Annotated in this window: 94 protein-coding genes and 1 riboswitch (2 of these 95 running past the window's edge); of the genes, 34 read left to right on the top strand and 60 right to left on the bottom strand. The window is 64.5% G+C overall.

Annotated features, from left to right (window positions below; translation table 11 throughout):
- From CSQ95_RS16090 to CSQ95_RS16075, 4 genes are all read right to left on the bottom strand, one after another.
- Positions 1 to 4,039: the 5' portion of a YDG domain-containing protein gene (locus tag CSQ95_RS16090; RefSeq protein WP_099410249.1), read on the bottom strand. Its footprint begins 2,534 nt before the window's first position; the window shows 4,039 of its 6,573 coding nt (coding positions 1-4,039); the start codon lies at positions 4,037 to 4,039; its stop codon lies off the left edge, out of view.
- A 318-nt stretch (positions 4,040 to 4,357) separates the two neighbouring features.
- The gene (locus CSQ95_RS16085) at positions 4,358 to 5,695 is read right to left on the bottom strand and encodes a VWA domain-containing protein (protein WP_099410213.1); all 1,338 of its coding nucleotides are present in this window, start codon (positions 5,693 to 5,695) and stop codon (positions 4,358 to 4,360) included.
- A gap of 9 nt (positions 5,696 to 5,704) precedes the next feature.
- Complete coding sequence (locus tag CSQ95_RS16080) at positions 5,705 to 6,958, bottom strand: TerD family protein (protein WP_099410212.1); 1,254 nt, start codon at positions 6,956 to 6,958, stop codon at positions 5,705 to 5,707.
- A 251-nt stretch (positions 6,959 to 7,209) separates the two neighbouring features.
- The gene (locus CSQ95_RS16075; protein WP_070291613.1) at positions 7,210 to 7,785 is read right to left on the bottom strand and encodes a TerD family protein; all 576 of its coding nucleotides are present in this window, start codon (positions 7,783 to 7,785) and stop codon (positions 7,210 to 7,212) included.
- Between the two features lie 218 nt (positions 7,786 to 8,003).
- On the opposite strand from CSQ95_RS16075, the gene CSQ95_RS16070 reads away from it, so the two are divergent.
- The 4 genes from CSQ95_RS16070 to CSQ95_RS16055 all read left to right on the top strand — a co-directional run bounded on the left by CSQ95_RS16070 (position 8,004) and on the right by CSQ95_RS16055 (position 13,427).
- Positions 8,004 to 8,756, top strand: a complete 753-nt coding sequence (locus tag CSQ95_RS16070; RefSeq protein WP_257218072.1) for an alpha/beta fold hydrolase — start codon at positions 8,004 to 8,006, stop codon at positions 8,754 to 8,756.
- Between the two features lie 8 nt (positions 8,757 to 8,764).
- The gene (locus CSQ95_RS16065; RefSeq protein WP_099410210.1) at positions 8,765 to 9,250 is read left to right on the top strand and encodes a dihydrofolate reductase; all 486 of its coding nucleotides are present in this window, start codon (positions 8,765 to 8,767) and stop codon (positions 9,248 to 9,250) included.
- A 238-nt stretch (positions 9,251 to 9,488) separates the two neighbouring features.
- Positions 9,489 to 11,741, top strand: coding sequence for an arginine/lysine/ornithine decarboxylase (locus tag CSQ95_RS16060; RefSeq protein ID WP_070224452.1), 2,253 nt, complete (start codon positions 9,489 to 9,491; stop codon positions 11,739 to 11,741).
- Between the two features lie 297 nt (positions 11,742 to 12,038).
- Positions 12,039 to 13,427: a sigma-54 dependent transcriptional regulator gene (locus CSQ95_RS16055; protein WP_218963614.1), complete on the top strand. Its 1,389-nt coding sequence runs from the start codon at positions 12,039 to 12,041 to the stop codon at positions 13,425 to 13,427.
- A gap of 6 nt (positions 13,428 to 13,433) precedes the next feature.
- On the opposite strand, the gene CSQ95_RS16050 is transcribed toward CSQ95_RS16055, so the two are convergent.
- The 8 genes from CSQ95_RS16050 to CSQ95_RS16015 all read right to left on the bottom strand — a co-directional run bounded on the left by CSQ95_RS16050 (position 13,434) and on the right by CSQ95_RS16015 (position 21,626).
- The gene (locus tag CSQ95_RS16050) at positions 13,434 to 14,168 is read right to left on the bottom strand and encodes an amidohydrolase family protein (RefSeq protein ID WP_257218071.1); all 735 of its coding nucleotides are present in this window, start codon (positions 14,166 to 14,168) and stop codon (positions 13,434 to 13,436) included.
- A 9-nt stretch (positions 14,169 to 14,177) separates the two neighbouring features.
- Positions 14,178 to 14,828, bottom strand: a complete 651-nt coding sequence (locus CSQ95_RS16045; protein ID WP_099410209.1) for a hypothetical protein — start codon at positions 14,826 to 14,828, stop codon at positions 14,178 to 14,180.
- Positions 14,829 to 14,874: 46 nt separating this feature from the next.
- On the bottom strand, positions 14,875 to 15,693 hold the full coding sequence (locus CSQ95_RS16040) for a GIY-YIG nuclease family protein (protein WP_099410208.1): 819 nt from the start codon (positions 15,691 to 15,693) through the stop codon (positions 14,875 to 14,877).
- A complete protein-coding gene (locus tag CSQ95_RS16035; RefSeq protein WP_099410207.1) occupies positions 15,677 to 16,723 on the bottom strand; it encodes an aminotransferase class I/II-fold pyridoxal phosphate-dependent enzyme in 1,047 nt (348 codons plus the stop codon). The genes CSQ95_RS16040 and CSQ95_RS16035 overlap by 17 nt, the downstream gene beginning before the upstream one ends.
- A 20-nt stretch (positions 16,724 to 16,743) precedes the next feature.
- The gene (locus tag CSQ95_RS16030; protein WP_099410206.1) at positions 16,744 to 18,894 is read right to left on the bottom strand and encodes a hypothetical protein; all 2,151 of its coding nucleotides are present in this window, start codon (positions 18,892 to 18,894) and stop codon (positions 16,744 to 16,746) included.
- A 10-nt stretch (positions 18,895 to 18,904) separates the two neighbouring features.
- On the bottom strand, positions 18,905 to 20,197 hold the full coding sequence (locus CSQ95_RS30080; RefSeq protein ID WP_373632156.1) for a hypothetical protein: 1,293 nt from the start codon (positions 20,195 to 20,197) through the stop codon (positions 18,905 to 18,907).
- 67 nt (positions 20,198 to 20,264) lie between these two features.
- Positions 20,265 to 20,996 carry a hypothetical protein gene (locus CSQ95_RS16020; RefSeq protein WP_099410205.1) on the bottom strand — a complete coding sequence of 244 codons (732 nt, stop codon included), beginning with the start codon at positions 20,994 to 20,996 and terminating at the stop codon, positions 20,265 to 20,267.
- A 63-nt stretch (positions 20,997 to 21,059) separates the two neighbouring features.
- On the bottom strand, positions 21,060 to 21,626 hold the full coding sequence (locus tag CSQ95_RS16015) for a hypothetical protein (protein WP_070224459.1): 567 nt from the start codon (positions 21,624 to 21,626) through the stop codon (positions 21,060 to 21,062).
- Between CSQ95_RS16015 and CSQ95_RS29165 the strand changes: the two genes are divergently transcribed.
- The 3 genes from CSQ95_RS29165 (at position 21,625) to CSQ95_RS16005 (ending at position 25,226) form a co-directional block, all read left to right on the top strand.
- Positions 21,625 to 21,942, top strand: a complete 318-nt coding sequence (locus CSQ95_RS29165) for a hypothetical protein (protein WP_143449987.1) — start codon at positions 21,625 to 21,627, stop codon at positions 21,940 to 21,942. The genes CSQ95_RS16015 and CSQ95_RS29165 overlap by 2 nt on opposite strands.
- A 97-nt stretch (positions 21,943 to 22,039) precedes the next feature.
- Positions 22,040 to 23,776 (top strand): DUF1800 family protein, encoded by a 1,737-nt coding sequence (locus CSQ95_RS16010; protein WP_099410204.1) that lies wholly within the window; start codon positions 22,040 to 22,042, stop codon positions 23,774 to 23,776.
- A gap of 10 nt (positions 23,777 to 23,786) precedes the next feature.
- Complete coding sequence (locus CSQ95_RS16005) at positions 23,787 to 25,226, top strand: DUF1501 domain-containing protein (protein ID WP_099410203.1); 1,440 nt, start codon at positions 23,787 to 23,789, stop codon at positions 25,224 to 25,226.
- On the opposite strand, the gene CSQ95_RS16000 is transcribed toward CSQ95_RS16005, so the two are convergent.
- Genes CSQ95_RS16000 through CSQ95_RS15990 form a run of 3 tightly spaced genes read right to left on the bottom strand, consistent with a single transcriptional unit; the run spans position 25,223 to position 26,715 of the window.
- On the bottom strand, positions 25,223 to 26,065 hold the full coding sequence (locus CSQ95_RS16000) for an intradiol ring-cleavage dioxygenase (RefSeq protein ID WP_099410202.1): 843 nt from the start codon (positions 26,063 to 26,065) through the stop codon (positions 25,223 to 25,225). The two genes, CSQ95_RS16005 and CSQ95_RS16000, sit on opposite strands and share 4 nt — an antisense overlap.
- Complete coding sequence (locus CSQ95_RS15995) at positions 26,023 to 26,217, bottom strand: hypothetical protein (RefSeq protein WP_099410201.1); 195 nt, start codon at positions 26,215 to 26,217, stop codon at positions 26,023 to 26,025. The genes CSQ95_RS16000 and CSQ95_RS15995 overlap by 43 nt, the downstream gene beginning before the upstream one ends.
- Before the next feature lie 30 nt (positions 26,218 to 26,247).
- On the bottom strand, positions 26,248 to 26,715 hold the full coding sequence (locus CSQ95_RS15990; protein WP_099410200.1) for a Spy/CpxP family protein refolding chaperone: 468 nt from the start codon (positions 26,713 to 26,715) through the stop codon (positions 26,248 to 26,250).
- A gap of 193 nt (positions 26,716 to 26,908) precedes the next feature.
- Here CSQ95_RS15990 and CSQ95_RS15985 point away from each other — a divergent pair, with 193 nt between their 5' ends.
- Together CSQ95_RS15985 and CSQ95_RS15980 are read left to right on the top strand one after the other, a co-directional pair.
- Positions 26,909 to 27,598 carry a response regulator transcription factor gene (locus CSQ95_RS15985; protein WP_070224464.1) on the top strand — a complete coding sequence of 230 codons (690 nt, stop codon included), beginning with the start codon at positions 26,909 to 26,911 and terminating at the stop codon, positions 27,596 to 27,598.
- 2 nt (positions 27,599 to 27,600) lie between these two features.
- Positions 27,601 to 29,088: a cell wall metabolism sensor histidine kinase WalK gene (locus CSQ95_RS15980; protein WP_070291599.1), complete on the top strand. Its 1,488-nt coding sequence runs from the start codon at positions 27,601 to 27,603 to the stop codon at positions 29,086 to 29,088.
- Between the two features lie 32 nt (positions 29,089 to 29,120).
- Here CSQ95_RS15980 and CSQ95_RS15975 read toward each other — a convergent pair whose 3' ends face one another.
- On the bottom strand, positions 29,121 to 29,462 hold the full coding sequence (locus CSQ95_RS15975) for a FlxA-like family protein (RefSeq protein WP_180279073.1): 342 nt from the start codon (positions 29,460 to 29,462) through the stop codon (positions 29,121 to 29,123).
- 168 nt (positions 29,463 to 29,630) lie between these two features.
- On the opposite strand from CSQ95_RS15975, the gene CSQ95_RS15970 reads away from it, so the two are divergent.
- A complete protein-coding gene (locus CSQ95_RS15970; protein ID WP_257218070.1) occupies positions 29,631 to 30,869 on the top strand; it encodes a PrpF domain-containing protein in 1,239 nt (412 codons plus the stop codon).
- A gap of 30 nt (positions 30,870 to 30,899) precedes the next feature.
- Here the strand turns inward: CSQ95_RS15970 and dcd are convergent, their stop codons facing one another.
- The 4 genes from dcd to CSQ95_RS15950 all read right to left on the bottom strand — a co-directional run bounded on the left by dcd (position 30,900) and on the right by CSQ95_RS15950 (position 33,939).
- The gene (gene dcd, locus CSQ95_RS15965; protein WP_034755486.1) at positions 30,900 to 31,469 is read right to left on the bottom strand and encodes a dCTP deaminase; all 570 of its coding nucleotides are present in this window, start codon (positions 31,467 to 31,469) and stop codon (positions 30,900 to 30,902) included.
- Positions 31,470 to 31,601: 132 nt separating this feature from the next.
- Positions 31,602 to 32,402, bottom strand: coding sequence for an alpha/beta fold hydrolase (locus tag CSQ95_RS15960; RefSeq protein WP_099410198.1), 801 nt, complete (start codon positions 32,400 to 32,402; stop codon positions 31,602 to 31,604).
- A gap of 58 nt (positions 32,403 to 32,460) precedes the next feature.
- Positions 32,461 to 33,156, bottom strand: a complete 696-nt coding sequence (locus tag CSQ95_RS15955) for an HAD family phosphatase (protein ID WP_099410197.1) — start codon at positions 33,154 to 33,156, stop codon at positions 32,461 to 32,463.
- A gap of 21 nt (positions 33,157 to 33,177) precedes the next feature.
- Positions 33,178 to 33,939: a TSUP family transporter gene (locus tag CSQ95_RS15950; protein WP_034756294.1), complete on the bottom strand. Its 762-nt coding sequence runs from the start codon at positions 33,937 to 33,939 to the stop codon at positions 33,178 to 33,180.
- A 151-nt stretch (positions 33,940 to 34,090) separates the two neighbouring features.
- On the opposite strand from CSQ95_RS15950, the gene CSQ95_RS15945 reads away from it, so the two are divergent.
- Entirely contained in the window at positions 34,091 to 35,014 is a 924-nt protein-coding gene (locus CSQ95_RS15945) for a LysR family transcriptional regulator (RefSeq protein WP_099410196.1), read from the top strand.
- A 3-nt stretch (positions 35,015 to 35,017) separates the two neighbouring features.
- On the opposite strand, the gene CSQ95_RS15940 is transcribed toward CSQ95_RS15945, so the two are convergent.
- From CSQ95_RS15940 to CSQ95_RS15930, 3 genes are read right to left on the bottom strand one after another with little or no spacing between them, the layout of a single operon-like run.
- The gene (locus tag CSQ95_RS15940; RefSeq protein WP_099410195.1) at positions 35,018 to 35,539 is read right to left on the bottom strand and encodes a GNAT family N-acetyltransferase; all 522 of its coding nucleotides are present in this window, start codon (positions 35,537 to 35,539) and stop codon (positions 35,018 to 35,020) included.
- Positions 35,457 to 36,362 carry a hypothetical protein gene (locus tag CSQ95_RS29160; protein WP_143449986.1) on the bottom strand — a complete coding sequence of 302 codons (906 nt, stop codon included), beginning with the start codon at positions 36,360 to 36,362 and terminating at the stop codon, positions 35,457 to 35,459. Before CSQ95_RS29160 ends, CSQ95_RS15940 begins: the two co-directional genes overlap by 83 nt.
- 39 nt (positions 36,363 to 36,401) lie before the next feature.
- Positions 36,402 to 38,837 carry a DNA internalization-related competence protein ComEC/Rec2 gene (locus CSQ95_RS15930; RefSeq protein WP_099410193.1) on the bottom strand — a complete coding sequence of 812 codons (2,436 nt, stop codon included), beginning with the start codon at positions 38,835 to 38,837 and terminating at the stop codon, positions 36,402 to 36,404.
- A gap of 194 nt (positions 38,838 to 39,031) precedes the next feature.
- On the opposite strand from CSQ95_RS15930, the gene CSQ95_RS15925 reads away from it, so the two are divergent.
- Positions 39,032 to 39,865, top strand: a complete 834-nt coding sequence (locus CSQ95_RS15925) for a class I SAM-dependent methyltransferase (RefSeq protein ID WP_099410192.1) — start codon at positions 39,032 to 39,034, stop codon at positions 39,863 to 39,865.
- A gap of 82 nt (positions 39,866 to 39,947) precedes the next feature.
- Here the strand turns inward: CSQ95_RS15925 and CSQ95_RS29155 are convergent, their stop codons facing one another.
- Together CSQ95_RS29155 and CSQ95_RS29150 are read right to left on the bottom strand one after the other, a co-directional pair.
- On the bottom strand, positions 39,948 to 40,130 hold the full coding sequence (locus CSQ95_RS29155; protein ID WP_139143755.1) for a hypothetical protein: 183 nt from the start codon (positions 40,128 to 40,130) through the stop codon (positions 39,948 to 39,950).
- Positions 40,131 to 40,236: 106 nt separating this feature from the next.
- Complete coding sequence (locus CSQ95_RS29150) at positions 40,237 to 40,449, bottom strand: hypothetical protein (protein ID WP_139143754.1); 213 nt, start codon at positions 40,447 to 40,449, stop codon at positions 40,237 to 40,239.
- A gap of 448 nt (positions 40,450 to 40,897) precedes the next feature.
- On the opposite strand from CSQ95_RS29150, the gene CSQ95_RS15920 reads away from it, so the two are divergent.
- On the top strand, positions 40,898 to 42,883 hold the full coding sequence (locus CSQ95_RS15920) for a helicase-related protein (RefSeq protein ID WP_099410191.1): 1,986 nt from the start codon (positions 40,898 to 40,900) through the stop codon (positions 42,881 to 42,883).
- Positions 42,884 to 42,886: 3 nt separating this feature from the next.
- Here the strand turns inward: CSQ95_RS15920 and CSQ95_RS15915 are convergent, their stop codons facing one another.
- The 11 genes from CSQ95_RS15915 to CSQ95_RS15865 form a co-directional block, all read right to left on the bottom strand.
- Entirely contained in the window at positions 42,887 to 43,360 is a 474-nt protein-coding gene (locus CSQ95_RS15915; protein WP_099410190.1) for a T6SS effector amidase Tae4 family protein, read from the bottom strand.
- Positions 43,361 to 43,601: 241 nt separating this feature from the next.
- Entirely contained in the window at positions 43,602 to 44,843 is a 1,242-nt protein-coding gene (locus tag CSQ95_RS15910) for a sorbosone dehydrogenase family protein (protein WP_099410189.1), read from the bottom strand.
- Positions 44,844 to 44,847: 4 nt separating this feature from the next.
- Positions 44,848 to 45,645, bottom strand: coding sequence for a TatD family hydrolase (locus CSQ95_RS15905; protein ID WP_099410245.1), 798 nt, complete (start codon positions 45,643 to 45,645; stop codon positions 44,848 to 44,850).
- Positions 45,646 to 45,657: 12 nt separating this feature from the next.
- Positions 45,658 to 46,383, bottom strand: a complete 726-nt coding sequence (lolD, locus tag CSQ95_RS15900; RefSeq protein WP_035819561.1) for a lipoprotein-releasing ABC transporter ATP-binding protein LolD — start codon at positions 46,381 to 46,383, stop codon at positions 45,658 to 45,660.
- A gap of 16 nt (positions 46,384 to 46,399) precedes the next feature.
- The gene (locus CSQ95_RS15895; protein ID WP_099410188.1) at positions 46,400 to 47,665 is read right to left on the bottom strand and encodes a lipoprotein-releasing ABC transporter permease subunit; all 1,266 of its coding nucleotides are present in this window, start codon (positions 47,663 to 47,665) and stop codon (positions 46,400 to 46,402) included.
- 102 nt (positions 47,666 to 47,767) lie between these two features.
- Positions 47,768 to 49,045 (bottom strand): lipoprotein-releasing ABC transporter permease subunit, encoded by a 1,278-nt coding sequence (locus tag CSQ95_RS15890; protein ID WP_099410187.1) that lies wholly within the window; start codon positions 49,043 to 49,045, stop codon positions 47,768 to 47,770.
- 105 nt (positions 49,046 to 49,150) lie between these two features.
- Complete coding sequence (locus tag CSQ95_RS15885; RefSeq protein ID WP_257218069.1) at positions 49,151 to 50,431, bottom strand: TolC family protein; 1,281 nt, start codon at positions 50,429 to 50,431, stop codon at positions 49,151 to 49,153.
- 11 nt (positions 50,432 to 50,442) lie between these two features.
- Positions 50,443 to 51,765 (bottom strand): HlyD family type I secretion periplasmic adaptor subunit, encoded by a 1,323-nt coding sequence (locus CSQ95_RS15880; protein WP_257218068.1) that lies wholly within the window; start codon positions 51,763 to 51,765, stop codon positions 50,443 to 50,445.
- The gene (locus CSQ95_RS15875; protein ID WP_099410185.1) at positions 51,762 to 53,915 is read right to left on the bottom strand and encodes a type I secretion system permease/ATPase; all 2,154 of its coding nucleotides are present in this window, start codon (positions 53,913 to 53,915) and stop codon (positions 51,762 to 51,764) included. Before CSQ95_RS15875 ends, CSQ95_RS15880 begins: the two co-directional genes overlap by 4 nt.
- Before the next feature lie 89 nt (positions 53,916 to 54,004).
- Complete coding sequence (locus tag CSQ95_RS15870; protein ID WP_099410184.1) at positions 54,005 to 54,676, bottom strand: PEP-CTERM sorting domain-containing protein; 672 nt, start codon at positions 54,674 to 54,676, stop codon at positions 54,005 to 54,007.
- 115 nt (positions 54,677 to 54,791) lie between these two features.
- The gene (locus CSQ95_RS15865; RefSeq protein ID WP_180279072.1) at positions 54,792 to 58,307 is read right to left on the bottom strand and encodes an SdrD B-like domain-containing protein; all 3,516 of its coding nucleotides are present in this window, start codon (positions 58,305 to 58,307) and stop codon (positions 54,792 to 54,794) included.
- A gap of 423 nt (positions 58,308 to 58,730) precedes the next feature.
- Here CSQ95_RS15865 and CSQ95_RS15860 point away from each other — a divergent pair, with 423 nt between their 5' ends.
- The 7 genes from CSQ95_RS15860 (at position 58,731) to CSQ95_RS15830 (ending at position 66,840) form a co-directional block, all read left to right on the top strand.
- The gene (locus tag CSQ95_RS15860) at positions 58,731 to 59,783 is read left to right on the top strand and encodes a hypothetical protein (protein ID WP_099410243.1); all 1,053 of its coding nucleotides are present in this window, start codon (positions 58,731 to 58,733) and stop codon (positions 59,781 to 59,783) included.
- Positions 59,780 to 61,480 carry a single-stranded-DNA-specific exonuclease RecJ gene (recJ, locus tag CSQ95_RS15855; protein ID WP_099410182.1) on the top strand — a complete coding sequence of 567 codons (1,701 nt, stop codon included), beginning with the start codon at positions 59,780 to 59,782 and terminating at the stop codon, positions 61,478 to 61,480. The genes CSQ95_RS15860 and recJ overlap by 4 nt, the downstream gene beginning before the upstream one ends.
- Before the next feature lie 230 nt (positions 61,481 to 61,710).
- Positions 61,711 to 62,118, top strand: a complete 408-nt coding sequence (gene fos, locus CSQ95_RS15850; protein ID WP_099410181.1) for a fosfomycin resistance glutathione transferase — start codon at positions 61,711 to 61,713, stop codon at positions 62,116 to 62,118.
- 284 nt (positions 62,119 to 62,402) lie between these two features.
- Positions 62,403 to 62,489: riboswitch (cyclic di-GMP riboswitch) on the top strand.
- An 83-nt stretch (positions 62,490 to 62,572) separates the two neighbouring features.
- Positions 62,573 to 65,191 carry a S53 family peptidase gene (locus tag CSQ95_RS15845; RefSeq protein ID WP_099410242.1) on the top strand — a complete coding sequence of 873 codons (2,619 nt, stop codon included), beginning with the start codon at positions 62,573 to 62,575 and terminating at the stop codon, positions 65,189 to 65,191.
- Between the two features lie 136 nt (positions 65,192 to 65,327).
- The gene (locus CSQ95_RS15840; RefSeq protein WP_070219985.1) at positions 65,328 to 65,765 is read left to right on the top strand and encodes an MbcA/ParS/Xre antitoxin family protein; all 438 of its coding nucleotides are present in this window, start codon (positions 65,328 to 65,330) and stop codon (positions 65,763 to 65,765) included.
- Between the two features lie 2 nt (positions 65,766 to 65,767).
- The gene (locus CSQ95_RS15835; RefSeq protein WP_099410180.1) at positions 65,768 to 66,475 is read left to right on the top strand and encodes an RES family NAD+ phosphorylase; all 708 of its coding nucleotides are present in this window, start codon (positions 65,768 to 65,770) and stop codon (positions 66,473 to 66,475) included.
- 44 nt (positions 66,476 to 66,519) lie between these two features.
- Positions 66,520 to 66,840: a DUF2288 domain-containing protein gene (locus tag CSQ95_RS15830; protein WP_099410179.1), complete on the top strand. Its 321-nt coding sequence runs from the start codon at positions 66,520 to 66,522 to the stop codon at positions 66,838 to 66,840.
- A gap of 82 nt (positions 66,841 to 66,922) precedes the next feature.
- Here the strand turns inward: CSQ95_RS15830 and CSQ95_RS15825 are convergent, their stop codons facing one another.
- From CSQ95_RS15825 to CSQ95_RS15810, 4 genes are all read right to left on the bottom strand, one after another.
- Positions 66,923 to 67,645, bottom strand: a complete 723-nt coding sequence (locus CSQ95_RS15825; protein ID WP_099410178.1) for an ABC transporter ATP-binding protein — start codon at positions 67,643 to 67,645, stop codon at positions 66,923 to 66,925.
- A gap of 10 nt (positions 67,646 to 67,655) precedes the next feature.
- The gene (locus CSQ95_RS15820; protein WP_099410177.1) at positions 67,656 to 69,599 is read right to left on the bottom strand and encodes an ATP-binding cassette domain-containing protein; all 1,944 of its coding nucleotides are present in this window, start codon (positions 69,597 to 69,599) and stop codon (positions 67,656 to 67,658) included.
- 7 nt (positions 69,600 to 69,606) lie between these two features.
- Positions 69,607 to 70,497, bottom strand: coding sequence for a branched-chain amino acid ABC transporter permease (locus CSQ95_RS15815; protein ID WP_099410176.1), 891 nt, complete (start codon positions 70,495 to 70,497; stop codon positions 69,607 to 69,609).
- Between the two features lie 85 nt (positions 70,498 to 70,582).
- Positions 70,583 to 71,740, bottom strand: a complete 1,158-nt coding sequence (locus CSQ95_RS15810; protein ID WP_076571165.1) for an ABC transporter substrate-binding protein — start codon at positions 71,738 to 71,740, stop codon at positions 70,583 to 70,585.
- A gap of 366 nt (positions 71,741 to 72,106) precedes the next feature.
- Here CSQ95_RS15810 and CSQ95_RS15805 point away from each other — a divergent pair, with 366 nt between their 5' ends.
- Both CSQ95_RS15805 and CSQ95_RS15800 read left to right on the top strand, forming a co-directional pair.
- Positions 72,107 to 73,015 carry a hypothetical protein gene (locus tag CSQ95_RS15805; protein ID WP_099410175.1) on the top strand — a complete coding sequence of 303 codons (909 nt, stop codon included), beginning with the start codon at positions 72,107 to 72,109 and terminating at the stop codon, positions 73,013 to 73,015.
- A gap of 24 nt (positions 73,016 to 73,039) precedes the next feature.
- On the top strand, positions 73,040 to 73,471 hold the full coding sequence (locus tag CSQ95_RS15800) for a hypothetical protein (protein WP_099410174.1): 432 nt from the start codon (positions 73,040 to 73,042) through the stop codon (positions 73,469 to 73,471).
- Between the two features lie 21 nt (positions 73,472 to 73,492).
- On the opposite strand, the gene CSQ95_RS15795 is transcribed toward CSQ95_RS15800, so the two are convergent.
- The 3 genes from CSQ95_RS15795 to CSQ95_RS15785 all read right to left on the bottom strand — a co-directional run bounded on the left by CSQ95_RS15795 (position 73,493) and on the right by CSQ95_RS15785 (position 79,385).
- Positions 73,493 to 76,543, bottom strand: a complete 3,051-nt coding sequence (locus tag CSQ95_RS15795) for a heparinase II/III family protein (protein ID WP_143449985.1) — start codon at positions 76,541 to 76,543, stop codon at positions 73,493 to 73,495.
- Positions 76,544 to 76,854: 311 nt separating this feature from the next.
- A complete protein-coding gene (locus CSQ95_RS15790; RefSeq protein ID WP_143449984.1) occupies positions 76,855 to 77,343 on the bottom strand; it encodes a tetratricopeptide repeat protein in 489 nt (162 codons plus the stop codon).
- Positions 77,340 to 79,385 carry a bifunctional 2',3'-cyclic-nucleotide 2'-phosphodiesterase/3'-nucleotidase gene (locus CSQ95_RS15785; protein ID WP_099410171.1) on the bottom strand — a complete coding sequence of 682 codons (2,046 nt, stop codon included), beginning with the start codon at positions 79,383 to 79,385 and terminating at the stop codon, positions 77,340 to 77,342. Before CSQ95_RS15785 ends, CSQ95_RS15790 begins: the two co-directional genes overlap by 4 nt.
- Positions 79,386 to 79,587: 202 nt before the next feature.
- On the opposite strand from CSQ95_RS15785, the gene prfB reads away from it, so the two are divergent.
- From prfB to lysS, 3 genes are all read left to right on the top strand, one after another.
- Positions 79,588 to 80,692, top strand: a protein-coding gene (gene prfB / locus CSQ95_RS15775) for a peptide chain release factor 2 (RefSeq protein ID WP_121669803.1) whose coding sequence is annotated in 2 segments (ribosomal slippage) — positions 79,588 to 79,668 and positions 79,670 to 80,692 — 1,104 coding nt in all. Because the reading frame shifts where the segments join, the coding sequence is not laid out codon by codon here.
- 2 nt (positions 80,693 to 80,694) lie between these two features.
- Positions 80,695 to 81,396, top strand: a complete 702-nt coding sequence (locus tag CSQ95_RS15770) for an HAD family phosphatase (protein WP_099410170.1) — start codon at positions 80,695 to 80,697, stop codon at positions 81,394 to 81,396.
- Positions 81,397 to 81,414: 18 nt separating this feature from the next.
- Positions 81,415 to 82,944 (top strand): lysine--tRNA ligase, encoded by a 1,530-nt coding sequence (lysS, locus tag CSQ95_RS15765; RefSeq protein WP_077405689.1) that lies wholly within the window; start codon positions 81,415 to 81,417, stop codon positions 82,942 to 82,944.
- Positions 82,945 to 83,016: 72 nt separating this feature from the next.
- On the opposite strand, the gene CSQ95_RS15760 is transcribed toward lysS, so the two are convergent.
- From CSQ95_RS15760 to ppnN, 11 genes are all read right to left on the bottom strand, one after another.
- Complete coding sequence (locus tag CSQ95_RS15760) at positions 83,017 to 84,018, bottom strand: Gfo/Idh/MocA family protein (protein WP_099410169.1); 1,002 nt, start codon at positions 84,016 to 84,018, stop codon at positions 83,017 to 83,019.
- Positions 84,019 to 84,030: 12 nt separating this feature from the next.
- The gene (locus tag CSQ95_RS15755; RefSeq protein ID WP_099410168.1) at positions 84,031 to 85,053 is read right to left on the bottom strand and encodes a porin; all 1,023 of its coding nucleotides are present in this window, start codon (positions 85,051 to 85,053) and stop codon (positions 84,031 to 84,033) included.
- Positions 85,054 to 85,088: 35 nt separating this feature from the next.
- Entirely contained in the window at positions 85,089 to 86,048 is a 960-nt protein-coding gene (locus CSQ95_RS15750; RefSeq protein ID WP_099410167.1) for a D-glycerate dehydrogenase, read from the bottom strand.
- 19 nt (positions 86,049 to 86,067) lie between these two features.
- A complete protein-coding gene (locus CSQ95_RS15745; RefSeq protein ID WP_099410241.1) occupies positions 86,068 to 87,027 on the bottom strand; it encodes a sugar kinase in 960 nt (319 codons plus the stop codon).
- A gap of 11 nt (positions 87,028 to 87,038) precedes the next feature.
- Positions 87,039 to 87,785, bottom strand: a complete 747-nt coding sequence (locus CSQ95_RS15740; RefSeq protein ID WP_099410166.1) for a sugar phosphate isomerase/epimerase — start codon at positions 87,783 to 87,785, stop codon at positions 87,039 to 87,041.
- Positions 87,782 to 88,516 carry an amino acid ABC transporter ATP-binding protein gene (locus CSQ95_RS15735; protein WP_034755389.1) on the bottom strand — a complete coding sequence of 245 codons (735 nt, stop codon included), beginning with the start codon at positions 88,514 to 88,516 and terminating at the stop codon, positions 87,782 to 87,784. The genes CSQ95_RS15740 and CSQ95_RS15735 overlap by 4 nt, the downstream gene beginning before the upstream one ends.
- Positions 88,503 to 89,153, bottom strand: coding sequence for an amino acid ABC transporter permease (locus tag CSQ95_RS15730; protein WP_070219952.1), 651 nt, complete (start codon positions 89,151 to 89,153; stop codon positions 88,503 to 88,505). The genes CSQ95_RS15735 and CSQ95_RS15730 overlap by 14 nt, the downstream gene beginning before the upstream one ends.
- Position 89,154: 1 nt before the next feature.
- Positions 89,155 to 89,847, bottom strand: a complete 693-nt coding sequence (locus CSQ95_RS15725; RefSeq protein ID WP_099410165.1) for an amino acid ABC transporter permease — start codon at positions 89,845 to 89,847, stop codon at positions 89,155 to 89,157.
- Between the two features lie 90 nt (positions 89,848 to 89,937).
- On the bottom strand, positions 89,938 to 90,744 hold the full coding sequence (locus CSQ95_RS15720; RefSeq protein WP_099410164.1) for a transporter substrate-binding domain-containing protein: 807 nt from the start codon (positions 90,742 to 90,744) through the stop codon (positions 89,938 to 89,940).
- A 216-nt stretch (positions 90,745 to 90,960) separates the two neighbouring features.
- On the bottom strand, positions 90,961 to 92,031 hold the full coding sequence (locus tag CSQ95_RS15715; RefSeq protein WP_180279071.1) for a LacI family DNA-binding transcriptional regulator: 1,071 nt from the start codon (positions 92,029 to 92,031) through the stop codon (positions 90,961 to 90,963).
- Between the two features lie 203 nt (positions 92,032 to 92,234).
- A complete protein-coding gene (ppnN, locus tag CSQ95_RS15710) occupies positions 92,235 to 93,605 on the bottom strand; it encodes a nucleotide 5'-monophosphate nucleosidase PpnN (protein ID WP_070219944.1) in 1,371 nt (456 codons plus the stop codon).
- A gap of 310 nt (positions 93,606 to 93,915) precedes the next feature.
- Here ppnN and CSQ95_RS15705 point away from each other — a divergent pair, with 310 nt between their 5' ends.
- The 4 genes from CSQ95_RS15705 to CSQ95_RS15690 all read left to right on the top strand — a co-directional run bounded on the left by CSQ95_RS15705 (position 93,916) and on the right by CSQ95_RS15690 (position 98,341).
- Complete coding sequence (locus tag CSQ95_RS15705) at positions 93,916 to 95,421, top strand: peptide MFS transporter (RefSeq protein WP_099410162.1); 1,506 nt, start codon at positions 93,916 to 93,918, stop codon at positions 95,419 to 95,421.
- Between the two features lie 131 nt (positions 95,422 to 95,552).
- Entirely contained in the window at positions 95,553 to 96,230 is a 678-nt protein-coding gene (locus CSQ95_RS15700) for a UPF0149 family protein (RefSeq protein WP_099410161.1), read from the top strand.
- A gap of 12 nt (positions 96,231 to 96,242) precedes the next feature.
- Complete coding sequence (locus tag CSQ95_RS15695; protein WP_099410160.1) at positions 96,243 to 97,946, top strand: hypothetical protein; 1,704 nt, start codon at positions 96,243 to 96,245, stop codon at positions 97,944 to 97,946.
- Positions 97,947 to 97,960: 14 nt separating this feature from the next.
- Positions 97,961 to 98,341 carry a hypothetical protein gene (locus tag CSQ95_RS15690; protein WP_099410159.1) on the top strand — a complete coding sequence of 127 codons (381 nt, stop codon included), beginning with the start codon at positions 97,961 to 97,963 and terminating at the stop codon, positions 98,339 to 98,341.
- A gap of 9 nt (positions 98,342 to 98,350) precedes the next feature.
- Here the strand turns inward: CSQ95_RS15690 and CSQ95_RS15685 are convergent, their stop codons facing one another.
- Positions 98,351 to 98,578: a hypothetical protein gene (locus CSQ95_RS15685; RefSeq protein WP_070291560.1), complete on the bottom strand. Its 228-nt coding sequence runs from the start codon at positions 98,576 to 98,578 to the stop codon at positions 98,351 to 98,353.
- A gap of 144 nt (positions 98,579 to 98,722) precedes the next feature.
- On the opposite strand from CSQ95_RS15685, the gene CSQ95_RS15680 reads away from it, so the two are divergent.
- Positions 98,723 to 99,916 carry a hypothetical protein gene (locus CSQ95_RS15680; protein WP_099410158.1) on the top strand — a complete coding sequence of 398 codons (1,194 nt, stop codon included), beginning with the start codon at positions 98,723 to 98,725 and terminating at the stop codon, positions 99,914 to 99,916.
- Positions 99,909 to 100,829 (top strand): AAC(3) family N-acetyltransferase, encoded by a 921-nt coding sequence (locus tag CSQ95_RS15675; RefSeq protein ID WP_180279070.1) that lies wholly within the window; start codon positions 99,909 to 99,911, stop codon positions 100,827 to 100,829. Before CSQ95_RS15680 ends, CSQ95_RS15675 begins: the two co-directional genes overlap by 8 nt.
- A gap of 9 nt (positions 100,830 to 100,838) precedes the next feature.
- Here CSQ95_RS15675 and hepB read toward each other — a convergent pair whose 3' ends face one another.
- Together hepB and CSQ95_RS15665 are read right to left on the bottom strand one after the other, a co-directional pair.
- Complete coding sequence (hepB, locus tag CSQ95_RS15670) at positions 100,839 to 103,718, bottom strand: heparin/heparin-sulfate lyase HepB (RefSeq protein ID WP_099410157.1); 2,880 nt, start codon at positions 103,716 to 103,718, stop codon at positions 100,839 to 100,841.
- A gap of 171 nt (positions 103,719 to 103,889) precedes the next feature.
- A complete protein-coding gene (locus tag CSQ95_RS15665; RefSeq protein WP_257218066.1) occupies positions 103,890 to 106,151 on the bottom strand; it encodes an OPT family oligopeptide transporter in 2,262 nt (753 codons plus the stop codon).
- A gap of 199 nt (positions 106,152 to 106,350) precedes the next feature.
- Here CSQ95_RS15665 and CSQ95_RS15660 point away from each other — a divergent pair, with 199 nt between their 5' ends.
- Positions 106,351 to 108,678, top strand: a complete 2,328-nt coding sequence (locus CSQ95_RS15660; protein ID WP_257218065.1) for a penicillin-binding protein 1A — start codon at positions 106,351 to 106,353, stop codon at positions 108,676 to 108,678.
- 349 nt (positions 108,679 to 109,027) lie between these two features.
- Here the strand turns inward: CSQ95_RS15660 and CSQ95_RS15655 are convergent, their stop codons facing one another.
- Positions 109,028 to 109,681: a TetR/AcrR family transcriptional regulator gene (locus CSQ95_RS15655; protein ID WP_257218064.1), complete on the bottom strand. Its 654-nt coding sequence runs from the start codon at positions 109,679 to 109,681 to the stop codon at positions 109,028 to 109,030.
- 357 nt (positions 109,682 to 110,038) lie between these two features.
- Here CSQ95_RS15655 and CSQ95_RS15650 point away from each other — a divergent pair, with 357 nt between their 5' ends.
- Positions 110,039 to 110,953 (top strand): triacylglycerol lipase, encoded by a 915-nt coding sequence (locus tag CSQ95_RS15650; RefSeq protein ID WP_070312038.1) that lies wholly within the window; start codon positions 110,039 to 110,041, stop codon positions 110,951 to 110,953.
- 10 nt (positions 110,954 to 110,963) lie between these two features.
- Complete coding sequence (locus CSQ95_RS15645; RefSeq protein ID WP_099410153.1) at positions 110,964 to 111,890, top strand: lipase secretion chaperone; 927 nt, start codon at positions 110,964 to 110,966, stop codon at positions 111,888 to 111,890.
- 3 nt (positions 111,891 to 111,893) lie between these two features.
- Here CSQ95_RS15645 and CSQ95_RS15640 read toward each other — a convergent pair whose 3' ends face one another.
- Positions 111,894 to 114,671, bottom strand: coding sequence for a winged helix-turn-helix domain-containing protein (locus tag CSQ95_RS15640; RefSeq protein ID WP_099410152.1), 2,778 nt, complete (start codon positions 114,669 to 114,671; stop codon positions 111,894 to 111,896).
- A gap of 50 nt (positions 114,672 to 114,721) precedes the next feature.
- Positions 114,722 to 115,343 carry the 3' portion of a bifunctional diguanylate cyclase/phosphodiesterase gene (locus tag CSQ95_RS15635; protein ID WP_257218063.1) on the bottom strand. The gene runs 425 nt beyond the window's last position, so only the last 622 of its 1,047 coding nucleotides appear in the window; its start codon lies off the right edge, out of view — the gene reads right to left on this strand; the stop codon is at positions 114,722 to 114,724.

Here is a 115,343-nt window from a genome sequence, read left to right as displayed (position 1 = left end):
CCAGACCCGTGCCGTCGCCCAGCGGGCCGCCGCTCACGGTCACGGTTTTGCCGCTGCCGGCATTCTTGTCGGCAAACGTGCCCGTCAATGCGCCCAGTGCCAGGGTTTCGTTGCCGACGAGGCCCGACAGCGTGCCGCCGCTCAGCGTAGCCGCTATGCCGCCGTCATAGATTTTATTCGCGGCCGACACGCCCGTGATACTGAGCGCTTTCGGCGTAATGGCCGCCGTCACGCTGGCCGGCGCAATCACGCTGTAGTTCGCTGCCAGACCCGTGCCGTCGCCCAGCTGGGCGCCGCTGACGGTCACGGTTTTGCCGCTGCCGGCATTCTTGTCGCTGAATGCGCCCGTCAATGCGCCCAGTGCCAGGGTTTCGTTGCCGACCAGGCCCGACAGCGTGCCGCCGCTCAGCGTGGCCGCCGTGCCGCCGTCATAGATTTTATTCGCGGCCGACACGCCTGTGATACTGAGCGCCTTCGGCGTAATGGTCGCCGTCACGCCGGCCGGTGCAGTGACACTGTAGTTGGCTGCCAGACCCGTGCCGTCGCCCAGCTGGCCGCCGCTCACGGTCACGGTTTTGCCGTTGCCGGCATTCTTGTCGGCAAACGTGCCCGTCAATGCGCCCAAGGCGAGCGTTTCGTTGCCGACCAGCCCGGACAGCGTGCCGCCAGTCAGCGTAGCCGCCGTGCCGCCGTCATAGATTTTATTCGCGGCCGATACACCCGTGATGCTGAGCGCCTTCGTCGTGATGCTGGCCGTGCCGCTCGCCTGGTCCGTGATCGCATAGTTGCCCGCGTCCGCGCCGCCATGCGAGCTGGTCAGTATCACCGTCTTGCCGTTGCCGGCGTTCTTGTCGGCAAAGGCGCCGGTCGCGCCGACCGTTACCGCATCGCCGGCGACCAGGCCCGTGAGCACGACGTTCGATGCATTGACCGTGGCAGCCGTGCTGCCGTCATAGACCTTGCTGGCGGCGGTGATGCCGGACACCGTCAGCGCCTTCGGCGTGATGTCGGCCGTGACGCCTGCAGGCTGCGAGAACGTGTAATTCGAGGCCGAACCCGTGCCATCCGTTAGCGATATTGTCGACAAGCTCACCGCCTTGCCCGTGCCGACATCCTTGCTGGCAAACGCACCGGCAATAGCGCCCAGGTTCAGCGTCTCGCTACCGACCATGCCTGATAGAGTTCCCCCCGACAGTGTGGCCGCCGTGGTGCCGTCGTAGACCTTGCTTGTTGCGCTAATGCCGCTGACGGTGAGCGCCTTGGGCGTAATGAACACGGCATTGCTTGCGCTGGCCGCGCCCAGTCCGGGAAGCTGATAGTTGCTGGCCAAGCCGCCCACGCCGTTGAGCAGCGACGCCGTCGTGATCCAGCGCGCGGAAGCGGCGTTGGCGCTGTTGGCGGTCGCGCCGCTCACGCCGAGGTCTTCGCCGGCGACCAGATTGCCGAGGATGACGCTCGAGAAAGCAGCCGATCCATCGTACGTCCTGGTGCCGCCAAGTGTGACCGTGCGCGCAGTGATTTGCGCCGTAGCGCTGGCGGAGTTAGCTGCCAGGCTGTAGTTGCCCATGTCCGCGCCGCCGAGCGTAATGCCCGAGATATTGACGGAGTACGTGCCCACGTTCTTGGCACCGAAAGTACCCGTGCCGCTGGCCGTGACAACATCGCCTGCGATCGCGCCGGCCACTGACACTGCAGCCGTCGTGTTGCCGTCATAAACCTTGTCGGCGGCGCTGGGCGTCAGCTGTTTTTGCGTTATGGAAAAGCTGCCGGTGTTGAAATACCCGACCGCATACGTCGTGCCGCCCGTCGTGTAATTGGTGGGGTTGGCCGATGCAGCCACGAGCTTGGTATACGTGCCGACGTTCTTGCTGGTGGTAGCGAAGGCAGGCGCCGGAACCAGATTCGACACCGAAAAGTTAGCAATGTCGGTGGTGGCCGAATACGTCAGGCCGGAGGTCGCTGTATTGCCATCGTAGATCTTGCTGCCGGAACCGGCTTGGGTAATGAACAGCGCGCGCGTGGCCATGTCGACGGCTTGATACGTCGCGTAGAGGTAGCTGTTGTTGGAACCCGGAACGACCATCGTCCCGCAATTGGGCAGCTGTGCCGAACAGCTGGACAGCTGAGGTGCCTGCGTGTAGGCCGACAACTGGGGCGCGCCGTTGACATAGACCAGCCAGCCGGCGACCGACGGGCCCTGGAATACAACTTGGGCACGGCTTCCATATGAGACCAGTCCAATGGCTCCCGCACTGAGGTCGGCAGACGTATAGTTGCCTGGCGTGGCGTTGACCGCGTTCAGCAGCATCGTGCCGCCAGTAGTGGACGAAGCCAGCGTGGTCACCGTGTTCGAGCCGCCCTGGAATGCCAGGCCAAACGTCTTGATGCCTCCAGTGCTCTCGCCGTTAATGAGCAGATTGCCGCTACCCGACCGGATCGTGGCATTCGACTGGATGTACACGCCGGCCGTCGCGCCGCCGTAGCTGCCATTGTTTGAGCCGACGAGCGAGCGACCGTTGATCGTGATATCCCCGCCGGCTGAATCGATGGCTTTGCCGGTGCCGATAATAATGGCGGGGGTGCTGGAACTGGTGTTGAGCGCATAGGCGATGTTGCCGTTCACGCTGCCGTTGGCGCCTCCGACGAGGATATTGCCGCCATTGGAGGACAAGTTGCCGGCAACGTTGACGCCGCCTGTCGTGGCGCCCGCTGCATTGCCTGCCGACAGCGTCAGGTTCAACCTCCCCGATGTCGACGTGACGTCGGCACCCACGACGATGTTGCGGTCGGCACGCAAGGTCAGGCTGGCATCGCCGCCAGCGGTCTTGGCGATCGGGCTGGATACCGTGATATCGCCGCTGCCGCTGCCCGTCACGCCCGTGCCGCCCGGCGCCTGGGTCGTTATGGTGACGTTCGTGCCCTGGTTCAACGCGCCGGTAATGGTGGTAGCCGCGGCCAGGTTGATCGTGTAATCGTAGGGATCGACGAGCCAGTCGCCACCCTTGCCTGCGGCCGCGCCGGCATTGACAACGAGATCCGGTGCCGTATTGACATGGGCCGCCGAAGTCTCGATATCGCCGCCGTTACCGCCATGCGGCGCGCTGGCGTCCAGCAGTCCACCGGCATGCAAGGTACCGGACTGCATGTCGCCCAGCAGCAAAATCTCGCCGCGCTTGCCCGTCGCGAGCGTGCGCGCCTGGATAATGCCGGTGTTGTTGATCACCGAGCCAGTGAGCTCGCCGGCGGACTTGGCCGTCATCAGCACCTTGCCTCCGTCTGCACGGATCGCGCCGCCGTTTTCGACCAGCGCGTCGACTGCGCCCTTCTGCACCTGCAACTTGACGGGGCCGCCAAAATCGACCAGCACTTCGCTGCCGGCGCCGAACAGGACATTGCCGCGTTCGGCTCCGATCTGTCCGCTATTTTGTACCCGGGCCGCCACCAGCACGATGTTGCCGCCGGCAGTGGCATTAATGGTGCCCTGGTTCGCGACCGTGCCAGTGCTCTTGCCCGCGAGCTGGTAGCGGCCCGCCATAAAATCATCGGTGCCCATCGACAATGTGGATGCCAGCAGGCCACCTACGTTAACTTGTGCCGTTGGACTGAACAGCACGCCGTTGGGATTGACCAAAAACACGTGGCCATTCGCATTCAGTGCACCCTGGATAATCGATGGGTCGGCGCCCACCACGCGGTTCAGTGCGACCGAAGAGGCGGAAGGCTGCACGAAGTTGACTGTATGACCTTGTCCAATGGAAAAGGATGTCCAGTCAAGCGCTGCTTTCTGGCTGGACTGGTTGACCGTCATCGTCTTTCCTGCATAAGCCACCGATGCCTGGCCTGTTACAAGCTGCCCGTGCGTGGGCAAGGGACCAGCAGCGGCGGCGATACCACTCGCGGCACCTGCCAGCAGCGCAACTGCCGTCTGCCGACGGCGCGTGCGCGACGTAGTCGATTTAGTCCGCCCGGAAGCGAATTCCGAAACCGCCTGCCACAAACCGGTCGTGGCATTCCAAACAACGCGATAGATATGGTTCATACAAACCTCTATTCAATGTGCTTTGTCAGCGTGCCACCAAGCGAGGCGACACGGAAAATAGTAGGAGTTTGTCGCGGCCTTGCGCAGTTCTCTCGACGTATGTGGGCGGGAGTTCCAGGCAATAGCAGACAAAACACGTACAGGCACAACTGCGGGTCTGGGCGGATGTGGAAGGCTGTCGTCTATGACAGCTTCTTTTTGGATGATGCGATATGCTCAAGCATCGCATAAATTGCTGCTTCAGAGCAATCTTTTATGATTAGTATCAAGTCAGATGCGGTATCTGCGCAACAGCTATGCGACGCTCCTGCTCTTCAGCTAGCTCAGCAAGCCATTGCCGCGCGCCAGTTTCAGCCAGCCCGGATATTCCGTCATCAATAAATCATACAGTTCTGCGTCGCTGTGCTCGTCGGGCGAGCTGACGGAAAAGTAATTGGCGTTGTCGACCAGGCGGCCCTGCAGTTCGTCGAGCTTTTCCAGAAACGGGAAATCGGAATCGGCAAAGGCGGCGAGGAACTTGCTTTTCGACTTGCGCCCCTTGCCGATGCCCATGAATTGCCAGAAGATGGGCTCGTTACTGGCCCAGCGCAACTGTTTCTCCGTCGTCGCCTGGTCGCTGGTGCCGCCATCGGTGACGAACATCACGTACACGGGCAGCTCGGCCGCGACGGGCCGCGTGCGCTCGCCGCCGGCCTTGCCTGGGAAATAAAACGCGCGGATCGCCTGCATGGCGGCGCCATAGCGCGTGTCGCCTTCGAGCGGATGACGCTGTATGGCCTGGCCTACGTAGGTATTGCAGTTACTCAAGGCCATCGGTGCCGGATGGTGGACATTCTTGCCGAACAGGAAAACGTCGATCTCGCCATCGTCGTCGAACTTGCAGCCCAGCGCCAGGATGCGCTCGGCAAAGCGCTGCACCAGCCCCTCTTTGTACAGCCGTCCCATGGAGCCGGAAATATCGAGGCATAAGCAGACCTTGGCGCGGTGCTCGGACAGGCCCACTTTTTGCAAAGACACGCCCGCCTGCTTGACCAGGCTGACCAGTTGCGGCGCCTCGCGTTCGACGCGCTTTTCCAGGTTGATCTTCGCCTGCATGACGGCCGAAGCCGCCGCGGCAGGAGCGGCAGGGGTTGTCTGGTCGACTTCACCGCCGAAATGCTGCACCAGCGCATCGAGTCCCCCATTGAAACCCTGGCCCACGGCCATGCAGCGCCAGCCGCCATCCTTGCGGTAAATTTCTGCCAGCATGACGGCTTTTTCTTGCGCAAAATCAGACCCGGCAAAGACAAAGCGTGCCAGCTCGCGCCCACCCGCCTGCAGGCGCACGTGGCCGGCTTGCAACTGCGACATCACGCCACCGCCATCGATGGACACCGTCACGACGAGGCGGTCAATTCCGGCCGGCAAGCGCGCCAGCTGCAAGGCAAACTCGGCCATGTCGCCGCCGCTGCCGGCGCGCGCTTCCACGCCGCCGCACGGCGTGCGCGGCTGGTTGAAAAAAGTCATGTAGCGCTCGTCGGACAGCTTGCCGGCCGCATCGAGGCCGAAACAGGCCACGTCGAGCGCCAAGCCCTGCGCGGCGACGCCGACCTGCAAGACGCCATCGGGAACGAGATTGGCCAGCGGCAAGCGCTGACCCTTGGACAAGGTTTCCATCAGTGTCTCCTAGGCAATGTAGCGGCGTGGATTGTCCGCATTGCAATCATCTTCATCTTCCTTGTCCTCGCCCTTGAAGACGACGGGACCGTTGAAGGCCAGTTGCAGGCTCTCGCCCTGCCAGCTCAGCCACGGCGTCGCTTCGCTGCCGGGCTCCGACGTCTTGCCCGACGGTTCAAGGATGATGCTGTCGGGCGTGACGCGCGCCATGCCGATCACATAGGTGTAGACGGAATCGTCGTCGGCCGCCTTGGACAGGCGGAAATCGAAGTCGCACTCGACGATCTGCTGGCCATACTGCATGACCATCTTCGGCCGCATGGAGGCTACCGACACGGCGCCATTGGCCACTGCCGAATACACGCTGAAGACAAGGCCCACCGTGCCGCCGTAGTGTTGCGCCAGCGCAGGATTGACTTCCACCGTTTCCGTGGCAGGCTCCTTGCCCGATGCGCCCGCCACGTCGCCCAGGTGGCGCACGAAAGGCATGCTGTCGAAGTTACCGGCCGCGTCCGGTGCCTGGATGAAGCGCATCTGGCCGTTCGGCAAGAGGATACCGACGCGCAAGTCGAGATCGTCGTTATCGTCATCGCCATCGCCGTTATCGACCCAGGTGGCCTTGACGGTCAGTTTGCTCGGCGCGCCCGCGCCCTTCTCCAGCGACACCTTGTGCGTCTGCCCCGCCTTGGTCAGCGAAATTTTCGACAAGGAAATCTTGGGCGCCGGCACCGGTGCCGCGTCCGCCTGCGCCACTTCGCCGCCGAAATGCGCGACCAGTGCGTCCAGGCCGCCATTGAAACCCTGGCCCACGGCCATGAAGCGCCAGCCCCCGTCCTTGCGGTAGAACTCGCCCAGCATGACGGCTTTTTCTTGCGCAAAATCAGACCCGGCAAAGGCGAAGCGGGCCAGTTCGCGCCCGCCGTCGAGCAGGCGCAGGTAGCTGCTGCCGAGCTGCGCCATGGTGGCCGCGCCATCAATGGCGGCCGTGACGACGAGGCGATCGATGGAAGCAGGCAATCGGTCCAGCTGATAGCTGAAGCCTGCCGCATCGCCGGACGGCGCCGATGTTTCCACGCCGCCGCACGGCGTGCGCGGCTGGTTAAAGAAAGTCATGTAGCGGTCGTCGGACAATTTGCCAGCGGCATCGAGGCCGAAACAGGCGAAATCCAGCGGCACGCCGGCGCTGGCGAGCCCCAGTTGCACGACATTGCCCGTGACGAGGCCGGACAGCGCCAGGCGCTGCCCCTTGATCAGGTTTTCCATGGGATTATGTATTCAGGTGTGGGAGCTTCGGACAACGGCCCAGGGCAAGGCGCGTCGTCCGAAGACAGTACGAATAGTACGGAACGTGCATGGCGGCGCAACGCCGCCATGGGCCGCTTTTTTACAATGCAACGCCTGACAAAACCGTAGCGAGCGGCAACGAGTTGTGGCCGAGACGCGGAGCTGTGCTTTAGCACAGTGAGCATCGGAGGCCGCAAATCGCGACGCGCAGTAGGTTTTGACAGGTGTTATTAGGCGTTGATGCCGAAAGAACGTGCCAAGGGGCCCAAGCCGCCTTTGAAGCCCTGGCCGATGGCCTTGAATTTCCATTCGCTGCCGGCGCGGTAGATTTCGCCGAAGATCATGGCCGCTTCCGTCGAGCCGTCTTCCGACAGGTCGTAGCGGGCGATTTCGGTGCCGTTGTCGCCGTTCAGGCAACGGATGTAAGCCTTACCGACCATGCCGAAGTTTTGCTTGCGGTTTTCCGCATCGTGGATGGTGACGGCCACGGCGATCTTGTCGATGTCGGCCGGCACGTTGGCCAGGTCGACGGCGATTTTCTCGTCATCGCCGTCGCCGCCGCCCGTGGTGTTGTCGCCCGCGTGGACGATGGAGCCGTCAGCCGACTTCAGGTTGTTATAAAAAATGAAATCAGCGTCGGAACGGGCCTTGCCATCCGTTTTCAGCAGGAAGGCGCTGCCGTCCAGGTCGAAAGCGGCGCCATCGGTGGCGCGCGGGTCCCAGCCCAGGCCAATCACGATTTTCTTCAAGCCAGGAGCTTCCTTGCTCAGGTTGACATTGCCGCCTTTTTGCAAACTGATCGCCATGGTGTTTCCTCTTTAATGTGTGGGTTGCATTCGGTGTTTCAGGTCACCTCGCCGGTACTCCGGCTTGATGAGCCATGAGCCTACCATAAAGTTCCTGCTTGTCAGCCGCGCACTATTGAAAATAATGCCATGCGGAAAATACCGTGCCTCTGCCCATATGCGCAAAATGACGGATAATGCCGCTCGACAAAAAATTTCACTATCCTCCAGGTTTGTCCTTGAACAAGATACGACTCGACTGCATCCCCGGCACCCTGTGCGACGAACGCCTGTGGTCGCGCCTGGCGCCTGCCTTGGGCGGCGCCTTTGATCTACGGCACGTGCCGCTGCACCAGGCACGCACGCGCGCGCAAATGCAGGAGCTGATCGCCAGCCACAGTGCGCCGCAAGCCCACCTGGTGGGCTTTTCGCTGGGCGCCTACCTGGCGCTCGAACACGCGCTGGCGCACCCGCAGCGTGTCCAGTCCCTTACTTTGATCGCCAATTCCGCCAAAGGTTTGCTGCCGGCGGAAATCGAAGCGCGCCAGCGCATCGTCGCCATGCTCGAGCGCAATGCCTATGCGGGCATCACGCGCCAGCGCCTGCGTGAACTGCTGCACCCGTCGCACCTGGACGATGCCGCCATCACGGGCCTGATCCAGCAAATGGGCCTGGACCTGGGCAAGGACGTGCTGCTGGCGCAATTCATCACCACGATAGACCGCCCCGACCTGATGGCACGCCTGCCGGAACTCGATTTCCCCGTGCTGATCGTGGGCGCCGCAGACGACAAGCTCGTCCATCCCGACGATTTGCGCGCCATGGCGGCCCGCCTGCCGCAAGCCACCTTACACTTACTAAAAGACAATACCGGCCACATGATTCCGCTGGAAGCACCAAGCGAGCTGGCGCAAGCCATGCGTGCGCATCTGGAGGCTGCCGGCAATTTCAACGATAATGACGGGCATCGGGCCATGCCCCCACCACTTTGACAGAAGCAATGAGCCATTTGACCATCATCGTCGCCACCGACCAGCAAGGCGGCATCGGCATCAACAACACCTTGCCGTGGAAACTGCCGGAAGACCTCGCGCATTTCAAACGCCTGACGACGGGCCACCCCATCCTCATGGGCCGCAAGACCTTCGATTCCATCGGCCGGCCGCTGCCGAACCGCCGCAACATCGTCATCACGCGCAATGCCGACTGGCGCCATGAAGGCGTGGAAGCGGTGTCGTCGGTGGAAGCGGCCATCGCCCTGCTCGATGGGGCCGAAGGCTACGTCATCGGCGGCGCCGAGATTTACCGGCAGTCGCTGGCCCAGGCGCAGCGCTTGATCATCACGGAAATCGGCCAGACCTTTGATTGCGACGCGTTTTTCCCTGCCGTTGACCATGCCGTGTGGCAAGAAACCGCGCGCGAGGCCCATGTTTCGGAGAAATCCGGCCTGCCTTACGCCTTTGTCACGCTGGAGCGCAAAGCCTGATAAGGTGATGTCGATCGCCAGAATGTTGCTGTAATACCCCTGTCATACCCATGCGTCACGCTAGCGTACGCTTGTGACGCTTTGATGCGATATTTTTTTCCCGCAGACGCCGCATTTCTGCGAGAATCCCGTTCTTATTTTTTTTCTGCGGCTGCCGGGTTGTACGACCGCCTGACCGTCGCGCCCTAGTCCGCCCCTTCACATCTGTCAGGGGCGGCTTGCTTTTTTGGAGACATGCATGAAATTTCGTTTCCCCATCGTCATCATTGACGAGGATTTCCGTTCTGAAAATACGTCCGGCCTGGGTATTCGCGCCCTTGCCGCCGCAATGGAAAAAGAAGGCATGGAAGTGCTGGGCGTGACCAGCTACGGCGATTTGTCGCAATTTGCCCAGCAACAATCGCGCGCGTCAGCCTTCGTGCTGTCGATCGACGATGAGGAATTCGGCGGCGGTTCCATCGAGGAAACGGACCACGCCTTGAAGTCGCTGCGCGCCTTCGTCGAGGAAATCCGCTACAAGAACGCCGACATCCCCATTTATCTGTATGGCGAGACGCGCACTTCGCGCCACATCCCCAACGATATCCTGCGCGAACTGCATGGTTTCATCCACATGTTCGAAGATACGCCGGAATTCGTCGCGCGCCACATCATCCGCGAAGCGAAATCCTACCTGGACGGCCTGTCGCCGCCGTTCTTCCGCGCGCTGGTGCACTACGCCAACGACGGCTCCTACTCGTGGCACTGCCCCGGCCACTCGGGCGGCGTGGCCTTCCTGAAGTCGCCGATCGGCCAGATGTTCCACCAGTTCTTCGGTGAAAACATGCTGCGCGCCGACGTCTGCAACGCCGTCGAGGAACTGGGCCAGCTGCTCGACCATACGGGTCCTGTCGCCGCGTCCGAGCGCAATGCGGCGCGCATCTTCAATGCCGATCATTGCTATTTCGTCACCAACGGTACCTCGACCTCGAACAAGATGGTGTGGCACTCGACCGTGGCGCCGGGCGACATCGTCGTCGTCGACCGCAACTGCCACAAGTCGATCTTGCATTCGATCATCATGTGCGGCGCCATTCCCGTGTTCCTGATGCCGACGCGCAATCATCTGGGCATCATCGGTCCTATCCCACTGCATGAATTCACGCCGGAAAGCATTGCCCGCAAGATCGAGGCGAACCCGTTCGCGCGCGAAGCGAAGAACAAGAAGCCGCGCATTCTGACCATCACGCAATCGACCTACGATGGCGTGATCTACAACGTGGAAACCCTGCGCGAAATGCTCGACGGCAAGATCGACACCCTGCACTTCGATGAAGCATGGCTGCCGCACGCCACCTTCCACGATTTCTACAAGAATATGCACGCCATCGGCAAGGACCGCCCGCGCGCCAAGGAATCGATGATCTTCTCGACCCAGTCCACGCACAAATTGCTGGCCGGCCTGTCGCAGGCCTCGCAAATCCTCGTGCGCGAATCGGACACGGTCAAGCTGGACCAGGACGCCTTCAATGAGGCTTACCTGATGCACACCTCGACCTCGCCCCAGTATTCCATCATCGCCTCGTGCGACGTGGCAGCGGCCATGATGGAAGCGCCGGGCGGTACGGCCCTGGTGGAAGAGTCGATCATGGAAGCGCTCGATTTCCGCCGCGCCATGAAGAAGATCGACCAGGAATGGGGCCAGGACTGGTGGTTCCAGGTGTGGGGTCCGTCCACCTTCAACGACGAAGGCATGGGCCAGCAGGAAGACTGGATGATACGCGCCGAGGATGACTGGCACGGCTTCGGCGACCTCGCTCCCGGCTTCAACATGCTCGACCCGATCAAGGCGACTATCGTCAACCCGGGCCTGTCGCTGGACGGCCAGTTCGGCGACACGGGCATCCCCGCGTCCATCGTCACCAAATACCTGGCCGAGCACGGCGTTATCATTGAAAAATGCGGCCTGTACTCGTTCTTCATCATGTTTACCATCGGCATCACCAAGGGCCGCTGGAATACCCTGCTGACGGCCTTGCAACAATTCAAGGACGACTACGACAAGAACCAGCCGATGTGGCGCATCCTGCCGGAATTCGCGGCGGCCAACCCGCGCTATGAAAAAATGGGCTTGCGCGACCTGTGCCAGCAAATCCACGATTTCTACAAGGCTTACGACGTGGCGCGCTTGACGACGGAAATGTATCTGTCGGACATGATCCCCGCCATGAAGCCGTCGGACGCGTTCGCCAAGATGGCGCACCGCGAAATCGAGCGCGTGGCCATCGACGAACTGGAAGGCCGCATCACGTCCATCCTGCTGACGCCGTATCCACCGGGCATCCCGCTCTTGATCCCGGGCGAGCGCTTCAACAAGACCATCGTCGACTACCTGCGCTTCGCGCGTGACTTCAACGAGCGCTTCCCCGGCTTCGAGACGGATGTGCATGGTCTGGTGAAACGCGAAGTCGATGGCAAGCGCGGTTACTTCGTCGACTGCGTCCGTCAGTAACGGTTCATCCAATCTACTGCGCGTCGCGACTTGCGGCCTGCGATGCTCACCGTACTTCAGTACGGTTGCGCTTCTCGGCCACAATTCGCTTCCGCTCGCTACGATTGGATGCACCGCCGTCACGTTCGTTAAAAACGGTTAATTCTGACGTTTGTTGTACGTCATTCAATAGCGCCGCCTGATGTGAGTCAGGCGGCGTTTTTCATTGTGAGCCTTCCGCGCACGCTTGTGCCAGATCAAACGGCTGGGGTATCGGGCTTCTAAGATGGGCGACTCGTGCCCTGTGATGGCTGGCATATGATGCTCAAGGTGTGGCTGGAAATCGTGCAGCAGGCGGCGGCTGGCAGTGGCGCCTTGCTGATGTCGGCCCTGAAGCAGGCTCAGGTAACTATAGCCCGGCGGCACGAAGGCGAGGAGGATGCAGCGGGCATCGTGTTGTTTGCCGAGACCGATGCCGCGCTGCTGCAAGCACTGCCGGCGCTGTGCGGCCATGCCCGCGTGCTGGCCATTGCCGCCTGTGGCCAGTCCCCCAGCTGCGCGCAAAAGCGCGCCCTGATGGCGGCAGGCGCGCTCGATGTGCTGCTGTGGCCGGCGGGCAGCATCGATGCGAACCAGGTGCTGGCGCGCCTGCAGCGCTGGCAAGCCGTGGCGCAGTTGCTGGCCTCCGGCGCCGTGCGCCGGCAGCTGGTGGGCGACAGCGCCGCCTGGACCGCCTTGCTGCACCAGGTGGTGGAAATGGCCGCCTTCAGCCAGGCGTCGATGCTGATCACGGGCGAAACGGGCACGGGCAAGGATTTACTGGCGCAACTGGTCCACCGCCTCGGCAACTGCAGCGGCGGCTTCATCGTCCTCGACTGCACCACCCTGTCGCCGGAACTGGCGGGCAGCGAACTGTTCGGCCATGAACGGGGCGCCTTTACGGGCGCGGCGGCCGCGCGCGACGGCGCTTTCGCCCTGGCGGACGGCGGCGTGCTCTTCCTCGATGAAGTGGGCGAACTACCGCTGCCGCTGCAGGCCCAGCTGCTGCGCGCCATCCAGGAACGCAAATACAAGCGCGTGGGCGGCAATACCTGGCAGCCAACCCAGTTTCGCCTCGTCTGCGCCACCAACCGCGAACTGGAAGACGACGTGGCGCGCGGCGCCTTTCGCGCCGACCTGTATTACCGCATCGCCGGCTGGCGTTGCCAGACGCCGCCCCTGCGCGAGCGCCAGGACGATATTCTGCCGCTGGCCCGGCATTTCCTCGCCGAACTGGCCCAACAAGAGCCGCCCCCGCTGGACGCCGCCGTGCGCGAATATCTGCTGCTGCGCGATTATCCGGGCAATGTGCGCGAACTGCGCCAGACCGTCACGCGCATCTGGCACCGCCATTGCGGCCCCGGCCCCATCACCATCGGCGCCCTGCCGCCCGAGGAACGGCTGCTGGCGCCGGCCTGGCCCGACCAGCATTTCGAGGCGGCCGTACGGCGCGCCCTGGCCCAGGGTTGCAAGCTGTCGCACATCACGCGCTGCGCCACCGACGTGGCCATCCGCCTGGTGCTGGCCGAGGAACACGGCAACAACCAGCGCGCCGCCGCCCGCCTCGGTGTGACCGACCGCGCCCTGCAGATACGCCGCAAGGCGGCCGCCTGCGCGGCGCAAGCCGCTACTGCCGCGACACCTCTGGCCACGCCAGCCGCCCTGTGATCTGCCTCACGCCAGCCCCGCCAGCCGCAAAAAATTGCCGCCCGTGACGAGCGCCGCATCCAGCGGCGGCAAGCCCAGCAAGTGTATCTTGTGCAATTCCAGCCCCGGATGCAGCCAGGGGCCATCCGAGCCGAACAAGACCTTGTGCGGCCCGGCGCGGCGCACGGCCTGCTCCAGCAAATCAAAGCGGCGCACGCCGGAGCTGTCCGTATGGATGTTGCGGTGGCGTACCAGATGGTCGATCAGCGCCAGCTGGGCCGCCCAGTCGTCGCCGAAACTGCCCAGGTGGGGCAGGATGAAGTTGACGTCGGGATACTGCTGCGCCAGCAGTTCGGCCACGGCCACCTCGCCGGCCGGGTCATACAGCACGGGCAAGCCGAAGAAACGGGCCGCGTCGCACACTTCGCCGCTGATGCGCGCGTCAAAGCGGTGCGCCTTGATGCCGACAAAACCATAGCGTTCGACGGCCGTGCGCACCAGGTCCATGATGCGGCCCCGGTCGCGCCGCGCATGCACGAAGGCAAAGCCATAAAAACGCTGCGGATCGGAGGCGACGAGGCGCGCCACGCCGTGGTTGGCAATCGCATAATCGGAGTGGAAGGCGGCGAACAGCACGCTGCGGGCGATGCCGGCCGCCTGGGCCCGGCGCAGATAGGCGTGCAGCGGCGCATCGCTGTCCCACGGCCCGTTCAAGCCGTCGCCCGGTCCCGCATGGCAGTGACAGTCGATGACCAGCGCCATGGCCGCCTCTCAGTTCCAGTCGCCCATGACGACGATGCGGTTGCCGCGCCGGCGCCAGCGCCCGCTTTCATCTTCCTGCTGCGGCGCAGGCGAGCGGAAATGCGGTAATTGCTGATGCAAGGCCCGCGTCAGCGCACTCTCGACGGCGCGCGCACTGCCATCGCCGTCGGCCGCCAGGCGGGCCGCCTGCCCCGCGATGCGCACGAAGCGGCGCGCCATCTGCAGTTCGCGGTCGGCCGGCGCCTCGGCTTCCATTTCCAGCTCCAGCGCATTGCTGGCCGCGCGCCCCAGGGCCGAGCCGAGCGCCGTGCCGACGCCCGGTATCGGGATCATCGAACCGAGGGCGCCGCCAACAAAGGGCAAGGCCGTCTTGGCCACGGCCTTCAAGGCGCCGCCCAGGGGCTTGGCCACCTTGGCGATAGTCGAGCCGACCTTCTTGACGCCCTTCCACACGCTCTTGAAGACATTGCCGAGAAACTGCTCCAGCTCCTCCTCGCTGGCCACTTCCAGCAATTCCATGGCCAGCTGCAATTCTTCCTCTTCGCCGAAGACGGCCGGCGCCGCGCCCTTGCCGGGCCAGTCCGGGCCGAATTCCAGCACTTCAAACGCGGCGCCGGCCCGTTGCCGGCATTGCGCGCATGCGCATTCGAGTTGGTGCATGATGCTCTCCTTCGCAATGGTCAAGGCGTGGCCGTCAGGCCCACATTCAGCTCCACATTTCACCGAGTACGGCCAGTTCCAGTTCGCGCCGCTGGTTGGTCAGCACGCCGCGCTGGTTGGCGAACATGTCGTCGTGGATGCGCTGCTCGATGCGGCGCCGCTGCGCCGCCGAGGACAGGGGCGCGACGTACACCTGATGCCCGCTCAGGTCCACGCCCATCATCTGGCCGCACAGCCGGTGCTGCAGCAGGCGCCGGTGCAGATCGTCCGTCTGGCCGCTGTAGGCGCGGCGGCGCCCGCCCGCATCGAATTCGATCACATACAGGCCCGGCCCCCGGCCATTCGGATCGCGCAAGGCATTGGCCAGCGTCCCCAGCGCCAGGTAATTCAGGGCGGCCGCTTCCGGCACCCGGCCCATGGTGCCGGCCAGGGTCGGCGGGATCTCGCCCTGCTGCTGGCCGTCGTCCTGCCCTTGGTCCTGGTCAGGTTCCGGCTCCTGCTGGTCTCCAAACGCGGGTTCCGCCACGGGATAGGGTGCAGGATAAAGCGTGGGATAGATGGCCGGATAGCCGCCCCAGCCCCGGTAGCGCGGCGGCAGGTAGGGCAAGGGCGGCGGCGCGGGGCGCGGGGGCCGACGCGCCGGATTCGCCTGGTAGCGCGGCGGCATGGGGCGGCGCGGGCCGCGCAGCGGTGGCCGCGCGCGCACGCCACCGCCATAGCGCCCGCTGCCGGGCCGCCAGCGCTCGCCCTCCCACTCGGACTCGGATTCCCCCTCCTGCGCCCACTCTTGCTCCTGCTCCCACTCGTACTCACCTGCCGCTCCCGCTTGCCCCGCAAAGGGCAGCATTTCAAACGTGTCGTTCATATCGCCTCCTCGTGTGATGTTCAAGCAAATCCATCGCCTGCTCCAGTTGCCCGGACGTCTGGTCCGCCCGCAGCAGAAAAGTCAGCGCCCCGGGACCTTCCCCCGCTTGCGCCAGCGCCAGCACCCCCGCTGCGCGCAAGGCCGGCTGCAAATGGGCGCACCCGGGCAGGCGCTGCACGGGGAAGCTGCCGCCCCGGCAAGCGATGCCAGCCGCCGCCATCCCCGTCCTCCATTGCGCCACCCTGTCCGCCAGCCGGGCGCGCAGCGCGTCGCCGTGGCGCGCATTGAGCGCCACGGCCCGCCGCGCCGCCGCCAGCACGGCGGCCGAAGGCGGACTGGCATGCACGCGCGTCTGGCTGTGCGCCGCAAAGCGCCGCAGCAGGGCGCCGCTGCCCGCCAGCACGGCCAGCGACACGCCAAAGCCCTTGGCCAGCGAGGCGCCGACGATCAAATGGCCGCCCGCCTCGTCGCAAGCGCCCTGCAAGCCGTGCAGCCGCGCCGAGCCGCCGCCTTGCGCGCCCGCCACGCCCAGCACCTGTGTGTCGTCCAGCAGCAAATAGCCGCCGCCCTGGCGCGCCAGGGCCGCATAAGCGGGCAGCGGCAAGACCTGGTCGCTGCCCGGCACATAGCCGTCGGCCAGGATCAACGGGCGCCGCCCCTGCCTGCCCCAGGCCGCCGCCAGGCGCCGCAGCGCCGCCATCTCGCCGCTGGGAAACAAGCGCAGCGGCAAGCCCAGCGCCTGCGCCCGCTCGGCGCCCCAGCGCGCGATGGCGTAGCTGCCGCCATCGACGAGGATCACCAGCCGCTCGGCAGCCAGCATGCCGAACAGGTCCCAGAACAGGTGCAAGGTCGACGGCAGCACGCAGGCCGCCTCGCAGCCTTGCAGCGCAGCCAGGGCCGCGGCCAGCGCCTGCGCGCCCGGCGGCTCGCGCAGCGCCGCCGGCTGGCCCAGGGTCAGGCTGCTCCACGGCGTCAGCGAGGCCGCCGGATGGCGCATGCCCAGGTACAGGGCACTGGTAAAGTCGAGCATGCACGCGCCCCGCCCCCGCCCTAGACGCTGCGCAGCTGCTGGCTCAGGCGCTGGCGCAGCAACACCGAAGGCATCGTCGCTTCAACCACCGGGTCGCTGCTGTCGACGGACAGATCGACCCCGGTGGCGGCGCGGTAGCCGTGGATATAGCCTTGCACTTGCGGCCGCCAGAAGCGCGCCCAGTTGAACGCCTGCGTGGGTTCATAGATATCGCTCCAATTGCCGTAGCGCACGGAGAGCAGCAATTGCTCGCCAAAGATGGCCAGGTTACGGAAATGCATGACGCTCGTGTCCGTCCAGCCCTGCAGTTTCTTCATGGCGTCGACCCTGTCCATCCACGGCTCCGGATACGCGACCATCACGCGCGTGGGCAAAAATTCGCGGAATTCGGGCCGCGCCAGCATCCATTGCTGCATCAGCATCTCGATGCGCGCCGTCGACGGCAAGTCCCCGAACTGGTTGTGCGCGCCCTGCGACAGGATCAGGTGGATCTCCTTGAGTGCATTCAGCACCGGGAAGGCGTCCGCCTTCACGGTGGTGTCGTCATCCTGCTTGTAGAACGAGGTCAGCAGGCGCAGCAAGTGGTGGAAGGCCTCCAGGAATTTGGAGCGGCTGTCGGCTGGCCGGAAGTGCTGCACTGCCTTGCCGTCCAGGCGCACACCGTAGTGATGGTCATACTCGTAGTTCCGGCGCATCACGGTCAGCCGATGCTGTTCATCCTGCGTGTATCCCCACAGTAAATTATTCAGCGGACGCAGCATGTCGATTTCCGTGTTCGACAGGGGATCGAGATGGTTGCCCGGCGCGCGCAAGTTCTGGAAGCGCTGCGCGATGGCGTTCATGGTCTGCACCAGCATGCCTTCTTCGTGCCAGTACGACCAGATCAGTTCCAGCAGGCAGGGATTGGCCAGCTTTTCCTGGATGATGCCAAAGCACAGGTCGACCTCGCCTTCCTGGCCGCGCGGGATGCTGATCGGGATGTCGGGCAGCTTGCGGCGGATCACGGCCAGGTAGGGCAAGGTCTGGAAGCCGTCGATGTTTTCCAGGTAATCGTTGCGCAGTACGGTTTCCAGGTCGCGCCCTTGCGGTATGTCGCGCCGGTCCAGATAGGCGTTGTCCTCGGCCGGATTGAAGGCCAGCGGTTGATTCAGCACGCCGCAATTGACCATCACGAACGCTTCCGTCGCCACTTTCAGCACGCGGTAGGAATCGGCATCGGAAAACGGCAGCGCGCGGCGCTGCTTGAGCTGCTGGAACATGTCGGCCTTTTTCACGAAGCGTTCCTGCTCGAAACCCCGTACGCTGGCCAGGTCGCCGCAAAACAGGCTATCCATGAAATGCAGGTAGTTGGTAAACAACATCGCTTCGGTACTGTTGCGTATCAGGGTCCACAGCGGCAAGTCTTCCGTCGGCTCCGTTTCCGTGCGCGTCAGCGACACGCCCACGTTGCCCGTGATGGGCTGCGGCTGGCGCTCTTCCGTCTCGTATTCCGCGTCGAGCGCCAGCATGGCGTGCGGGCTCAGCCCTTCCGGCACGGGCAAGGCGTTGCGCAGTTCGGGACGCTGCGACAGCATCATCTGTCCCATGAAGCGGTGCATGCCGGCGCGCCGCACTGGCGTGGAAAACGCGTTCGCGGTGCCGCGCATGGGCACCCACGGCGCGGCGGCCAGCAGTTGCACCTGGTCGCGCCCGTCGGCGCTCTGATCGCCGTCAAACGAGACGGTGGCGATGGCGCGGTCGCCCACCCTGCCGAACTGACAGTCGCTGGGATGACAGTCGGCCGTTTCAAACGCCAGCGTCACCTGCGGGTTGAGCTGGGGCGTGAAGCACAATACGGCGCTGCAGCCGGCCTGCACCGTCACGCACTGGGGCGCCGTGGCGGGGAAATTGCCATACACCCCCACGTAACTGCCCGTCATCAGGTCGGTAAACACGGTGCCGCCACGCCCATCCGTCCAGCGCACGCCCACCAGCATGGCGGGATCAGGCACCCAGGTGGCGGCATTGAAGTTGTGGCAATCCGCCTCGGCTCCCCGGTACAGGCTGATGGCTGCATTGACGACCATGGCCCCGCTGTCCTGCTCGTGTACGGTGACCGCGATGCTGCCGCCGTGGTGTTTCGGACCCGCCTGGCCCGCCCCTCTGCTTTTGCTGCTCATCTTGCTGCTCATGTCGTTCTCCTCAATGGATAATCAAACGGGATGCCAGGGGCGGCAGCAACCTGCCGGACTGGCGGCCATGCCGCACGACGTCGGCGCACAGCTCCGACGTGTCCAGGGTGCTGCGCAAGGCCCAGTGGGTCAGCAAACGCCCCAGCAGCTCGCTTTCGTCTTCCGGACTCAAGGTACCGCTGGCGCGCGCCTGGCCCAGCACGGCGAACACCAGGGTCGGCGCGGCCTGGTACATCTGCGCCGGCGCCAGGGTCCAGCTGCGAAACAGCTGCGCCAGCATGGCGGGCTGACGCGTGTGCACGGCCATGGCTTCGACCAGCGAGCCGCCGCGCAAGGCCGGTGGCCGGTGCTGCACCAGCAAGCCCACGAGGGCCGCCATGCTGGCCTGCAGCTGCTCCAGCAGCCGCTGCCGGGCCGGCGGCAGGCCGGTCAGCGGGTAGTACGACAGCCACAGCTGCTCCAGCCGGTCCCATTGCGGATGCGGATACAAAGCCCGTCCCATGGCGCAGCTCAGGCGCACCCGCAGCCATGGCACCGGATGGGGATCGTCGATATTGAGGCGGAAGACAAACACGCGCGGCAGGCTGACCACGCCGATCAGGCCCAGGGTGGCGGCCACGCCGACCCGCGCCAGCGACCAGAAGTCGGCCACGATCTCGGAAATCCACCGCTCCCACAACTGCCACACGTGCACCAGACCGCTGCCGCCGTGCTGCATGGCTTGCAGCACGGGCCGCAACGACGCCACCAGGTCCAGCAGGGCCGCGCCCTGGTGGCCCACCTCGTGCACCAGCGACGAGGCGATGCTGCTGCCGATCATGCGTTCGCGCGGCAGGCGGATGATGGCGACGGGATTGTCGCCGCCGCCCGGCAGGCGCGTGCGCGCGCGGCGGATGGCCGCACCCGGGCCCCGGTCCAGGTAGCAGATCACGGGCGGCGCCTGGTACACATTGCCGGGCAGCGCCAGCGCGTCGGCGGCAACGATGTCGAGCCCGGCCAGCCACACGCCCGTCTTGTGCTCGCTGCGCTGCGTGATGACTTCGTTGAACAGGTCGAACTGGGTCAGCGCGGCATTGAATTTCAGGCGCAGAAAGGTGAAGCGGCGCTGCGCCTCGGCGGCGGTGGCCATGCTGGCGCCATCGGCGTGCTCGCGCCGCAGCCAGTGCTGGAACTGGGCGACCATGCGCCGCAATTCACGCCGGCCCTGCACCAGCTGGCTTTCGATGGCCGACTGGGCGCTGGGCATCAGGGCGGCCGCCAGCACCGTCGGCTCGATCAGCGCGAACGGTTCCAGCCGCGCCAGACGCGTCAGCAGCGAGCGCGCCTCCTGCGCCAGCATCCAGGCAGCATAAGCGCCGATGGCCATGATGTCAGACGCCGTACAGGACGATCTTGTGGCCCTGGCGCGCCCAGCGCCCGCTGGAGGGGCGCATGCCCGCCGAGCCCCTTGCCGCGTCGCCCTGCGCCATGGCCCCGCCCGCAGCGGCGCCACTGCCGCTCTGCGTGGCGACCTGGCTGCCGGGGCGGCCCAGCAGGCCGGGCGCGAACTGGCGCGCCGCCGCGCTGGCAGCCGCCTGGGCGATGGCGCGCGGGTCGCCCGAACCGCGTGCCTGCGCGGCGCGGTTGACGGTGTCGGCGGCCAGACGCACGAACTGCTTGGCGCCCTCGAACTCGCGGTCCTCATTCGACGACGCTTCCGCTTCCAGCCCCAGCGCGCTGCCGGCGGCCGAGGCCAGGCCGCTGCCGATCTTGGCGCCCAGCGGGCCGCCGAAATAGCCGCCGATGGCGCCACCGGCCAGGGGAATCGCCTTTTTCGCTACACCCTTGAGCACGCCGCCGATGGCCTGGCCCACGGGCGACTTGATGATGCCGCCCGCCACCGAGGCGGCCTTGCGCAGGAAATTGCCGAGGAACTGTTCCAGTTCGGCTTCATTGCTGACCGACAGCAGTTCATTGGCCAGTTCCATTTCCTCGGCTTCGGAAAACATGGCGCTCGCGCCACCCTCGCCGCTCCACTCGCCCTGGCCAAACTCGAACTGTTCCGCTTCAAAGCCGGACATCTCCTGCCCGTATTCCAGGGTCGTACGATCTAAGTCATGCATGATGAGCTCCTAAAAGTTAGCACCTCGGTTGACACTACAGCGCCGGACAGACTGGCCGTCCGGCTAACAATCGAGCACGACGATGTGCCCTCCCTCGCGGCGCCAGCGGCCACCGTCCGGTCCTGGCGCTTGCGCCGCCTGCCTGAGCAAGCCTGGCGCCACGCTGCGTGCCACTTGCAACAGGGCCGTTTCCACCCGCGCCCTGGGCGCGCGCGCGCCCGTGCCGCCGTCCTGCGTCAGCGCCGTATTGACGGCATCGATCAGATGCACGACCTGGCGCGCCAGTTCGAATTCCTTGTCTTCCGGGCTCAAGCCCTCCAGTTCCATGCCGAAGATGCCCGCAGCGCGCCGCTTGAGCGCCTGCGGCGAACCGCCATGCAGGGGCAGCAGGGGCGCCACCACCTTGCCCAGCAGCTGGCGCAGCGGCCCTTCCAGCGGCGTGCCGCGCACTTGCTGGCCCGCCGCGGTGGCGCCCAACTGGCGCGCCAGGAACGCGTCGAACTGGGACGGCGCCTGCAATTCCAGCAACTGCGCCGCCAGTGCCAGCTCATCTTCGTGCTGCAGGGACAGCACGCCCGGCGCTTCCGGCAATTCCATTTCAGGACGATAGGCGAGCAGGCGGCTGGTCATGGCAGGCTCCGGTGAAAGGCGGGCGGGTGGTCCATGCCTCCCTGACGCAAGGGCCATGCCAGCCGGGTGCAGGGGAAAAACGGGACGCGACGGCGAACGCCTTTTCGCCGATGCGATAAAAACCATGGTTTCCGGCGAAGCTGTTTTCGCCCTGTCCATGAGCTTTCGAACAAGCTTAATTCGAGGGAATTTATTACGTCGCTTATCCGCGACATTGCCCGTGATCGGCAAAAAATATTTTTTATTCTTAAAATGTAAAGTTCGCGCTTCTACGCAAAAAATAACCTCAACACAGCATCAACATCCGCCAAAATAAAACGTGACCAACATGTAAATACTCAATTGAAAACAGGATTTTGGTAGCTAAGGCCTACAATTAGCGGGCTAGAATTGAATTGCCCGAGAGAAACTAAATGACCGAACCTACTTTGCGCCGTTTATTGGCCGTCACATTATTCAGTTTGCTTTCCGCCTGCGGCGGGGGCGGCGACAGCAAGACAAGCTCCACCCAGAACCAGGACGTCCCGGTCGTGCCGCCAGCGACCACGCCTCCGGCCAGCCAGGCGGCCACCACCTTTACGCGCCAGCAAGCATCACGCTTCCTGGGCCGCGCCACGTTCGGTCCCGACATGCCCGCCATCGATGCGCTGGCCGCCAGCGACAGCAATGCCTGGTTCAGGGCCCAGTTTTCCAAGCCGCAAACCTTGCATCGGAAATCTATCGACGCCATGCTGGCGGCGCAGGCGGCCGGCGGGCAAACAGTGGGTTTTACGGCTGTGTATGAATCCTTCTGGCAGCAGGGTATTCGCAGCGAGGATCAATTGCGCCAGCGCATCGCCTTTGCCCTGTCGGAAATCTTTGTCATTTCCATGCAGAATGAGTCCGTGCGACCACAAGTGCGTGGCGTGGCCAGTTATTACGACATGCTGGGCGAGCGTGCTTTTGGCAACTTCCGCGATCTGCTGGAAGGCGTGGCCCTGCATCCGATGATGGGACTGTACCTTTCCCACCTGCGCAACCAGAAGGAATCGGCCACGCGCACGCCCGATGAAAACTTCGCGCGCGAAGTGATGCAGCTGTTTAGCATCGGCCTGTACCAGCTGAATGCGGATGGCAGCCTGAAACTGTCCGGAGGCAAACCCATCGAGACCTACACGCACGACGATGTGGCGGGCCTGGCGAAAGTGTTTACGGGCTGGAGCTGGGCCGGTCCGGACCAGAGCGCCGCGCGCTTCTATGGCGGCACGGCCGATCCCGACCGTGACTGGAAGCCGATGCAGAACTACGCGGCCTTCCATTCCAGCGGCGACAAGCGCTTCCTGGGCCAAAGCATTTCCGGCGCCAGCAGCGGCCAGGCCGACTTGAAACTGGCGCTCGACACCCTGTTCAACCATCCCAATGCGGGACCATTCTTTGGCCGCCAGCTGATCCAGCGCCTGGTCAGCAGCAATCCCAGCCCCGCCTATGTGGGCCGTGTGGCCGCCGCGTTTGCCAACAATGGCAGCGGCGTGCGCGGCGACATGCAAGCCGTCATCCGCGCCGCGCTGCTCGACCCGGAAGCGCTGTCTGCAAGCGGAACCTCCCTGCGCACAGGTAAGCTGCGCGAGCCGCTGCTGCGCCTGGCCGGCTGGATGCGCGCCTTCGATGCCAAGCCAGCCGACGGGCGCTACCGCATCTATTATCTCGACGACCCATTGAGCGGGCTGGGCCAGAGTCCCTTGAATCCCTCCTCCGTATTCAGTTTTTTCCGCCCCGCCTATACGCCGCCCAATTCCGCGCTGGTCAGCGCGGGCCTGGTGGCGCCGGAACTGCAAATCACGGCTGAACCGTCGGTGACGGGCTATCTGAACTTCATGCAGGAAGCCATCAATAGCGGTGTGGGCGAGCGCCGTGAAGTCAAGCCCGATTACACGCGTGAAATGGCACTGGCCGCCGACACGGGCGCGCTGCTCGACCGCATCGACCTGCTCCTGATGCATGGCAGCATGCCCGCCAGGCTGCGTGGGCAAATCCTGACCGCCGTCAATGGCGTCAGCATCCCTGCGGCCACGGCCAGCAATGCCGCGCAAGTTGCCACGGCCCAGGCCAACCGCGTCAAGCTGGCCATTTTCCTGACCATGGCCTCGCCAGCCTACCTGGTACAAAAGTAAGAGCGATCACATGCAAAACTTCCCCTTTTCCCGCCGCCGCTTCCTCGGTTCCATGCTGAGCCTGGCCGGCACCACGGCCGCGCCGTTCGCCCTGAACCTGGCCGCCATGGGCAACGCCGCTGCGCAATCGGCCGGCGACTACAAGGCCATGGTGTGCCTGTTCATGGCAGGCGGCAACGACGCCTTCAACACGGTGCTGGCCACCGATCCCACGTCATGGAATGAATACACGCGCTTGCGCAACACGGGCGCCGCCGATTCCATCCATCTGCCCGGCGTAGGCGAGACGGGCGGCGTCTTGCCCATCGTGCCCGCTACTGCGCAAACGGGCCGCGCCTTTGCCCTGCATCCCCAGCTCGCGCCCCTGAAAGACTTGTTCGACATTGGCCGCGCTGCCGTCGTGGCCAATGTGGGCACCCTGATCCAGCCCGCCACGCTGGCACAGTACAAGGCGGGCAGCGTGGCCTTGCCACCCAGGCTCTTTTCGCACAGCGACCAGCAATCGACGTGGCAATCGGGTTCGCCGGAAGGAGCCAGCACGGGCTGGGGCGGGCGCATCAGCGACGTGGCGGGCGCGGGCAATACGAATGCCATGTTCACGGCCATCTCCGCCGCAGGCAACACGGTTTTCCTCAGCGGACGCCAGGTTCGCCAGTTCCAGGTGGCCCAGTCAGGCGCCGTGCCCATCCGCGGCCTGAGCGGCAGCCTGTACGGCAGCACGGGCGGCGCGGGCGCGCTGCAAGCCATCATCAACGATGCGGGCAGCGACCTGATCGAACAAGAACACGTGGCCGTCGTGCAGCGCGCCATCTCCAGCCAGAGCGTCCTCAGCGGCGCCATGCTGGCGGCCGGTCCCGGCGGCGTGCCGAATCCCCCGCCCTACGTCAATCCGAACACAGGCGCGTCCGGCGTCAATCCGCTGGCCGTGCAATTGCAGACGGTGGCGCGCATCATCGGCGGACGCGGCGCCCTGGGGGTGAAACGGCAAGTATTTTATGTGACCCTGGGCGGCTTCGACACGCATGACCGGCAAAAGGCGCTGCATGCCGACCTGATGGCCCGGCTGGCCCATGCGCTCGCCTACTTCGACACGACCCTGGCGGCCCTGCAGGGCGCGGATCTGCGGCGCCAGGTGACGACCTTTACGGCGTCGGACTTCGGCCGCACCTTCAGCAGCAACGGCGATGGCACGGATCACGGCTGGGGCGCGCACCACTTTGTCGTGGGCGGCGCCGTCAAGGGCCGCGACATCTACGGCTCCTTCCCCGTCACGGGCCTGGGCCATGAGCTGGACGTCGGTTCCGGCGCCCTGCTGCCGACCACCTCCGTCGACCAGTACGGCGCCACGCTGGCCAAGTGGTTCGGCGTGGCCGACAGCCAGCTGGCCGAGGTGTTCCCGAACATCGGCAACTTCAGCCGGCGCGACCTGGGGTTCATGACGACAACTTAACCATTGACGGCGATCACCAGCGTGACGACGTAGCCATCCGTGGCATTGCCCGTCACCGTGGCCATCTGCAGGCTGGTGCCGTCGCTGAAGACATTGTCGCTGGCATAGCTGATCTGCGCCAGGTTGCGCACGCTGGCCGTGTAGCCGCTGGCCGTGTAGGCCTCATTCAACGTTGCCATTGGAAAAGTGAACTGCGAGGTCTTGATGCGGTTCGAGACAGAGGCCGCCTTAGCCAGGCTGGGATAGACCTCGAAATGCACGTGCGGCATGCGCCCCGCATAGCAGCCGGGAAAGATCGTCGTGAAGCTGAGGTTGCCGGCGCTGTCCGTTTCCTGCACGCCGCGCAGGTAATTTTGCGCCGTCACGCCGCTCGAATACAGCGAATACAGGCCGTCGCGGTCGCAATGCCATACATACACGGCGTAACCGGCCAGGCTGGCGCAGCTGCCGCTGGCGTTAAGCAACTGCAGCTTGATGGTGAGCGGCACACCCGCCGCCACACCCGTGGCGCCATTAAAACTGGCGCGGATATCGCTGCGCACGACACCCGACTGGTTCAGCACGTTAATGATGCTGCCGCCATACGTGTTCGTGCCATCGGCAGGATACGGCCCGCCCGTTTCCTCGGGAATCACTGTGCATGCGCCCGTGCTGGGTGTCGTGACCCCAGCGGCGCCGCTGCCTGCCGCCGCGCCGCTGGCGTCCGACCCGCCGCCGCAGCTCATCAGGGGCAAGGTGGCGGCGCCGGCCAGCAGCCAGCGCAGCACCTGTCGCCGCTCGGCCGCCTGTTGCCGCATCATTTCGAGGTCGGATGCCAGACCGTGATCATGTAGTTCCATAGATATTCCATCAAGTGGGGCAAGCCCGCCAAGGCGGGATTCAGGCTGGCGCACAGGTACAGCGCCTGCGTCGCATGGCGCGAGAGCGCCTGCGTCGCATGGCGCGAGAGCGCCTGCAAGCTGCTGCCCGGACGCAAGGCATGGATGCGCATGCTGGCTCTCCCTGCGCTCGCGCCTGCCGCTTACTCGGAGCGCCGGAGGTCGCGCGGACCCTGGCGGCTGTCGTGCCGCTGCTGCACCTGCTGGCGCTGTGCCGCCGTCAGCACGGCCAGCAATTGCTGCTCCAGCCGCGCATGCTGCAAGCTGATCTTCGCCATGGCTTGCGCCGCCGTGTTCGCCAGCGCGCTGGCTTGCGCATCGTCGTAGGCGCTGGAGGCGGCCAGCGCGCGCAGCTGCTCGTGGGCCTTGAAAGCGATCTTTTCCTGTTCCCGCAGCAAGGGCGCCTGGGCGTAGGTGGCGGCAAAAATTTTATCCTGCTGCGCTTCGCTCAGGTCGATGCCATGCAGGAACGGCGGCAAGCCTAGCGCGCCGGGTCCGCCTGGGCCGTGACGGAAGCCGGACGGCGCAGCTTCCTGCTGGGCCAGGGCGAGCAGCGGCATGCTGCAGGCGCACAACAGCAACAGGGATACGGCGATACTCAGGTATTTCATCGGGCGTTCCTTTCGTGGAGATCAGCGCTGATTGTCGGCGTCTGGCGTGTAAAGCAACGTTAGGGCCGCGTAAAAGCGTGTAAAGGAAGCTGCGCAAATGTAAGCGGACGTATGTAAAAGCGGGTAAAAGGGCCCTGAGCCGCGCCTGTTGACTGCTATCATCGGGCGATATTCACCCGAAAAAAGCACAGGCATGAGCAAGGTTTTGTTAATCGATGACGACGTGGAACTGGTCGGCATGTTCCAGGAATACCTGACGCAGGAAGGTTTCGATGCCCGCGCCGTGCATGACGGCGAAAGCGGCGCGGCCGAGGCGCTGACGGGCCTGTACGCCATCGCCATCCTCGACGTCATGATGCCGCGCATGAATGGACTGGAAACCCTGCGCCGCATCCGCGCCGGCAGCAACCTGCCCATCCTGATGCTGACGGCGCGCGGCGACGATACGGACCGTATCGTGGGCCTGGAGCTGGGCGCCGACGATTACGTGACGAAACCGTGCACGCCGCGCGAGCTGACGGCGCGCATCCGCGCCATCCTGCGCCGCGCGCAGGCGGCGCCGCACGACAGCTCGGGTCTGGCGCCGCTCACCGTAGGGCAACTGACGATGTGGCCGGAACAGCGCCGCGTTTCCTGGGCCGGCGCGCACCTGGAGCTGACGAGCACGGAATTCAACTTGCTGGAAGTGCTGGTGCGCCATGCGGGCAAGCCCGTAAGCAAGAATCAATTATCGGAACTGGGTCTGGGCCGTCCCATGGCCCGCTTCGACCGCAATATCGACGTGCACTTGAGCAGCCTGCGCCGCAAACTGGGCAGCCTGGCCGATGGCCGCTCCTGCCTGCAGACCGTGTACCGTCTCGGCTACCAGCTGATCAAGGAGTAAGCGTGGGCCGTCTGTTCTGGAAGTTTTTTCTGTGCATCATGCTGGCGCAAGTGACCGCCACCATCGGCATCGGCGGCACCTTCTGGCTGAAAAACCGGGCGGCCCAGCAGGAGCGGGCCCTCGACATCGACACCAGTCCGCCCGCGCAAATGATCATCGAGGCCGCCAGCGCCACCCTGGAAGCGGGCGGCAGCCAGGCCTTGCGGCAATTCCTGAGCAAGCTCGAGCGCATGCGCGTGTTTGCCGTCGATGCGCGCGGACACGAACTGATGGGCCGCGCGGTGCATCCCGCCATGCTGGCCAAGGCGCGCGCCATGCTGGAGCAAAGCCAGGCCCATCCCGTCGTGCGCACGGTCACCGGCAGCGACGGCCAGCGCTATCTGCTGTTCCTGCCCTCGTCCGAACGCTTCCGCAATGCCGAAGCAGGCGCCGCGCGCGACACGCTCAACGCCGTCGCCATGAGCGGCCCGCGCGCCATGGGAGCCGGTCCACGGCCCCACGAAGCAGGCACTGCGCCGCCACGCGGCGAATTCGGCCGCGGCCCGCCCCCGCGCATGGACACGCCCTACCGCACCTTCATTCCCCTGGGGGCGGCCATTGCCGCCAGCCTGCTGTTTTCTTTCCTGCTGGCCTGGTATTTTGCGCGCCCCATCCGCGACCTGCGGCAAGCGTTCGAGGCCGCCTCGCACGGCAATCTGGCGCCGCGTTTTCACGCCAGCGGCAAGCGCGGCGATGAATTGACGGACCTGGGCCGCGATTTCGACCGCATGACGGGCCGCTTGCGCAGCCTCATGGATAGCCAGACACGTCTGCTGCATGACGTCTCGCACGAGTTGCGCTCGCCGCTGGCGCGCCTGCAGGCCGCCATCGGCCTGGCGCACCAGCAGCCGGAAAAGATGGCCGCCTCGATGCAGCGCATCGAACGCGAAAGCGAACGCATGGATAAACTGATCGGTGAACTGCTGACGCTGTCACGGCTGGAAGCCGGCGCCGGGCAAACGGGAGCCGGGCACATGCACAGCGAAGACGTCAGCATCGCCGACCTCGTGCACGACATCGTGGACGACGCCCGCTATGAGGCCCGGGCACGCCAGTTGAACGTCGAACTGGCGGGCGATGCGGCCATGCCCGACGCCAGCGTCACGGGCCAGCCAGAATTGCTGGCGCGCGCCGTGGAAAACGTGGTGCGCAACGCCGTCAAGCACAGCCCCGATGGCGGCACGGTGGAAGTGGAACTGTCTCGCATGTCCGACTGGCTGCGCATCGCCGTGCTGGACCGGGGCCCCGGCGTGGCTGGCGCGGACCTGGCGCGCATTTTTGAACCGTTCTTCCGCGCCAGTAATACCCAGCACAGCACGGATGGACACGGCCTGGGCCTGGCTATCGCCCGGCACGTCATCAACGCCCATGGCGGCCGCATCGGGGCCAGCTTGCGCAGCGGTGGCGGCTTGTGCGTGGAAATGCTGCTGCCCGTCAAAACGCCAGGCTGAACTGTCGGCAAGCCTGGTGCGTGGATGTGTTGTTACGCCTGCGTATCGATGATGCTGCCCAGCGTGGACGAGGCGGACTTGGCGGGACTGGCCGCCGTGTCAGCACTGCTGGCCGTTTGGGAATCGCCTTGCGCCGCCTTCTGCGCGGCCGCCGCCTGTAGCTGGGCGATTTGCGCCTGCAAGGCCTGAATTTGCTGCGCCAGCTGCTGCTGCAGCTTTTGCGACGCGTCCGTCTGCTCGCCCTTCTGCGACTCCGTCAACTGTTTTTGCGCCGCCGTGATCTGCTTTTGCAACGCCGCGATCTGCGCACTGCTGCCCGCACTGGCGCCACTGGCCGCGCTGACTGCGCTGCCGGAACCGATTGCCGCTACCATACTGCCCCCCTGATTATTCAATACCTTATTATCGGCGCGCAAGGTACTCAATACAGGGCGGCAAATGTAAAGGCGGGTAAAGCCATGTAAAGACGCCGCGCGCACCATCCGATTGCACGCCAGCAAGAAAAACTGGCACACTGGCGCTTCCTGCCTTGACCACGATCCATGATGATGACGCCCCTGCTGCCCGCCCTGCCCGACCTCGTGCCCCGCCAACGCTGCGGCGTGATCGAGTTTCCCGTCCACCACATGCGTGGCGGCACATCGACGGGCCTGGTCTTGCACGGGGCCTGCGTGCCGGCCGAGCAAACGCTGCGCGAGGAATTGCTGCGCCACCTGATGGGCGTGCCCCAGTCCGGCCGGCAGCCGGGCAACCGGCAAATCACGGGCATGGGTCGGGGCGCGCCCACCAGCAATAAAGTCTTCCTCGCCGAGGTGGAACAGCATGCGGGCCAGCCGCGCCTGGTCAGCACCCTGGCCCAGCTGGCTGGCGAACACGGCGATATCGACTGGAGCGTGAACTGCGGCAATATGTCGTCCGCCCTGCAACTGTGGGGACTGGACAGCGGCGTGATCGAGGCGCTGGCCATCGGCGCGCACGATATCGATATCCGCAACACCAACACGGGCGTCATCACCACCTCGCGCATGGCGCGCGAACGCGACGGCAGCTTTACGGCCGCCAGCATTCCTGGCGTGACCGGCAACTTCCCCCGCGTGGACCTGTTCCTGCGGCAGCCGGCAGGCGCCAAGACGGGCAAGTTATTACCAACAGGCAATGCGCAGGATGTGGTGCACGGTTATGCGGTCTCGTGCGTGGATGTGGCCGTGCCCATGGTCATCGCGCCAGCGAGCCAGTTCGGCAAGACGGCGCACGAGTCCATCGCGGAACTGGAAGCGGACACGGCGTTCATGCAGGCGATCCGCCAGGTGTGGAGCGCGGCGAGACTGCTGATGGGCTTGCGCAAGCGCGATGGCGGGTTGATGACGTTGGCGGAATTGGAACGCAGCGAAACCATCCCCAAGTTCTGCATCGTGGGGCCGGCGGCGGGAGAGGGAAATATTGCGGTGCGTTACTTTACGCCGCAATCGGGCCACGCCTCGCTGGCCGTCTCGGGGGGCTGCTGCCTGGCGGCCGCCTGCCTGATACCGGGCACGGTGGCGCATGCGCTGGCGCGCGGCGTGCCGCCAGTCAAGCAAGCGGAAACAGAGATGGAACTGGGCATAGCCAACCCGGCCGGCATCCTGGACACCACCATCGTGACGCGCCAGGACGGGGCAACGGGCAACATCACCATCGACGGCGCGGCCTACCGGCGCAGCGCGCAAATCTTGCTGCGCGGCCATGTTCCCCTGTACCAGCCGTCAACGGCGCTGAAGGCGTGGCTGCTGAAACAGATTTAAAGCAGGACTGGGCCCCGCCCGTTCAAGCAATCAGGTTTTCGGCAGGGTCACGCCCACCTGGCCCTGGTATTTGCCGCCGCGGTCCTTGTACGAGGTTTCGCACACTTCGTCGGATTCGAAGAACAGCACTTGCGCCACGCCTTCGTTGGCGTAGATTTTCGCCGGCAACGGTGTCGTATTCGAAAACTCCAGGGTCACATAGCCTTCCCATTCCGGTTCGAACGGGGTGACGTTAACGATGATGCCGCAGCGCGCATACGTGCTCTTGCCCAGGCAAATCGTCAAGACGTTGCGGGGAATGCGGAAATATTCCACGGTACGGGCCAGCGCGAACGAATTCGGCGGGATGATGCAATAGCCCTTGCCCGACACGTCGACGAAGTTATTCGCGTCAAAATCCTTGGGGTCGACGATGGTGGTGTTGATGTTGGTAAACAACTTGAACTCGTCGGCGCAACGGATGTCATAGCCATAGCTGGAGGTGCCGTAGGAAACGATGCGGTTGCCGTCGCGTTCCTTGACCTGGCCCGGTTCGAACGGCTCGATCATGCCCGTTGTTTCCGCCATGCGGCGTATCCATTTATCGCTTTTAATCGTCATCGCAGGGGTATCTTTCTAGAATATCGAATGGCTGGGGCGGCGCGCCTGGTGCAGGCGCGGCCCGAATGGCAGGATTTTACGCGAAAATCCGCCGCTGTTGGCCCCCATCCCCTGAAAATCCTTGGTGGAAGGCTATTGTTTCGCCAGCAATGCCGTGATCATCTCGCGCACCACTTGCGCCGTCAGTTCAGGGTTTTCCATGGGAAACAGATGCCCGCCCGGCACCTGGCGGAAAAACTTGCCGACCAACTTGCGCGTGGCCGTCAGCCCCGCCTGGCGGCATTCCACCGATTCCGTGCCGCCGATAAAGCCGATGGGCACGGGCAAACCATCCTTGACGAGGCCGCCGATATGGTGCGGCAAGCTGCGGTAGACCTGCGTTTCCACTTCGCGCGTAAACCGCAGCTGCACCCCGTCCGGATGGGGAACCAGGCCGCTGTCGATGTAATCGCGCAAGACTTGCGGCGCCCAGATGGCGAACATGTCCTTGGCCGCGAAGTGTTCATACGCGGCTTGCGCGTCGGGCCACAGCTTGCGCCGCCGGGCGGAAAAACGGGCGGGAGAGTAACGCTCGCCCAGCGCCGTGTTGCGCGCCAGGCGCACCAGCAAGGCGCGCCAGCCCGCCACCACGGGCGAATCGAGCAAGACCACGCAACGCACCAGGTCGGGCCGCTGCTTGGCCACCATCACGCTGAGCATGCCTCCCAGCGAATGGCCGACGAGGATCACGGGCGCGCTGTAGCGGCGTTCCAGGTCGTCGATGTACTCGCGCACCAGCTCGGGCCAGCCCGTGCTGACGGGATAATCCGGGTCGTGCGCATGCATGTCGAGCGCCTGCACGGTGTAGTGCTGGCCCAGCAAGCCGAACAGCTTGCGGTAGGTGCCGGCAGGGTAACTGTTGGCGTGGGCAAAGTGCAGTTGCGGGAGGGTCATCGTGGGACGGTGCCGGTGAATGCGATAGGCAATTGTAATGGCATGCCGGCAAGACGGATCAGAGGAAGGCCTCTAATTGCCCTTGTACCGCCGCCATGCCGGGCACGAACGAAGCCAGCACTTCGCCCAGCTCGGCGTTGGAATCGACCACGCAAAAAGCCTCGTCAAACGCGTGGTGACGGTTCATGGGATTGCGCACGACGATGCATTCCAGCCCGGCCGCCCTGGCGGCGCGCAAGCCGCGCGGCGAGTCTTCCACGGCCACGCAGTCGGCGGCGGCCAGGCCCAGGCGCTGCAAGCCCAGCTGGTAGCCGTCGGGCGCCGGCTTGCTTTCCCCATACATTTCGCGCGTCAGCACGAAGTCGAAGTGGCTCAGCAAGCCCGTGGCCGCATGGCTGATGCGGAAGTGTTGCTCATAGGCGCTGGTGACCACGCCCATGGCCACATGCGGGCGCAGCGCCGCCAGCACTTGCCCGATGCCGGGGATGGCCAGCTGGCGCGCCTGGCGCAGGCGTTGCGCAAACAGCTCGGTGCGCTCGGCGCGCAGGCGCTCGACCAGCTCGATGGCATGGCCCTGCCCCAGCAGCAGATGCCAGGCGCCGTAATTATTGTCCAGGAACCAGTCAAAGAATTGCTTCGGCGTCAAGTCTATGCCGTAGGGCAAGAGCAAGTCGCGGTTGCTTTCGTAAAACAGCTGCTCGGTATCGACCAGCACGCCATCGTTGTCCCACAGCACGCCCCGGATGGTTTTCATGGCTTGTTGTCGTTCAAAAACTTACTTGAAGAAGATGTCGTAGGACAACTTCACGATCAGCAGCACCAGCAGCACGAGGAAGAGGATGCGCACGAAGGCGGCGCCGCGGCGCACGGCGATCCAGGTGCCCGTCAGGGCGCCCAGGATATTGCACACGGCCATGGGCGCCGCCACCGCATACACCACGTGGCCGGCGGGAATGAAGAAGGCCAGCGCGGCCACGTTGGTGGCGATATTCACCAGTTTCGAGCAGGCCGAGGCGAGGATGAAATCGAAGCCGAAGACGCGGATGAACAGGAAAATCAGGAAACTGCCCGTGCCCGGCCCGAACAGGCCGTCATAAAAGCCGATGGCGCCGCCGATGACGATGGCGAGGATGCGCTCGCGCGGGCCGATGGGGCGCGCTTCGCGCGTCGTGCCGAAATCCTTCTTGATGAAGGTGTAGATCGCCATGATGATGATCAACACCAGCACCATGGGGCGCACCACTTGCTGCGGCACGTAGGACACGGCGGCCGCGCCGATGAAGGACATGACGAAGGCGCTGGCCACGGCGGGCAGCACCAGCAGCCACGGGATGTGCACCTTGCCGACAAACGAGCGGGCGGCAAACGTGGTGCCGCAGGCGGACGCCAGTTTATTCGTGCCCAGCAAGGAGGTCGACGCCATGTTCGGCATCAGGTTGAACAGGGCCGGCAGCTGTATCAGCCCGCCCCCGCCCACGGCGGCATCGATCAGGCCGGCAAAGAAGGCAAATAAACACAGCAGCGAGATGGTCAGCATGATAGGCAATATGGAATGGGTGACAGCGGCAGTATAGGCGTCAGACACTTTTTCCGATGCAACTTCAAATTGCGGAAAACGCAATCAGGCGTAACGCTTGACGGAATGCGCCCCATGCGGTCTACTGGCCTCTTTTGCCGGGAGTGACGCGATGTCGATGAAACTGATGTGGGAGATCCGCGCCTTTTGCACCGTGGTGGAAAAGCGCAGCTTCATCCACGCGGCGCGCATGCTGGGACGCTCGCCGTCGGCCGTCACGCGCGCCATCCAGTTCCTCGAAGAAGCCATCGGCGCCGAGCTGATCCTGCGCACGCAAAAGCAGTTCACCCTGACGACGGCCGGCGAAACCTATTACGCGTCGGCCAAGCACTTGCTGGAAACGCAGGCCGAGGCGGAAGACCAGCTGGCAGAGCTGAGCAACTCGCCGCAAGGCTGGGTGCGCCTCTCCGCGCCGGAAATTTTGTCGCTGGGCTTCCTGCCGAAAGTGGTGGCGCAATTTTCGCGCGACTATCCGAACGTGTCCGTGGACATCCATTTCTCGGACAAATCGATCGACCCCATCCAGGAAAAGCTCGACTTTGCCATCCGCGGCGCCTTCCCCCAGTCGAGCGAGCTGATCGGTTATCCCCTGTGGAACTACCGCCGCTACATGTACGCCTCGCCCGACTATATCGCCCGCATGGGCGCGCCCGACGAACCGGAAGAGCTGGCCGACCACGACATCATCATGCACTCGGCTCCCCGCATCCTGCGCGACTGGCATTTCGTTTCCACCGAGCGCAACGTGCGCTACCAGGTGCAGCCCCGCTTCCGCTTCACTTCCGGCATCGCCACCTTTCAGGCGGCCCTGGAAGGCGCCGGCATCGTGCGCCTGGCCAGCTGGCTGGCGGAACCGGCCGTGGCGGCAGGCACCCTGCGCCGGGTCTGCACGGCATACCGGCTGACCTCGTCGAAGGAGCTGGACCCGAGCATCCATGCCGTGTATGGCACGTCGAGGATGGCCAAGGGGGCCCGGCTGTTTCTGGAATATGTGCGGCAGCGAGGGCTGGAAATACCCGATGAACGGGCAAGTTAGCATCTATTTCGCGGCGATGACGTCGCTATACACGGCGAACTGCGCGCCGTCGAAAACAAAGGCGGCCACCTCGCGCATGCCCAGTCGTTCATGCGCACGCAGCGAGCCGATATTGTCGCGCCGGATGAACAGCACCGCCTCCGCCCCCCCATGCCGCGCCCGCATGGCAGAGTACAGCAGCGCCAGCAAGCCCTGCCCACGCTCCGAGTCCGCGATGCAGACGGGGCCATACACGTAGGCCTTGTCACTTCCCCGATACGCGGCCAGCATGGCCAGCACCACGGGCGCCTGCGCGGTGGCAGCTGCATCGCTGAACAACACGCCAACGACAGGCCCGTCCGCTGCGCGCCGCGCCACAATGACGGGCGATTCGCCATCCGCCATGCTGGCCACCTTGTCGCGCGAAAACTCGCCCGTCAGGCTGCCGCCCTGCGATGGGGAATTAGCTTGCAACAAGGTCGTGATGGCGTCGATGTCGGCGGCCTGGGCCAGGCTGATCAGATAATGGCTGCTTAAATGTAACAATCAACGCTCCTCGATTGGGTTCTTCCGTTGAGATGCTGCTGAAGCGAATATGAAAACAGCTAGTGTGCAACTGCACAGTCCGCCACCTTGCTGGCCTTGGCGGCATCGGCCACCTGTACGGCGCTGCGCTTGACATCTCCCCACAGGTAAAAGATGAGAAAAATTCCCACCAGTGGAAAAATAAAGTGCAGGACCTCGTACTTTTTTTGCAGTGCAGGACACTCTTCGCCAGCGCAGCTCTTCTTTCGCCATAGCCCACCACGCCGTAGCGACATAAATAAATAACTGCGTTCATCGTCACTGCGAGTATCCACACTATCGAAATAATAAGGAGGCTGAATAACCATTGTCCGATATTCGGCAGAAAACTCGTCGTCAGCACGTCCGAAAAGACGAGCGACAATAACATCCCGGTGCTAATTGACACTGTATGCGAGATGCCATGTATGACAGGCACCAGCACTTTCTGCCTGAAAAAATGCCCCCACTCGGCAGTCAACAACATGGTGCATGCCACCAGAAAAAGGACAAGATTGAACAAGGGCGCTGGAATATCCTGGTCATGCACAATGAATTTGCGCTGTAGCGATTTGGCCATGTCATTGACAGGCTGATCACTCGTAAATTGCAATCCAAACAAGATCAAGCCAGTAAACAAGCCGCTCGCGATACCAATACCCGTATGCTGTGTCGCCTGCGCCAACGCTGGCGAAATCCCCTCCACATAACGTAACCCTTGATCCCACCGAATCGAACGCAAGCGCCGGTAAGCAACGTCGGCCTTCGCCAGCAAGCGCTCGAAGGGATTGCATTCATCGCACATAATGGGTCTCCTGTCCGGCATCCGATGAGGCGCACTGCCTTATCGCCCATGCCAATACCGTGGCCGGCTGGCCCGGTACAACGTCGCGTCGATATCGTCGCCAAATTCCAGCACCACCGCCCCCGTCACATCCGTGCGCAGCCGCGCAATGCCCATGTCGCCATAGCGCGCATACACTTGCGGCTTCGGATGTTTATAGCGGTTCCGGTGCCCGACCTGGAAAATCGCCAGGGCCGGATGGACGGCGTTCAGAAAGGCCGGTGTCGACGAGGTGCCGCTGCCGTGGTGCGGCGCCAGCAGCACGTCGGCCGCCAGCGCGCCAGTTGCCGAGCGCGCCAGCAACTGTGCTTCCTGCGCCGCCTCGATGTCGCCAGCCAGCAAGATTGCATGCTTGCCGGCCGTGATCTTCACGGTGCAGCTGCGGGCGTTTGGTTTCAGGGAAATGTCCGTGTGGCTGGCGGGCAACGGGTGCAGCATGGCAAAGTGCACGCCTTCCCAGGTCCAGCTCTGGCCGGCCACGCAGTGCAGATACGGACGCCCGGCTTGCCGCCGGGCCTCGACGGCCGGATGGCCATCGAACAGCGACGAGGCCAGCCAGCCCACGTCTATGTTTTCCAGCAGGGAAATGGCGCCGCCCGCGTGATCGAGGTCGCTGTGGGAAATGATCACGCCGTCCAGCCTGGCTATGCCGCGCGCGCGCAAATAGGGCACGATGACGCGGCTGGCGCCGTCGGCATCGAGACTGTAGGCGGGGCCCGTGTCGTACAGCAGTCGGTGATCGTGGGTTTCCACCAGTACGGCCATGCCTTGTCCCACATCAAAGGCCGTGATCCACATCTGGCCCGGCGGCGGACTCGATGGCAAGGCCGTTAGCAGGGGCAGCCAGCCCAGCATGCCGGCCCAGCGGTGCGGCCATCCGCGTGGCGCCAACAGCCAGGCCGTGCCGAACAGTGCCCAGCAAAAACTCCACATTGGGGGCGCGGGCGCCGTCCAGACGGCGAAGCGGCGCGCGCCCAGCCAGTCCAGCACCTGCGCCAGCATCTGCACGATGGCGTGCGCCAGCAGCAACAACCCGTCGCACAAAGGCGCCGGCAGCAGGCTGCCCGCCAGGGACAGGGGCGTGACGATCAGGCTGATGACGGGTATGGCCAGCGCGTTGGCCACAGGGCTGACCAGCGACACTTGCGAAAACAGCAGCATCGTCAACGGCACCAGCCCCACCGTCACCACGTATTGCGTATGCGCACCGAGCGCCACGGCCGCGCGCAGGCGGCGCCAGCGGCTGGCGTTCTGCGGCAAAGGCGCCGTGGTGCGGCCTGCCGTCGCGTACAGCATGGTGGCAACGGCGCCGAACGACAGCCAGAAACCGGGCCACAGCACGGCCCAGGGATCGAGCAGCACGACCACGCCCAGCGCCAGACACAGGATATGGACGATGCTGGTGATGCGCCCCAGCCACAGGGCCAGCGCCACCACCAGCAACATATATAAAGTGCGCTGTGCGGGCACGCCGAAGCCGGCCAGCAGCACATACACCAATGCCGCCAGCGCGCCAACCAGCGCCGCCACCTTTTGCGCCGGCAGCAGCAAGGGCAGCTGCCGGTCCGTGAAAAACGAGCGCCGCCACAGCGCGCCCGCACCAAGGGCGAACAGTCCCGCGATCATCGTGATGTGCAGGCCGGAAATCGAGATCAAATGACTGACGCCCGTGCGGTTGAACACCTGCCAGTCCGACTGGGGAATGGCGCGCTGGTCGCCCACCACCAGCGCCACGATCACGCCCGCATACTGTTTTCCGTCAAGGCTGCGCAGTATGCGCGCACGCAAGGCCGCGCGGCTGGCCTCTACCACGTTGCCGAAACCGGGCACGAAGGCGGCCAGGCGCACGTTCGGCGTATCCGCGCGCGGCTGCGGCCGCACGTAGCCGGTGGCGCGCACGCCCTGCTCCAGCAGCCACGCCTCGTAATCGAAACCCATGGGATTCGCGTTGCCGTGCGGACGCTGCAGGCGCACCGTCAGCCGCCAGCGTTCGCCCGGCTGCACGTCGCCCACTTCGTTCGTCACCTCATCGCGAAAGCCCGCGTACCAGGAAAGGGCAATCAGGGGCGGCACCTTTGTCCCCACAGTTTTTTCCACGGAAAAATTGAAGCGCACACCCTGTTCGAAGCGGTACGGCAAGCTGGCCACCGTGCCTGTCACGACGATGTCCTGCCCCTCGTCGGCCAGCGCCAGCTGCGGCGCCATGGCGGACTGGGCCAGCCAGGCGGCCCAATAAAAGCCCAGCCCCACGCCGGCCGAGAGCGCAATAGCGGAACGCCAACCGGAACGCCAGCGCGCGTGTCGGCATAACAGCCACGCCATCAGCTGCGCCGCGCCAGCGATCACCGACAGCAGCGCGCCAGCGTGCGGCGGCAAGCTTGCCTGCGTCTGCAACCAGGCGGCGCCAGCGGCAAAGCCGAGTATCAGGGTGCGCATGGGAAGGCAAATCCGCTCGCTGCGAAAGGGGCTCAGTTACTGTGATCGCTTTCCACGCCTTGCCGTCTGATCTGGCGCAAAGGTGCAGTAGATAAGATCGTTCAGGCACGCCATACGCCACCACCGTAGCCGATACTTTCGCCATGCTAAGATGGCCATCCGGCGCCCAGGCGCCACGACTTGGCGGACCTTGCATGACCCCACTGACAGCGGCAGAAAGCTATTTGCAAGACTTCCATCAAAGGCAAGTTGGCGTGACCAGCGCCGCGTTTGCCCACCTGCCCGCCCACTCCTCAACGGCTACCTGGGCCTCGTCCTATGCCGTGTTAAGCGACCTCGTGCCGGTCGGCAATAACCCCTTGACGGTGCTCGACCTGGCTTGCGGCGACGGTTATCTGCTGGGCTTGCTGGCAGCCAGGCAACAATCTCAATTGCAACTGCTCGGCATCGACATGAGCGGGGCCGAACTGGCCGCCGCGCGCGCCGCCCTCCCCGCCTCCGTGCGGCTGCGGCAGGAACGCGCCCAGGCGCTGGACCTGCCGTCGGCCAGCGTCGATTATCTTGTCTCGCACATGGCGCTGATGTTGATGGACGACATTGAGCAAGTCGTGCGGGAAATGCGCCGCGTGCTGCGCCCCGGCGGCCAGTTCGCGGCCATCGTCGGCCGGACTTTCTTGCTGGGCGAAGTGAACGAGGTTTTCATGCGCGTCTTCAAACCGATTGCCAGCACCGAACTGCCGCCGCTGCGCTTCGGCGACCGGCGCGCGGGATCGGAAGCGGGCTGGCGCGCGCTGCTCAATGCCGGTTTTGCGGACGTTGCATTCGACGACATCGACGTGCCCTGGTCTCCCACGCCGGGCGAACTGTGGACCGCCCTGCTTGACACGTATGACATCGACCGCCTGGACGATGACGCCAGGCAGCGTTTGCGCGGCGCGTTCCTGGAGGCCGCAGCGCCGCTGCAAGCCGGCGACGGATTGATCGCCACCGGCTGGGGGCTACGCGCCGTGCGCGCACGGGCAGCCTGAACTGCCATCGGCGCCATGGCTTGCTGGCGTCAGCAGCAACAGGCTACGATAGTGGCAGCCGCAGCGCGCAGTATTCCTCCCGTCAATTGCAGGATTGCAGGCAGGCGGACCGCTCGGCACCACACTCGGCTTGAGAGGTACCGGCGGCGATGCAAGCCCGCCATTCGGCAGCGCAGGCGCTATAGCAATTGGCAAAGGCTGGCGTCGCAGTCACCGCCAAACCGAGACCTGATGCAAAAAGAAATGCAGCGAGCTTTTTATTCATGGAGTTCTCCCAAAGTCGGATGGCTGATGAATCCCCGCGCGCGCCATCCTCTGGCGCAGGGCCACATACACAGGTATGTCGGGTGTCATCGCGCGCTGGCCGTACGTCAGCGCGAAATGGAAAATCCTGCGGCCGCCAGCAAATCCTGGAGCACCGCCAAATCAAAGCCGTGCATATCAACGGCACGCCCCAGCCGATAGCCAGACCGGCATCCAGAATAATGCCGTACGTCGCCGTCAATTTCAGATATTTTGAAAAAATACCAAAATACCCTTGCAAAATCTGAAGCCATGATCAGCTCGCCATTATTAATTGTCAAGACAATTCAATTCATTTCACGCCATCGGCCAATTCCTTGCGCAATGAAAAATACAGACACGATACGAATATCATCACCGTGACTATCGATAAAAACATACTCTTTGTTATCATCGGCGCCACGGCAATTGAAATTTTAATGTTAAATTCAAAAAACCAACAAAGTTAATAAAAATACATTCATGAAAATTCCAGCCGAATAAAAATGTCGCAGGGAAAAACAGATAAGCGCAAAGCACCGGATATCGGATTCCCATTCCGCGTTCAAGCAAGATGATTGGCAAGCAGGCGGCAGCGCCGCCCTCCATGGTTGCCAGTTGCTTATCCGCCTCAGGGAATCATCGCTTTACAGATCAGCGCTCGTGCGGCGGCCGCACCGTGCTCCGGGGAAAAATCTTGCCCTGCGCACGGTATAATCGGCCTCGCTTACTTCAACACCCAGGCACGACATGACTTCCTCCGCACTTCCTCCCGATACTTCCACCGACCTTTCCGACAGCAGCGAAGACAATAACGACGCCACCCTGGTCGCGGAACTGGGGGAGCTGGCCGAGCATATCCGCCTGGTCAAGATGGAAGGCCGCGTCTTCGTGCGCTTTTCCGGCGTGGTCAAGGCAGGCCACCTGGTGGTGCCGTATGCGCTGGTGCCAAGCCAGGGCGTGCTGGCGCGGCCGGCCAAATGGCGCAAGATGGACCGCGAGACCAAGCTGGCCCTGGTGCGCGAACGGGCCAGCGCGGCCGTCTTCGAGGAACTGCGCCAGCATGTGATGGATTTCGTCGCCGATATCGCGGGCCTGAGCGAGGATGTAGACACGGACCCGATGGTCTTCCTGCACACGCTGGCCGACATGCAGACGTCCGAGCCGGCCGGCATGGTCTTCGACCGCATCCGCCAGCGCTTCAACCACGCCATCGAGCGCCAGCAGGAAGAGCAGCACGCGGCACGCACTCGCCAGAGCATCAACCTGGCCGAGTATCCCGCCTCGTTCGAGATGGCGCGACGCCTGCCGCGCCGCTTCATCGCCCTGCTCGGCCCCACGAATTCCGGCAAGACGCACCGCGCCATGGAAGCGCTGGCCAAGGCAAAGAGCGGCATCTACCTGGCGCCATTGCGCCTGCTGGCCCTGGAAAATTACGAGCGCCTGCAGGAAGCCGCGCCGCACGGCAAACCGCTGGCCGTGAGCCTGATCACGGGCGAGGAGCGCAGGGTCGTCGACGGCGCCACGCACGTGGCCAGCACGGTGGAAATGCTGGACACGAAAACCGTCGTCGAAGTGGCCGTCATCGATGAGATCCAGATGCTGGCCGACCCGGACCGGGGCGCCGCGTGGACGGCGGCCGTCTGCGGCGCGCCCGCCCACACCGTCTACTTGGTGGGGGCGCCGGAAGCGCGGCGCGCCATCGAGGCGCTGGCCGAACGCCTGGACTGCCCGCTGGAAGTACATGTATTGAAACGCATGGCGCCTCTGTCGATGGAGCCGACGGCCGTGCGCAAGGTGCGCAACCTGCGCCGCGGCGACGCCGTCATCGCCTTTTCGCGCCGCGAAGTGCTGATGTGGCGCGACATGATCACGGAAACGGGATTGGCCGTGGCCACCGTCTACGGCAACCTGTCGCCCGAGGTGCGGCGCGCGCAGGCGCAGCGCTTCCGCGACGGCACGGCCGACATCGTCGTCGGCACGGATGCGCTGGCGATGGGCCTGAACATGCCGATCGCGCGCATCGTCATGACCACCTGCGTCAAATACAATGGCCGTGAAGAGGAAGAGATTTCGGCCGCGCTGGCGCGCCAGATCGCCGGACGCGCGGGCCGCTACGGCGTGCATGAAGAGGGCCTCGTGGCCGGCTACGACAACGAGACGCATGAAGTGATGCGCGCCCTGCTGAAGGAAAAGCTGCACCCGCTGAACACCAGCGGCTTTGCCGTGGCGCCCTCGCTGGAACACCTGCACCGGATTTCGTCGGTGACGGGCGAGCTGTCGCTCAGTAAACTGCTGCGCCGCTTCATCCACAATATCGACGTGCCGGACGGCTTCTTCTTCCCGCGCATCACGGAAGACCAGAAGGAGCGCGCCGTCTGGCTCGACACCCTGCCCCTGTCCGTGGCCGACAAATTTACCTTGTCGCTGGTGCCGATCTCGAGCAAGGTGCCCTCGCTGCAGACGGCGTGGGAGCACTGGGCGAAGAATCTGTCGCAGGGAAAAACGAGCACCTTGCGCCAGCACGCGTACGGCGGCGGCACGCAGAATCTGCAGCAGGTGGAAGACACTTGCCGCTACTATTCCGCGTATGCCTGGCTCAGCTACCGCCTGCCCGAATTCTTCCCCGATATCGCGGTCGCGCAAAACCTGTCGCGCGATGCCTCGGAACGGGTCGACTCCATCCTGCGCGCGCACAATGCGGCCTCGCGCGGACGCTCGAAGAAGTTCAAATAAGCGTCAACTGACGGGCCAGAACCAGACCTCGCTGCAATCCCAGTAGCATTCGGTGCCGCAGACCTTCGCCCCGATGGAAGGCAGCAGGATGTCGATATGCCCGCCCGCGCCGCCCAGGTAACCGGGAATGCGGAAGAAGGCGACGACGCCCTGGCGCTGGCCGATGCCTTCCATGGCGTCATCCCTGGTAAATTTTTCGGGCGCGCCAAACATCGAGGGGCTGGCCAGCATGTGCGACAGCTTGGCCTGCCCCGGTTCGATCAGCGCGCCCTTGAATGCCCCCTTGCGTATCGCCATTCGGCCCTTGACCTGGACCCCGGCCTTGATCAGGGCCAGGCTGACGCGGATGGCGCAGGTGTTGGCAAAGCTGTCCTTGCCGATCAAGTCTTCCCAGCCGATTTCGCGGAACAGGGCCGCCTGATCGACGGCCGCCACGCTCGAGTAATTTTCACGCAGCTTGATGAATGCAGGTTTCACGTCAGCCTCCCGTCATCCCTGGTCGACAGGGACATCAGGCCGATTGTAGGAGGATGCGGCAGCTCCGCACTGAGCGAGATCAAGCGTAAACCGACGACACCCGTAACGCCAACAACAACGTCGGATTACGCGCGGCATAGCCACGCCAATCCGACCTACTTGAGCATGTAGGTCGGCTTAGGCCAAAGGCCGTAAGCCGACGCCCGCCGTAACGCCAGCGAGGACGTCGGATGAAGGCCGCTTACGGCTTGCCCGGCGCCGCATAATGCAGCTTGAGCACCAGCCCGTTATGGTCGTCGGCCATGTAAATATCGCCATCCTGGCCCAGCTTCACGTCGACGGGCGCGCCCCTGCCCTGCTTGCCCTTGCGCTCCCAGTTGCTGATCAATTCAACGGACTTGCCCAGCGGCGCACCGGCCTTGTCGGGCAGCAGGGCCACCAGGCGGTGGCCGTTGCTGCGGTAGCCGTGGTAGCCGATGATCAGGCTGTTCTTGTACAGCTCCGGGAAGCGGCTGGCCGTGTAAAACGTCATGCCCAGCGGCGCGGCGTGGCCGGGCAGCAAGCGCTGCGGCGCCGCATATTGGGCGGCGCAAGCCGTCTTCGGATATTCGGGACTGGCGACATTGTCGTCGTAGCAGTACGGCCAGCCGTAATGCTGGTCCGCCTTGATCAGATTGAGCTCTTCATGCGGCAGGTTTTCGTCGCTTTTGAGCTGCGGCATGGCGGCCTGGATGGCGTCGCGCGCGTTTTCCGCCTGCCACAGTTCGCCCGTGACCGGATGGAAGGCCAGCGCCATCGAATTGCGCAAGCCGCGCGCATGCGTGCGCCAGCTCGTCACCGTGCCGGCCGGCCAGGCCATCTTGTATTCGCGGATGGCACCCAGCGCTTCCGGGCCTTCCGCCGAAGCACAGGCCTTGGCCGGATCGGGCGCCTTGCCATCGTTCTCGCAATGGTCGGTGCTCGATCCCACATTCACGTACAGGTCGCCCTTGGGGCTGAAACGCATGTTCGTCAGCAGATGCAAACCGAGGCCCGGCAGGCGCGGCGTCTTGGCCGTGCCGCCGATCACGTCGGTGGTGGCGCGGGCCGGGTCGCGCAGATCGAAACGGAAGATGCGTCCCACCTCGCCCACGTAGACCAAGCCGTCCGGTCCCTGCACGATGCCGTTCGGGCGATCAAGCTTGTCGAGCAGCAGCTTGCGTTCGTAGCCGCCACCGGCCGCCTTGGGCTGCAGCAGCCACAATTTGCCCTGTTTCGGCGCCCATCCCGTCATGTCCGTGACGAGGATGTCGCCATTCGTCAGCGGCAGCACGCCACGGGGAAATTTCAGGCCGTCGGCCAGCACGGCCACGCAAAAACCGGCCGGCGTGGTGACGTCGAGGCGCGGCATGCCGTCGCACTGGGCGCCGCCCGCCGCCATGGCGGGCGCAAACGCGCCGGAAAGGCAGGCCGCCAGGGCGCTCGCAAGCATTTTCTTGTTCATGGTCTCATTCCATCAAGGGTAATCGGGGCAGCACGGCGCGCGCGTTGGCGCTGGTTTGCGCCGCCACATCGGCAAGTTCCAGGCCGCGCAATTCGGCCAGCACGGCGCCGATGCGGGGCAATTCTTCGGGGCTGTTGCGGCCCGGGTGGATCCAGCTGGGCGAAATATCGGGCGCGTCCGTCTCCAGCACGATGGCGTCCAAAGGCAGTTCGCTCGCCATGCGGCGTATCTGCAAGGCGCGCGTAAACGTCATGGCGCCGCCGAAACCGAGCTTGAAACCGAGATCGATATAGCCCTGCGCCTGCTGGAAGCTGCCATTGAACGCATGGGCGATGCCGCCGTTCGGGCGGATCTGGCGCGCGTGTTTGAGGACGATGTCCTGCGAGCGGCGCACGTGGGCCAGCACGGGCAAATCGAAGTCGCGGGCGATTTTCAGCTGCTCACGCAAAAAATGCTCCTGCTTGACGCGCATGGCCGGTTCGCACAGCATGGGAATGAAGAAATCGAGTCCGATCTCGCCGATGGCCACAAAATTCGGGTCATGCATGGCCAGCGCCACGGTTTCGCGCAGGGCGATCAAATCGTCCTCGGTGGCGTGCGGCACGTAGATCGGGTGGATACCGAGCGCATAGCAGGCGTTGGGCGCCGTTGCCGCCAGATCGCGCACGATGGCGAAATTGGCCCGTTCGACGGCGGGAACGACGATCATCGCCACGCCCTGCTGCTGCGCGCGCGCCGCCACCTGCAGCAATTCGCTGCCGAATTCATGCGCGTCGAGGTGGCAGTGCGTGTCGATCCACAGCATGGCGGTTCCTTAGTATTGGTACGGCTGCAGCCCTTCGTCCGTCAGACGCAGCACGCGGTCGCAGCGCTTGGCCAGTTCGATATCGTGCGTGACGATGACGAAGGCCGTGCCCAGGGTGCGCGACAGTTCCAGCATCAGGTCGAAAATCTGTTCGGCCGTGGCGTGATCGAGGTTGCCCGTCGGTTCATCGGCCAGCACGCAGGCCGGCTGCGTGACAAGTGCGCGGGCCAGGGCCACGCGCTGACGCTCGCCGCCCGACAATTCGCCCGGCGTGTGCGTGACGCGCTTGGCCAGGTTGACGCGCGTGAGGATCTGCTGCGCCAGCTCGGTGGCCGGCGCGCGCTTCATGCGCCGTATCATCAGCGGCATGGCGACGTTGTCCAGCGCGGAAAACTCGGGCAGAAGGTGGTGGAACTGGTAGACGAAGCCCAGCGAGGCATTGCGCAAATCGCCGCGCGCCTTTTCGCTGAGGGTGGCAAAATCCTTGCCCAGCAGGGTCACCTTGCCGCTGGTGGGCGTATCGAGCCCGCCCAGCAGGTGCAGCAGGGTCGATTTTCCCGAGCCGGAGGCGCCGACGATGGCGACGCGCTCGCCGCGGTGCACGTCGATATCGATGCCGGCCAGCACCTGCACCTTGTAGCTGCCCTGCGTAAAAGTCTTGCCCAGGCCACGGCAGCTAAGGACGGCGGAATCGGCGGAAGCGCCGTTGGAGGCAGGTTTGTTCAGATCGGTCATGGTCGTAGTCAGTGGTTTATTCATAGCGCAGGGCTTCCGCAGGTTTGACGCGGGCAGCCCACCAGCTTGGGTACAGGGTCGCAAAAAAGGCGAGGATCACGGCCAGCACGCCGATCTTGGTGACGTCGGGCCAGCGCAGGTCGGACGGCACGGTGCTGATGAAATAGATGTCCTTGGAGAGGAACTGCACGCCCAGCAGGTGCTCGATGAAGGGCACGATGACGTCGATGTTCATCGCCACCAGCACGCCGCCGGCCACGCCCAGGATCGTGCCGAGGATGCCCACCAGCGCGCCCTGGATCATGAAGATCTTCATGATGGAACGGGGCGAGGCACCCAGGGTGCGCAAAATCGCGATATCGGCCTGCTTGTCCGTCACCGTCATCACCAGGGTCGACACGAGATTGAAGGCGGCCACCGCGATGATCAGGGTCAGGATGATGAACATCATGCGTTTTTCCGTCTGCACGGCGGCAAACCAGTTGGCGTTCAGCTTGGACCAGTCGCGCAGCCACAGGTCGCCCGGCATGGTTTTTTTCAGTTCGGCCGCCACTTGCGGCGCCTGGTTCATGTCGGCCAGGCGCAAACGCAGGCCGGACGGGCCGTCGAGGCGCAGCAGGCGCTGGCCGTCTTCGATATTGATGAAGGCCAGACCGGCGTCGAATTCATTATGGCCCGCCTGGAAGATGCCGCTGACGGTAAAGCTGCGCATGCGCGGCAGCACGCCGGCCGGCGTGACCTGGCCCTGCGCCAGCATCAGCGTGACTTTTTCGCCGAGGTTGACGCGCAAGGCGCGCGCCAGCTCGATGCCCAGCACGATATTGAAGGTGCCCGGCTGCAAGGCCTTGAAGCTGCCCATGCGCGTCTGGCCGGCCACGTCCGAGACGTTCGGCTCTTCCTCGGGCAGCACGCCGCGCACGATGGCGGGGCGCAGCGCATCGTCGCGCAGCAGCATGCCCTGCGTTTCCACGAATGGCGCGGCACCCTTCACGGCAGGATTCTTGAAGGCTTGCGCCGCTTCCGCGCGCCAGTCCGGCATGCTGCCGCTGTTGTCGAACACTTCCACGTGGGCCAGCACGGACAGCATGCGGTCCGTCACTTCCTTCTGGAAGCCGTTCATCACGGACAGCACGACGATCAGCGCCGCCACGCCCAGGCCGATGCCGGCCATGGAAATGAGCGAGATGAAGGAAATAAAACTGTTGCGGCCACTGCGCTTGCCGGCCCGCGTGTAGCGCAGGCCGACCAGCCATTCGAAGGGAAGATTTTTTAACATGCTCATTAATTCGTTAATTCTTATGTATGCAACATATCATCGCGTTAGCCCGTGCAACGAAGGGCTGGGGTCAGACCCGGCGGGTCTGACCCCGGTTTTACAAGCCGCTTATTCGTAGCGCAGGGCCTCGGCCGGCTTGACACGCGCGGCGCGCCAGCTCGGGTAGATGGTGGCCACCAGCGCCAGGCCAAAGGCGATCAGGCCGATCTGCGCCACGTCCAGCCAATGCACGTCCGACGGCACGGCGCTGATCTGGTAGATTTCCTTGGAAATGAAGTGCAGGCCGAAGATGCCTTCGATGAAGGGCACGATGACGCCCACGTTCAGCGCCAGCACGACGCCGCCGATGACGCCCAAAGCACTCCCCAGCAAGCCCACCAGCGCGCCCTGGATCATGAATATCTTCATGATGGAAAACGGCGAGGCGCCCAGCGTGCGCAAAATCGCGATGTCGGCCTGCTTGTCGGTGACCGACATCACCAGGGTCGAGACCAGGTTGAACGCGGCCACGGCGATGATCATGCTGAGGATGATGAACATCATGTTCTTCTGGCTTTGCACCAGCGCATACCAGCTGGCACTGGCGCGCGACCAGTCGCGCATCCACAGCTGGCCCGGCATCGATGCCTTCAGTTCGCGCGCCACCTGGGGCGCCTTGTTCATGTCGTGCAGACGCAGGCGCAGGCCGGACGGGCCGTCGAGCTGCAGCAGCTGCTCCGCGTCCTGCATGTTCACAAACGCCAGGCTGCCGTCAAGTTCATTGTGACCAGCCTCGAAGATGCCGGCCACCTTGAGCGCGCGCATGCGCGGCATGACGATGCCGTTGGCCGGATCGCCCGCCCTGGGCTCGCGCTCGAGCATCAGGGTGACGTTCTGCCCCACTTTCACGTCGAGCGCCTTGGCCAGGTCGATGCCCAGCACGATGTTGTACGAGCCTGGCGTCAATTCCTTGAAACTGCCCTGCTTCATCTGGGCGGCCACGCTGGAGACGGTGGCTTCCTGCTGCGGCAGCACGCCGCGCACGACGGACGGGCGCATGGTTTCGTCATTGAGCAGCATGCCCTGGGTTTCCACGAACGGCGACACGGCCTTCACTTGCGGGTTGGCGTAGGCGGCGCGCTCCTGCGCCTGCCAGTTGGGCATGGAACCGCTGGTGTCGAACACCTCGACATGGGCCAGCACCGACATCAGCCGGTCGGTGACTTCCTTCTGGAAGCCGTTCATGACGGAGAGGACGACGATCAGGGCGGCCACGCCCAGGCCGATGCCGGCCACGGAAATGAGGGAAATGAAGGAAATGAAGCTGTTGCGGCCACTGCGTTTCCCGGCGCGCGTATAGCGCACGCCGACCTGCCACTCGAAAGGAAATTGTTTGATGATGCTCATGCGCTCCCGCGACAACGATGATATGCGAGCGCGCAGTGTGCCACACAATGGGCATTTCATGCATGATCTCTACGTCATCTCTGTGTGAAACCGCGCACGCCGGCGCTATTTTTCCTCCTGCGCCAGGCCGAAAACCCGCAGCAGCTGCCCCGCCAGCGCATATTGCCGCATCTGCGCCAGGGTCAGACGGTGCAGCTGGTCGATGCACCGCTGCTGTATCGTGAAATAGCTGTCGCGCGTCTGGATGACCTGCTGCAGGTTGCGCCGGCCCGCCTCGTACTGGATGGTCCCGCCGCGCACGACGAAGGCCATCTTCTTTTCCTGCTCGTCGAGCAGGGCCAGGGTGCGCTGCGCATTGGCGATGCGCGGCAGCATGCTGGCCAGGTCGGCGCGCGTGCCCTGCTCGGCGCGCGCCACGTCCGCCTCGGCCGCCTGGGCGCGGCTGATGCTCTCGTCGCGCTGCGCCAGGCTGCCCCCGCCGAGCGGGATTTCCCAGGAGACCCCCACAGACCAGCCCCGCTGCTGGATGGTCGACGGCGGCGGCGTGGTCTTGTTATTGAGCAGATGGCTGACATTCAGGTCGATTTTGGGGGCCAGGGTGGCCGCCACGCCACGCACGCGCAACTGGGCCGCGGCGGCCCGCTCGCGCGCGGCGCGCAACTGCGCCTGCTGCGTGTCGGCATTCTCCAATGCCTGCGCCGGCAGCGGCGCAAAGGCGAAATCGGCAAACTGCCCCACCGGCTCGAAGGCCAGCGCCTCGAGCTTGATGCGCGCCGCCTGCTGGTCCGTCAGCAAGCCGTCGTGCACCAGTTCCGCGTCCAGCTGCGAACTTTGCGCCAGTTCGCGGTCCACTTCCGACGACTTGCCCAGTTCCGCCTGGCGCGTCACCTGCCGCACCAGCTGCGTCACGTCGCGCAGGCGTTCCTGCGACTGCTGCAGGCTGCGTTCCAGGCGCTGCATGTCGAAATATGCTTCGGCCAGCTTTTCCGCGCTTTCCGCGCGCGCCCGCTCCACGTCGAAGGCGGCGCCCGCCATCTCGCGCTCGGCCGCATCGAGTTCGGCGCGGTCGGCGCCGCCGTTGTACACGTTCCAGCGCACGCTCGCTTCCACCTGGTGCGTGCGGCGCTCGACCTCCAGCGTCCCATCGAGGTCCTTGCTGCGACCCCGCGTCGCCTGCAGCGCCGCAGTCGGGAACAGGCGCGAACGGGCCTGCTTGTAGCGCGCTTCGGTGGCGGCCAGCGCCGCCTGCGCCGCAATCACCTGCGGATCGCGCGGCACGGCGCGCGCCAGCAAGGCAGGCAAGCCGCGCGCGGACTGGACGGATAACGTGCCGGGAAGCTGCGCCTGCGCCGCCATCCCGGCGCACGCCAGTGTGATAAATATCAAGAAAGCACGCATCACCGCTCCTGCAGGGAAGACTGCAAGCCGCGCAGCACGGGCTTGAACACATATTGCAGCACCGAGCGGCGCCCCGTCAGGATGCCCACGTCGACGGGCATGCCTGGCGTCACCGGCAATACCTTGCCGTGCGCCGTCAGCTGGCTGCGGTCGGTGCTCAGCTGCACCTCGAAATACGGTTCGTTGCGCTCGTCGGGAATCGCGTCCGCCCCCACGCGCACCACTTGCGCCTGCATGCGGCCATAGGTGGTGGCGTCGTACGCCAGCACATTGGCCGACGCGCTCTGTCCCACATGGATAAAACCGATGTCCGACGGCTTCACGCGCACGGAGATCAGCATTTCCGAATCTGCCGGCACGATTTCCAGGATAGGTTTACCCGGCTGCGCCACGCCGCCGACGGTTGCCACCAGCACGCGGTTGACGACGCCGTCGACGGGTGCCGTCACGTCGCGCCGGCTCACCTGGTCCTGCTGGCCTTTCACGGTACTGGCCAGGGCGCCGGCCTTGGTTTCATACTCGCTGCGCTGCGCGCCCCACTGGCCGCGCATGCGCGCTTCCACTTCGCCCGCCTGCGCCTGCGCCTCGGCCAGGGTGGCCGTCAGGCGCGGCACGGAGGTGCGCAGGCTGTCGAGTTCCGTGCGCTGCTGCTGCACGCGCTGCTGCGCATTCAGGTAGTCGCCGCGCGAACCGGCGCCCTCTTTGAAGAGCCTCTCCTCGATGGACAGGCTTTCCAGGGCGATCTTCAGGCCCGTGTCCAGCTGGGCGATGCGGCTGTGCGCCTCGGCCAGCTCGCCGCGGCGGCGCGTCACGCCTTCGCGCGCGGCCGCCGTGGCCGACGCGAATTCGCGCTGTCCGTCGCGCCACAACTGCATTTCCTTGGCGATCAGCTCGGGCGCTTCTTTCTGCCATTCCGGCGCAAACTGGGGCGTGCCGCCGGACAGCAGCGCATCGAGCCGCGCCCTGCCCGCCAGCGCGGCCAGCCGATTCTGCACGCTGGCGCCCAGGTTGGCCTCGTACTGGGCCGTGTCCAGGCGCAGCAGCAAGTCGCCGCGGCGCACGCGCTGGCCCGGTTTCACCAGCATTTCACGCACGATGCCCCCTTCCAGGCTTTGCACTTCCTGCAGATGCGATGGCGGCGTGATGGCGCCCCGGCCGTTCACGGACACGTCGAGCTGGGCGAACATGGCCCAGGCCAGCACCAGCACCAGCAGCACGGACGTCAAGGCCAGCATGCGGATGACGATGCGCTGCGGTTCGCGTTCCGGGTCCGGGTGGGCCGCCGGCAGCGGGCGGGCGTTCGGGGCATTCAGGGCGCTCATGCCGCCACTCCCTGTTCCACCGCAGGCTTGGCCGCCTGGCTGTTCAAGACGCGCATGACGTCATCGCGCGGGCCGTCGGCCACGATGCGCCCCTTGTCGAAGACGATCAGGCGGTCCACCAGCGCCAGCATGGCCATGCGGTGCGTCACCAGCACGATGGTCGTCTCTTTTAAGGTACGCAGCCGGCCGATCAAGCGCTGCTCGGTGGCCGGGTCGAACATGCTGCTCGGCTCATCGAGCAGCAGCATCGGCGGTTTCGCCAGCAAGGCGCGGGCCATGGCCACGGCTTGCCGCTGGCCGCCGGACAGGCGTTCGCCCCGCTCGCCCACTTCCGTCGCCACGCCGTTGGGCAGCTGGGTGATGATGTCGTCGAGGCAGGCCAGGCGGATGGCGTCGAGCAGGCTCTCGTCGTCGGCCTGGCTGCGTCCCAGTTCGATGTTTTCGCGCAGGGTGCCGTGGAACAGGGTCACGTCCTGCGGCACGTAGCCGATCTGGCGGCGCAGGCTCAAGGGGTCCAGCTGGGTGCTGGCCAGGTCGTCGAACAGCACGCTGCCGCTTTGCGGGCCGTACTGGTTCAGCAGCAATCGCAGCAAGGTGCTCTTGCCGGAACCGAGCTTGCCGATCACGCCGACGCGTTCGCCGGGGCGGATGTGCAGGTTGAGCTTATCGAGCAGCGGCGGCGAATTCGGGTAGGCAAAGCCCACGTCGCGAAATTCGATGCGCCCGGACAGGGGCGGCGCCTGCAGGCTGGCCGCGTCGTCGTCGGTGGGCGCTTCCATGATTTTATTGAGTGCGTGATACGACAGCTTGGTCTGTTCCCAGCGTATGATCAGGCCCGCGATCTGGCTCACGGGCGCCAGGGCGCGGCCCGTCAGCATGCTCACGGCGATGATCTGGCCCAGGGTCAGCAGATGCTCGCCCATCAGCAAGGCGCCCGTGGCCACCACGGCCACGCCGGACAGGGCCAGCACGGCCGTGTTGATGTAGTTGACCCGGCTGACGATTTCGCGCGTCTCGACGCTGTTGGCGGCGATGGCCACCGTCAGGCTTTCCCATTTGCGCCGGCTCCACGCTTCGGCGCCCAGCGCCTTGATGGTGTCGAGGCCATTCATGGTTTCAAACAGGTGCGCCGTGCGCTGCGCGCTTTCCTGCATCGAGGCGGCCACGTGGCGCGCCAGGGCCGCGCGCGAGGCGAAGGCCACCAGCAGCAGGATGGGGATGACTGCCACGGGCACGAGCACGAGCCAGCCGCCGACCAGGGCGATCACCAGCAGGAACAGCAGCAGGAACGGCAAGTCGCCCAGGGTGGTCAGGGTCGTGGAGGCGAAGAATTCGCGCACGGATTCGAAATCGCGCACGGTATTGGCCAGGGTGCCCCCGGAAGCGGGCCGGCTGGCCGCGCGCAGACGCAAGCACTGGGCGAAGATGTTCGACGACAGCGCCACGTCCATGCGGCGCGACGCCGTTTCCACCAGTTCGCCGCGCAGCAGGCGCAGGGCCAGCTCAAAGCCCGTCAGCACCACGACGGCGATCGTCAGCACCCACAGGCTGGACGTGGCATTGTTCGGGATCACGCGGTCATATACGGCCATCGCATAGAACGGCACCAGCGCGCCGATGACATTGAGCACCAGGGTACCCAGCAGGGCCCAGCGGAAGACCCAGCGGTTACGGTTGAAGACATCCCAGAACCAGCGTCCCGCCACCGGCATGCTGTAAAGCAAGCTGCGCTGGTCGAAGAACATGACGGGCCGCACGGCTACCCAGCGTCCATCGGGCACTTCCCGCGCCAGCGCGGCGGCGTCGAGCCAGGCACTGCCGGCGATGCCGGGCACATGGCATTCATATTTGCCATCGGCAATGGCCAGTATCACCAGCGCCTGCCCTTCCCCGTTGAGCAGCAAGGCCGGCATTTCCGTGGCGCGGCGTGGCTTGTCTATCAGCAACGCGGTGCCGGCCAGGCTGGCCTGCGCCAGCGCCTGGTCGAGAAAGTCAGCGGTGGCCGGTGCAGCCTGGGCCGCCACGCTGGCGCGCAGGCGCTCGGCCTGCACGGCAACGCCGAAAAAGCGCGCCAGGAAGACGATGGCCTCGGCGATGGCATCGGTGGAGATGCCGGCGGAAGCGGTGGAAGTGTCGGGGGGTGGGGTCATGATGGATTCACAATAAAACGCTGCGGCGCGCCGGTCGGGTGCGCCGCAGCGGGGACGCTATCGCTTGCGCGATGAGCGATGAGTAATAATTAAGTCAGCGCGGAAGCGCCCTTGCGGCGGCGCGCCATGAAGCCCAGCAAGCCCAGGCCCGCGACCAGCATGGCCCACGTCTGCGCTTCCGGCACTGGCGACACGGCCAGCAGGGTTTGCGAAGCTGGGTTGACGCTCGTCAAGCTCGTGTAGTTGTACAGGTTCTGGATGGCGCCATTGCCCGTGGCCACGCCCAGCATGGTGTTGGCCTGGCTGACGACGGCGTTGCTCAGGTTTTTGAAGCGCAGGTCGCCCGTCAGCAGGTTCGTATTGTCGTTATTCAATTCCCACAGGGCCAGCTGGAAGGCGGCGGCGCTGTTGGCGCTGGTCGACACAGCCGCGATGGACAAAGCGTAATACCCTTCATACAGGCGCTTGACGGCATCGCTGGCGGCGAAGGCGCCGCTGCTGTAGCTGTTCGAACTGTTGCTTACGGCCACATGGGGATCGAGGCAAAACGCCAGGAAGGTGTTGCTGTCGTACCTGACTTCCCACAAGGTCGGCGAGATGGCGCTGCCCGAGCCGAAGGCGCCACCGGCAGCCGTAAACAGGCTGACGCTGTGCGAATCGACGACTTGCAGGTTGGAAGCGGCCAGGGCGCTGCCGCTGGCGAGGGCGAAAGCGGCTGCGGCGATGGCGCCGCGAACGATCAGGTGCATGGATTGTTTCATCGTGGTTTCCCTATTTCTATTATCAAGTGTGAAAAAAGCGTGGAAAGCGCCGGCGCCCCGTGACGGGTGCGCCGGTGCGGCATTGCCGGGCAGGCTCATGGCCCGGCAAGGGACATCAGGCAGCCATTTCCTGGGGCTGGGTATTTACGTGAGCCATGGCGCGGCGCAAGAGGTCGGCCATTTCGCACTGGGCCTGGGCTTCCGCGGCAGGGGCTGCTGCTGCGGCCGGCGCGGCGGCCACCGTGGTCACCGTGCCATCCTGGCCCAGCACCACGTCGAGCGTGCTGTCGTCGCGCAGCAGGTCGGCCATGCTGGGCAGGGTGACGCCGGCGGCGGCCGCATCCTTGGCGTCGACGTTGAAATACACGTCCGTCATGTCGACCGTCTTGCCGTCGGCCAGGGTGGCGCTGCTGCGCTCGAGGTGCAGATTGCTGTTGGCGTCGAGGAAAGGCAGTTCCGTGTAGCTGACCGCCAGGCTGGCCACGCCGGCGTCGTGCAAGGACATCAGCTCGCCATCGTCCGTGACGCCATTGCTGTTGGCGTCGCGCCAGATGCGCAGCTCGGCGAACTTGTCGTCATGCGCATCGACCACGCCGTCGTGGTTGGAGTCATAGCTGGACAGCTTGGCGAAGCCCGTGCCCTTCTCGTTACCACCGAACAACTCGGAGATGTTGTCGATCTTGCCATTACCATTGCTGTCGATGGCCAGCAAGCCGTCATGCGCCGAGACCCAGCCCGTCTGGATGGCGCTGCCCGTGCCCAGCAGGTCGAAGCTGCCGTGGAAGTCGGCGCGGGCAATCGTGTGCACGCCGTCACCGTTGAGGTCGATGACGATGGGCGTGATGGCCGCATCCCAGCTCATGTCGTTCTGACCCGACGCCAGCTTCAATATGTCCGTGTAGACCACGTTGGACGTCGTGCCGTTGCTGTTGACATCCGAATCGATGTTGTCGTTCGTGCCCACGTTCTTCGCGCCCCAGCGCCACGTATCCATGGCGTAGCCCGCGTGGTACACGCCCGACTTGTCGAACTTGAGCGAATAGCTGCCCGGATCGAGGTTGCTGAACAGATAGTTGCCGTTGGCATTCGTGTAGGTGGTGGCCAGCAGCACGCCGCTGCCCGAGTACAGCTGCACCTTGATGTTGGCGATGCCCGCCTCGTTGTAGTCTTGCACGCCGTCATGGTCGGCGTCGCGCCACACCTTGTCGCCCAGGCTGGCCTTGCGGTAGATGCCCGCATCCCAGCTCATGTCGTTCTGGCCGGCGGCCAGGTTGATCACGGACGAGCGCCCCGTGCTGACATCGACGTCGGAATCGGCCGTATCGCTGCCCAGATTGGCCTTGGTGTAATAAAAGCCTGATGGACGGATGACTTCCACCTTGTAGCTGCCGGCCGCCAGTTCGCTGAACAGGTAGTTGCCGCTGGCATTCGTCGTCGTCGAGGCGATGACCACGTTGCTGGCGTTGAGCAGGTTGACTTTCACGCCCGCCACGCCCAGCTCGCCCGCATCCTGCACGCCGTTGTAGTTATTGTCTTCCCACACGCGGTCGCCGATGGAGGCCGTGTTGAGTTTGACCAGGCCGGCATCCCAGTCCAGCTGCACATCGCCCGACTTCAAGGTGGCCCATGTGGTGGTGAAGCCGCTGGCCGGATTGACGTCCGAATCGGTGGCATAGCCGCCGATATCGGCCTTGGTGAAGCCATAGCCGGCCGGCGGCACGAAGCCCAGGTAATAGTTGCCGGGGACCAGGTTGCTGAACAGATAATTGCCGCTGGCATCCGTGGTGGCGCTGGCCACGATGACGCCTTGCGCGTTGTATAGATTGACTTTCACGCCACACACGCCCGCCTCGCCCGCATCCTGCGTGCCGTTGCCGTTCGCATCGAACCAGACGCGGTCGCCGATGGACGCCGTCTTGTACAGGCCGGCATCGAGATCCTTGTAGTTCTGGCCCGCAGCGACCGTCACCTGGCCGCTGTTGCCCAGCGTGTTGATGTCGCTGTCGAGCGCATCGCTGCTGCCCGCATCCTTGACGGTGGTCAAATAGCCAGCGGGGGCGACGACGGCGATGGAATACGTGCCCGGATCGACATTGAAGTTGTAATAGCCGGTGGCGTCCGTCACGGTCGAGCCGATCACGCTGCCGGCCGCATTTTTCAGCTGCACGGTAACGCCGCCGATGCCGGACTCGTCCGCATCCTGGATGCCGTTGGCGTTGCTGTCATGCCACACGCGGTCGCCCAAGGTGGCCGGCAAGGCCACGATGCCGGCATCCACGCTGTGGTTGCTGTCGCCCGAGGCCAGCAGCACTTGCGCCGTCTTGCCATCGATGGCATTGGCGTCGGAATCGCGCTGCTCGTCGCCGCCCTGGTCCTGGCCCGTGAAGGTATAGCCGGCTGGCAAGGTGGTCTTGTCGAATTGCACGCTGTAGGCGCCCGGTTTCAAATTCGTGAACAGGTAGTTGCCGTTCGCATCCGTCACCAAAGGGCTGCCGACGGCGTTGCCCGACGCATCGAACAAGGTCACTTTCACGCCGGCCGCACCCGCTTCGCCCGCATCCTGCACGCCATTCTTGTTGGTATCGAACCAGACCCGGTCGCCCAGCTCGGCCGTGCGGTACAGGCCCGCGTCCAGGGTCAGGTTGGTTTCGCCCGGCGCCAGGGTGACGGGCGCCATCTTGCCGCTGGCATCGATATTGCTGTCCTTGCCCGCATCGCCGCCCTGGTTCGCTGCCGTCGGCACATAGCCGGCGGGCGCCACCACGGTCACGGAATACGTGCCCGGGTTGACGTCGAAGTGGTAGCCGCCGCTGGCGTCCGTCGTGGTGGAGGCGACCACATTGCCGGCCGTATCCTTCAATTGCACGACCACATTGGCGATGCCCGCCTCGCCCGCGTCCTGCACGCCGTTGGCATTCTTGTCTTCCCAGACGAAGTCGCCCAAGTGGGCCATCGGCACCTTGAAGGTCAGGTAATGGGGCGCCAGACTCAGGTCTTGCGCATTGCAGCCGGCCGTGCCGCCGTCATCGCGCACCTTGAAACCGAGGTCGAAGTCGCCGGCCACGGTCTGGCTCGGCACGAAGACCAGGTGGCCCGCGCGGATGTCGTCGATGGACACTTCCGTGCCCACCGTCACGGCCACGCCATTCAACAGAACCTGGCCCGCCGTGGTGGTATTCGTGATGACGACGGACTTGAAACCGTCGTGTTCGACGTCGTCGTGGAAGCCGAAATCGCCTTCGCTGAGCACCACGCTGTTGCCATTGATCAATGTAAACGTCTTGTCGGCCGCGTCGGGCGCGTCGTTGACGGGGTCGATGATGACTTGCAGGCTCAGCTGGACGATATCGCCATTGCCCTTGTCGATCGTCACTTCGATGGTCGAAAAGCTGCCGTTGTAGTTGGCGGCCCAGTCGCCGGGACGCACATACACGGTGTCCGCATCGAGCATGCCGAACAGCGGTGTGTTCTCGGTCGATTCCGTATCGTCAGGCAACAGCACGGTGAAATTCTTGATGTTCAGTTCGCCTTGCACCGAGTAGCCGGCCTGGATCAGCAGATCGCGGATATCGAAATTTTTGTTGATGTCTTCGCAGACGTGGACCGTGGTCGACAGGTTGTAGGTAGTCATGCGGCCTCCTGACGGCATGCCACGGCGGCAGCAGGAGCGGAAGTACGAGGGGCCAGGGCGCGATCAGCCTGGCCGCGCAAAGCGGCGAATGTATACATAAGTGGGCTTCCAAGAAGGGACTTGTTTAAAAATGAAGCCGGCAGATCTTGTATACAATTTCGAGGGACACAGGAGCCAGACGACGCAACCACGCAGCAGGGGGTGATTGTCTTTCTGATATTAAGTTAGCGCAATTATATCCACTATCTTTTCAAAAGAGAATCATTTTCCGATGACAAAGATAAAATTTAAATAATGAAGATGCTTTATTGATATTTTTAATATGCAAGGCGGCTGGCTTGCCCGCGCCAATCTGTGGCAATGATCGAGGCGAAAACACATGCGCCCTACTCGCACGCCGCCGCTATCGCCTACAATCTCGGGATGAATCAACTTACCCTCGCCTTGCCCTTCGCCTTGCCCAACGCCGAACTGGCTGCCGACCTGCTCAAGGTCTTGCAGGCGCCCGCGCTGGCAGCGCTGCTGTCGCGCACCTCCACTTGCAATTTAGAAACTTTTGACAACGCCAACCGCCTGCTGCCGCATGAAGCGTGGCTGGCGCACGCCCTGGACCTGTCGCCCGCGCCCAACGGCGCGGCGGCGCAGGCGGCCTTTGCCGCCCGGGCCATGCGCGGCTACGGCCTCGTGCCGGAACCGGGCGCACGCTACTTCCTGCTGCATCCGGCCCACCTGGCCATTGCCCGCAGCCATATCAGCCTGGAAGACTTGCGCCAGCTCAAGCTGAACGAGACCGATGGGCGCGCCCTGTTCGACATCGCTGCCCCGTATTTCGACGAGATCGGCCAGCCGCTCGCGTATGGCGACGCGGGCACCTGGTTCATGCGCGCCGATGGCTGGAGCGACTTGCAGTGCGCCACGCCGGACGCCGCCACCACGCAAGACCTGTCCGTCTGGATGCCGGAAGGCGAGCACGCGCGCGCCGCGCGCCGCCTGCAGAACGAAGTGCAGATGCTGTGGCATGAACACCCCGTCAATGCGGCGCGCGAAGAACGGGGCTTGAAAGCCATCAATGCGTTCTGGATCTGGGGCGGGAGCGTGGCAACAGTGGAGGCTGCGCGCTGCGCGGCCAGCCTGCATACGCAGAACGCGCCGGGCTGGCTGGCAGCGCTGGCGGAACCGGCGCGCCGCGATGCCAGTCCAAACAGTGTGCTGGCGGACCAATCCGACACGATCGTCGTGCTGGGCGGCTTGACCGAAGCGGCACAGGCCCAGGAATGGGGCATGTGGCTGCAGCAGCTGCAAGCGCTGGAAGCAGACTGGTTCGCGCCCCTGCTGGCGGCCTTGAAAGATGGCCGCCTGGGCCAGTTGCGCCTGGTACTGAGCCACCGCGACGCCTGGCTGGACGTCACTACCAGCAAGCATGCGCAGCGTAAATTCTGGCGCGCGATTACCCTGAACAAGTTGAAAGCATCATGACCCGTACCCGCATCGCCACCCGTCCCTGCCCTTACCGCGAATCCGAATTGCTGCGCCAGGGAGGCATCCATCCCGTGCTGGCCCGCCTGTACGCCTCGCGCGGCCTGTCCGACGCGGCAGAACTGTCGAGCGAACTGGCGGCCCTGATGCCGCCTTCCGGCTTGCTGCACATCGGCGCGGCCGGCGTCTTCCTGGCCGATGCCATCGCCGCCAAGAAACGCATGGTCATCGTGGCCGACTACGATTGCGACGGCGCCACGGCCTGCGCCGTGGCCATCCGCGGCTTGCGCGCCATGGGCGCCGACGTCGATTTCATCGTGCCCAACCGTTTTGAGTACGGCTACGGCCTGACGCCGGAAATCGTCGAACTGACGGCGCACGAAAAGTCGCCCGACATCATCATCACCGTCGACAACGGCATCGCCAGCATCGACGGCGTGGCCGAGGCGAACCGGCGCGGCATGCAGGTCGTCGTCACCGACCACCATTTGCCGGCAGACACCCTGCCCGACGCGGCCGTCATCGTCAACCCGAACCAGCCCGCCTGCGGTTTCCCGTCCAAGCATTTGGCGGGCGTCGGCGTCGTGTTCTACGTGCTGCTGGCCCTGCGCGCGGAGCTGCGCCGGCGCGGCATCTTTGATGCGCAAACGCAACCCAAGCTCGACAACCTGCTTGACCTGGTGGCGCTGGGCACGGTGGCCGACGTGGTGCGCCTCGATACCAACAACCGCATCCTCGTCGCGCAAGGCTTGAAACGCATGCGCAAGGGCAATATGCACGCGGGCGTGGCGGCGCTCTTTCGCGTGGCGGGCCGCGAAGCGCGCAGCGCCACGCCGTTCGACCTGGGCTTTGCCCTGGGACCGCGCCTGAATGCGGCCGGCCGCCTGCAAGACATGTCGCTGGGCATCGAATGCCTGATCACGGACGACGAAGGCCGCGCCTGGGCGCTGGCGCAGCAATTGAACGACATCAACCTGAAACGCCGCGAAATCGAGGCGGAAATGCAGGATACGGCCCTGCTGCACCTCGACGATTTCGAGCCGGCCAACAGCAGCACCATCAGCGTGTTTGACGAATCCTGGCACCAGGGCGTGATCGGCATCGTCGCTTCGCGCCTGAAGGAAAAATTCTACCGCCCGACGATTACCTTTGCACCCGGCGCCGACGGCTGGATCAAGGGTTCCGGACGCTCGATTCCCGGTTTCCACTTGCGCGACGCGCTCGACCTCGTGTCGAAACGGGCGCCTAGCCTGATCGACAAGTTCGGCGGCCACGCCATGGCGGCGGGCTTGACCATCCGCGCCGACGCCTTCGACGCCTTTTCCCAGGCCTTCGAAGCCGTGGGCCAGGCTTGGCTTAGCGCCCAACAGCTGGAACGGGTGGTGGAAACGGACGGCCCGCTGGAAGACGCGTATTACACGACGGCTTTCATCGAGCTGATGGATGGGCAAGTGTGGGGCCAGGGCTTCGCCCCGCCCGTCTTCTGCGACGAATTCCGCGTCGTCAGCCAGCGCATCTTAAAAGAGCGCCATTTGAAACTGTTGCTGGAAAAGAACGGCGTGCGCTTCGACGCCATCTGGTTCGGCCATACCGATGCTCTGGGCGAACGGACAAGGGTCGCCTTCCGGCTTGATGCGAATGAATACAATGGCACGACCAAGGTGCAATTGATGGTGGAGCACGCCGAGCCTGTGTAGTGACACCAGTACCTACTGCGCGTCGGTATAGGCCGCCTGGGATGCTCACTGTACTAGAAGTACGGTTGCGCTTCTCGACAGCCTCTCCCTTCCGCTCGCTACGGTTCTGTCAGGCGTTGCGAATTTTGTGGTCTTATTGCCATGTCTCATGTTTACGTGAAACAATGTCGGATCAAACCACAGCGACGGCTGGAACAGCGATTCACACCACCTGAAAGTTATCCAGCACCGTGTTGACCGGCCTGAACCACCTCACCCTGTCCGTGCACGACCTTGATCGCAGCGTCGTCTTTTACCGCGATACGCTGGGCCTGCGCATGCATGCGCGCTGGGAGAGGGGCGCCTACCTGTCGGCCGGGGATTTGTGGCTGTGCCTGTCGCTGGATGCGGGCGCGGCGATCAGTGCGGGCGGCTACACGCACTATGCGTTTTCCATTTCCCAGGAAGACTATCCTGCATTTGCCGCCCGCCTGCGCACGGCTGGCGCGGCGGAATGGCGGCAAAACAGCAGCGCCGGCGATTCCCTGTATTTTCTCGACCCGGACGGGCACCAGCTGGAAATTCATGCGGGCAGTCTGGCGCAGCGGCTGGCGGACTGCCGGGCAGCGCCGTATCAGGGCATGGTGTTCGAAGATTGACGATGGTCAGCGCATATTCATTAAATTCATTAAATTCATTACATCAGCAAAAGAGCATCCGCCGTTACTGCACAAAAACACTGTCACGCATCGATAAACCCTTGATAATCTTGTTTTTAAAACTGTTTTTAAAACTTAATCAAGCGGACAAGATTCCATCCGCAATGGGCAAAATCACCACATTTTATTGTAAAAATAAAAATCTTGATTGGAAATAGTTAACACTTATTTGGCAAATTCACTAGAATTGATAGCACATCAGGTAATTTCCAATGATGCATGATCAGTTCTGAGGGCAAACCCGTCGAAAGGCGGGGACGCAAAGCCACCGGCCTACCGCGCGCAAGCGCCATGGCAGCGGGGCTGCCAATGCAGGGCCGGGACCGCCAACGCGCGCCACCAGCCTCGATGCATTGTCGAGATGTGGCCCTCGCCCAACTCGGAGAGTTTCGCCATGAAAAAATTCATTCCCCCGCATGCCCGCCACGGGCGCCTGCTGCTGGGCGCCACGGCCGCCATCCTGCTGGGCGCGTGCGGCTCCGGCCAGGAGACGACGGCGCCGCCCGCTGCCATCGCCACGGCCGCGACACAGTTCAGCATCGAGGTGCCCGTCATCCCCGCCGGCGTCGGCACGCTGGTGGCGCAACCGATGTTCCATGCGGCTCCTGCCCTCCTGGATGCGCCGGACGGGCGCGACAACGCCAACAGCAGCGGCTCTGCCCACTGGCGACCGCATTTGCAGCGCGTCCCCCGCGCCATGGCGGACATGGCCACGCGGCGCCTGACGGCGCAAAAGATCGCTGCAGCGGAACAGGCGGCGCAGAATATCGCGCCGTTGCTGTCCGGCGGCACGAGCGACACGGCCGCACCGATGGCCGGCAGCAGCGTGGTGGCGACCTACTCTCCCGCGCAAATCCGCGCCGCCTACGACTTGCCCGCCCTGCCTGCGGCGGGCACGGCGCTGACGCCAGCCCAGGCGGCCCAGCTGGGTGCCGGGCAGACGATCTATATCGTCGATGCCATGCACAACCCGAACGCGGCGGCCGAACTGGCCATCTTCAACCAGAAATTCGGCTTGCCCGGCTGCACCACCAAAGCCATCGCCACGAATGCCACCCTGCCATTGCCGCCAGCACCACTGAGCGGCTGCGAATTGTCCATCGTCTACAACACGCCGTCGAGCACGATGACGGCCACCGCGCCCGCCTATAACTCGGGCTGGGCCATGGAAATCGCGCTCGACGTGCAGTGGGCGCACGCCACGGCACCGCTGGCGCGCATCGTGCTGATCGAGGCGCCCGACGCGTCCGTCAACAGCCTGCTGGGCGCCGTGCGTCTGGCCAACCTGATGGGCCCTGGCGTCGTCTCGATGAGCTTTGGCGCCGCCGAAGGCAGCTGGACGGCCTCCGTCGACAGCGCCTTCACGGGCAAGAACATGAGCTACCTGGCCGCCACGGGCGACTCGGGCAGCGGCGTATCATGGCCCTCCGTGTCGCCGAACGTGCTGGCCGTGGGCGGCACCACGCTCAGCTACAGCGGCAGCGGCGTGCGCAGCGAAGCGGCCTGGTCCGGCACGGGCGGCGGCATCAGCGCCTATACGGCCCTGCCCAGCTACCAGACGGTGAACGTGCCCGGCCTGACCAATCTGCTGCGGCGCAACGTGGCCGACGTGGCCTTCAATGCCGACCCCGCCACGGGCCAGTACACGGCCATAATGACACAGGGCAGCAGCACCGCAAGCTGGCTCAGCATCGGCGGCACCAGCCTGTCCACGCCGCAATGGGCCGGCCTCGTCGCCATCGCCAACGCCAGCCGCGCGCTGCAGGCGAAGGCGGCGCTCGGCTTGCCGCACAGCATGCTGTACGGCCAGATCGCCACCGTGCCCGGCACCTTTGCCAGCAGCTTTGCCGACATCACGCGCGGCAGCAACGGCACCTGCAGCGTGTGCACGGCCAGGGTCGGCTATGACCCGCTGGGCGGCCTGGGCACGCCGAACGTGAAAAACCTGCTGGCCAGCCTGTCGGGCACGCAGATCGCCCCCGCCGCACCCGTGGTGGCGCCGGCCGGCATCAGCGGCGCGGCCGGCAAGCCGCTGTCGTTCACCGTCTCGGCCACCGCTTCCAATCCACTCAGCTACACCATGCTGGGCGCACCGGCCGGCATGAGCATCGCCGCCACGGGCGTGGTCAGCTGGGCCGCCCCCATTGCCGGCACGTATGCCGTGACCATGGTGGCCAAGGATAGTGTCACTGGCCTGACCGGCCAGGGCGTGTACAGCATCGTCATCGCCCCCGTCGCGCCGCCCGTCGTCGCGGCCGGCGCCATCACGGGCAAGGTGGGGACGGCGCTGACGTTCAATGTCAGCGTCACGGCCGCCAATCCCGTCAGTTACGCGCTCGCCGGCGCACCGGCCGGCATGACCATCAGCAGCGCCGGCCTGGTGAGCTGGGCCGCGCCCGTGGCCGGCACCTATGCCGTCACCGTGACAGCCACGGACAGCAAGACTGGCCTGAGCGGCAAGGGCGTCTATACGGTGGCCATCGCCGCCCCGCTGCCGCCTGCGGTGACAGTGTCCAGCGTCAGCGGCAAACCGGGCGTGGCCCTATCGTTCACGGCCACGGTGGTGGCGCCCAACCCCGTCACGTACAGCCTGTCGGGCGCGCCGTCCGGCATGGCCGTCAATGCCGCCGGCGTCATCAGCTGGGCCAGCCCCGTGCTGGGCAGCTACAACGTAACCGTCATCGCCAAGGATACGAAAACGGGCTTGACGGGCCAAGCCGTGGCCACGGTGAAAATCGCCGCCGCCGGCCCCACGATCAGCGCCGCCGCCATGACGGGCGTGGCGGGCAAGGCCATGAGCGGCAGCATCGTGCTGACGGCGCCAGGTGCGACCTCGCTGCGGATCTCGATCGACGGCGCGCCGCTGGGCATGCAGTTTTCCATGAGCGGCCTGACCATCACGGCCAGCTGGCCGCAACCGGTGGCCGGCAGCTATGCGCTGAAGGTCGTGGCGCTGGACAATAACGGCTTGACGGCGCAACTGACGGTGCCGATCACCGTCACGGCAAGATAAACCAGCGTCGCCCGCCAACGGGGCGCAGTGGGACACATGTCCGCTGCGCCCCGTTTTTCATGCGCGCGGCCGTTGCAACGATTCCGAAAAAGGAGTATAAATAGTCCTTAAACAGAGTTTTATTGAAGGACATATCATGCATCTCGCCTACGCCTATCCCAAGAGCCGCTTCGAGCCGGCCGTGCTCGTCGACCTGAACGCCAAAGCCGAGCGCGAACGATTGTCGCAAGCGGCACTGAAGGGGTTTTTCAAGCTGGCCGCCGCGTGGAAACTGCGCGACGACGATGCGCGCGAATTGCTGGGCGGCCTGTCCAGCAGCGCCTGGTACGAGTGGAAGAAGCACCCGGACCGCGTACTGGAAGTGGACCGCATCACGCGCATTTCCTATTTGCTGGGCATCTACAAGGCCCTGCATATCCTGTACGGCGACAAGTTGGCCGACGAGTGGGTGAGCTTGCCCAACAAGAATCCCATCTTCGGCGGCCGTACTCCCCTGTCGCAGATGCTGGCCGGCGGCTTGCTGGCCATGCAGACCGTGCGCAAGCTGCTCGACGCGCGCCGCGGAGGACTGTAATCGTGCCGGCCGCCGCGAATTCCCCGCTGCCGCCGCTGGCCGCCTTGCGCCAGATCGACACCTGCCGCCTGATCCCGTCGCGCTTCGCCGACATGGAGGATTCCGTGCTGGCACCGCTGGCCGAAGACGACGACCACCTGCGCGAGCTGTTCGAGCTCGATAACGCCACCAACGCGCGCCTGGTGGCCGAGTACGGCGGCGCGCCAGGAATTGGCGTGGACGAGCTGGTTTTTGGCGTGCCGCACTTTCGCATCATCAATGCCGCCTACACGTATGCCCGCCCGGAAGGGGCGCGTTTCAACGATGGCGAACGGGGCGCCTGGTATTGCGCCTTCGACATGGAAACGGCGCTGGCCGAGATCATTTTCCACAAGACCGTGGAATACCAGGAAATCGACTATTTCGACGACAGCGTCAGCTACCAGTCGCTGCTGGCCGATTTTTCCGCCAGCTTCCACGACCTGCGCGGCCAGCCACGCTACCAGGCTTGCCTGGACCCGGCCAGCTACATCGCCTCGCAAGACCTGGCCGCCATCCTGCTCGACGCGGGTTCCATGGGCGTCATCTTCCCCAGCGTCCGGCACGCCAGCGGCACCAACCTGGCCTGCTTCCGCCCCGCCCTGGTGGGCAATGTTCGCAAAGGCGTCGCCTATCGGTTAACATGGCAGGGTACGCCGACGCCGCACGTGGAAGCCTTGCCAGGCAAATAAACCGCGCGCATCGGCACCCGACTCACCGAACATTGATATTTCGCATGCAAACCAATCCTGAAAAAGACACCGAACTGCGCCTCAAAGTGAACAGCGAAACGGCCCGCCTGGCCTGGAGCGAACTCGAAAAGCACTTCGCCCAAGGCAATGTGGTCTGGGTCGCCAACGAGCTGGACCTGGTCGAAGTGGCCGTGCGCATCTCGCACGACGACAAGGCCACCATCACGCAATGGATGGTCGACGGCAAGGTCGCCAAGGTATCGGACCAGCAGGCGCTGGACTGGCAGACGGCCGATGCGGCCCTGTGGGCCGTCGTCGTCAGCCCGTTCATCCTGGTGCAGCAGGAAAAGCCGACGAAGCACTAAAGGCTGCGCTCGAACAACAGGCGCAGCGCGGCAAGTTTGACAATGCGCAGCAAGCGCATTGTCAGCGCATTCTCAACTTGCCTCAGTGCCCGCCCCCCAGATACGCCGCGATCACCTTCGGGTCGGTTTTCAGGCTCTCGGCCGGCCCGTGCACGGAAATGCTGCCGTTTTCCAGCACGTAGCCGTAATCGGCCACGTTCAGGGCGGCGGCGGCGAATTGTTCGACCAGCAGCATGGTCACGCCTTCGGCCTTCAAGCGCGTGATGATGCGGAAGACTTCTTCGACCAGGATGGGCGCCAGGCCCATCGACGGCTCGTCCAGCAGGATCACTTCCGGGTTCAGCATCACGGCGCGGGCCATGGCCAGCATCTGCTGCTCGCCGCCCGACAAGGTGCCGGCCAGCTGGTCACGCCGCTCCTTCAGGCGGGGGAACAGTTCCAGGGCCTTATCCAAATCTCCCTTGATATCGCCTTTCGGGCGCGCGCGCGTAAAGCGGGGGAAGGCGCCCAGCAGCAGGTTGTCCGTCACCGACATCGAGGCGAAGACCCTGCGCCCTTCCGGGGAATGGGCCAGGCCGGCGCGCGCGATGCGGTGCGAATCGAGGCCCGTGACATCCTTGCCGCCCAGGGTGACGGTGCCCGATTTGGGTTTGAGCATGCCCGAAATGGCGCGCATGGTGGTGGTCTTGCCGGCCCCGTTCGAGCCGATCAGGGTCACCAGCTTGCCCTTCGGGACTTCGAGCGAAATGCCGTGCAGGACTTCGACTTTGCCGTAGGCGGCGTGCAGATTGTTAATGGTCAGCATGATCTTCCTCTCAGTGCGCCGCAGGGCTCAGGGTGTCGGCGCTGCCGCCCAAATAGGCTTCGATCACTTTCGGATCGCTCTGGACCAGCGCGGGCGCGCCTTCGGCGATCTTCTGGCCGAAATCGAGCACCGTCACCACGTCCGACAGGGCCATCACCACGTCCATGTGGTGCTCGATCAGGATGATGGTGATGCCGTGCTCGCGGATCTTGCGGATGATGGCCATCAGTTCCTTGATGTCGGGCGCCGTCAGGCCCGCCGCCGGCTCGTCGAGCAGCAGCAGACGCGGGTTGAGGCCCAGCGCGCGGCCGATTTCCAGCAAGCGCTGCTTGCCATACGGCAGATTGCGCGCCTCTTCGTTGGCCAGGTCCGCCAGGCCAACGAACTCGAGGATGCTGGCGGCCCGCTCGCGCGCCGCCGTCTCTTCGCGCTTGTAGCGCGGCGTATGCAGCATCACGTCGAGCACATTCGACTTGAACGTATTGTGCAAGCCCACCAGCACGTTCTCGGTGGCCGTCATCTCGCCGAACAGCTGCACGTTCTGGAAGGTGCGCGCCACGCCGCCCAGCGCGATTTCGGACGGCGTACGCCCGGAAATGACGGCGCCCGCAAATTCCACCTTGCCCGCCGTCGGCTTGTAGATCCCCGTGAGCACATTCATCATCGTGCTCTTGCCCGAGCCGTTCGGCCCGATCAAGCCGTGCACGGAGCCTTGCGTGACGTTCAGGTCCACCTGGTTCAGCGCTTTCAGGCCGCCGAACTGCATCAGGGCCTGGTCCACGCGCAGCAGGGTCGCGCCCTGCTGCCCGCCCTGCGCGTGGTCGAACGGCGCCACGCCGTGCGAAGCGACGGCCTGCACATGGCGCCGGCCCTTGCCGATAAAGCTCATCAAAAAGCCCACGATGCCGTCCTGCAGGTAGTACACGACAAACAGGGTCATCAGGCCGAAGATGGTCAAACGCCAGTCGACCATGTTTTCCAGCTTGTAGGAAAACGCGGCCAGGCCGATGGTGGCCGCCAGAGGCACGAGCACGCCGCGCACGGTGGAGCGTTTTTTCGCCAGCATGAAGGCGGAGCCGATCACGCCCAGCACGGCGGCGGACACGGCGATCTTGCGGAACAATTCGATGTCCGACAAGAGGCTGGGCAGCATGACAACGATCAGGGCGCCGATCAGCGCGCCCGAACGCGTCTTGCGTCCGCCCATGATGACGGCCAGCAGGAACAGGATCGTCAGCTCGAAGTTATAGGTATTGGGCGAAATATACTCTTCCGAATACGCATACAGGCTGCCGGCCAGGCCCGCGAAACCGGCGCTGATGACGAAGGCATACACCTTGTAGCGATACACGGACACGCCCATGCAGTCCGAGGCGATGGGACTGTCGCGCAGCGCTTCGAACGCGCGTCCCAGGTTCGACTTCAGGATGCGGTGCACCACCACCAGCGAGATCACCAGCAGCGCGGCGACCATGTAGTAGTACTCCACTTCCGTCAGCTTGTGGCCGAACAGGACAGGCTTGTGGATCTTGATGCCCATCGGCCCTTCCGTCAGGAAGCTCATCTCGTTGATCAGGATTTGCACGATGGTGCCGAAGGCCAGGGTCACCATGGCCAGGTAGGGGCCCGTCACGCGCAGGGCCGGCAAGGCCAGGATGGCGCCAAACAGGGCCGCGCCCGCGATACTGGCGGGGATGGCCAGCCAGAACGGCGCGCCCAGCTTGAACACCAGCACGCCCGTGGCATATGAACCGATGCCGAACAGGCCCGCGTGACCGAGCGACACCTGGCCCGTGTAGCCGACGACGATATCGAGGCCGAACAGCAGGATGGCGTAGATCAGGATGGTTTCGGCCAGGTGAATGTAGTACGGGTTTGGGATGACGATGGGGAACAGCGCGAGCGCGGCCAGGCCCGCCGCGCTCAGCGCCAGCATGGTGATTTTCTTGTTCATGTGGTCCTCAGACTTTCTTGATCGCGGCTTTGCCGAACAGGCCGGACGGCTTGACGGCCAGCACCAGCAGCAAGAGCAACAGGCCGGGCACTTCCTTGTAGCCGGTGGAAATGTAGTAGCCGGTGGTCGTTTCCGCGATGCCCAGAATCAGGCCGCCGACGATGGCGCCCACGCCCGACGTCAGGCCGCCGATGATGGCCACGGCAAACGCTTTCAAGCCCAGCGAGGCGCCCATGGTGGCCCCCGTCAATGTCAGCGGCGCCACCAGCACGCCCGCAAAGGCGGCCGTGGCCGACGACAGCGCATACGAAAAGGTGATGGCCATGCCCGTGTTGATGCCCATCAAACCGGCCGCGTCGCGGTCGTTGGCCGTCGCCACGACGGCCTTGCCGTAGATCGATTTGCGGTTGAATACTTCGACGGCCAGCATGATGGCCAGCGCGCCGACGATGACGGCCACCTGCATCTGCTGCACGTTGGCGCCAAACACCTGGAACGGCGCGGCCGACAGCGGCGACGGGAACATGAGGTCATCCTTGCCCCAGATGTTTTCCGCCACGTTCTTGAAAATGATGGCCAGCGCGATGGTGGACATGATCCAGCCGAATTCGGACTTGATCTTGATGGCCGGCCGCACGCCTATCCACTCGACGAACACGCCCTGCAGGGCGCCGAAGGCGATGACGATGGGGATCATCAGCAGGTAGCTCATGTAGGGGCCGCCATGGATGGTGCCCACCAGGGACAGGCCCACGAGCGCGCCCAGCATCAGCGATTCGCCCTGGCCGAAGTTGAGGGTGCCGGACGTGGCAAAGGTCAGCTGGTAGCCGAAGGCGATGACGGCATAGATCATGCCCAGCGCGATGCCGCTGAAGACGAGCTGCAGGAAGATTTCCATGGTGTTCCCCGGAAGACGGTCGATAAAAAAATGGCCAGTCCTGATTCCTCAAGGCTGGCCATGGCGCGGCGAATGTCTGCCAGGCTTATTTCGCGAGGACGACCTTGCCGTCCTTGACTTCGCCAAACACGGTCAGCTCGGCCGTGATCGCCTCATGGTTGGTCTTGCTGAACGGCTTGTTGTAGGTGGTGACGGCGCCTTCCACCTTCTCATTCAGGTTTTCCAGCGCGGCGCGCACTTTCGGGCCATCCGTGCCGCCCGCCTGCTTGAAGGCCGCGGCCAGCAGGTAGATGGAATCGTAGCCCTGCGCGGCCGAGACGGCCGACGGCATGCGGCCGCCCGACGGCTTGTAGGCGGCCACATAGGCGTCGATGAAGGCCTTGCGCTTGGGCGTGCTGGCGTCCTGGATGAAGGTTTGCGGCATGCGCGTGCCATTGCCGTTCTTGCCCGCGTTGTCGATGAAATTGCCCATGGCCAGGGTCCAGCTGCCGATCAGCGGCACTTTCCAGCCCAGTTTTTCCATGCCGTTGGCGATCTGCGCCAGTTCCGGGCCGATGCCGTAGGTCAGCACCACTTCCGCACCCGCCTGCTTGGCTTTCAGCAGCTGGGCCGTCATGTCGACGTCCTTGATGTTGTATTTTTCAACGGCGACGGGCTTGATGCCCTTCTTGTCGAGCGCCTTCTCCAGGTCTTCGCGGCCCAGCTGGCCGTAATTGGTGGAATCGGCCAGGATCGCCACTTTCTTGAACTTGCGGTTCTCGATCGCCTCATGCACGATCATGCCGGACTGGATGGTGTCATTGGCCGCATTGCGGAAGATGTAGTTTTCCGGCTGGTCGGCGAATTGCTTGGTGACGATGGAGCCCGTCGCCACATTGTTCATGACGGGAATTTTCGCTTCCTGGTAGAAGCGCTGCGAAGCGAGCGCCACGCCCGTGTTGATGTAGCCGACGGTGGCGGCGACCTTTTCCTTGTTGATCAGTTCCTGGGCGATCTGCACGCCGCGTTCGTTCTTCGCTTCGTCATCGCGCTCGATCAGCAGCAAGGAACGGCCCAGTACCCCACCCTTGGCATTGATTTCCGCGACGGCCAGCTTGACGCCGTCGCGCATCGACACGCCCATCGGCGCGGAACCGCCCGTAAACGGCCCGGACACACCGATCTTGATGGGGTCGGCTGCGACTGCCGCCTGCGAGAAACCCAAAACCAAACTTGCCACGAGCAATTTCTGTTTCAAATTCATTGTCATCTCCTCTGCTACAACGTTTTAAATGCCACTTATTTTTATAGTCGTACGCTGGATAACCGCCCCATCGATAAATCATTGTAGGTGAGTAAACATGCACCAGCAACAACTACATATGACGCGTCGCAACATGCGAAAAAGACCGCATTACGCGTCCGATGTCAGTCTTTTGTAAGGAAAATATGAGGCAAATTGGAACACACTGCACCATTTGGCAACAGTGCTGCCACCGATGCGGGGCCGCCGGACGACTTCACAGCGTGCTGATCTGACGCAATACTGCGACTGCCCAGCATGCTAACGTCGGCCATGCCAGCGCGCGCGCGCCGGCCCCGTCAGCCACTGCTACCGCATGGAGGCCATATGCAGCGCCCGTCGAACTCGTCCATTTCCACCCTGCTTCTTTGCGCCAGCGCCAGCCTGCTGTTGGGCGGCTGCGCCGCCAACCTGGCGCCCGTGCGCACCTTTGCCGAACAGACGCAAAAGGTGTCGCTGCACTTCGAACCCATGCTGGCTGGCGGCGTCCACAGCTGCATGGACAAGGCCATGCGCAAGCGTCTGATCCTGGCAGAACGTTTCGATGCGCAAGCGAGCGAACAGGCGGCGCGCGCCGATTGCGCCGCCATCGCGCAGGCCAGCGCGTCGATCGCCAGCCTGAACGACGTCCTGCTGCGCTATGCCCAGACCATGGCGGCGCTGGCCGATGACAGGCTGCCCGTCTACAAGGAAGAGTTTTCCGGCCTCGGCGATGCGCTGGGCGGCCTGGCGCAGCCGGGCGCCGGCGCGCCCCTGCTCGATGCGGACAAGCTGGCCAAGGTCGTCAAACTGAGCGAGCATCTGAGCCGGCTGGCCACACAGCGCCGGCAGAAATCGGCCTTGCGCGAATTGCTCGACGAGCAGGACGCCGTCGATATCGTCAGCAATGCGCTCAAGGAGTATGCGCAGCGCAGTTACCGGGCCGGCTTGCAGGATGAATTGCGCGACCTGGACCTGCTGCGCGGCGCCGTCGATAACGCCGCGCCGCGCGAACCGCTGGCCGCCAATTACATCCGCACGCGCTTGCACCTGGAAGGCCGGCAATTACAGGAAAGGGAAAAGATCGTCGCCGCGTATGTCGCCGCCGTCGACACGCTGCAAGCGAGCGTGGCCGCGCTGCGGGCCAATCTCGACCATCTGGAGGCGCCGGAGCTGGAGCGGCAGCTGGCGCAATTTTCACGCGACGTCGACACGCTGCAGCGGCAAGCGGCGTTCTATGCCCCCGCCCGCTGGTAAGCGGCGCGCACACAGGAGTATCCCATGGCCCCGCTGACCGAACTGAGCGAACTGAGCGAACTGACGAAAGACCAAAGCTACGCCATCGCCGACAGCCTGGCGCAGGCGTCGAGCCTGGTGCTGGAATTGCGCATCCGCGAACGCGAGGCGCTGGCGCCGGACGAGCGCGCACTGCTGGAACAATATGAAAATCACCTGGACCAGATGGTCGCGCTGTTCCGCGCATATGGCATTTACCTGACGGCCGAAGGCGCCGAGCAGGCGCGCGTCGACATCGAGGGCGCCATCGCCAAGGGCAAGTCGCAACTCAAGCGCATCGCCGACATCAAGGCGGCCATCGGCACGGCGGCACGGCTGGTCGACTTGGGCGCCGCCATTTTGTCGCGCGACCCGTTCGCCATCGGCGAGGCGGCGGCCAGCTTGCGGGCCAGGCCTAAAAAAGACGCTCAGGCTTGACCCGGCCGCCAGGCAAGCGGCTTACTCGATGCTGAGCACGCCCTGGTCCGAGCTCAGATACGTTCCTGCGCCATCGGCCGCTTCGGCCAGGCTCCAGGCGTAGCCGCCGGCCGCCGGTGCCGACGTCAACGCGTAGTGCGCGCCCGGTTTCAGTCCTGTCGCCAGGATGGCGCCGCCGGCTTGGGTAGAGACCCAGTCCATGCGGGCGGCGGGCGCCACGTCGCGGTTGAACAGCACATGCAGCTGACTGCCCAGCAACAGCGCCTCGGTGTTGGCCGCGGCAGCCAGGCGTATGGCGCTCGGCGCAGCGGCCGGTCCCGTGCCGCCGTCATTGTCGGCAACGGCCAGCACATGCAGGAAGTACTCGGGCGCGTTCAGGGCGGGCGCCGCGGGCGCCGCCACTTCCAGGCGCCAGGCGCCGACATCGCTGGTCGACGATTGCTGCTTGCTGACCAGCGGCGTCTGATTGCGCCACAGGTAACTGCCATCGGCCTGGCGCCGGCGCACGGTGAAGCGGCAATCGGCGCCGTTGCCGGCAACAGCACCAGTTTCGAGATCGGTCTGCGCGCAGCCATTGCCCCCCTCCTGCGCACCGCCCGCCTTGCGCACGCTGGCATTGAGCGGCAGGATCGTCTGCGCCGTCAGCATACCGCCGCCATTGCGAATGGTGGCGATGCGCTCCTGGCCGGCCTTGTAGTCCAGCTGGTACTGGCCATTGCCCAGCGCCGTCACGCCCGGCGCGCCCGATACGGGATCATTTGCCGTGTGCAGCAGGAACGTGGCCGGCAAGGCCTGCTTGCTGCGCACGCTATCGAAGACGACAGTGACCGGCTTGCCCCAGAACGATGGCGAGCGCAGGAACAGCACGTTGCGCACAAAACCGTTGGCCATATCGAGCTTGCTGGACGCATAGGCCTTGCTTGCATTGCCGCTGGTGTAGGTGTACTGCGGCGTATTTTCGTAACGGATGATGCCGTCGAGCGCGTTCGGGCCAGCAGGGCTGATTTCCTCGATCGTCGGATAGCCCTGTCTCGGCGCATAGAACCATTGGCCGCCGTCATTGCTGAATTCCCTGTCTCCGCGCGTGAACCGCTCGTTCTTGTCAAATATCAGCAGCGTATTGTGGGCAATGCTGCGCGTGTAGTAATTCCACCAGTGGCTGCTGCCATATTCTTCATACAAGCCCGTGTCGAGCAGCAGCGGAGCCTTGTAATTGAGCGAAAAACTGTTCTGGTCGAAGTGCTGGTGATTTTCCGCGATAAAGGACGTCGATTTGAATTCCAGCAGCGTGGCATTCGCATAGTCCCAGGTATCGCGCATCAGCACCTGGCCCGACGTCCTGAAATGGCGCGACAGTTCCAGCGATTCCAGCGGCGCCGCCGGCAGTTGAACGGGCCACAGCAGCCGTTCCAGTATCAGGGCATCGTGCGCGCTGCGCGACGCCACGACATGCTCGCGATAAAACTTCCCGGCCACGCCATCGGCCGTATCCGTCACCGCGCCCAGCGCCAGCTGTCCGATCAATGTGCTGCCGAGCGGCGTCGTGAAATTGTCGCCGCTGGCGGGAAAGCTGCCGTCATGGCGCAAGCCGTAGATATACGGATAAATCAGCCTGGCTTGCCAGTCGGCCTGCAACAGGGGCGCCGTCCCCGTACTTTCCAGCGCGCTGCGCCACAGGAGCAGGCGCTCGGGAATGCTCGATACGCCATAGGCAAAGCCCATATGGTGGCCGCCGTCGACCGAAATCAGGGCGCGTGCAGCAAGAAAACCCTTTTCGTAGTGCGCATACGACGTTTCAATCATCGGCAACACTTCCGGATGCTCGTCGACGATGGCCAGCAAGCCAACGGTGACATTATTGACGGCGCTGAACGGGTGGCCGCTGATATAGAAACCGGCGATGGACGGCTTCGATTCGCTGCGGTCCCACTGTTCATACACGGGCTTTTTTTTGCAATCAAAACTGGTGCTGGTGATATACAACTGCTGATAGCCGCACATCGAGACAAACAGATTCTCGTGCCCCTGGCCCGTATCGGCGGCGATCGTTTCCTTGATTCGCTGCGCCGTCAGGTCGCGGTAGCTGCCGAAACCCACGGCGTCGGGCACGGCGCGCGCGCCCGTTTCGGCAAACAGCCAGTCGTACAGGATGCCCATGGCGCCGACGCGCCCGCCCGACGACCACTCGCCGCCGGCCACGGAGGGCGTCACCAGCAGCTTGTCGAGGTAATTCAGGGCGCCATTCAGATATTTCGCATTGCCAGTCAGGCGGTAGGCCATGGCCAGCATCTGCGCAGTTTCATAAATCGTGCCGCGGCTGCCAGTGGCCACGTTGCACAGCTCCGGCACGCCGCTGGCAGGGGGAATCAGCGGGCAGGCTTGAAGCGTGCTCACCCGTCCGTCGACACGCTCTATGAAGCCGTACCAGGCCTTGTTGAGCAAAGCATCCATCGCCGGTGCTTGCCACAATTCATGGCCAGCGCCATCGAGCAAACGGAAATTGCGCATGGTTTCGTTGCGCCGCATGCCTATCCTGCTGATCTGCCCATCCGCCTTCCATTCCATCGGTGGCGTGGCGCCGGTGCCGTCGACCGTTCTCCAGCCCATGGGCACGGCAACGCCATTGACTCTCAAGTCAACTTTATGGGTCTGGCTGTTCCATGACAACTGGATGTTCGACCAGACATCGGGTTTCAAATCGATCCTGGCGACAGACAGATACTGGTCCAGTCCATTGACCTGGAAACCGACCTGGAAACCGAGGCTTTCCCCCGCCGCGCCGGCCGGGCTATCGTAGGAATCGACGTGGCGGATAAAAAAGCCGTTGCGGCTCGGACTGAATTCGCCAAAAATCGGCTGGTTGACGCTATCGAGCGGATCCTTGCGCCCGGCGAACAGCTCCAGGCTGATGCTGCCGCCTGCGGCTGGGAATGCGGCCGGCAGATTTGGCAATTGCGGTTTCAGCGCATCGAAACTGGCTTGATTCAGGAATAGCCGCGGATGGCCTTGCTTGATCGGCGCTGGCAATTGCGCCATCGCGGTAGAGGCAAGCAGGCAAAACATGCCGAGCATGGCATGCGCCATTTTCCTCGGCAAGAACGGTATACCGCTTCGGCGATGGTGAAACATTGTTTTTTGTTGGCGAATCATTTGACTTTGCACACGGGCTCCCGGAATCATCCAGTTAATAAAAAAACCATATGCCGAATACTGCCATACAATTTTTTAAAAAAGCCAATAATGACTATCAAATAACAAATTATTGAAAGAAAATATAAGCAGTCAGAATGATCACGAAGAATTAATCTTTCCGATCAAAAACAAACAATTCCTTCAACACATTCCAATTGCAACAGGCCTACCCCAGGCAGCCGGCCATGCCCTCAAGGCTCAGGCGGACGGTGCCCCATCGCATGCGTGGCCATCTTCAGATACAGGAACGATTGCTCCTCGCTGTGCGCGTAGCCCATCTGTCCTTCGGCCAGGGCCACGGATTTCTGCTGCAGCGCTTCCGGGTAGTCCAGGTCGCAGGCGGCGTCGAGCCAGAAACGCGCCCGGGCTTCGTCGGTATCGAGCAGCATGTTCGCCACGATGAACATGGCGGGCGCCACGCCCCGCTGCGCGGCCAGTTCCAGCCAGCGCAGCGCGGCGGCACCGTCCTGCGGCCCGCCCATGCCGTTCTTGAGCATCAAGCCCAGGTAATACGCGGCGGGGCCGCTGCCCTGCCCCGCCTCGCGTTCAAACAGGATGCGTGCCTGCGGCTGGGTCGCGACTCCCGCGCGCATCAAGGTCTTGGCCTGGGCCGTCAGGTCCGGCCCTGCCGATGCCAGCGGCGATACGGCCAGGGCGACGGCACACAACCATGCCTTCATTTCGACAGGTCGAGCTGGTACAGCGCGAAGCCCTTGCCCGCGCCATCGTCAGCTTTCAGCTGCGTCACGTTGTCGATGTCGGCCGCTTTCGCCAGCTCGATCACGCCCGGCGCGGAATGGAACACCACAGGGCCTTTCGTGGCCACCTTGGCGAAGCGCCAGCTGCGCGCCGAACCGTTTTTCGCGCGCGTCAGGTTTTTCTGCTGCGTCACATACGCGATCAAGAGTTCGCGGTTGTTATCGGGCGAGGCCACCACCGTCTTGCTGCCGTCGAGGCCAGGGAAATTGCCGCCGCCGCTGGCGCGGTAGTTGTTCGTCGCGATCAGGAATTCCTGCGCCGCGTTCACAGGTTTACCTTTGTAGCTCAGACCCTGGATGCGCTGGCCCGGCGGCTGCGTGACGTCGATCTGGTAGCGCACGTCGGCGCTCGTGATCATATCGAAGTTGTAGCTCGGGTGGGCCGTGTTGACCAGCTCCTGCGCTTCCAGCTTATTCGGGTCGATGGTATTGAAGCGCTGCGCCGACTGTTCCAGCCAGGCCTTCAGCTCCGCGCCATTCATCTTCACGCCGTACAGCGCGTTCGGATACAAATACAGGTCGGCCGCATTGTTCAGCGCCACATTGCCCGCCTTCACGTCCGTGTAGTCGGATACGCCGGCCGAGCCGCTCTTGAACGGCGACGACATCGACAGCACGGGCAAGTGCGCGTACTGCGGCAGGTTCGCCTTCACATACGCGGCCAGATAGCTCGATTGCGCCTGGTTCACGACCTCGATGGCGCTCACGTCCCCCACGTCGGCGAAATACGTCGACATACGGAAGTCCGTGGCGCCGACCGGTGTCTGTACGTAGGCGATCGTCGCCGCATGCTCCTTGGCCACCAGTGTGGCGATGGCCGCATCGGGAGTGACATAACTCTTGTCCGCGTTCTGGATGCCGCGCGCTTCCACCGTCGTGGCGCTCTTGTCGACCACCCACTGCTTGCCGTCGTGGCGCAGGCGCAAGCCGATCACGCCCAGGTGCTTGCCCCACAAATTGGCCATCACGGTGGGCACGCCGTTGACCAATCCTTTGACCTTGTCGACGCCGGGCAAATTAAACTGCGGCACCGTGCTGGCGGCGTTCGGGAACAGCTGGTGCGAGTGGCCGATCAGCATGGCGTCCACGCCCGGCACTTGCGACAGGTAGTAATTGCCGTTTTCCATGGTCGGCGAGTACGGGCTGTCATCGAGGCCGCCGTGCGAGATCGCCACCACCAGTTCGGCGCCATTCGCGCGCATCTCGGGAATGAATTTTTCCGCCGTCTCGCGCACGCCCTGCGTGTAGACGCGCCCTTCCAGCCAGCGCTTGTCCCAGGCCATGATGGTGGGCGGCGCAAAGCCGATGATGCCCACCTTCACGGTGGCGGTGATGGCCTTGCCATCGGGACCGGTGGCCGTGATCTGCTTGTCGATGATGTGATACGGCGCAAACAGGGGCTTGCCCGTCCTGGCGCTGTAGACGTTGGCCAGCACTTGCGGGAACGCGGGACCGGCGCAGCGCGGTTTGCCGGCGTCGACGCTGTCGACGTCGAAGCGGTTGCCCGTCACCTGGCTCAAAAACGCCAGGCCGTAGTTGAATTCATGGTTGCCGATGCCGCCGCCGTCCACTTTCAGCAGATTCATCGCCTTGTAGATGGCCAGGGTCTGGTCGCAAGCCAGCGGTTTTACCAGTGCCTGGTAGTCGGCCAGCGCCGTGCCCTGGATGGTGTCGCCGTTGTCGAGCAGCAGATTGTTCGGGAATTGCGCACGCGCCTGGGCGATCAGGGCCGCCGTGCGTTCCAGGCCGATCGACGGTTCCGCCTGCAGCTTGTAGTAGTCATAACTGAGCACATTCGCGTGCAAGTCCGTCGTCTCCAACAGGGCCAGGGTGGCGCTGCTGCCGGCCGGCGCGGCCGAAGGCGCCCGCGCGGGTCCCGTGGCGGCGGGCGGCAAGGCGCCGCAGCCGGCCAGCAGCAGCGGTAACAGGGCGAGACGGGGCAGTTGACGCAGGGGGTGGCGCATGAGATGTTCCTGTGGAAAGACAATATCGCCAGCATCATACGCAGCACGATAGCCATCATCAAGGCAAAAATATTGTCGCAAATATAGCAAAATACGCATTTTATTGCCCCGCGCGGCCGCAATTGCGCCGCGGCGGCAGCGGAAACGCGCCACGCTCGCGTATAATTCAGGGTTTGATTTCACCATAGAAGACCAGAACATTATGGAAGCCGAACGCATCAATATCATCTCCGCCCTGCTCAACGACCTGACGGTCCGCGAAGCCGAACTTCGGAGGTATCTTTGACTTCACTGTCAAGTCGGAGAAACTAGAGCAAGTCAACGAAGAGCTGGAAGATCCAACCGTCTGGAACGATCCCAAGCGCGCCCAGGACCTCGGTAAAGAGAAGAAGGCGCTGGAAGCGATCGTCTTCACGCTGACCAAGGCCGATGCCGACCTGCGCGACACCCGCGACCTGTTCGACATGGCCCGTGAAGAAGGCGACGACGAGACCCTGGAAGCGATCGAGCAGGACGTGCAGGAAATCCGCAAGGTCATCGAAAGCATGGAATTCCGCCGGATGTTCAACAATCCGATGGACCCGAACAACTGCTTCATCGACATCCAGGCCGGCGCCGGCGGCACGGAAGCCCAGGACTGGGCTTCGATGCTGTTGCGCCAGTACCTGCGCTATTGCGAACGCAAGGGTTTTAAAGTTGAAATCCTCGAGCAGTCCGACGGCGAAGTCGCTGGCATCAAGACGGCCACCCTGAAGGTCGAGGGCGATCACGCCTACGGCTTCCTGCGCACGGAAACGGGCGTGCACCGCCTGGTGCGCAAGTCGCCGTTCGACTCGGCCAACGGCCGCCACACGTCGTTCACGTCGCTGTTCGTGTATCCGGAAGTCGACGATTCGATCGAGATCGACGTCAACCCGGCCGATATCCGCGTCGATACCTATCGCGCGTCGGGCGCCGGCGGTCAGCACATTAATAAAACCGACTCCGCCGTCCGCATGACCCATGCGCCGACCGGCATCGTGGTGCAGTGCCAGAACGACCGTTCGCAGCACCGCAACCGCGCCGAAGCGATGGAAATGCTGAAAGCGAAACTGTACGAGCATGAACTGCGCAAGCGCATGAGCGAACAGCAAAAGCTGGAAGACTCGAAGACGGACGTGGGCTGGGGTCACCAGATCCGCTCCTACGTGCTGGACCAGTCCCGCATCAAGGACTTGCGCACCGGTTTCGAGACGGGCAATACCAAGGGCGTGCTCGATGGAGACATCGACGACTTCATCTCCGCCTCGCTGAAACAGGGCGTATAAGGATGAACGCATCCGCTCCGGCACTGGCGCAGCGCGCCTTCCTGTTCGACATGGATGGCACGATCGTCGACAACATGGCCTTCCACACGACATCGTGGCTGGCGTTCTTTGAACGCCACGGCCATGCGCTGGACGCGGACGCCTTTTTCCGCGACACGGCAGGACGGCAGGGACACGAAATCATCGCCAAGTACCTGGGCGAGGATGCCGACCACGTCACCCTGCTGGCGGAAAAGGAAGTCGTCTACCGCGAACTGTATGGCCCGCACCTGGCCACGGTGCTTGGCTTCGACCGGCTGATCGCCAGCGCGCGCCAACACGGCATCGGGCTGGTGGTCGGCACGGCCGCGCCAGACGAGAATATCGCGTTCACGCTCGACGGCCTGGACCTGCGCCACCGCTTCGACGCCATCGTCGGCGCCGCCGACGTGGAACGGGGCAAGCCGCACCCGGACGTGTTCCTGAAAGGCGCACAGCTGGCCGGTGCGCTGCCGCAAGACTGCATCGTCTTCGAAGACGCGCCCCTGGGCGTGGAAGCGGCACGCCGCGCCGGCATGCGCGTCGTGGTACTCACCACCACCCTGCCGGCCGAGGCGTTTGCCGCATTCGACAACATCATTGCCATCGTGCCGGATTTCTCCGCACTCGACGTCGACGCACTGTTTGCCAGCGTGGCGCCAGCGCTGGCACCACATCATCAATAATCACCAACGAAGAACACCATGACTACGGATATCCAAGAACAAGCCGCCGCCCCCGATGAAAACAAGATCATCGCCGAGCGCCGCGTCAAGCTGGCAGCACTGCGCGAACAAGGCGTCGCCTTCCCGAACGATTTCCGCCCTGAGCACAAGGCGGCCGATCTGCACGCGCAATACGGCGGCAAGACGCGCGAAGAGCTGGAAGCCGAACCTGTCACCGTGGTGCTGGCCGGCCGCATGATGCTCAAGCGCGAAGCAGGCAAAAAAGCCGCTTTCGCCACCCTGCAAGACGCTTCCGGCCCGAAGGCCGACGGCCGCATCCAGATCTACGCCACGCTTGATCTCACCGGCGAAGCGGCCATGGCCGCCCTGCACCACTATGACCTGGGCGATATCCTGGGCGTGACGGGCACGCTGTTCAAGACCAAGACGGACGAACTGACCATCAAGGTCACCGAACTGCGCCTGATCACCAAGTCGCTGCGCCCGCTGCCGGACAAATTCCACGGCCTGGCCGACCAGGAAACGAAGTACCGCCAGCGCTACGTCGACCTGATCATGAACGAAGAGACGCGCCGCACCTTCAAGGCCCGCACCGCCGCCATCTCGTCGATCCGCCGCTTCATGGAAAAGAACGAGTTCATGGAAGTGGAAACGCCGATGCTGCACACGATTCCGGGCGGCGCCGCGGCAAAACCGTTCATCACGCACCACAATGCGCTCGACATGCAGATGTTCCTGCGCATCGCGCCCGAGCTGTACCTGAAGCGCCTGGTCGTGGGCGGCTTCGACCGCGTGTTCGAGATCAACCGTAACTTCCGCAACGAAGGCGTGTCGATCCGTCACAACCCGGAATTCACGATGATGGAATTCTATGCGGCCTATACCGACTACAAATGGCTGATGGATTTCACGGAAGCCGTCATCCGCCAGGCCGCCATCGACGCGCACGGCACCGCCACCCTGACCTACGGCGGCCGCGAGCTGGACCTGGCAAAGCCGTTCCACCGCCTGACCATCGTCGAAGCGATCAACAAGTACGCTCCAGGCTACACCGCCGGGCAGTTGAACGATGCCGAATTCATCAAGGAAGAGCTGAAAAAATTCGGCGTCAAGCCGTTCGCCACGGCCGGCCTGGGCGCGCTGCAACTGGCGCTGTTCGAAGAGACGGCCGAAGCGCAGCTGTGGGAACCGACCTACATCATCGACTACCCCGTAGAAGTGTCGCCGCTGGCGCGCGCTTCCGACACGGTGGCCGGCATCACCGAACGCTTTGAATTGTTCATGGTGGGCCGCGAGATCGCCAACGGCTTCTCCGAGTTGAACGATGCGGAAGACCAGTCGGCCCGCTTCCTGGCGCAAGTGGCCGCCAAGGACGCCGGCGATGAAGAGGCGATGTTCTACGACGCCGACTACATCCGCGCGCTGGAATACGGCATGCCACCAGCCGGCGGCTGCGGCATCGGCATCGACCGTTTGATGATGATCATCACGGATTCGCCGAACATCCGCGACGTCCTGCTGTTCCCTCATCTGCGCCGCGAAGAATAATCACGGACGCCAGCCGATAAAAAGCCGCCTGATTTTGCGATCAGGCGGCTTTTTTACTTATGTGGCCTGCTATCAGCCGGCCAGGGTCACGCGCTGGTGGCTGCGGCTGGCCTGCTGCGCCGCCAGCGCCGTCGCCAGCGCGCGCATGCCGTCGTCGCCCGTGGCTGCCGGCTGCCCTTCGCCGCGCATGGCGCGCTGGAAGGCACGCACCGAGCGCACGTACAGGTTCTCGTGCTCGACGGGGATGTCGACGCTGCCGCCGTCGCGCGTCAGGCTGATGGTGCCGACGGGGCGCTGCGTCATCACGCCGGTGGCGAAGATGGTGCCCTTGGTGCCGATGATTTCCACGCCGGACAGCGAATACGGCGCGTTGAACGCGTCGTGCACCTGCACCAGTGTGCCGTTGTCGAATTCGATGACGGCCATCAGCCCCTCTTCCAGCCCGGCCACCGTCATGCCGCCGCTGGTGGCGCAGGCGGTCACGTGGCGCGGTTCCGAATCCAGCAGGAAGCGCAGGGTGTCGACATCGTGCACGAACATGTCGAGCGTGACGCCGCCCGATTCCGGCGCATCTAGGCGCCAGCCGCGCAAGTGCTGCGGCAGGTTGTTCGCGTGCAGCACGCGGCCATACAGGGGCTGGCCGATCTCGCCAGCGCGTATCAGCTCGCGCACCTTGCCGTGGCTGGCCGCGTTGCGCAGGTGGTGGTTAATCCCCAGCACCACGCCCGCCTCGGCGCAGCCGTCGAGCATACGGCGGGCGTCGTCCAGGTTCAGCGCCAGCGGCTTCTCGCACAGCACGTGCTTGCCCGCGCGCGCCGCCTGCAAGGTCTGCGCCATGTGCCATTCGTTGGTGGTGCTGATGTACACGGCATCCGCGCCCGGATGCGCCAGCGCCGCATCGAGGTCGGTATAGCTGGCGGCGATGCCGAATTGTTCGGCAAAGGCGGCGCCGCGCGCGGCGTCGCGGCTGACCACGGCCAGCACCTCGGCGTCGCCCTGCTGGCGGATCGCGTCGACCATCCATTCGCGCGCCACGGTGCTGGCGCCGACCAAAATCCATCCGGTTTTCTTCATTCGATTCTCCCGTTAAAAAGTGTGGCGCAGGCCCAGGTTCCAGGCCTGGTTGCCGGTGCCGTTGTCGGTGGCGTTGCCCACCACATAGGCGGCGCCGTTGCGGTTGTCGATGTGCGCGTAGGCCGCGTACAAGGTGCTGCGTTTCGACAGCGCGTACGTATAGCCGATGCCGAGCTGGGTAGCGTCGCCGTTGGCGGCGCGCCGGTCGTCGCGCCGCACGTACGAAAACAGGATGCGGTGCGAGCCCACGGGCACGGTGGCGCCCAGCATCAGGTCCGCGCTGTCGACCGTGGTGGCGGCGCCCGCCGTACTCTTGCTGACGGCGACGGCGCCATGCGCCTTGAGCACGCCGAAGTCCCAGGTGGCGCCCAGCACCGTGTTGCGCGCCCTGCCCGTCAACAGCGCGCTTGACAGGGTGTTGGCGTCCTGGTGCGCCATGCGCACGTACAGCGGCCCGCTGGCATAGGTGGCCGCCGCGCCCATGTAGCGCCTGGCCGAGGCATCGCCCGGCACTTCGCCGAAGCCGTACGCCAGTTCGCCGGAAAGGCCACCGCGCACGGGCGAGCTGTAGGTGATGCTGTTGTCGACCCGGCTGATGTAGCCGGCCGTGAAGACATTGCTCATCCTGCCCGCAAAACCCAGGTAAAACGGGTCCAGCGCCCCCAGGCTGCTATCGATGAACGTGTACTGGCGGCCCAGCCGCAAAGTGCCCGCCGCACCGGCGAGGCCGACGAAGGCCTGGCGCCCGAACAGCAGGCCGCCCTGGGCCGAAGCGCCCGTGTCGGCCAGGATGCCCGCATCCATCGTAAAGATCGCCGTCATGCCGCCGCCCAGGTCTTCGCTGCCCTTGAAACCGAGCCGCGAGCCGTTGGCGATGCCGCTCGTCAGCTTGAGCACCCTGCCTCCGGGGCCGCCGCTCTCGGACACCACGCCCATGTCCGCGATGCCGTACATGGCCACGTTCGACTGCGCCGCGCACAGGCCGCCGCAGGCGCCCGCACCGATGATCATTGCCCTTGCTACCTTGTTCTTCATTTCTTTCCCTGTCTGTCTTTTTATGGATACTGTTCTTAGCTGACCAGGTGGCGCGGACGCTCGCCGCGCAGGCCGGCCAGCAGGTTGTCCACGGCTTGCTGCGCCATGGCGTAGCGCGTTTCATGCGTGGCTGAGCCGATGTGCGGCAGCGCCACCACGTTGGCCATGCCCGGCAGCGGATTGTCCGGCGCCAGCGGTTCACGCTCGAACACGTCCAGGCCGGCGCCGTGGATGGTGCCCTGCTGCAGGGCCTCGATCAGCGCCGCCTCGTCGACGATGCGCCCGCGCGAACCGTTGATGAAGATGGCGCCGGGGCGCATCAGCGCGAACTCGCGCCGCCCCATCATGCGTTCCGTCTGCGCCGTCAGCGGCAGCACCACGCAGACGAAATCGGAGCCGGCCAGCAGCTCGTCGAGCGCCACCTGTCGCGCGCCCAGCGCCGCTTCCACCTCGGGCACGGCTTCGCCGTTCACGTACAGCACCTGCATGCCGAAACCGAGCGCGGCGCGGCGGGCGACGGCGCGGCCGATGCGGCCCATGCCCAGCATGCCGATGGTCTTGCCGTGCACGTTGACGCCGTACTGGCTTTCGCCCACGCTGCGCGTCCAGCGCCCCGCCTTGACGAATTCGGCCAGCTCGACGACCCTCCGCGCGCTGGCGAGGATCAGCGCGAAGATCGTGTCGGCCGTCGTTTCCGTCAGCACGTCCGGCGTATTGGCCAGCAGGATGCCCCGTTTGCGCAGGTAGTCGACGTCGAACTGGTCGACGCCCACCGAAATGGTGGAAATGATGCGCAGGTCTTCGGCCGGGTCCAGCAGTTCGCGGTCCAGGCGCACGCTGGCGCCCAGCAAGCCATGCGCGCCACGGATGGCGGCGGCGAACGCGGCGCGGTTGTCCGCGTCGATCGCTTCGAAATACGTCACCTCGCATTCGGCGCGCAGGCGCGCCAGCAGCGGTTCGGCCAGCTTTTTATACACAAGCACATGTTTTTTCACGAGTGTTCCCCTGTTCGGTTCAAGATTGGCCCAGCGCGTCGAGCTGGGAGCGGGTCGGCAAGCCTTCCATGTCGCCTGCCACCTGGATGGCGAAGGCGCCGACTCTGTTGCCGCGCCGTACCGCCTGCGCCAGCGGCAAGCCTTCCAGCAAGGCGCTGACCAGGCCGGCCGCGAAGCCGTCGCCGGCGCCCACCGTGTCGACCACCTTGTCCACGCGCTCGCCCGGCACCATGCCGCTGTCGCCGTCGGCCGTGCGGTAATAGGCGCCCTCGGCGCCCAGCTTGATGACCACCAGGCGCGCGCCCTGCTGCAGATAAAAGCCGGCGACGTCGCGCGGCAGGTCGTGACCGGTGAGGATTTTTCCCTCGCCCAGGCCCGGCAACACCCAGTCGGCCCTGGCGGCGAGACGGTTGATCTGCTCGACCATGACGGCTTGCGACGGCCACAGCGAGGGCCGCAGATTCGGATCGAACGACACGGTCCGGCCATGCTTGCGCATGAAGTCGATGGCCTGGCCGGCGAACGCCAGGCTGGTGGCGGACAGCGCCGCGGCCACGCCCGTGGCGTGCAGGTGGCGCGCGGACAGGAAATAGGCGGGGTCGAAGTGCTCGGGCGCCAGCCGGCTGGCGGCGGAACCCTTGCGGAAGTACTCGACCAGCGGATCGGCGCCGTTCTCGGCCTTCTCCTTGAGCAGGAAGCCGCTGGACTGGCCGGCGACGGCGACGACCCGGCTGCAATCGACGCCTTCGGCCTGCACGCTGGCGCGGATGAAGCGGCCGAACGAGTCATCGCCCACGCGGCTCAGCCAGCCGACTTTCAAACCGAGGCGCGCCAGGCCGATGGCGACATTCGTCTCGGCGCCGGCCAGGCGGCGCGTGAAATGCGCCACGGCCGCCAGGTCGCCCGTTTCCTCGGCAACGAACATCGCCATCGCTTCGCCGTAGGTGACGACGTCGAGCGCATGCGCTCCATGCATCATTTCGTGTTCCGTCATGCGGCCTCCAGCATCCGGATGTAGCGGCCCGTTTCGGCCACCAGGTCGGTAGCCTCCAGCGGGAATTCGATGGCCCGCTGCACGCCCGGCGCAAAGTGCGCGAAGACGGCGCGCCAGGCCGGATCGGCGTCGGAGACGGCGCAGGCGGACAGCCGCCCCCCATCCTCCAGCACGGCCTTGCAGTGCACATAGCGCACGTACGGCGCCAGCAGGCGCGCCGCCTGCTGCGCATCCTCGCCCACCCAGCGCCAGTTGCCGATGTCAAAGGTCAGGCCCACGGGCAGCCCGATGTCGCGCGCCGCAGCCAGGAAACGCACCATCGGCGCCAGCGCGCCGCCATGGGCCGTCTGGTCGTTCTCCACCAGCAGCGCCACGGGCGCGGCCGCCAGCTGCGCGCTCAAGGCCTGCAAGTCCGGCGCGGCCGGGTAATGGCCCAGCGACACTTTCAGGTAGCGCGCCCCCAGGCGCGCCGCCTCGTCCAGCATCTGCTGCAGCAGTTCCTGCCGCAGCAGCCCGTCCGCGTCCCACAATTCGATGGGCGTGGAATACACGGAGTACAGGCCGCGCGCGGCCACCGCCGCTCCCATGCGCGCCAGGTCCGGCAAGTCGGAGGTGAACAGTTCGCGGCGGATCTCGATGCCGGCGCCGCCCGCATCGGCCACCACGTCGATGAAATGGCTTTGCCCCAGCTGCCTTACCCTGCTTGCGCCATAGGCCGACGCCGCCACCAGCACGGGGCTCATTTGATCGCTCCCGCGCCGACGAACTGGCGCGCTTCGGGTGTCTGCGGGTTGCTGAAAAACGCTTCCGACGGCCCGCTTTCCCACACCAATCCCTGGTGCATGAAGACGGTGACGTCGGCCATGCGCCGCGCGAACTCCATCTCGTGCGTCACCAAGAGCATCGTCATGCCCGCCTGCGCCAGCTCTTCCATCACCTTCAGCACTTCCTGCGTCAGTTCCGGGTCGAGCGCCGACGTCACTTCGTCGAACAGCATCACCTGCGGCTCCATCGCCAGCGAACGGGCGATCGCCACGCGCTGCTGCTGGCCGCCCGACAGCTGCTCGGGATAAGCCTCGCGCTTGTGGTCCAGGCCCACCTGCTTGAGCACGCGCAGCGCCGTGGCGCGGCCCTGGGCGTCGGGCACCTTCTTGACGATGCGCGGCGCCAGCATGACGTTTTCTTCCACGGTCAGGTGGGGGAACAGGTTGTAGCTCTGGAAGACCATGCCGACGTCCTTGCGCAAGTCGAGCAGGTGTTCCTGGCGCGCCGTCAGCGTGTGGCCGGCGACGACGATGCTGCCGCTGTCGATGGTTTCCAGGCCGTTGATACAGCGCAGCATGGTGCTCTTGCCGGAGCCGCTGCGGCCGATCACGGCGATCACCTGGCCCCGCTCGACGGCGAACGACACGCCCTTGAGCACGTGGTTGGCGCCGAAGCTCTTGCTGATATTGTCGATTTCAACGATGGGCATGGAATTTCCTTTCCAGTGAATGGCTGTAGCGCGACAGCGGATAGCACAGCGCGAAGTAGATCAGGGCGACGACGGGGAAGACGATGAAAGGCAGGAAGGTCGCATTGCTGACCAGTTGCCCTGCCCGCGTCAGTTCCACCACGCCGATGATCGAGGTGATCGAGGTGTTCTTGATGATCTGCACCATGAAGCCCACGGTCGGCGGCAGCGAATGGCGCAGCGCCTGCGGCAGGATGACGTAGCGCAGCTGCTGGTAGCGGTTCAGCGCCAGCGCGGCCGACGCTTCCCACTGCTGCCGCTGCACGCCTTCGATGCAGCCGCGCCAGATCTCGCCCAGGTAGGCGCTGGCAAAGATCGTCATCGCCGCGCCGGCCGCGATGACCGGCGACAGCTTGTAGCCGAACAGGGCCAGCCCGTAATACGTCAGGAACAGCACGATCAGCACGGGCGTGCCCTGGACCAGCTGGATGTACAGGGCGCTGATGCAGCGCAGGAGCGGGCTGCGCGCCGTGCGCAGCAGCGCCACGGCGAAGCCGGCGATGCCGCCCGTGATGAAGACGATCAGCGACAGGCCGATGGTCCAGCGCGTGGCCTCGAGCAGGAATTGCAGGTTATCCCAGGAAAAGTCACTGATCATGTCAAGCTCCCATGCGCGCCGCGCCCAGACGGCGGCGGCGTTTGAAGACGATCTGGCCCAGCACCCAGAAGCCGAAGCGGAACAGCAGGGCCAGCAGGATGTACAGCACCATCACGACGATGTAGATCTCGAAGCTGCGGAAGGTTTCCGCGTCGAGCAGGTGCGCGGCGGCGGTCAGCTCTTCGGCGGAAATGGCCGACACGACGCTCGAGGCGAGCATCATCAAGGTGAACTGGCTGGCCAGCGCCGGATACACCTTTTCCAGCGCCGGCAGCAGCACCACGTGGCGCATCACTTGCCAGCGTGTCATGCCCAGCGCCTGCGCCGCCTCGAGCTGCGACGGATGCACGGCGCCGATGCCGGCGCGTACGATTTCGGCAGCGTAGGCGCCCAGGTTGACCGTCATGGCGACGAGTGCCGCACCGTTGGCGTCCAGCTGCAGGCCCAGCGACGGCAAGCCGAAGTAGATGATGAACAGCTGCACCAGGAACGGCGTGCTGCGGATGATCTCGACATACGCGCGCACCACGGCGCGGGCATAGGCGGGACCGTTCTTCAGGATGACGGCGGCACAGACACCCACCGCCAGCCCCAGCACCATCGCCAGGGCGCTCAGGCGTATCGTCAGCGCCGCGCCCCACAACAGGCGGTCCAGCGATTGCATGACGAGTTCGAAATGAAATTCATACGGCATACTCAACTCCTTGTCTGCGTGCGCGTCCCCGGCCGCGCCACCATGGCGGCGCGCCGTACGGACGGGCACTTTCCTATGCGGCTTGCTGTATCAGAAAGTCGGCAGCGCCGGCAGCGGCGCGCCGCTCCACTTGCGCGCGATGACGTCGAGTTCGCCGTTCAGCTTGACGTAGTAGATGAAGTTGTTGAGCCACTGGTGCAGCTCGAAGTCGCCGCGGCGCACCGCCATCGAGTTCGGCTGCAGCGAGTAGGTGAAGCGGACCTCGATCTTGCCCGCGCCGCGCGTCTTGATGATGTCGAGCGCCATCGTGCTGGGGATCGAGACGGCGTCGACCTGCTTGCTGAGCAAGGCCTGGGTGACGGTGGCGTCATCCTCGAAACGCACGATATTGGTGCCGGCCGGCGCCAGGCGGCTCAGCGCCGTGTCGTTGGTGGTGCCGCGCGTCACGCCCACTTTCTTGCCCGTCAACTCGGCCAGGGCCTTGAATTTGCCGCCCACCGGCGCGACGATGGCCAGTTCGAACGCGCTGTAAGGCATGGTGAACATCAGGGTCTTGGCTCGTTCCGGCGTGGGCGCCAGGGTCGCCACGAGGAAATCGACCTTGCCCGACTCCAGCGACGGCACACGCGACGGCGCCGTCAACGGGACTATTTCCACGGGCAGGTTCATGTATTTGCCGATCAGGTTGGCGACGTCGACGTCATAGCCGACGGGCGCGCCCTTGGCGTCGATGCTGCCGAACGGCGGCGTGCCGCTGACCACGCCGATGGTCAGCTTGCCTTTTTTGATCAGGTCGCCAAGCGTCTGGGCGCCGGCATCGGCCGCCGCACCCAGGGCAAACGTTGCTGCGAGCGCGCACGCCACGATCTTCGAATACAACAGTGTAGTCATCTTCATGCTTCAGTCTCCTGTGATCCCGGTACCGGCCTCGTCGAGGCACTGCCGGGAATATTGTCAAATGGACGATTCGGATCGCCTCTTGCCGTGTCATTTCAACTTCATGCCAACCATTGCCCTGCCTGACTATTCACGCTCCTTTCCCAGGTGAATACCATCTATGAAACCGGTTCCATAACTGTCTCAAAAAAAAAGGGCGACGCCCTCTTCCCGTCCTCAAGCGTCGCCGCCCTTGCGTACTTCGCTACCTTGGGTGGAATTACGCACAATCAACTTGCCGGGCAACAGCACCTCGCGCGGCGGGCATTGATCGCCCTGCAGGCGCGACAGCATGCACGTCATCGCCGAAAAGCCGATGTCATAGGTCTGCTGCTCGATCGTGCTCAGGCCCGCCAGCGGCGACCATGGCAATTCATCAAAGCCCAGCAAGCCCACGTCCTGCGGCATGCGCAAGGCAAGGCGCTGCAGCATCAGCGCCAGTTCCAGCGCCACCATGCCGTTCGAGGCCAGCAGCGCCACGCGGCGGCCGCGCCACTGCGCCAGGCATTGCCGCACCTGCGCGTCGATGGCGGACCGGTCGTCCAGGTCCACGGCCAGCACTTCGCCCACGCAGCCCGGATGCTCGGCCATCACGGCCTGGAACCCTTCGGCGCGCATCAGCCGCGAACTGACGCCCGTCAATGGCGGCGCGACGAAGGCGATGGCGTCGAAACCCTGTTCGATCAGATGCGCGGTGGCCAGCCGGCCCGCCTGCACATTGTCCAGGCCCACGAGGTCGAAATCGGCGCCCTCGATGCGGCGGTCGACCAGCACGATGGGCATGTCCGCCTGCTGCAAGTCGGACGACTGAATGTTGCGCCCCTGCGTGTTGACGATCAGCCCTTCCACGCTGTACGAGCGCAGCGCGGCCAGCGACTGGCGTTCGCGCTGTTCGTCATTGCCGGTATTGCACAGAATCAAGGTATAGCCATGCTGCTGGCAAGCCGCTTCCACGCCTTGCAGCACGGCCACCGTGTAGGGATTGAGCATGTCCGCCACGACCATGCCGATCAGGCGCGTGCGGCCCCGCTTGAGGCCCCGCGCCATCTGGTTCGGCTGGTAGCCAAGGCGCGCGATGGTGCTGGCGATCTGCTGGCGGATGTTCTCGGACAGAGCATCGAGTTCGCCGCCGAGAAAGCGCGACACGCTCGTTTTCGACACGCCCGCCTCACGCGCCACCTGGGCGATGGTCACGGGCCGTGGCGGCTCGCCGGAGGCTGTTTTTTTGTTGCTGCGTACTGAATCCAAGGTGCTCTCCACTACCTGTTGATCTGCATATTTTTATTTTGGAACCGGTTCCAAAGATAGCACCCACGCATCGATGACGCAAGCGATTTGATTGCCTGTGGCGGCGAAGGAACGCAATGAGTGCATGGATGGGAACGCGGATGAAAAAACGCCGCCCGCCCCTTGCAAACGCAGGAGGCTGGCGGCGCTGGCTGGAAAACGGCTTACTGGACCACGGTATAGCACGGCACGTAGGCCGTGCCCGCCAGCTTCATGCGGTGCTGCGCGACGAACGAGGCCAGCAGCGCATCCATGGGGCCGGCGATGGATTTGTCGCCATGGATCTCGAAGTTGCCATGCTTTTCGATCGAGCGGATGCCGTCATCCTTGACGTTGCCCGCCACCACGCCCGAAAACGCACGGCGCAGCTGAGCCGCCAGCAAGTGCGTGGGCTGGTTCTTGTGCAGGCTCAGGTTGCGCATGTTTTCATGCGTGGGCTGGAACGGCTTCTGGAACTCGTGGTCGATCTTCAACAGCCAGTTGAAGTAATACGCGTCGCTGTGCGCCTTGCGGAATTCGCGCACCTGGCGTATGCCTTCGAGCATTTCGCGCGCCACCAGTTCCGGGTCGTCGATGATGATCTTGTAGCGCTGCTGCGCTTCCGGGCCCAGCGTGTCGTGGATGAACTGGTTGATCTGCACGAAGTACTCGCGCGACGTTTCCGGGCCCGTGAAGATCAGCGGGAACGGAATCTCGGCGTTGTCCGGGTGCAGCAAGATGCCGAGGATATACAGAATCTCTTCGGCCGTGCCCGCGCCGCCGGGGAAGACGACGATGCCGTGGCCGGCGCGCACGAACGCTTCCAGGCGTTTTTCGATGTCCGGCATGATGACCAGGTCATTGACGATCGGGTTCGGCGACTCGGCCGCGATGATGCCCGGCTCAGTGATGCCGAGATAGCGGCCATTGTGCAAACGCTGCTTGGCATGGCCGATGGTGGCACCCTTCATGGGGCCCTTCATGGCACCCGGGCCGCAGCCGGTGCAGATGTCGAGGCCGCGCAAGCCCAGCTGGTAGCCCACTTCCTTCGAATAATTGTATTCGGCGCGGTTGATCGAGTGGCCGCCCCAGCAGACGACCAGGTTCGGGTTGAGCTGGGTTTGCAGCACATTGGCGTTGCGCAGGATGTGGAAGACGGCATCCGTCACGCCTTCCGTGCTCTGCAAGTCGAATTTCGGGTTGCCCGTCACTTCGTCGCTGACGAAGATGATGTCGCGCAGCACGGCGAACAGGTGCTCGTGGATGCCCTTGATCATCTTGCCGTCGACGAAGGCGATGGCCGGCGCGCCCTTGATGTCGAGCTTGATGCCGCGCTCGCGCTGGATGATGGAGATTTCAAACGACTGGTAGCGCTCCAGCAGGGCGCGGCCATCGTCGATGGTGCTGCCGCAATTCAAGACCGCCAGCGCGCAGCGGCGGAAAGTGTTGTACAGGCCGCCCTGGCTGGTGTCGAGCAGTTTGTTGACTTCAGTCTTGGAGAGCACGTCCAGGCGGCCTTCCGGTGAAACCAGAGTATCGATAACGTCGTGTTCCATAATGCGAAAAATCCTTTAAAAATCGATGCTCGAAGGTCTTGCAGCCTTAATATACGACAAGTCAGGCAAGTTGTGCTGTGCCGCCGCGAAATCGCCCGGGCCGTTCTTGCCTGCAAACCGGTTTGACTAATATGAAACAGTCATTCTTGCTAATGCGAATGGAAACCTTCGCTCAGCGCAATTTGTAGATTAGAATGCCAGCCTATTGGAATTCCCGTGCGTACGGTTCTTCATGAGAGTCCCCGCCGCCCGCAGGCTTCCATAAGTTCGTTGTATCGATTGACTATAATAATTTTTCAGGAGGAACCGCATGAGCGGTGCGACTACGCCCAACAAGGAAGCCGTTATTCCCGAGTTCAAGCAGATTATGGGCCATCCAAGCCCATTGTGGATGTTGTTCATGACTGAATTCTGGGAACGCTTCGCGTTCTACGGAGTTCGCTGGGCGCTGGTACTGTACATCGTGGCCCAGTTCCACGGCGGCGACGGTTCGGGACAGGCAGCGGCCAACCTGACCTACGGTTCCTTCCTCGCGCTGGTGTACGCCGGCGCCCTGTTCGGCGGCTACATCGCCGACCGCGTCATCGGTTACCAGCGCTCCATCCTGCTGGGCGCCATCTTCATGGCTGCCGGCCTGTTCTGCATCTCCGTGCCGAACCAGGACATCTTCAACCTGGGCCTGGCCACGGTGATCGTCGGTAACGGCATGTTCAAGCCGAACATCTCGACCATGGTCGGCAAGCTGTACACGACCGCCGATCCGCGCCGCGACAGCGGCTTCACGATCTTCTACATGGGCATCAACATGGGCGCCATGGTCGCGCCTGTCTTCACGCAATGGCTGGCCGAGTCGATCTTCGGCACCAGCGCCATGCCTTCGTACAAGATGGTCTTCATGGCTTCCGGTTTCGGCATGCTGATCAGCCTGGTATGGTTCTTCATCGGCCGCCGCGCCCTGAAGGGCATCGGCGCACCGGAAGCCGGTTCCGGCAACCCGATGCGCGTCGTCTGGGTGGCCGTCGGCTCCCTGTGCGTGATCCCGCTGATGTATTTCCTGCTGACCGTCGGCGCTGAAAAGCTGCAAATCGTCCTGACCGTGCTGTTCGTCGGCCTGGCCGTCATGCTGATGATCGAAGGCATCCGCAACGGCAAAGTGGCGCGCGACCGCGTCATCGCCATGCTGCTGATCTTTGTCTTCAACATCCTGTTCTGGATGTTCTTCGAACAGGCTGGCAGCTCGTTTACTTTCCTGGCTGACAAGATCGTCAACCGCGACCTGGGCTTCTGGATCTTCCCGACCGCCTACTTCCAGACCGTCAATTCGGTCGCCATCATCGTCTTCGCGCCGATCATCGCCGCCGTCTGGGTCTTCCTGGCGCGCCACAACGTCAACCCTTCGATCCCGCGCAAATTCGGCCTGGGCTTGCTGGGCAATGCGCTGGCCTTCGGCCTGCTCATCTTCGCTCTGTCGAGCCTGGTTGGCGCCGATAACAAGATCCCGTTCTGGACCCTGACCACCGTGTACGTACTGCAATCGATCGGCGAGCTGTGCCTGTCGCCTATCGGCCTGTCGATGGTCACCAAGCTGGCGCCGGTGCGCCTGGTGGGCCTGGGCATGGGCGGCTGGTTCCTGTCGACCGGTATCGGCAACAACCTGTCGGGCATCTTCGCCAGCCACGTCAGCGGCGAAAGCGGCATGTCGGTGCAATCGGCCCTGTCCGGCTACACCTTCGGCTTCTGGTCCCTGCTGGGTGCCGGCGTCGTGCTGTTCCTGATCGCACCGCTGATCAACAAACTGATGCACGGCGTGAAGTAAGCGTCTTGCTGTAGATCAGAACGGCGGCCTGCGGGCCGCCGTTTTTCATTCCGGCGCCGGTTCTTGCCTTGGCGGGCGGTACAATACCGCCAGGGCCACCGGCCACTCCACCCACATCACCAAAGAATATTATGTCCAGCATCTCCACCACCTCGCCCCTCTCCGACGACGAATACGCCGAACTCGACACCCTGCTGGCCGCGCCCGCGCTGGAAGGCCGCGCCATGGACGTGTCGATGCTCGAAGGATTTCTCACAGCCGTCGCCCTGAACCCGAAGCAGATCGCGCCGGAACAGTGGTTGCCATGGGTATGGGACAAGGCGGCCGGCAGCGCCGCGCCCGCAGCGGATGCTGCCAGCGAACGGGCGGCCAGCCTGGCCCGCCGCCACCACGCCTATATGGTCGAATGGCTGGCGAAGGATCCGGACAGCTTCGAGCCCATCTACGTCTGCGGCCCCGAATGGAGCGTGCCCGCCTGGTGCGCCGGATTTATCCTGGGCACCAGCCTGGACAAGCCCCAGTGGGCGGCCCTGGCCGTCAGCCATCCTGATTATCTGGCGCCGTTCCAGCACCTGGCCAGCGCCAGCGAACTCGATGACGATGCGGCCGAAACGGCCATGGATGGCGTGATTCCCTCCGTCATCGCCATCAACGCCGCCTGGGCGCGCCAGCGCCACCTGAAACAAAGCCAGCCCGGCGCCACCGTGCTGCGCGAACTGCCGAAAACGGGCCGCAACGACCCGTGCCACTGCGGCAGCGGTAAAAAATACAAGAAATGCTGTGCCGACGCCGATAGCGCGGCCGGCTAAGGCGATTACTCCTTGCGCCAGCTGCTGACGGCCATCCTGCGCTTCCTGCTGCGCCACGCGCTGCAGTTCGCGCTGTTCATCGTCATCCTGCTGGCCGGCCGCACGCTGCTGGTCGAATGGCGCAGCTACAGCGCCGGCAGCGAGGCTGTCGCCGCCCTGCGCCAGGCTTCCGGCAGCGCCGGCAGCCATGGCGCCAGCCTGGCCGAGGCGGCCACGCTGCGCGTCAACGCCCTGCAAAAGACCTCACAAACGGCCATCGCCGCCCGCCAGAAGCAAGTGCAGGCGCAATTGGCAGCCTTGCGCGCGCAGCGGCAGCCGTCGCTGTTCACCCTTCCCCTGCCCGACCCGAGCACCCTGGCCTTGCATGCGCAGGACGAAGCGGCGCGCCGCGTGGAAATCGAAGTGCTGGCGCAGGAATCCCGTTACTTGAACGCCCTGCAGGCGGCGATCGGCGGCGAAGATGCACGCCAGACGCTGATGCGCCTGCATGCGGACCATGTGCGCGCGTATGCCGCACTGCAACATAATCTGCGCCAGCGCCGGCAGCTGGAAGCGCAGCATCCCGTGGCGGCGCGCCTGCCCGGCAGCGACGCCTACGCGCAGCTGTCGCTGCTCGAAGCGGAGGGCCAGCGCTTGCGCGAGGTCAACCTGCAAGCGTATCAGGCCTGGCTGGCGCAGCGCGCGCGCACCAGCAACGCCACCAACATCACCCGCCCCGCGCCATTCGCCGTCGATAATGCGGCGCTGGCCGGCGCGCTGGCGCCCGTACAAAAGGCGATTGCGGCAGGCGAAGAACAACTGGCGCGCAACTGGATCGCCCGCTGGCGCGCTCCCGTGCTCGACGTGGCGCCCACGGCCGCCCTGCTGGTGCTGTCGGCCATGCTGCTGCCCGTCGCCGTCAAGGCCTTCTTTTACTTCGTGCTGGCGCCCGTCGCTTCGCGCCTGAAGCCCTTGTCCATCGCGCACGCGCTGGACGTGACGGCCACTGCGCTCCCCCTGCCGCCCGATGGCCAGTCCCGCATTTCCGCCGTCTCGCAGGCATTGCAGCTCAAACCCGGCCAGCAGATGCTGATCCATCCCGCATACCTGCAAGCGTCGCCCGTCGGCACGCATAAACGCACGCAGTGGCTGCTGGACTGGCGGTTCCCGTTCACCAGCCTGGCCGCCGGCATGGCGGCGCTGACGCGGCTGGAAAGCGACGTGACCGCATCCGTGACGATTTCCGCCAGCGACGACCCGCTGCTGGAAGTGGCCGTCGTCCGCCTGCCGGCCGGCAGCGCTCTCGTGTTCCAGCCGAGGGGCCTCGTGGGCCTGATCTGCGACTCTGGCCAGCCGCTGGCGCTATCGAGCCACTGGCGCCTGGGCAGCCTGCACGCCTGGCTTACATTGCAGCTGCGCTTCATCGTCTTTCGCGGCCCCGTCACCCTGATCGTGCGCGGCTGCCGCGGCGTGCGCCTGGAACGGGCGGGCCAGGGCCGTTCCATCAGCCAGTCCGCCACCCTGGGCTTTACCACCGACGTGCTGTACTCGACGATGCGCAGCGAAACCTTCCTGCCCTACCTGCGCGGCCAGCAAGCCTTGCTCAACGACCGCTTCGACGGCGGCAACGGCGTCTACCTGTACGAAGAAACCCCGCGCCACGGCAAGCAGCCGGGCAAGGTGGGCAGTTGGTTCGAGGGGTTCACCGACGCGATCTTGAAAGTGTTCGGCATCTAGCCGAAGAGACCATAATGAACGATTTCCTGTTTGCCGATTTTCTCGAAGACCACGCCGTGTATGCGGCGGCAGAGGCGTACTGGCAGGCACGTTTGGCCTTCCTCGACAGCCAGTGCGCGCCGTATCTGCGCACCGCATTTTCCAATGGCCAGCCATTTTATGACGGCAATCCCATCGTCAACCTGGCGGACCGCAACGCCGGCAAGGCGGCGCGCATCGTGCAGCAATGCCCGCAGGAGTGCGGCCCCTGCTACACGAGCTTCGGGCAAGCCATCGAGCTGGCCGGCAATGATGGGCACCGCCCGGCACAGGAAAAGATCATCGTGCTCACGTTGACCGAAGACTCGGCGCAGAAGGCCGTCGATGAACTGCGGGACTGGTTTGCGCCAACGTAAGGCAGCCGGCTACGCCGCGATCGAATGCGACACCGTCAGCCACTCGCCCGGCTGCAAATTCGCCGCCGCCTCGCGCGTGGCCAGCACGCTGTCCGGGTCCAGGTCGGAGCGGTTCAGCTTGTAGGAATAGGCGAAATCGTCGGCATCGAATGCCTGCCCCGCCTTGACGTAATACTTGAAGCCGACAAACGAGTCGGGATTGGTGACGACCGAATACTCAAGCGTGACGGTGTTCATGGCGGGCCTCGTCGGCGATGGTGATACAGCCATTATGCGTCAATTCCCGCGGCGGCGACGCGGCGGCCAATCCTTGCGGTAAGTCAATAGCCCTGCCGATGGCCGGCGCTACAGTAGGCTGAGCCAACCACCGGATGGAATGCCATGCGCGCCTTGCTCGCGAAAATCAGGAACACTCTGGCGCCGCAGGCGGGCCTGCCGGCGGCGGCGCGCATGGAGCGGACGTCGGACCGGCGCGGCCTGCCCGCCTTTGATCCCGGGCCGCAAGCCGTCATCAAGGCCTGCACGGCCTGGCTATGCGCGGCGCAAGACCATTCCAGCTCCAACGACGGCGGCGTCGCGCGCGACTACAGCCTGCTGACGGGCTGGGCTAGCTCCTATCCCGAAACCACCGGCTACATCATCCCCACCATGATCGCCCTGGCGCAGCGCACGGGCGACGTGGGTGGGGATGATGCGCTGCACGAGCGCGCGCGCCGCATGCTCGATTGGTGCGTGGCCATCCAGTTCCCGGAAGGCGGTTTCCAGGGCGGGAAGATCGATTCGACGCCGCGCGTGCCCGTCACCTTCAACACGGGCCAGATCCTGCTTGGCCTGGCGGCCGGCGTGGCAGCGTACGGCGGGGCCTACGAGGACGCCATGCACCGCGCGGCACGCTGGCTGCGCGACAGCCAGGATGCCGACGGCTGCTGGCGCCGCCATCCGACGCCGTTCGCCAGCGCCGGCGACAAGGCGTATGAAACGCACGTGGCGTGGGGCTTGTTCGAAGCGGACCGCGTCGCGCCGGGCCACGGCTATGGCGCGGCGGGCCTGCGCCAGGTCGACTGGGCGTTGACGAAGCAGCGCCCCAACGGCTGGTTCGCCTCGAACTGCCTGGACAACCCGCTGCTGCCCCTGACCCACACCATCGGCTACGCCTTGCGCGGCGTGCTCGAAGCGCACCGCTTCTCGGCGCGCGCCGACCTGCTGGAGGCCGCCGCGCGCACCGGCACGAGCGTCGCCAGGGCCGTGGCGGCCGACGGCCATCTGGCCGGCCGCCTCGGACCCGACTTCCAGCCGGGGGCCGGCTACGCCTGCCTTACCGGTTCCGCGCAAAACGCGCATTGCCTGTTCCTGCTGTACCAGCTCACGGGCGAGCGGCACTACCTCGACGCGGCGCGCCGCCTGAATCGTTACGTGCGGCGCGCGGTCAGCATCGACGGACCCGCGCACGCGCGCGGCGGCGTCAAGGGCTCGTTTCCCGTCGATGGCGACTACGGCACCTGGGCTTACCTGAACTGGGCCGCCAAGTTCTGCATCGATGCCAACCTGCTGGAATTGGAGTCAGGCCATGCTTGACGGGGCCAGGCGCACCGCCAGGGCCGCGCTGGAAGCGTGGCGCCGCGCCGCCAGCGCCCGCAACATGCGCCACGGCGCGCGCCACGTGACGCGCGCCGGATTGGCCGCCGATCTGGCGCGGCTGGGCATCGCGCACGGAGACACGCTATTCGTGCACTCTTCGCTGAAAAGCCTCGGCTACGTGGAAGGCGGCGCGGCGGCCGTGATTGCCGCCCTGCAGGACGCCGTCGGCCCGCAAGGCACCCTGCTGCTGCCCACCTACTATCTGCCGGGCGGGACCGTGCGCGCCACCTGCGACATGAAAGACTATGTGTTCGACCCGCGCCGCCATGGCACGCACATGGGGCGCCTGCCCGAAACGTTCCTCGCCAGCGCCGGTGTGCGGCGCAGCATCCACCCGACCCACTCCGTGTCCGCGTGGGGCCGCCATACCGACGCTCTCACCGAGGCGCATCACCGCGCGCCGTCGATCTTCGGCGTGGATTCGCCCTGGCAGCGCTTCATCGGCTGCGAGCAGGCCAAGGTGCTGGGCCTGGGCATTTCCATGGGGCCGGTGACGTTCTATCACGCGCTGGAAGACGCCATGGGCGACGCCTTTCCCGTGCCCGTGTGGGAAGGCGAGACAAAGCTGCTGGCCTGCCTGGACCACGCCGGCCGGCGCTGGGACGTGCCCGTGCGCTCCTTCGATCCCGCCATCGCGCAGCGCCGCATCGACCATCCCGGGCGCGGCGACCTGCGCGACTACTTTCACCGGGAGTTCGACGCCGCCGGCCTGCGCGTCAACGGGCACGTGGGCGATGCGGCGTCATGGTGCATACCGGCGCAGGCATTTTATGACCACCTGCGCCAAATGGCGTCCGAACACGTGACGATCTACGCAAGCGCTGCGCAACTGGCGGCGCGGCCTGTCTAGCCTGGCCTTTCACGGCACGGCCGGTGACGCTGGCAACGCCGCCGCCGCGCGCCCGGTGCCACTTGCGCTGCGCTGCAGGTCGTACACACCGCCGCCATTGGCGACAAAATACAAGGCACCGCCGTCGTCACTCACCTCATCCTCGATGGGGCCGCCCGACCCGCGCTTGCGGACAGTCCAGCTTCCCGCCTGCAAATCCGTCACCAGCACCTGCATGGAGGCGCTTTGTGCCGGCAGCTCGAAGGTGACGGTCCCGCCCAGCGGCAAGCCGCTCCTGGAAAACAGCACCACGCGGTCCTTGATCTGCACGCCGGCCAGCAGCGGCGAAGCGATGGCCGTCGTGGGCAGCGCTGGCAGCGCGCTGCCGGCATCCATCACCTGCATGACATTGAGGAACAAGTCCGTTTCGCTGGCGGCCGGCGGCGACACTTCCAGCCGCCAGGCGCCCGCTTCCTCGGTCGAATAGTCCGCTTCAGGCTGGATGGGATAGTTGATGCCGCCGACGCTGAATTCATTGCCGCTGCCGCCCACCTTGGCCAGCACGGCATTCGTTGGCAACACGGTGCGGTTGATCAGCTTGCCGCTGTACTGCAAGGTGCTGTTGTAGTCCCAATCCGTACGCTGGATGACCACCGTGTCGCCGCTGATTTCCGGCTCGGACTGGCTGTGCAACAGCCAGGTCTTCTTGAATCCCGCGTCGCTGGCGCTGACCTTGTCGAACACGATCAGCGCGGCCGGGTGGTTCGCATCCTTGAGGTTCAAGAACACGAACGAGCGCTGAAACTGGCGCACCTTGCTGCTGTAGGCCGCCGTCAGGTCGCCCTTGATGTAGCTGAAGTGCGGCGCCTGCGCCTGGGGGCCGGACTGGTGCCGCAGGACAGTGGCCACCTTGTAGCCGTTGGCCAGTTCCGCCAGGCTTTGCGGCTCCTCGCCCGGAAAGCGCTGTCCGCCGTCATTGGCATAGCCGTCAAAATTCTCGCCCGGGTCATACACCAGCATGGTGTTGTGCGCGATGCTGCGCTTGTGATAGTTCATGTCGTGCGCACTGCCGTATTCGAGCGGAATGGCGGGATCGGTCACATCCCTGCCGCTATAAATACCCGAATCGATGGCCAGCCCGCCCTTGTAGTAAATCTGGAAATGCCCGGCGTCATAATGCTCGTGGTTGCCGAACCAGTCGCCGCCCAGCTTCATCGTCGCCACGACATTGCCCGACTCGACATGTATGCCATCGGTCCAGCCCGTGCGGGCGATCATCAAGCCGGCGGGATCGGGGAAATACTTGGTCAAGGGCAAGGTGGCCGGACTGGGTGTGCTGTCCATGCCTGTATTGCCAAGCAAAATAGGCCAGATGCTGTCCTTGGCATGGATAAAACTGGTCGACTGCTGCAGCGACTGCTTCAAATACTCCTGCTTCAAGGTGGAATTGTTATAGTAGGTCGCGGGCAACATGAAGGCCAGCGGTTCGCTCCAGGTCTGTCTGCTGTTGGTATAGGAGGAATGATAGACATCGCCATCACGCATCCATTGCCCGTCGGGGCGGCGCGTGTAGAGCCAATGATACGGCGTCATCTGCTGCACGGGATCGAACACGGGGGCAGCGCCCATGCGCCGGAACAGCCAGGCGGCGTACATGTCCGCCAGGAAACGCACCGTGCCATAGGACGCGCCCTGGTGATAGGCTTGCGCGGCGTAGGCGTAGTTACGCGGCGCGATATAGTCGGCAAAGAAGCGCCCGGCAACGATGTTGTAGACCAGCGGCGCCTCGTCATAAAAGGCGATGGCGGCCGCTAGCTGGTCACGCAGCAGCTGGTTGTCGCTGCCATGGCCCACGACGGCGCCTTGACGCGATGGCGGAAAGCCGATTTCCATCGTGGCCGCAATCTGCGTAAAGCGCGTGACGACATAGGCGCGCTGCTGCGCGCTCATCAGATGGAAGCACCAGTCATACACCATGGCGCTGGCCAGGATGATGTCGCCTTTTTCGTTCGGGTGGCTATACCCGGGCGAAAAGCGCACGGCCGCCAGGTAGTCGAGCAGCATTTGCACGGCTTCGCGCCCCCGTTGCGCCTGCACCGGCGAACCGTCGCGTTCGTACAGCAGCGAGAACAGCGCCTTCGCCTTGATCGTGCTTACCACGTCGACCTGGTGGTTGCTCCCGGCGGGGCCGCCTGGCACGAACACGGGTAGCGCCACGACCGCCGGTGATGCGATAAACCCATTCAGGACAGCGCGATGCGTAGCCATCTCCTGTGCATCAGATTCGAACCGGCTGCGTATGGCCGCCAGGTCGCCCACCCGGGCAAACAGGCGCGGATGCTCGCCTGGCGGCGGCAGCACGGTGGGCAGCGGGTACGCGCCATAGCCCTGCGGCACAAAATCGGCGAGCGCCGTCACCAGCAGGCAATCGATGCCCACGCCGCCCTCGCGGTACTGGAGCTTCAGTTCGCGCTCGCCCGCGGCCAGCCAGCGGGTGACGGGCACCCAGGTCCACTGCGCGGCCTGGCCGGCAATGAACGGCACGGAGACGCTGGCATACGCGCCATTGTCGAGCGCCAGGTACAGCGATGCGGCGTCCGCCGCCGGCGCCAGCACGCGCAGCCAGACCGTGTAGTTGCCGTCGCGGGGCACGGCCACCCTGTACGACAACTCGGCCGCCGCACCCGGCGTATCGGCGCGCGCCAGGTCCGACGGCGTGGACAGGTAGCTGCCGCCGGAAATCACATTACTGCCAAGATACTCTTGCGTCCAGGGACCGCCCGGCGCCCCGACTTCCGCCTCGAACATGGCCTCGACGGGAAATGCCGCCGCATGCAGGGGGGGACTGGCCGCCAGCAAGGCGACATGGATCAAATATTGCAACTTGTGACGGCATCGCAGCTTGAACATGGATGGAACTCCAGTTTGTTGTATTTTAAATATTGCCAATAATATACCACCCTGAGTCCGTCTGATTTCATTTTTACAACAAATACTGGCTGCAGCAGCCTGCACGGCGCAAAAAAAAACCGCCCGGTATCACCCGGGCGGTTTTGGCTGGCAATGCGGATCGGTCGCGTGCTAGGCCTGCGATGCCTTCTTCTCGCGCGCCACGAAGTACAGCAGCACGATGATGGCCGCATACGGCAGCAGGGACAAGGCATCCGCGTTCAAGCCCGCATAGAACGGGTTGCCGTGTTCGGCCCAGTCGGCCATCATCTGGTCGAAGTGCGTGAGCACGCCGGCCGTGATCGCAATGATGATGCCGGCCAGCGCGCCGCCGGCGATGTAGCCGGACGCCAGCAGCACGCCAGAGCTGCGGTCGCCCGCCAGCTGGCGCTCTTCTTCATTCAGCTTGGCGTTGTGTTCCAGCTTGTTGTTGCGGCGGTCCGCCAGCCAGCGCACCAGGCCGCCGACGAAGATCGGCAAGGTCGACGACAGCGGCAGGTATACGCCCACCGAGAACGCCAGCGACGGAATGCCGGCCATTTCCAGCACCACGGCGATCATCACACCGAACAGCACCAGGGTCCATGGCAGCTGCTGGTCGAGGATGCCCTTGATGATGTAGGACATCAGCACGGCCTTCGGCGCATCGTATTTCTTTACTTCCGAGCCGTCCGGACGCTTGCTGTAGTGGCCATTGATGCCCGGATCGACCAGATAAGCGAGTTGCCCATCTTCCTTGACAAAATATTTGCCGGCCGGGCCGCCCACGGTATCGGTCTTTTGCCAGACTTTGTACGTGTTGTGGTCGCTCTCGGCTTGCGGGCCATGCAGCTCGCCCGTCACCGTCAGCTTCGATGCATCGACCGTCAGGCCGGGTGCCACTTGCGCGGCCGGCACGTAGACGGTGCTCGCCTCGTTCAGCTTCAGCAGAATCGGACCGAGGATCAGCGCGGACGACAAGGCGCCCGCCAGGATCGCGTACTGCTGCAGGCGCGGCGTGGCGCCCACCAGGTAGCCCGTTTTCAAGTCTTGCGAGGTGGTGCCCGCATTGCTGGCGGCGATGCAGACGATGGCGCCCACCGACAGGGCCGTCACATAGTAACGCCCGCCCGTCCAGCCCATGATCAGGAAGATCAGGCAAGTAAACAGCAAGGTGGCCACGGCCATGCCGGAGATCGGGTTCGACGAGGAGCCGATTTCGCCCGTCAGGCGCGACGAGACGGTGGCGAACAGGAAGCCGAAGACGAGGATCAGCAGCGCACCGAGGAAATTCATGTGCAGCGGCGTGGCGAACGTGATCACGGCGATGATCGACAGGCAGCCGATGATGACCCATTTCAGGGGGATGTCCTGGTCCGTGCGCAGGGTGGAATCGGTCTTGACGCCCTTGCCGATGCCCTTCAGGCCGGCCGACAGGCTGCGCCAGATCATGGGCATGGCGCGCACCAGTGAAATCAGGCCGCCGGCAGCCACGGCGCCCGCGCCGATGTACAGCACGTAGGCGCTGCGCACGTCGTCGGCGCCCATTTCGCTGATCAACTTGGTGCCCGGCGAGAGCACGGTCGTCAGGCTGTCGCCGAAGAACTTGATCATCGGGATCAGCAGCAAATACGACAGCACGCCGCCGGCCGCCATGGTGGCGGCGATGCGCGGGCCGATGATGTAGCCCACGCCCAGCAATTCAGGGGAAATCTCGGCGCCGATGGAGCCGCCCTTGAGCGGCGCGGCAAATTCCACGCCCGGCGTGTCCTTCCAGCCCTTGAACGAGATATTGAAGACTTTATACAGCAAGCCGACGGCGAAACCGCCGAAGATGATCTTGGCGCGGCGCTTGGCGTCCAGCGCGGCGGCCGAATCCTTCTCGATGCTTTCGCCGGCGGCGATGCGCGATTCTTCCGTGGCGGCTGCCTTGAGCACTTCGGCGCAGGCCGTGCCTTCGGGGAATTTGAGCTCCTTGTGCTGGTCGACGATCATGGTGCGGCGCATGGGGATCATCATCAGGATGCCCAGCAGGCCGCCGAGTATACCAACCAGCATGACTCTGGAGATTTCCAGGTCGAAGCCGAGGATCAGGATGGCGGGCATGGTCACGCCCAGGCCGAAGGCCAGCGATTCGCCGGCCGAACCGGCAGTCTGCGTGATGCTGTTTTCCAGGATCGACGAATCCTTGCCGCCCACCTTCTTGGCCAGGCCGAACAGGGTGATGGCGATCACGGCGACGGGAATCGAGGCGCTGACGGTCAGGCCCACCTTCAGCACCAGGTACAGCGAGGAGGCGCCAAAGACCATCCCCAGGATGACGCCCATGAACAGCGCGCGGAAGGTCATCTCGGGCAGCTTCGCATCGGCCGGGATGTACGGCTTCACGGCGCTCGGCATTGCATCTTTTGCCATAAATAAATCCTTAATTGTATAAATTAAACAGCCCGGATTGACGCCCGGGCTATTTGCTTGAAGCCGAGACTATCGCACAGCCGCGTTTCGATGAAAAGGTTTTTTGCTCCCGGTCCCGGCGCCTGGCCCGCGCCGGGAGCGCCGCCGCATTGGTCTATAATCGCTGCCACCGTGCCCTGCACGCTCATGTGAGACTGCCTTGACTGCCAAACGATCCGGATTCCCCTGGCCCTCCCGCCGCGCCACCGTGCGCGGCTTCATCCTCGCCGGCGGCGCCGCGCTGGCCGCCGCCGTGCTGCTGGCCGCTTACCTGTTCCTGTACGTGCGCCCCCGCCTGCCCGAGCTGGGCGTCATCACCGATTACCAGCCGAAGATCCCGCTGCGCGTGTACACGGCCGACAATGTGCTGATCGGCGAATTCGGCGAAGAGCACCGCGACTTCGTGCCGATTGCGCAAGTGCCGGAAATGATGAAAAAAGCCCTGCTGGCCATCGAGGACAGCCGCTTCTACGAACACCACGGCATCGACTTCGTGCGCGCCGGCGGCGCCGTACTGTCGAACCTGCGCCACGGCTTCGGCCATGGCGGCGGCTCCACCATCACCATGCAGGTGGCGCGCAACTTCTTCCTGACGCGCGAAAAAGTCGCCTCGCGCAAGCTCAATGAGATCATGCTGGCCCTGAAAATCGAGGCGGCCCTGTCGAAAGAGCAGATTCTCGAGCTGTACATGAACCAGATGTACCTGGGCCAGCGCTCGTTCGGCTTCGGCAGCGCGGCGCAGACGTATTTCGGCAAACCCTTGTCGGAACTGTCGATCGCGGAAATGGCCATGCTGGCCGGCCTGCCGCAAAACCCGTCGCGCCACAACCCGATCAGCAACCCGAAAAAGGCGCATGCGCGCCAGCAGCTGGTCTTGAAACGCATGCGTGAACTCGATTACATCAGCGAAGGCCAGTACCGGCAGGCGCTGGCGCAGCCGCTGCATATCAATACGCGCGGCAAACAGGGTTTCGACACGCACGCCGAATACGTGGCCGAACTGGCGCGCCAGGCCGTGTTTGCGCAATTCAAGGAAGACAGCTACACCAAGGGCATCAGCGTCTACACGACGATCCTGAAGGCGGACCAGGATGCGGCCTACGCCTCGACGCGCCGCAACGTCATCGCCTACGACCAGCGCCACGGCTACCGCGGCCCGGAAACCTTCATCGACATGCCGGCCGATCCCGAGCAGCGCGACGACGCCATCGATGCTGCGCTGCAAAAACGCCCGGACAGCGACGGCCTGATCGCCGCCGTCGTCACAGAAGTCGCCAGCGGCAAGGTGGTGGCCGACACGGGCGACGGCGACGCCAAGGCCATCACGGGCGACGGCTTGCGCTTTGCCGCCCCCGCCCTGTCCGCCAAGGCGAGCGCCGGCATCAAGCTGCGCCCGGGCGCCGTGATCCGCATCAGCCAGGACGCCAAGGGCAACTGGGCCATCACGCAAGTGCCGCTCGTGGCCGCCGCCTTCGTCTCGCTGGACGCGGACACGGGCGCCTATCACGCCATGGTGGGCGGCTTCGACTACAACCTGCAAAAGTTCAACCACGTCACGCAGGCGTGGCGCCAGCCCGGTTCGGCCATGAAGCCCTTCGTGTATTCGGCGGCGCTGGAAAAAGGCTTTTCGCCGGCCACCCTGATCAACGACGTGCCCCTGGAAATGCAGGCGGGCGGCAAGGTGTGGGCGCCGCAGAATGACGACTTCAAGTTCGACGGCCCCATCACCATGCGCTACGCGCTGGCGCAGTCGAAGAACGTGGCCTCGGTGCGCATCCTGCGCGCGCTGGGCGTGTCGTACACGCACGACTTCCTGGAAAAATTCGGCTTCGATCCGGCCCGCCAGCCCAGCAATCTGACCATGGCGCTGGGCACGGGTTCCGTCACGCCCGTGCAGATGGCGGGCGCCTACGCCCTGTTCGCCAATGGCGGCCACCAGGTGGAACCATACCTGATCGACCGCATCGTCGACGCCAGGGGCACCATCCTGATGCAGACCAAGCCGCCCGCGCCGAACGACGACAAGACCCTGGCGCTGGACCCGCGCAACGCCTTCGTGATGGACAGCATGCTGCGCGAAGTGGCGCGCACCGGCACGGGCGCGGCGGCAACGAAAAAACTGGGCCGCAGCGACATCGCCGGCAAGACGGGTACCACCAGCGACGCCGTCGACGGCTGGTTCGCCGGCTACAGCGGCGGCATCGTGGCGGTGGCGTGGATGGGCTACGACGAACCCAAATCGCTGGGCGGACGCGAATTCGGTTCGACCCTGGCCATGCCGATCTGGATCGACTACATGCGCACGGCCCTGTCAACGCGCCCGCAAGTGACGCGCGACGTGCCGGCGGGCCTGAGCCAGGTCGACGGCGAATGGCTGTACGATGAATTCATCGACATGAATGGCGTGAAGACGCTGGATATGGAGGTGGAAACGCCGACGGACCCGGCGGCACTGCCGGAGACGCTGCCGGTGGAAACCACGAACTGACACAGGTAACTTGTCGGATTACGCTTCGCTAATCCGACCTACCTCTTACTGCATCGATCACCAGTCGTAGGTCGGGTTAGCCAGGACGGCGTAACCCGACAGGTGCCGCAGAGGTTTACACCGTATCTTGTCGGATGACGCTTCGCCAATCCGACCTGCCTCTTACTGCATCAATCACCAGTCGTAGGTCGGGTTAGCCGGGACGGCGTAACCCGACAGGTGCCGCAGAGGTTTACACCGTATCTTGTCGGATTGCGCTTCGCCAATCCGACCTGCCTCTTACTGCATCAATCACCAGTCGTAGGTCGGGTTAGCCGGGACGGCGTAACCCGACAAGTGCCGCCGAGGTTTACGCGGCGGTCATGCTCAAATATCCGCGCACCGTACCGACTACGCTGTCGGCAAAATCGTCGACATTGACCTTCGCCGCGCGGTACTTCCAGCGTTTCACGTACCAGTCCTGGAACAGGGCCAGGCAGTGCGCCGCCAGCAGGGTGGGATCGCCCTGCGGCTTCGGTTCGATTTCGGCGATGGTGGCGGCGATCAGGGTCTGCACATACAGCTCGGAATTTTTCGCCATGCTGCGCTGCTCCACCTGCAGCACGCGCGAATCCATGAAGACGAAATAAAACCACGGCTGCAGCACTTCGGACAGGTAGATCGACGAGCGTATCATCGCCTCCAGGCGGTCCAGCGGCGACTTCACGTCAACGAACAGCAGCGGCAAGGCTTGCGTGGCGTGGCGCACCACGTCCTCGATCATTTCGGCCAATTGATCCTTGCTGGTGATGTAGCCATACAGGCCGCCCATCGACAGCCCCGTTTCGCGGCACAGGTCGCGCAAGCTCATGGCGCGGAAACCCACGTCATTGGCCAGGCGAAAGGTGGCGACGAAGATGCGTTCGAGATTTTCCAGCGCCGGCTTGCGGCGTTTGACGCCGATGCGCTCCGCGTGGCGGTCAAGAATATATTCCCAGATGTTTTCGCCATTCAAAGGCGTCATCTGCTGAAACTGTTCAAAATTAAAATGGGTCGACAAGTGCATTCCCAAGTAACGGTGTATGAGCAATGTAAGACAGCACCTGGGCGGCGCTGCAAGACGGCGGGACGGCGGATGCGGGGCCGATTATAGCTCAGGAAAACAACTATTTGACCTTTCAACTATGCAATGGGCCCATACGCAACGCCAAATGCGCACAGTTATTGCGCTGCATCATGTAATTCACAGCAATTTAAATCCAGCAATGCTACATTCAATAAACCGAGCGCTCGCTATTTTTAATGCATCGAGAATGTAAGGAGTGCACGGTTCATCGCTACAGCATCGACATTTCCACTATTCAATAATAACGGAGACAAAATGAAGACTCGCTTTTGGCAACTGCTATCCACCCTGCTGTTTTCCCTCGCCATCCTGCCCGGCAGCGCCGGCGCCGCCGGCTACACGCAAACGAAGTACCCGATCGTGCTCGTGCACGGCCTGTTCGGCTTCGACAAGCTGGGACCCGTCGACTATTTCTATGGCGTGTCCGACGCCCTGCGCAGCGGCGGCGCGCAAGTGTATGTGACCACCGTCTCGGCCGCCAACAGCACGGAAGTGCGCGGCGAGCAGCTGCTGTCGCAGGTGCGGCAAATCCTCGCCGCCACCGGCGCGGCCAAGGTCAACTTGATCGGCCACAGCCACGGCGGCCCCACGGCCCGCTATGTCGCCTCCGTGCGGCCCGACCTGGTGGCGTCCGTCACCAGCGTGGCCGGCGTCAACAAGGGTTCCAAGGTGGCCGATATCCTCAGCGGCGCCATTCCCAACACCAGCGGCGCGCTGGGCAATGCGCTCGCTTCCCTGATCGGCATTTTGTCGGGCAACAAGGGCTTGCCGCAAAACGCGGGCGCCTCGCTCGCCTCGCTGTCCACGGCCGGTTCGCTGGCCTTCAATAGCCGCCATCCGCAAGGCGTGCCCACCTCCTCCTGCGGCGAAGGGGCCTACCAGGTGCAGGGCGTGCACTACTTTTCGTGGAGCGGCGCGCAACCGTACACGAATGTACTCGACGTGGGCGACCCGGCGCTGGCGGCCATCAGCCTGGCCTTCGGCGGCGTGAAGAACGATGGTCTGGTCAGCAGCTGCTCCAGCCACCTGGGCAAGGTGATCCGCGACGACTACGCCATGAACCACCTCGATGAAGTCAACCAGTTCGTCGGCATCGTCAACCTGTTCGAGACGAACCCCGTCACCGTCTTCCGCCAGCAGGCCAACCGCCTGCAAGGCCTGGGACTGTAAGGAGGCTGCGATGCGCACGAACGCGAGATGGCTCATCGGCGGCAGCCTGGCGGCCCTGGTCCTGTACCTGGCATTGCGGCCGGGGGAGCCGCCCGCTCCGCCGCCGGAGAAGGCGGAACCGGACCTGTTCGCGTTCGTGCGCTCGATGGAAGGCACGCGCCCCGACGGCAACGTGACGGTGGCCGCCGGCGACAAGCTGGTGGTCGACGCGGAACTGGGGCACCTGTTCGACTACTACCTGGCGGGCCTCGGTGAAAAACCGCTGGCCGCCATCCGCAGCCAGATCGAGGCGGAACTGGACCGGCGCCTCGCGCCCGTCCCCGCCCGCGAAGCCAAGCGCCTGCTGGGCGCTTACCTGGCCTACAAGCAGGCGCTGGCCGGCGCGGAACAGGCCTTGCCGGCGCAGGCCGATCCCGCCGTGGCGGCGCGCGCGCGCCTGCAAGCGATGCGCGCCCTGCGCGGCAATTATTTTACGCCCGAGGAAAGCGCAGGCCTGTTCGGCGCCAGCGACGCATATGACGACGATGCCGTGGCGCGCATGGCTATCCTCGGCGACACCTCGCTCGACGAGGCGCAGCGCCAGGCGCAACTGGCCGTGCTGGACCAGAAAATGTCGCCCGCCCAGCGCGATGCGCGCGACGCACCCGTCAGGGTGGCGCAGCTGGACGCCTCGGTGAAGGCGTTGCGGGCCCAGGGCGGCGGCGAGAATGAAGTCTACCGCCTGCGTGCCAGCACCTTCACGCCGGCGGCGGCGGCGCGCCTGGCGGAACTGGACCGCGAGGAATCGCAGTGGCAGCAGCGCATCATCGCGTATCAGGCGCAGAAGGCGCAGCAGGCCGGCCTGCCCGGCGGCGCGCAGGATGCGGCAGCCCTGCAGCAGCTGCGCGACGCCAGTTTCACGCCGGAGGAACAGCGCCGGCTGGGCGCCTACGAATAGCCATCAAGCCAGCTGCGCCAGCAAAGCTGCTGCCGCCATCACGTCCGTGGTGTCGCGCCCCTGCCGGTAACCGGCATGGAGCGGGGCCAGCATGGCATGCGCGGCGGCGCCGTAGCCTTGCGCCTGCATCACGGCCGCCAGGCTGGTGGCGCAGCGCAGCTCCCAGCCCGGCGCCTGCTGGCCCCGGGCAAGCTGCAGCGCTTCTTCCAGCTGCACGCGCACCGCTTCCAGGCCGGCCGCATCGTCTTGCGCCAGCGCCCGCCAGCGGTGGTTCGCGTCGCGGCGCAGCACTTCCGGCGCGCTCCATGGCGCCAGGCCCGTGCGTGCGCGCCGCAGCGCCTGGCTATCGGCAGCCGCGTCGTGCAGAGTGGCCATCAAATCGATCTGTATCGGCCAGCTGCGCACGGCAGGCCAGGGAAATTCCGTCAGCGTATCGCCCGCGTCGAGCAGCCGCTGGTAGGCGGCGCCCCAGGCGCTCCAGTACAGCAAGCCATAGCGGGCCGCATGCTCGCACAGCAGGCAAGTCCAGACATGCGCCAGTCCCCGCTGCCCGCACCACAGGGCGACGGGAATGGCATTGATGGCCAGCGCCACGCACAGCGTGACGCCATTGTGCTCGAAACCCACCGTCACCGCCTCGCGCGCCAGCGCCAGTGCGTCATCGGGGCGGCCCTGCATCCACAGGCAGCGCGCCAGCGTGCCGCGCAGGCAAACCTGGTGATCGGCCAGCAAGGCGTGGTTGAAGCCAAGCTGCCCGGCGCCCTCGGGATGCGCGAGCACCATGCGCGCCAGCGCCGCCGACTCCGCGTAGCGTCCGCGCAAGTACTCGCCCGCCGAGCGCATGCGCGCCAGCACCAGCCGCATCGCCGTGTCGTCGCGCGCTTCGCACAGGAGGGCCAGCTGGGCCACGTAACTGTCGGCGCGCTGGAAATCGGCGAGCTGCAGGCTGCAGATCCACATGCCGCAAATCGCTTCCGCACGGCGGCTGTCATCGTCCGTGCGCATGGCCAGCGCATAACCGCGCTGGAACGAACGCAGCATGGTGCCGGTGACGCCCTGCGTATGCAGCAGCAGGTGCGCCTGCGAGGCATGCAGCTGCATCTCGCTGTCGGGGTCATCCACTGCCTGCGCGGCCATGCACTCGAGCGCCCGCGCGACGCGCACGCGGTATTCATCCATCAGCGACAGCTGATAGAACAGGGGTTGCGCAGCCAGGGTCAGGGCCACGCCCAGCGCCACGTCGCCCTCCTCGCCGAAGGTCCAGTCGATGGCGGCCCGAAGGTCATCCACATGGCGGCCGTAGCGCGCGCTCCAGTGCGCCGGCAGCATGCTCTCCCAGTCGGCGGCGATGCGTCCGGCCAGGCCAAGGCAATGGCGCGCATGGCGCCGCAGCACGGCGCTGGCGTCCCCGCCCGCGGCCAGCTGCGCGCTAGCATAGGCGCGCGTGGTGTCGAGCAGGCGGTAATACACGTGCTGGCAGCAAAATTCGATGCTGACGAGGGACTTGGCCGCCAGATCGGCCAGCGTGTCGAAGACGTCGCAACCCGCCACGGCGCTGGCCGACTCCAGGCGGAAGCGGCTCTTGAACACGCTCAGCGCCTGCAGCACCTGGCGCTCTTGCGCGTCGAGCAGGCAGTAGCTCCAGTCCAGGGTGGCGCGCAGGGTCTGGTGCCGCAAGGGCATGTTGCGCGCCCCGCGCGTGAGCAGGCGAAAGCGGTCGTCGAGCTGGCGGCGCAATTCATGCAAGCCGAAATGGCCGATGCGCCCGGCCGCCAGCTCCAGCGCCAGCGGGATGCCGTCGAGCCGCCGGCAAATGTCCACCACCACGGGCACATCGGCGTCGGCCAGCACGAAAGCATCGTCGACGGCCGCGCAGCGTTCGCAAAACAGCTGCACCGCGGCGAAATGCCGGGCCGCCGCCGCATCGGGCACGGCATCGGCCGGCGGCAATTCCAGCGCGGGCAGGCGCTGCAGCTGCTCGCTGGTGATGCGCAGCGGCTCGCGGCTGGTGGCCAGCACGTGCAGCAACGGCGCGCCCTTGAGCAAGGCGTCGGCCAGCATGGCGGCCGCGCCGATCACGTGCTCGCAGTTATCGAGCACGATCAGCATGTGGCGCGGGCGCAGGTAGGCCAGCAGGACCGGCATGGCGTCGCCGGCCGGCACCGCCACCCCCAGCGCCGTGGCCAGCGCCAGCGGCACCAGGCGGGCCTCGTCCAGCGGCGCCAGGTCGACGAAACACACACCATCGGCATAGCGGCGCAGCACGCGCGTGGCCAGGACGACAGCCAGCGTGGTCTTGCCGATACCGCCCGGACCGGCAATGCACAGCAGGCGCAATTGCAGCAGCTGGTTGGCCATCGTTTGCAGCGCCTCGGCGCGGCCCAGCATGCGCGTCAGCATGACGGGCAGGTTGTGCCGCGGCTCGACGCCCGCCGTTCCGGGCGCCGGCTGGCCCGTGTGCGCCAGCGGCGCCAGGAAGCCATAGCCGCGCCCGGGAATGGTGGTGATGTAGCGCTGGCCATCGCGGCCATCGCCGAGCGCCTTGCGCAGCGCCGCCAGGTGCACGCGCAAGGTCGCGTCGTCGACCACGGCATTGGGCCAGACGATGGCCACCAGTTCATGCTTGTCGACGATGTCGCCGGCGCGCTCCAGCAGGGCCAGCAGCAAGTCCATGGCCCGGCTGCCCAGGCGCAGCGCGCGATCGCCCTCGAACAGCACGCGTTCTAGCGGCAAAAGGCGAAACGGGCCGAAGACATAGGCCGGGACGGGACTGTTTATCATTCTTGCGTGGGGGAGAAGTGTTAAAGCATGCGGCTTGCAGTGGCCATATTTTACTGAGCATCCACGCCAGGCCGCATGGCGCCATGTTTCGGCACTGTTACAAGGCCGGCCGGCGCACCGTCGGCCAGCAGTGCGGCCACGTCGGCCGCGGACGCCGGGCGGTGCAGGTAAAAGCCCTGCACCTGGGGGCAGCCCAGCCGCCGCAGCCGCGCCAGCTGCTCGCCGTTTTCCACGCCTTCGGCCAGCACCTGCAAGCCCAGGCCGCGCGCCAGCGCAATGGTCGAGGCGACGATCACAGTGTCACTATCTGCGCTGCCTGCGCTGCCCAGGTCGCGGATGAAGCAGCGGTCGATCTTGATGGTGTGAATCGGCAGCATCCTGACATGGCTGAGCCCCGAATGGCCGGTGCCATAGTCATCGAGCGAAATGGCCAGGCCCAGCGCGCGCAGCCGGCGCAAGACCTGCGTCGCCTGCGCCATGTCGTCGATGCAGCAGCTTTCCGTCACTTCCAGCTCCAGCAGGCCAGGCGCGATGGCGTGCCGCCGCAGGCAGCGCAGCACGAAGTCCGGCAAGTGCGACTGGCACAGCTGGCGCGCCGAGACATTCACCGCGACAGGCACCAAGGGCAGGCCCGCCGCGCGCCACTGCGCCAGCTGGCGGCAGGCGGCATCG

This window comes from Janthinobacterium sp. BJB304 (assembly GCF_002735765.1).
Lineage (GTDB): Bacteria > Pseudomonadota > Gammaproteobacteria > Burkholderiales > Burkholderiaceae_D > Janthinobacterium.
Note: the sequence above shows the minus strand (reverse complement) of the source record. Positions and strands in the feature narration are given on the sequence as shown.

Bases quoted from the DNA above. Each gene is read 5' to 3' on its own strand.
- CSQ95_RS16085 (WP_099410213.1), bottom strand. From the start codon at position 5,695: ATGGAAACCTTGTCCAAGGGTCAGCGCTTGCCGCTGGCCAATCTCGTT.
- CSQ95_RS16080 (WP_099410212.1), bottom strand. From the start codon at position 6,958: ATGGAAAACCTGATCAAGGGGCAGCGCCTGGCGCTGTCCGGCCTCGTC.
- CSQ95_RS16075 (WP_070291613.1), bottom strand. From the start codon at position 7,785: ATGGCGATCAGTTTGCAAAAAGGCGGCAATGTCAACCTGAGCAAGGAA.
- CSQ95_RS16065 (WP_099410210.1), top strand. From the start codon at position 8,765: ATGAGCCATTTGACCATCATCGTCGCCACCGACCAGCAAGGCGGCATC.
- CSQ95_RS16060 (WP_070224452.1), top strand. From the start codon at position 9,489: ATGAAATTTCGTTTCCCCATCGTCATCATTGACGAGGATTTCCGTTCT.
- CSQ95_RS16055 (WP_218963614.1), top strand. From the start codon at position 12,039: ATGATGCTCAAGGTGTGGCTGGAAATCGTGCAGCAGGCGGCGGCTGGC.
- CSQ95_RS16050 (WP_257218071.1), bottom strand. From the start codon at position 14,168: ATGGCGCTGGTCATCGACTGTCACTGCCATGCGGGACCGGGCGACGGC.
- CSQ95_RS16045 (WP_099410209.1), bottom strand. From the start codon at position 14,828: ATGCACCAACTCGAATGCGCATGCGCGCAATGCCGGCAACGGGCCGGC.
- CSQ95_RS16040 (WP_099410208.1), bottom strand. From the start codon at position 15,693: ATGAACGACACGTTTGAAATGCTGCCCTTTGCGGGGCAAGCGGGAGCG.
- CSQ95_RS16035 (WP_099410207.1), bottom strand. From the start codon at position 16,723: ATGCTCGACTTTACCAGTGCCCTGTACCTGGGCATGCGCCATCCGGCG.
- CSQ95_RS16030 (WP_099410206.1), bottom strand. From the start codon at position 18,894: ATGAGCAGCAAGATGAGCAGCAAAAGCAGAGGGGCGGGCCAGGCGGGT.
- CSQ95_RS16020 (WP_099410205.1), bottom strand. From the start codon at position 20,996: ATGCATGACTTAGATCGTACGACCCTGGAATACGGGCAGGAGATGTCC.
- CSQ95_RS29165 (WP_143449987.1), top strand. From the start codon at position 21,625: ATGGCAGGCTCCGGTGAAAGGCGGGCGGGTGGTCCATGCCTCCCTGAC.
- CSQ95_RS16015 (WP_070224459.1), bottom strand. From the start codon at position 21,626: ATGACCAGCCGCCTGCTCGCCTATCGTCCTGAAATGGAATTGCCGGAA.
- CSQ95_RS16010 (WP_099410204.1), top strand. From the start codon at position 22,040: ATGACCGAACCTACTTTGCGCCGTTTATTGGCCGTCACATTATTCAGT.
- CSQ95_RS16005 (WP_099410203.1), top strand. From the start codon at position 23,787: ATGCAAAACTTCCCCTTTTCCCGCCGCCGCTTCCTCGGTTCCATGCTG.
- CSQ95_RS16000 (WP_099410202.1), bottom strand. From the start codon at position 26,065: ATGGAACTACATGATCACGGTCTGGCATCCGACCTCGAAATGATGCGG.
- CSQ95_RS15995 (WP_099410201.1), bottom strand. From the start codon at position 26,217: ATGCGCATCCATGCCTTGCGTCCGGGCAGCAGCTTGCAGGCGCTCTCG.
- CSQ95_RS15990 (WP_099410200.1), bottom strand. From the start codon at position 26,715: ATGAAATACCTGAGTATCGCCGTATCCCTGTTGCTGTTGTGCGCCTGC.
- CSQ95_RS15985 (WP_070224464.1), top strand. From the start codon at position 26,909: ATGAGCAAGGTTTTGTTAATCGATGACGACGTGGAACTGGTCGGCATG.
- CSQ95_RS15975 (WP_180279073.1), bottom strand. From the start codon at position 29,462: ATGGTAGCGGCAATCGGTTCCGGCAGCGCAGTCAGCGCGGCCAGTGGC.
- CSQ95_RS15970 (WP_257218070.1), top strand. From the start codon at position 29,631: ATGATGATGACGCCCCTGCTGCCCGCCCTGCCCGACCTCGTGCCCCGC.
- dcd (WP_034755486.1), bottom strand. From the start codon at position 31,469: ATGACGATTAAAAGCGATAAATGGATACGCCGCATGGCGGAAACAACG.
- CSQ95_RS15960 (WP_099410198.1), bottom strand. From the start codon at position 32,402: ATGACCCTCCCGCAACTGCACTTTGCCCACGCCAACAGTTACCCTGCC.
- CSQ95_RS15955 (WP_099410197.1), bottom strand. From the start codon at position 33,156: ATGAAAACCATCCGGGGCGTGCTGTGGGACAACGATGGCGTGCTGGTC.
- CSQ95_RS15950 (WP_034756294.1), bottom strand. From the start codon at position 33,939: ATGCTGACCATCTCGCTGCTGTGTTTATTTGCCTTCTTTGCCGGCCTG.
- CSQ95_RS15945 (WP_099410196.1), top strand. From the start codon at position 34,091: ATGTCGATGAAACTGATGTGGGAGATCCGCGCCTTTTGCACCGTGGTG.
- CSQ95_RS29160 (WP_143449986.1), bottom strand. From the start codon at position 36,362: ATGTGCGATGAATGCAATCCCTTCGAGCGCTTGCTGGCGAAGGCCGAC.
- CSQ95_RS15930 (WP_099410193.1), bottom strand. From the start codon at position 38,837: ATGCGCACCCTGATACTCGGCTTTGCCGCTGGCGCCGCCTGGTTGCAG.
- CSQ95_RS15925 (WP_099410192.1), top strand. From the start codon at position 39,032: ATGACCCCACTGACAGCGGCAGAAAGCTATTTGCAAGACTTCCATCAA.
- CSQ95_RS29155 (WP_139143755.1), bottom strand. From the start codon at position 40,130: ATGAATAAAAAGCTCGCTGCATTTCTTTTTGCATCAGGTCTCGGTTTG.
- CSQ95_RS15920 (WP_099410191.1), top strand. From the start codon at position 40,898: ATGACTTCCTCCGCACTTCCTCCCGATACTTCCACCGACCTTTCCGAC.
- CSQ95_RS15910 (WP_099410189.1), bottom strand. From the start codon at position 44,843: ATGAACAAGAAAATGCTTGCGAGCGCCCTGGCGGCCTGCCTTTCCGGC.
- lolD (WP_035819561.1), bottom strand. From the start codon at position 46,383: ATGACCGATCTGAACAAACCTGCCTCCAACGGCGCTTCCGCCGATTCC.
- CSQ95_RS15895 (WP_099410188.1), bottom strand. From the start codon at position 47,665: ATGAGCATGTTAAAAAATCTTCCCTTCGAATGGCTGGTCGGCCTGCGC.
- CSQ95_RS15890 (WP_099410187.1), bottom strand. From the start codon at position 49,045: ATGAGCATCATCAAACAATTTCCTTTCGAGTGGCAGGTCGGCGTGCGC.
- CSQ95_RS15880 (WP_257218068.1), bottom strand. From the start codon at position 51,765: ATGAGCGCCCTGAATGCCCCGAACGCCCGCCCGCTGCCGGCGGCCCAC.
- CSQ95_RS15875 (WP_099410185.1), bottom strand. From the start codon at position 53,915: ATGACCCCACCCCCCGACACTTCCACCGCTTCCGCCGGCATCTCCACC.
- CSQ95_RS15870 (WP_099410184.1), bottom strand. From the start codon at position 54,676: ATGAAACAATCCATGCACCTGATCGTTCGCGGCGCCATCGCCGCAGCC.
- CSQ95_RS15865 (WP_180279072.1), bottom strand. From the start codon at position 58,307: ATGACTACCTACAACCTGTCGACCACGGTCCACGTCTGCGAAGACATC.
- CSQ95_RS15860 (WP_099410243.1), top strand. From the start codon at position 58,731: ATGAATCAACTTACCCTCGCCTTGCCCTTCGCCTTGCCCAACGCCGAA.
- recJ (WP_099410182.1), top strand. From the start codon at position 59,780: ATGACCCGTACCCGCATCGCCACCCGTCCCTGCCCTTACCGCGAATCC.
- CSQ95_RS15845 (WP_099410242.1), top strand. From the start codon at position 62,573: ATGAAAAAATTCATTCCCCCGCATGCCCGCCACGGGCGCCTGCTGCTG.
- CSQ95_RS15840 (WP_070219985.1), top strand. From the start codon at position 65,328: ATGCATCTCGCCTACGCCTATCCCAAGAGCCGCTTCGAGCCGGCCGTG.
- CSQ95_RS15830 (WP_099410179.1), top strand. From the start codon at position 66,520: ATGCAAACCAATCCTGAAAAAGACACCGAACTGCGCCTCAAAGTGAAC.
- CSQ95_RS15825 (WP_099410178.1), bottom strand. From the start codon at position 67,645: ATGCTGACCATTAACAATCTGCACGCCGCCTACGGCAAAGTCGAAGTC.
- CSQ95_RS15820 (WP_099410177.1), bottom strand. From the start codon at position 69,599: ATGAACAAGAAAATCACCATGCTGGCGCTGAGCGCGGCGGGCCTGGCC.
- CSQ95_RS15815 (WP_099410176.1), bottom strand. From the start codon at position 70,497: ATGGAAATCTTCCTGCAGCTCGTCTTCAGCGGCATCGCGCTGGGCATG.
- CSQ95_RS15810 (WP_076571165.1), bottom strand. From the start codon at position 71,740: ATGAATTTGAAACAGAAATTGCTCGTGGCAAGTTTGGTTTTGGGTTTC.
- CSQ95_RS15805 (WP_099410175.1), top strand. From the start codon at position 72,107: ATGCAGCGCCCGTCGAACTCGTCCATTTCCACCCTGCTTCTTTGCGCC.
- CSQ95_RS15800 (WP_099410174.1), top strand. From the start codon at position 73,040: ATGGCCCCGCTGACCGAACTGAGCGAACTGAGCGAACTGACGAAAGAC.
- CSQ95_RS15795 (WP_143449985.1), bottom strand. From the start codon at position 76,543: ATGCTCGGCATGTTTTGCCTGCTTGCCTCTACCGCGATGGCGCAATTG.
- CSQ95_RS15790 (WP_143449984.1), bottom strand. From the start codon at position 77,343: ATGAAGGCATGGTTGTGTGCCGTCGCCCTGGCCGTATCGCCGCTGGCA.
- CSQ95_RS15785 (WP_099410171.1), bottom strand. From the start codon at position 79,385: ATGCGCCACCCCCTGCGTCAACTGCCCCGTCTCGCCCTGTTACCGCTG.
- CSQ95_RS15770 (WP_099410170.1), top strand. From the start codon at position 80,695: ATGAACGCATCCGCTCCGGCACTGGCGCAGCGCGCCTTCCTGTTCGAC.
- lysS (WP_077405689.1), top strand. From the start codon at position 81,415: ATGACTACGGATATCCAAGAACAAGCCGCCGCCCCCGATGAAAACAAG.
- CSQ95_RS15760 (WP_099410169.1), bottom strand. From the start codon at position 84,018: ATGAAGAAAACCGGATGGATTTTGGTCGGCGCCAGCACCGTGGCGCGC.
- CSQ95_RS15755 (WP_099410168.1), bottom strand. From the start codon at position 85,053: ATGAAGAACAAGGTAGCAAGGGCAATGATCATCGGTGCGGGCGCCTGC.
- CSQ95_RS15745 (WP_099410241.1), bottom strand. From the start codon at position 87,027: ATGATGCATGGAGCGCATGCGCTCGACGTCGTCACCTACGGCGAAGCG.
- CSQ95_RS15740 (WP_099410166.1), bottom strand. From the start codon at position 87,785: ATGAGCCCCGTGCTGGTGGCGGCGTCGGCCTATGGCGCAAGCAGGGTA.
- CSQ95_RS15735 (WP_034755389.1), bottom strand. From the start codon at position 88,516: ATGCCCATCGTTGAAATCGACAATATCAGCAAGAGCTTCGGCGCCAAC.
- CSQ95_RS15730 (WP_070219952.1), bottom strand. From the start codon at position 89,153: ATGATCAGTGACTTTTCCTGGGATAACCTGCAATTCCTGCTCGAGGCC.
- CSQ95_RS15725 (WP_099410165.1), bottom strand. From the start codon at position 89,847: ATGCCGTATGAATTTCATTTCGAACTCGTCATGCAATCGCTGGACCGC.
- CSQ95_RS15720 (WP_099410164.1), bottom strand. From the start codon at position 90,744: ATGAAGATGACTACACTGTTGTATTCGAAGATCGTGGCGTGCGCGCTC.
- ppnN (WP_070219944.1), bottom strand. From the start codon at position 93,605: ATGGAACACGACGTTATCGATACTCTGGTTTCACCGGAAGGCCGCCTG.
- CSQ95_RS15705 (WP_099410162.1), top strand. From the start codon at position 93,916: ATGAGCGGTGCGACTACGCCCAACAAGGAAGCCGTTATTCCCGAGTTC.
- CSQ95_RS15700 (WP_099410161.1), top strand. From the start codon at position 95,553: ATGTCCAGCATCTCCACCACCTCGCCCCTCTCCGACGACGAATACGCC.
- CSQ95_RS15690 (WP_099410159.1), top strand. From the start codon at position 97,961: ATGAACGATTTCCTGTTTGCCGATTTTCTCGAAGACCACGCCGTGTAT.
- CSQ95_RS15685 (WP_070291560.1), bottom strand. From the start codon at position 98,578: ATGAACACCGTCACGCTTGAGTATTCGGTCGTCACCAATCCCGACTCG.
- CSQ95_RS15680 (WP_099410158.1), top strand. From the start codon at position 98,723: ATGCGCGCCTTGCTCGCGAAAATCAGGAACACTCTGGCGCCGCAGGCG.
- CSQ95_RS15675 (WP_180279070.1), top strand. From the start codon at position 99,909: ATGCTTGACGGGGCCAGGCGCACCGCCAGGGCCGCGCTGGAAGCGTGG.
- hepB (WP_099410157.1), bottom strand. From the start codon at position 103,718: ATGTTCAAGCTGCGATGCCGTCACAAGTTGCAATATTTGATCCATGTC.
- CSQ95_RS15665 (WP_257218066.1), bottom strand. From the start codon at position 106,151: ATGGCAAAAGATGCAATGCCGAGCGCCGTGAAGCCGTACATCCCGGCC.
- CSQ95_RS15655 (WP_257218064.1), bottom strand. From the start codon at position 109,681: ATGACGCCTTTGAATGGCGAAAACATCTGGGAATATATTCTTGACCGC.
- CSQ95_RS15650 (WP_070312038.1), top strand. From the start codon at position 110,039: ATGAAGACTCGCTTTTGGCAACTGCTATCCACCCTGCTGTTTTCCCTC.
- CSQ95_RS15645 (WP_099410153.1), top strand. From the start codon at position 110,964: ATGCGCACGAACGCGAGATGGCTCATCGGCGGCAGCCTGGCGGCCCTG.
- CSQ95_RS15640 (WP_099410152.1), bottom strand. From the start codon at position 114,671: ATGATAAACAGTCCCGTCCCGGCCTATGTCTTCGGCCCGTTTCGCCTT.